Source organism: Nitratireductor aestuarii (assembly GCF_014641695.1).
GTDB lineage: Bacteria > Pseudomonadota > Alphaproteobacteria > Rhizobiales > Rhizobiaceae > Chelativorans > Chelativorans aestuarii.
Map to the genome: position 1 here is coordinate 115,344 of NZ_BMIF01000002.1, position 113,327 is coordinate 228,670.

The following is a 113,327-nucleotide window of genomic DNA, read 5'->3' on the forward strand; positions in this document are numbered from 1 at the left end:
GCCCGATCAGTTTGCCGCCTTCATCGAAGATATTCGCCGGGAGGGCGTTGCCGGAGGCAATGTCACTATCCCGCACAAGGAAACGGCATTCTCCCTGCTCGAGCAGAAGGATGAAGCGGCAGAGATCATCGGCGCGGCGAATACGCTCTGGTTCGAGGATGGTCAGCTTTGCGGAAGCAACACCGACGGGTACGGTTTCGCCGCGAACCTCGATGAACGGGCGCCAGGCTGGGCCGAGGCCAAGACCGCAACCGTCCTTGGCGCGGGCGGCGCTGCGCGCGCGATCATCTATGCGCTGCAGACGCGCGGCTTCACGGATATCCGCATCGTCAATAGAACGGTAAGCCGGGCGAAGGAGCTTTGCCACCATTTCCGCGGCGGCACCACGTCTCATCCATGGGAAGCGGTTCCGGAATTGCTTTTTGACAGTGGGGTGCTTGTGAACACCACCTCGCTCGGCATGGATGGCAGCACGTCCTATGATCTCGATCTCGGCCGCTTGCCGGATAGCGCCGTCGTGACGGACATCGTCTATGTGCCGCTCGAGACGCCGATCCTGAAATCTGCAGCGGAACGTGGGCTTCGGACCGTGGATGGCCTGGGGATGCTGCTGCATCAGGCGGTTCCAGGGTTCGAGCGCTGGTTCGGCCGGAGGCCGGAGGTGTCGGCGGAACTGCGCGACATGATCATCGCTGACATGGAGACACCGCATTGATCATTCTTGGCCTTACCGGTTCCATCGGCATGGGGAAAAGCACCACCGCGCAGATGTTCATCGAGGAGGGTGTGCCCGTTCACGATGCCGACGCCGCCGTCCACAGGCTTTATGCCGGTGAAGCCGCGCCGCTGATCGAAGCAGCCTTCCCCGGAACCGTGGAAGACGGCGTTGTTGATCGAGCCAAGCTTGCGGAGGCTGTCATCGGAAACCCCGAGGCCATCAAGAAGCTCGAAGCTGTCATCCATCCGCTGGTTAAGGCCGATGCCGATCGCTTCCTCGAAGAGAACCGGCAGAAGGGAACGCCGGTCGTAGTGCTCGACATTCCGCTGCTCTTCGAAAAGGGAAACCGGCATCGTGTGGACAAGGTCGTCGTAGTCACCGCGCCCGCCGACGTGCAGCGCGAGCGCGTTCTTGCCCGTCCCGGAATGAGCGAAAAAAAGTTTGAAGGCATTCTGGCGCTGCAGACGCCTGATGAAGAAAAGCGGAAGCAGGCCGACTTCATTGTCGAGACCGGCTACGGTCTGGAGCACGCCCGCACGGCAGTCCGCGAAATCCTTCGTCAGCTGAAGCGCTGACTACTTATCCACACGGCTCGTCCACTGGCTATGGCCACCTTGGCCATGGTCGCGTAAGAAGTTCCCATGCGCGAAATCGTCTTCGACACCGAAACCACCGGCCTTGATCCCCGTGAAGATCGGGTGATCGAGCTTGGTTGCGTGGAGCTTGTGAACCGCTTCCCCACCGGCCGCACCCTGCATCGATACATAAATGCGCAGGGAAGAAGCGTTCACCCCGATGCGCTGGCAGTGCACGGAATTTCCGACGCCGACCTCGCCGACAAGCCGGTCTTTTCGCAGATAGTCGATGAATTTCTCGAGTTCATCGATGGCGCAAAGCTCGTCGCGCACAATGCGAACTTCGATATCGGCTTCATCAATGCGGAATTCACGCGTCTTGGCCAGTTGCTGATCGAGCCGGACCGGGTTGTGGATACACTGGCGCTGGCGCGCCGCAAGCATCCGATGGGTCCGAACTCGCTCGACGCGCTTTGCCGCCGCTATGGCATCGACAATTCACGCCGCACCAAACACGGCGCGCTGCTCGACGCGGAATTGCTGGCAGAAGTCTATATCGAGCTGGTCGGCGGCAAGCAGGCGAGCTTCGGCCTCGAAGTCAACACGTCGGAACACAGCACCGACGAGGCCGGACAGCAGATTGCCATCACGCTGCCACCGCGTCCGCGTCCTCTCGCCCCGCGCATCACGCCGGAAGAGCTGCAGGCGCACCAGGCCATGGTCGCAGCCATGGGCCCAAAGGCACTCTGGGTGAAGCTCGACCAGCCATCAGACGACGTCAAGACGGGCTGAGCAGCCTGATTTTCTAAGACAGTTATCCGGGCTCGCCCGAAAGAAAATAGAGCCGCAACGATGGTCGCGGCTCTATCGAACTTGTTCGCAATTCGAGCGGGATTTAGGAAACCTGAACCTTGGCGCGGGCCTGTTCCTCAGCAACGCGCTGCTGGAACATGCGGGCAAAGTCGATCGGGTCGATCATCAGCGGCGGGAAGCCGCCGTTGCGCGTCGCGTCAGCGATAACCTGACGGGCGAACGGGAAGAGCAGGCGCGGGCACTCGATGAAGAGCAGCGGGAGCAGGTGCTCCTGCGGGAAGCCTTCGATGCGGAAGACACCGCCGTAAACCAGCTCAACGTTGAACAGAACGGTCTTGTCAGCTTCCGCCTTGGCGCTCAGCGTCAGAACGACGTCATATTCCGAGCCAGAGATCGGGTTCGCGTTGACATTGACGTTGATGTTGATCGCAGGAGGATTGTTGCGAGCCATCAGCGACTTCGGTGCGCCGGGGTTCTCGAACGAAAGATCCTTCACATACTGCGTCAGAACGCTGAGGTTCGGCTGCGTTGCGTTGCCGTTACCTTCAGGAGCGCCGGCTCCCGTGTTTTCCTGCGGTTGATCCGCCATGCATCCATGTCCTTTTTCATTGCCTGAACAGGCGTCTTATCCCTGGAATCGCTGCTAACACGCACCCCAGGCCTTTACAAGTTTGCAGCAGGCTTATTCGTCATCAAGCCTGCGCCAGGGCGTGTCGCGAGGGCCGGTGGAGGTGTAATCCTGCGTGTCGAGGTCGATGACCTTGTCCCGCTGACGGGCCGAATAGCGCGCGGTAAAATCCTCCCCCTGCCCGACAATGATAACGCGCGAGCGCAGGAATTGCCACGCCAGGTCGCGGATCGCGGGGATGAAAAGCAGAAGACCGATGATGTCACTCAGGAAGCCAGGGATGATAAGCAGCAGGCCTGCAACGACGATCATGAAGCCGTGCACCATTTCGCGTGCGGGTACACCGCCCTGCTCCATCGTCTGACGAATTCGTGATATCAGACCCAGCCCCTGGGTGCGCAGCAGCACGGAACCGACAACCGTCGACAGGATGATCAGTCCGATGGTCGCCAAAACGCCTACTTGCCGGCCCACGATGATAAAGCCGGCAATTTCCAGCAATGGCATGATGACCAGAAAAAGCGGTACCAGGGAGAAGCGCAATGGTTAGGTCTAACCTCCGTGAGACGAAAGAGCGTGTCCCTACACATAGGAACTCGGCAAGACAGTTTGAATGATCTGTATTCCCGTTCTATATGAAATGTTACAAGGGACTTACGGAAGCTGGTTTCACGCCCCGGCTCTCGCTCTCCCCAACTCAACGGACCGGCTTGGCTGATCGATATGCAGTTCTTTGATTTCGGAACCATCTTCTTTATGGTCGCGGCAGTCGTGATCTTTTTCCAGCTGCGTAATGTTCTGGGCCGCCGGACGGGCAATGAGCGTCCGCCCTTTGATCCTTACACGGCAGATCGCACAAAGGTTGCTGACAAGGACAAGGCCGACAAGAACGGCAATGTCGTCACGCTGCCGCGCCGCAACGCGGAGCCGCAGGCCAACAACTATGCGGTGATCGACAAGGTTGCCGCTCCGAACACCGATTTGAACAGGGGCCTTCGCGCCATCAAGGATGCCGATCCTTCCTTCGATCCGGTCGGCTTCACGGAAGGCGCCAAGCTCGCCTATGAAATGATCGTGATGGCCTACGCCCGCGGTGACCGGAAGTCGCTCAAGAACCTACTGTCCAAGGAAGTCTACGACGGATTTGTTGCCGCGATCGATGAGCGCGAACGGCGTGGTGAGAAGATCGAGTCCTCCTTCGTCGGTATCGACTCCATTTCCATCGTTGCTGCCGAGATGAAGAAGACCGAGGCGCATGTCACGCTGCGGATCATTTCCGAGCTGATCTCGGCCACGCGCGACGGTGCGGGCAGCATTGTAGACGGTGATCCGGAGACGGTTGTGGAAGTGAAGGACGTCTGGACCTTCGCCCGTGATACACGTTCTCGTGATCCGAACTGGAAGCTGGTGGCTACCGAAGCCGAGGAATAGCCAGCGTGATGATACCGATTGCAGGGAGCGTCCGGCATTGAGCCTCTCGCCGCTCCTTGAGCCCACAAGTTTTGCGGACCTGCCCGGTTGGCAGGATGACAAAGGCATCTCAGCAGCGCTGGATGCCTTTTCCCGTTGCGCCCGGCAGGCACGGATAAAGCCGTATCGATCAGGTGCGCTGGGGATTACCTTTTATGCGTTCGCAGAAGCATATGACAAGGCGGCGGCGCTGGCGGGGCCGGTTTCCGACGCTGATGCGCGGGCATTCTTCGAGCATTTCTTTGTGCCGTACCGGATCTCGCCTGAAGAAGGCGCAAAGCCTCTCGTGACCGGCTACTACGAGCCTGAGGCGGAGGCGTCGCTCACGCGCACCGATGTTTTCACGCAGCCACTTTATCGGCAGCCCGATGATCTGGTCGAACTGGATGATCCGTCAGGCATTCCAGGCTGGGATCCGTATTTCCGATTTGGCCGCCAGACACCCGATGGCCCAACGCAATATTTCGACCGCGGTGAGATTGATCGAGGCGCGCTGGATGGTCGGGGTATTGAGCTTTGCTGGCTCAAGGACCGGGTCGATGCGTTCTTCATCCATGTTCAGGGTGCGGCAAGGCTGAGACTTGCCGATGGCTCAGCCATGCGTGTCACTTATGCGGCGAAGAGCGGCCATCCGTTCACAGGGCATTGGCCGTGTCCTTGCCGATATGGGTGAAATCCCGCTGGCGCAGGTCACCATGCAAAGCATTCGCGCCTGGCTGGCCGCACATCCGGAACGCGTCAGCGAAATCCTCTGGAAGAACCGCAGCTACATCTTCTTCCGCGAAACCGAGCTGGGTGATCCGGAGCTTGGGCCGATAGCCGCCGCCAAGGTGCAGCTGACGGAGGGCCGTTCCCTGGCGGTGGACCGGCTGCTGCACACATTCGGTACGCCGTTCTTCGTTGATGCAGCCGATCTGGTGCAGGTAGTTGGCGAGCCGTTCCGCCGCCTGATGATTGCGCAGGATACCGGCAGCGCTATTCTGGGGGCGGCGCGAGCTGACCTCTTCATGGGAACTGGTCATGCGGCTGGTGAATTGGCTGGTGTGATCAAGCATGGCGCAACTTTCTACGTGCTTGTACCGCGAAGCCTACAGGAACATTCGGGTTCATGAGCAGGCGCAAGAAGACACTGACCGAAGAGGACCGGATCCTCTGGAGCCGCGTGGCGCGATCCGCCGTGCCGTTGAAAGGTCGTGCTCATCCCGAGGAGCCGGAGGCACTTGCGGTTTTCGACCCGAAGGGACTGGCCGAGGAGGCCGAGAATTTTTTCATCGGACCCTTGGAGTCAGCATCGCCTCAACCTGCCGCCAAGAAGAAGGAACAGGTCGTTCGCAAGCTCGATGAGCCGACGCGGAGCAAGCTGGCCAAGGGTCGGCTTGAGATCACCGGTCGGATCGATCTGCACGGGCTCACGCAGGACGAGGCTTACGGCCTGCTGCTCGCGTTTCTGCATCGAGCCTTTGCCAGCGGGCAGCGCTACGTGCTGGTGATCACGGGCAAGGGCTCGTCGGGCGAAGGCGTATTGCGGCGCGCGGTTCCGAAGTGGTTTTCCACACCACCTTTTCGTGGTCTTGTTGGCAGTTTCGAAGATGCCGCCCGCCACCATGGCGGGCACGGCGCCATGTATGTGAGGCTGCGGAAGAGAGACCTGACGTGACTCCGTTTGCCGCCAAGATCCGTCAGATCCGCAAGGCCCGCGGCATCAGCCAGAAGGAAATGGCGGCCGCGATTGGCGTGACGCCGGCCTATCTTTCGGCACTTGAGCATGGGCATCGCAGCCCACCCAATTGGGTTATGGTGCAGAAGATCATCGGCTTTCTCAATATCATCTGGGATGAGGCCGACGAGCTGCAGCGGCTGGCAAAACAGTCGAACCCGCGCGTCGTGATCGATACGTCGGGCCTATCGCCAAAGGCCACCGCACTGGCGAACCAGCTGTCGCAGCGGATCGGTGAGCTGTCAGAGGACGACCTCGCCCGGTTGAGCGAAGTCATCGAGGAGATGCTGAGTAGGAAGAAGGCGTGGTAGCACGACGACCGGCGCCTTCTCACCCCTTCATGGTGAGCTTGTCGAACCACGAGGGTGTTTGTTGCCTGGCTAGAACTCGGTCCCGGAAACCAGCGCTTCCAGTTCGTCCCGCTTCTTGTTCACAAGCCAGCCGTAATAATTCTCTTCCGGCAGCTTGATCGCCTGGCCCTTTGCCCTGCGTGCGTGGTTTTCCGCAGCAAGCCTAGCCGCGCGCGCTTCCGGATTGCCGATGTTGTAGAGCGTTGCCGTGACACCGGGGTTCTTGCTGATGTCGAAGTCAGCAATGCGTCTGTAGGCCTCGATCGAGGTCTTTATAGTGGCCGCGACATAGGCCAGCGAAATATCGGGATCCATGATCGCCTGATAGACTTCGCGCGGCTGACGATGGTCCAGCGGCGCGAACCCTGAGGTGCGCTTTACCAGGTCTGTCATCTGCAGGGCTGTCAGCGGATTGATCTGGCCAATGCCAAAGGTCTGGCCAGCGTAAAAGGGCTGGAAGAAGACGGCGCTGAAGCGGTCGTTGGGGAAGCGCTTGCCATTCACACTCTTGCCGCGGAATTCGCGATCCCAGATGCTCTCACGGCAGGACCAGAGGGTGTAACTGTCAGTGTAGTTGCCGCAGGAAGCGAATTCCGGGCGGCTGATGAAGTCGTCGATGGACTCTCCATCATGGGAGAACGAGAAGCTCGTCGTGAAATAGGACGCGGCCTTGACGTAGTAGGTCTGCAGCCGGTCGTAGGCGTCGACGTTGTACGTGTGCTCTCCAACAATGGCGCCAACAATGTGGATCGGGGCGATCCTGTAGGCAGAAGCCACTTCCCGGATCTTCGCGCGCAGACGACCGTCGTTCTGCAGAAGCTGGTAGACCTTGGCGTATTTCGCTTCGAAGGTGGTCTGTGCCGCCTTTGTGCGTCGCGCGGAAAAGCCGGGTATCTGGGGCTGCTCGGCGTTCCTGTTGCCAGGCGGCACAAGCTGCGCAGCAGCAGCTGCATCGGCCAGGCCCGCAGTCAAAATCAGCCCGATCATCAAGCTACGAAGAGACGACACCGTCCGCACCCACCAAATAATATGCGCCTAGCGAAGCCGGCTGGCATCGCCGAGGCGCACTGGAAATCACACCTCGAACCATGGGGCCACACCCCAATTCATCTACGGTGTGATATGGTTAACGGATAATTCAATAGAAAAACCCTGCGGCCAAGTCGAGATAATTGGAAGCCGCAGGGTTACAGTCTCACGCAACTGTGTTTTTTAGCTCACAGGATGAAGCGCGACAGGTCCGTGTTGCGCGACAGGTCGCCAACGTTCTTCTCAACGTATTCGGCGTCGATCACGAGCTTCGAACCGCTTCGATCCGGCGCGTTGAAGGAGATTTCGTCCAGTACGCGTTCCATCACAGTCTGCAGACGGCGGGCACCGATGTTCTCCACCGTCGCATTGAGATCGACTGCGATGGCGGCAAGCCGGTCAATCGCATCATCGGTGAACTCGAGCTCAACGCCCTCGGTCGCCATCAGCGCAATATACTGCTTGATCAGGCTCGCTTCCGTCTCGGTCAGGATGCGTCGGAAGTCATCCTTCTCCAGCGCCCGCAGTTCTACGCGGATCGGCAAGCGACCCTGCAGCTCCGGCAGCAGATCGGAGGGCTTCGAGACGTGGAAGGCACCCGAAGCGATGAAGAGGATGTGATCGGTCTTTACCGGGCCGTACTTCGTGGCAACGGTAGTGCCTTCGACGAGCGGCAGCAGGTCGCGCTGCACGCCCTCGCGCGATACGCCAGCACCGATGCCCCCTTCCCGCGACGCGATCTTGTCGATCTCGTCGATGAAGACGATGCCGTCGTTCTCGGCCGAGGAAAGCGCACGGCGGATGACTTCATCCTGGTCGAGCAGCTTGTCGGACTCGTCGTTGATCAGCAGCTTGTAGGAATCCTTCACGGTGGTCTTGACCGTCTTGGTCCGGCCGCCGCCCATCGCCTTCTGCAGCATGTCATTGATGTTGAGCACACCAATGTTGGCGCCGGGCATCCCGGGGATCTCGAAGCCGCCCATCGGATTGCCGCTGTCGGTGATGTGGATTTCGATTTCCTTGTCATCCAGCTCGCCATTGCGCAGCTTCTGGCGGAAGCTGTCGCGCGTGGCCGGGCTCGCGGTCTTGCCGACCAGAGCCTCCAGCACCCGCTCCTCGGCGTTCAGGTGAGCGCGGGCCTGCACGCCTTCGCGCATCTGCTCACGGGTCAGGCCGATGGCTGCCTCTACCAGGTCGCGGATGATCTGCTCGACGTCGCGGCCAACATACCCGACCTCGGTGAACTTCGTGGCCTCCACCTTGATGAAGGGCGCGCCGGCGAGCCTGGCCAGACGGCGCGAAATCTCGGTCTTGCCCACACCCGTGGGTCCGATCATCAGGATGTTCTTGGGCATGACCTCTTCGCGCAGATCGGCGGGCAGCTGCTGGCGGCGCCACCGGTTGCGCAATGCAATTGCGACGGCGCGCTTGGCCTCATGCTGACCGATGATATAGCGGTCGAGTTCCGAAACAGTTTCACGGGGAGAGAAAGTCGCCATTTGCTCTTAAAGTCCAGATTGCCACTGCTTGATCGCCTCAGAAGGGAAAAGCAGCATGATTACATTCAGCGTCAGGTTATCCCGGATGGCATAGCCAACGCCGATCTCGAAGATGATCGCTATCGCTATTGTCACCCATATAGGTAGCCGCGCGGCGAGTACAAAACCGAAGACCATCCACAATGAATCGAAGACCGAATTGATGACGCTGTCGCCGAAGTAGTCGAGCGAGATGGTCGCTTCACGGTATCGGTTGATCACCCAGTCGGTGTTTTCCAGCAGTTCCCACGCCACCTCGATAACGGTCGCCACAGCCAGACGCGTGCTGACGTTCGCTCGCCGCATCACGAGCCAGGTGCCTAGATAGAAGAGGAAGCCGTGGATGATGTGGGACGGCGTGTACCAGTCAGCAAGATGCTGGCTGTTCTCACTGCTGTCGACCACGCCCATCCAGAGCTTTACCGTCCCACATTCGCAGATGAGCGGCTGGCCCATGAAGGTCAGCGCTATGCCCTGGCAGGCGATCAGGGCCGCGGTGATGAGGATACCGCCAAGAAGCACGTTTTGGGTGGACGATTGGTTCTCAACCTCACCGACCATCAAAACGCCTCGTCCGGATTGTCGATCGCCATCAGCAGCACGTCTCCATATTCGCTGGTGCGTTCATCCAGGGGCTGGAAACCAGCCTTGCGATAGGCGGCGATAGCCCGCGCGTTGGAAGGATCCGGGTCGATGATCACCCGGGTCGCCCCTTCCTCGAACAGTTCTTCCACAAACTGGGCGAGAATGGCCGAGCCATGGCCAGCGTTCAGCAGCTCTGCCGGACCGATCGAAAGGTCGACGCCCAGGGTCTCGAACGGCTGGTCTGCATAGGGGTGGCCGTCTTCCAGATGAGGGTCGTACGACTGGAGATAGGCGATCGGCTGACCATCGAGCTCAACGATCAGCGGTTCCACCGAGACGCTGTCCATATGCTCGCGGATCTCGGCGATCTCCCTGACCGGGTCGCCCCACCACTCAGCCCAATGGGGTTTCTTGATCCATTGGGCAAGCAGGTCGAGATCAGCTTCCTCGACGGCACGAAAGTCGTAGATCGGCTCGGGCGAGCTAGCCTTCGGCATCGAGCGTTTCCACGACGACATTATCGTTGGTGTAGATGCAGATGCTGGCCGCGATCTCCATCGCCTTGCGGGCGATCTCCTCGGCGCTCTTGTCCGTATCGATCAGAGCCTTGGCTGCTGCCAGCGCGTAATTGCCGCCCGAACCAATCGCCATGATGCCCTGCTCCGGCTCAAGCACGTCGCCGTTGCCGGTAAGGGTCAGGGTCACGTTCTTGTCGGCAACCAGCATCATGGCTTCGAGGTTGCGCAGGTAGCGATCGGTACGCCAGTCCTTGGCGAGCTCCACGCAGGCGCGGGTCAGCTGGCCCTGATACTGTTCGAGCTTCTTTTCCAGGCGTTCCAGCAGGGTAAAAGCGTCAGCGGTGGCTCCAGCAAAGCCGGCGATCACGCTGCCGTCGCCGATGCGGCGAACCTTGCGTGCGTTGCCCTTGATGACCGTCTGGCCGAGGCTGACCTGGCCATCGCCGGCAATGACAACCTTTCCGCCCTTGCGCACGGTCACAATCGTGGTGGCGTGCATGGAAATCTTTTCACTCATCGAATAAATCCTTGATGCCATTCGGCTTCCATTCGACATCTATGTAAGCTGCGGTCAGCTGATTGCAAACATCGCTTTCTGGTTACGTAACCGTGCTAGCGTTTGTTGTTCACATGCTCTAAAAGGCGCCCGTGACGAAGAAGGAATGATTATGGTCCTCGGCAATACTCGGGCGGCTCAGATCAGCCGCAAGACAAACGAGACGGACATCAATGTGTCCGTGGAACTCGACGGCAGTGGCCGGTTCGATATCTCGACCGGCGTGGGCTTCTTCGACCATATGCTGGAGCAGCTGTCCCGCCACTCGCTGATCGACATGACGGTAAAGACGAAGGGCGACCTGCACATTGACGACCATCACACGGTTGAGGACACCGGCATTGCGATCGGCCAGGCCATAGCAAAGGCGCTCGGCGACCGTCGTGGCATCATGCGCTACGCATCGCTCGACCTTGCCATGGACGAGACGCTGACCCGTGCCGCTCTCGACGTTTCGGGCCGACCCTTCCTCGTCTGGAACGTAGAGTTCCCGACGCAGAAGATCGGCACGTTCGACACCGAGCTGGTGCGCGAGTTCTTCCAGGCGCTGGCTCAGAACGCAGGCATTACGCTTCACGTGACGAACCATTACGGCGTGAATTCGCACCACATTGCCGAGACCTGCTTCAAGGCGGTGGCGCGTACCTTGCGCGCGGCGATTGAGCCCGATCCTCGCCAGCCCAATGCAATCCCTTCGACGAAGGGTACCCTGAACGGTTGAGCTGATGGCCATCTATTCTGTCCTTGAACCGCCAGTGAGAGACGAAGCGAGTCTCGCAGGAGCAGTCGTGATCAAGGACGGATTCTCGGTGCTGGCCTTCATCGCGCCGCTCATCTGGTTCCTCTGGTACCGCATGTGGCTGGAGGCGCTGGGTGTTCTCGTAATTTCTGCCGTTCTCGGCAGTGTTTCGATGATCCCCGGCCTTGAGGCTGTCCCGCTGCTCGGCGTCCTCGTTTCGCTCTTCATCGGGATGGAAGCGAGGAACTTTCGTGCCAATGCACTGCGCCGCCACGGCTGGGTTGATTGGGGCGTGGTCGTCGCCGCCAGTCAGGAAGAAGCCGAACTGCGCTATATGCATGAAGCGGTGGGGAACGGCGACAGCAACGATGGGCTTGTGGTTCGTGCCGATCAGGTCGAGCCCGGCGCAGGCCCTCTCAGGCCGTCACCTGTAACAACCCCTACCTTTGGTTTGATAGATTACCCACGAAAGGCCTGACGCGATGCGTGTCGCCATTATTGATTACGGCTCCGGCAACCTCCGGTCTGCGATGAAGGCTTTCCAGCGCTCTGCTGGCGATGCCGGCATTGACGCCGAGGTTGAGCTGGTCAGCGATCCTGAACGGGTTCGCACGGCCGACCGCATCGTGCTGCCGGGCGTTGGCGCATATGCCGATTGCCGGGCGGGGCTAAATGCGGTGCCAGGGCTCTTCGATGCCATCAACGAAGTTGCCATCGAAAAGGGCCGGCCATTCTTCGGCATCTGTGTCGGCATGCAGCTGATGTCGAGCCGGGGCCTGGAAAAGACCGTTAGCGAGGGCTTCGGCTGGATCAAGGGTGACGTCAAGGAGATGACGCCTTCGGATCCAACGCTGAAGATCCCGCAGATCGGGTGGAACACGATTCACGTGAAACATTCGCATCCTCTGTTCGACGGAATTGCCACCGGTCCGGACGGCTATCACGCCTATTTCGTGCACTCCTACCATCTGGATGCCGAGAACAAGCAGCAGGTTCTGGCCACGACGGATTACGGCGGCGAGGTTACGGCGGTCGTGGGACGCGACAACCTGTTCGGAACCCAGTTCCATCCCGAGAAGAGCCAGGCCCTTGGCCTCCTTCTCATTGCAAACTTTCTGAAGTGGAAGCCATGATCCTCTTTCCTGCGATTGACCTGAAGAACGGTGAGTGCGTCCGCCTGAAGCTGGGCGAGATGAGCGAAGCCACCGTCTACAACACCGACCCGGGCGCGCAGGCCCGCGCATTCGAGGAGCAGGGCTTCGAGTGGCTCCATGTGGTTGATCTGGATGGCGCTTTTGCTGGCACCAGCGTGAATGGCGCAGCGGTCGAGGCAATCCTGAAGTCCACGAAGAACCCGGTTCAGCTCGGCGGCGGCATCCGTTCGCTGGAGCAGATCGAAGCCTGGCTCGACAAGGGACTTGCGCGCGTAATTCTTGGCACCATTGCCGTGCGTGACCCGGCGCTGGTCAAGGAAGCCTGCCAGAAGTTCCCCGGCAAGATCGCTGTGGGTATCGATGCGCGCGGTGGCCGTGTAGCCGTCGAAGGCTGGGCCGAAACGTCTGACCTGACGGTTGTGGATCTGGCCCGCCGTTTCGAAGGCGCTGGCGTTTCCGCGATCATCTACACGGATATCGACCGTGACGGCGTGCTCAAGGGCATCAACTGGGAATCAACCATCGAGCTGGCAAATGCCGTCAGCATTCCGGTGATTGCGTCGGGCGGTCTTGCTTCCATGGCCGATATCGAGCGGATGCTTGAGCCCGATGCAGCTGTGCTGGAAGGCGCAATTTCAGGCCGGGCGCTCTATGACGGCCGCATCGATCCGGCGGAAGCGCTGGCACTTCTCGGAAAGGTACGGTCATGAGCCTCAAGGCACGCGTAATCCCTTGCCTCGACGTCAAGGACGGACGGGTGGTAAAGGGTGTGCAGTTTGTCGATCTGATCGACGCGGGTGATCCGGTTGAGGCTGCGAAGGCTTACGATGAGGCGGGCGCCGACGAGCTTTGCTTCCTCGACATTACGGCCAGCAGCGACAATCGCGAGACGATCTTCGATGTCGTCGCCCGTACCGCGGACCAGTGCTTCATGCCGCTGACGGTCGGCGGTGGCGTGCGCGAGGTACAGGACATCCGCAAGCTTCTGCTCTCTGGCGCGGACAAGGTCTCCATCAACACGGCTGCGGTGAAGGATCCGGAGTTTGTGGCCCGCGCGGCTGACAAGTTCGGCAACCAGTGCATCGTTGTCGCGATCGACGCCAAAAAGGTTTCCGGTGAAGGCGAAACGCTGCGCTGGGAGATCTTCACCCATGGTGGACGCAATACGACCGGCATCGATGCCATCGAGTTCGCCCGTAAGGTTGTGGATCTCGGCGCAGGTGAAATCCTGCTCACCTCGATGGACCGCGACGGCACCAAGGCTGGATACGACATCGCACTGACCCGTGCGATTGCAGATGCGGTGCGTGCGCCGGTCATCGCTTCGGGCGGTGTAGGCAATCTGGATCACATGGTTGAAGGCATTCGAGACGGCCATGCGACCGGCGTGCTGGCAGCCTCCATCTTCCACTTCGGGACCTACACGATTGCCGAGGCCAAGCAGCATCTGGCGCAGGCGGGCATTCCGGTGCGTCTCGATCCCACGGCAAAGGCAGCCTGATCATGAGCGACTTCGATCTGAAAAAGCTTGAGGCGATCATCGCCGAACGCGGCCGATCGGGCGATGCGCAATCCTGGACGGCGCGCCTCTTCAATGCCGGAACGCCGAAGGCAGCCCAGAAAATGGGTGAGGAAGCCGTAGAAGCGGTTATCGCCGCAGTTTCTGGCGATCGGGAAGGCCTCATCTCGGAAAGTGCCGATCTCCTTTATCATTGGCTTGTCGTACTCGCTTTGGCCGATGTGAAGGTCGATGAAGTTATGGCCAAGCTCGAGTCGCGAACAGGACAATCAGGTGTTGCTGAAAAGGCTTCTCGCCCCCACCAGTAGTAGCCTTGCTGGACCTGCTCCGACACAGGCATGGGAAAACCGGATGGACCAGAACGTCCCCAACGAGCGATATTCGCCCTACCGCTTCTTCACGGCGGAGGAGTGGTCGCAGTTCCGCAACGATACGCCGCTGACGCTAACCGCCGATGAGGTTGTGCGACTGCGTTCGCTGAACGATCCGATCGACCTTGAAGAGGTCCGGCGAATCTATCTCTCGTTGTCGCGGCTGCTCAGCGCGCATGTGGAGGCGAGCCAGCTTCTTTACAGGCAGCGACAGATCTTCTTCGGGTCCAACCATACCGTCAAAACGCCCTTCATCATCGGTGTTGCCGGTTCTGTGGCGGTTGGCAAGTCGACCACGGCGCGTGTGCTGAAGGAGCTCTTGCAGCGCTGGCCGTCGAGCCCGAAGGTCGATCTCGTCACCACCGATGGCTTTCTCTACCCCAACGAGGTTCTGCGCAGTTCCGGCCTCATGGACCGCAAGGGTTTTCCCGAAAGCTACGATGTCGGCGCGATCCTTCGCTTCCTGTCGGCGATCAAGGCGGGTATGCCGAACGTGAAGGCGCCGCTCTATTCGCACCTGACTTATGACGTGCTGCCCGGCGAGTTCGTCTCCATCGACCGTCCGGACATCCTGATCTTCGAGGGCATCAACGTTCTGCAGACACGCAATCTGCCGGCGGACGGAACAGCCGTGCCTGTGGTTTCCGACTTCTTTGACTTCTCCATCTATATCGATGCGCCTGTGGACCTCGTCCACGAATGGTACATTGAGCGTTTCATGCGGCTAAGGGAAACGGCTTTCCGCAATCCGGAGTCGTTCTTCCATCGCTATTCCAAACTGTCCGAGCATGCGGCGAAGGCGATTGCCGAGCAGCTGTGGCACAACATCAACTTGAAGAACCTGCGGGAGAATATCCTGCCGACGCGTCCGCGCGCTGACCTGGTTCTGCGCAAGGGCGCCAACCATCTGGTTGAGGAAGTGGCGCTGCGGAAGCTGTAACATGCTGTTTGCGCTGCGCTGAGGAGCTTACGTTCTTGGCGGGGTCACCCGCCGAAGCGTTAGATTGATGCGTCCGCCATTCTTCAGCATCGTGGATGTGCCGGGGTAGATCTTGTCGACCCCGTGGAAGGCAAGCCTCCCCTCCCCGCCCAGGACGAACACATCGCCACTGTGAAGCTGGTACGAAGCAGTGCCACCTTGCCGCGTCTTTCCGCCGACGCGGAATCGGCAGGTGTCGCCCAAAGATATCGAGACGACTGGCGCGTCGAAATCCTGCTCATCGCGGTCCTGATGCAGGCCCATCTTGGCCTTCGCGTCGTAGAAATTGATGAGGCAGGCTTCAGGGTCGAACGGATAGTCAGACACCGCCCGCCAGATAGCCAGAAGCGTTTCCGGAATGGGCGGCCATGGTTTGCGGGTTTCCGGATGGGTCGGCTGATATCGGTAGCCGTTTTCCTTGTCCGTGACCCAGCCAAGAGGTCCGCAGTTGGTCATGCGGACGCTCATGGGTTTGCCCGTGCGCGGCATGCGAGGCGTATAGAGAGGGGCTTCGGCGACCACCGAGCGGATCTCTTCCAGCAGAGCCTTCTGCTCGTCTGCACTCAGATATCCTGGAAGATGGCGGATGCCAGGAAGAAGATCTGTCATCTGAGTGCGCTCCTACAGACCCGTCACCGTCGCGGCTAATCGTCTGCTAATTCTCGAGGTCGGGAATACGCAGCACCTGTCCCGGGTAGATCTTGTCCGGGTGGGTGAGCATCGGCTTGTTCGCCTCAAAGATCAGGTTGTTCTTGGCGCCCTTGCCCTTGCCGTAGTGGGCCTCGGCGATCTTCCACAAGTTGTCGCCCTTCTTCACCGTGTAGAACACAGGCGCCTTGGCCGGAGCTTCCGCCACCTTCAGTTCAGCCGCTTCCACCTTGGAAATGCCAAGCGTGTTGCCGACAGCAACGATGGCCTTCTCGAACACCGATTGGTCCGCAACTTCACCGGACAGGATGACCTTGTCGCCATCGACCTTGACGTCAACCTTGTCGGTGCCGAGCGAATGCGATTCCAGCGCCTTCTTGAGCTCTTCGGCTTCTGGCGCCTTCTCCTCGTCCACAAGGCCGAGCTTGGCGCCAACGGACTTCACAAAATCGAACACACTCATCTAACCCTCCAAGGTTGTAGCTAATGGAGTGAAGATAGCTCTAGTTCCACCCGGAAAGCAAAACAGATTAAGCGGTCAATACGGGTGAGTGTCGGTTAGTCGCCCGTTACCTTGCCGCGCATCTTCTTGATCTGACCGCGTCCGGTCTTCTCCTTCAGGCGGCGTTCAACCGATCCCTTGGTTGGGCGCGTCTTTCGGCGTGGCTTTGGCGGCGGTTCCGAGGCCTGGAACAGAAGCTCGACCAGCCGCTCACGTGCATCCTGGCGATTCTGTTCCTGCGTGCGGAATCGGCCGGCTTCGATGACGATCTCGCCTTCCTTGGTCGCCTTGCTGCCGGCAAGCTTGAGAGCGCGGATGCGCACCGGCTCCGGCAGATGACGGGCATTGGTAACGCTGAAGCGCAGTTGAACAGCCGTCGCTACCTTGTTGACATTCTGCCCGCCAGGTCCGGAGGAGCGGATGAACTGCTCGGAGAGCTCATCCTCATCGACCCAGATTCCTGGTCTGACTTCGAGGGTGCCCTCTGCCATTGCCACTTCATCCCCGTCAAAAGAAACAGGCCGCCTCAAGGGCGGCCTGCAAAAGATGGATGCTTGCGCGTTGGTGTCAAGCCTACTCGGCAGCCTGGGGCAGCAGAGGGGCGGCGCCCAGAACTTCTTCTTCGACGTAAGCCGCGAATTTCGCGAAGTTGTCGACGAACATGCCGGCGAGGCGAGTGGCCTGTGCGTCATAGGCGGCCTTGTCGGCCCAGGTTTCGCGCGGATCGAGGAACGAGCTGTCGACGCCCGGAACGGAAACCGGAACCTCGAAGCCGAAGTTCGGGTCCTTGCGGAACTCGACGTTCTTCAACGAACCGTTGAGAGCTGCGGTGAGCAGCGCGCGGGTGACGGCGATCGGCATGCGGCGGCCAACGCCGTAAGCGCCACCGGTCCAGCCGGTGTTCACCAGCCAGCAATCAACATTGTGCTTGTTGATGAGGTCGCGCAGCAGGTTGCCGTAAACCGACGGATGACGCGGCATGAACGGCGCACCGAAGCAGGTCGAGAAGTTCGGCTCCGGCTCGGTTACGCCACGCTCGGTACCGGCAACCTTCGCTGTGTAACCGGAGAGGAAGTGGTACATGGCCTGGGCAGGCGTGAGACGGGCGATCGGAGGCATGACGCCGAAGGCATCGGCCGTCAGCATGATGATGTTCTTCGGCTGACCTGCGCGACCGGTCGGGCTCGCATTCGGGATGTAGTCGAGCGGGTAAGCGCAGCGGGTGTTTTCGGTCAGGCTTGCGTCGTTGTAGTCAGGCTCACGATTTTCATCGAGGATGAGGTTTTCCAACACCGTTCCGAAGCGGCGGGTGGTGGCATAGATTTCCGGTTCGGCTTCCGCAGACAGCTTGATTGTCTTGGCGTAGCAGCCGCCTTCGAAATTGAACACGCCCTCTTCGCCCCAACCGTGCTCATCATCGCCAAGGAGGGTACGCGACGGATCGGCCGACAGCGTGGTCTTTCCGGTGCCTGAAAGGCCGAAGAAGATCGCAACGTCGTCCTCGGTGCCAACGTTGGCCGAGCAGTGCATCGGCATGACGTTGCGTTCCGGCAGGATGTAGTTCAGCGCCGTGAAAACGGACTTCTTCATCTCGCCACCGTACTCGGAGCCGCCGATCAGAACGATCATGCGCTTCATGTCCATCGCGATGACCGTCTCGGTGCGGGTGCCGTGGCGAGCGGGATCAGCCTTGAAGGACGGCAGGTCGATGATCGTCATCTTCGGTTCGAAGGTGGCGAGCTCTTCCCTTGTCGGACGGATCAGCAGGTTGCGAATGAAAAGCGAATGCCATGCGTATTCATTGATCACGCGGACCGGAAGCTCGTTGTTCTTGTCCGCACCGCCGCGCAGGTCCTGCACGAACAGATCCAGGTTTTCGGCATGCTTCAGCATGTCCTGGTAGAGGATCTCGAAGTGCTCGGGCGACAGCGGCTTGTTGTTGTCCCACCAGACCTGGTTTTCGGTCAGGTCGTCACGGACGATGAACTTGTCCTTCGGCGAACGGCCGGTGTGCTGACCGGTCGTAGCCAGCAGAGCGCCGTGGGCCGTGAGCGTAGCCTCATTGCGGCGGATCGAATGCTCGGTGAGCTCCGCTGCATTGAGATTGTAGAAAACCTGGCCGGAGGTTTTCACATTGCTCTTTTCAATTCCAAATGACGGGTTGCGAAGGCCGGTTTCGGGCATCGTGGCTACCAAATTAAGAAACATACCAAAAGCCGGCCGGTCAGCCGGGGGCGGAAAACCTGCTCATGAAGCGGTAACGGTTTCACAACAGAAAAGATCAGTGAAATCAAATTATTAATCGATTTAGAAATTTTTAAATTTATTTAAATCGGTTAGAAGCGTGGAAAGCTTACCTTGCGCTTTGGAAACTCACCCGTTCGGGTCGCACCGCGACGCTTACCTAGCCGCAAAGAATGGGTCGCCGCCCTTAACACGAGCGGCATTGTAAACCTATGTGTGTGACTTTCGCAGAGAACTGTGCCACATTTTGTACCCAATTTGTCCTGCAACTGTCGTGCGACAAAAGCAAGGGACATCATGAAATGAGGGAGCCTGCCGATATGGCCACAATCGCGCTCGTAGATGATGATCGTAATATTCTTACGTCCGTCTCCATCGCGCTGGAATCCGAGGGTTACCGGGTTGAAACCTACACTGATGGCGCATCAGCGCTGGAAGGTCTGACCGCCCGGCCCCCATCCCTTGCAATCCTCGACATCAAGATGCCCCGTATGGACGGCATGGAGCTTCTGCGGCGGCTTCGCCAGAAGAGCGACATTCCGGTGATCTTCCTCACGTCCAAGGACGACGAGATCGATGAGCTTTTCGGCCTGAAGATGGGCGCCGACGACTTCGTGCGGAAGCCGTTCTCGCAACGCCTGCTGGTTGAACGCGTTCGCGCAGTTCTGCGCCGTGCCGGTGCGCGGGACATGGCGGCCAAGGCGGGTGACAAGCCGCAGCGGTCGCTAGAGCGTGGGCATCTGGCGATGGACCAGGAGCGCCACACCTGTACCTGGAAAGGTGAACCTGTCACGCTTACAGTCACAGAGTTCCTCATTCTCCATGCCTTGGCACAGCGCCCCGGTGTGGTAAAGAGCCGCGACGCCTTGATGGATGCGGCGTATGATGAACAGGTCTATGTGGACGACAGAACCATTGACAGCCATATCAAGCGGCTGCGCAAGAAGTTCAAGGCGGTCGACAACGACTTCGACATGATTGAAACCCTGTACGGCGTTGGGTACCGCTTCCGCGAGGTTTAAGGCAGTTCCAAGGTTAGCCAGGAACCGGTTTTCCGTTCTGAACTGCCAGAACAACAACAATTTGGATCACCCAGCGCATGCAACGGAGCTGGAAGGATCCGGCGCTCAGAAGGCGGGATGACGAGACAGGCACGCAACAGGCGGGAGACTGCAACCGGCGGCAGGACCGGTCGTCCGTGGCTGCTTGGACGGCTGGCGCGGCCGATTCGGCGCGTGCTCGGCCACTACATGTTCTCAAGCCTGACGCGCCGCATCCTGATCCTCAATTTCGGCGCGATCGCCGTGCTGGTGGTCGGTATTCTCTATATCAACCAGTTCCGCGACGCGTTGATCGATGCGCAGGTCGAAAGCCTGAAGACGCAAGGAGAGATCATCGCCGGCGCCATCGCAGGTTCGGCGACGGTCGAGACCGATACGATCCTGGTCGATCCCGAGAAACTGCTCGAGTTGCAGGCGGGCGAAAGCCTGCCCCTGCGGTCGAACAGGCTCGAAAATCTCTCCTTCCCGATCAACCCCGAAGTGGTGGCACCGCTGCTACGCCGGCTGATCTCGCCAACAAAGACACGCGCCCGTGTCTACGACGGTGACGCAAACCTGATCTATGACACGCGTCAGCTGACGCAGATCCTGCGCTATGAACTGCCGCCGCTGGAGGCCCCGGAGCCCAGCCTGTGGGAGCGCGTGCGCAGCTGGTTCACCTCGTTCTTCCTCGACAATTCGCTGCCGATCGACCGCGAACAGCCGGGCGGAAGCGGCGTCGGATATGAGGAAGTGATGAATGCGCTCAACGGCGGCACGGTGCAGGCCGTCCGCCGCCGTAGCGAGAAGGGCGAGTACATCATCTCCGTCGCGGTGCCGATCCAGCGCTACCGCGTGGTGGTCGGTGCGCTGCAGCTCTCGACCCAGGGCGACATCGACCGCATCATTGCGGAAGAACGCCGAGCCATCTTCCGCGTTTTTGCGGTGGCTGCTGCCGTCACCGTGATGCTGTCGCTGCTCTTTGCTTCCACAATTGCCAACCCGCTACGTCGTCTGGCAGCTGCGGCGATCCGCGTTCGCCGGGGTGTCCGCAGCCGCGAGGAAATCCCGGATTTCTCGCATCGTCAGGATGAGATCGGCAATCTTTCCATCGCGCTGCGCGACATGACGCGGGCGCTCTATGCCCGGATCGACGCGATCGAAAGCTTCGCGGCTGACGTGGCGCATGAGCTCAAGAACCCGCTGACGTCGCTGGGAAGCGCTGTCGAGACGCTGCCGCTGGCAAAGGACCCGAGGTCCCGCGACCGCCTGATGGAGGTGATCCAGCATGACGTCCGCCGTCTCGACCGCCTGATCACCGACATTTCTGATGCTTCCAGGCTTGATGCGGAGCTCGTCCGCGAGGAGGCAGAGCCAGTCGATCTCAAGCGACTGGTCGAGAATATCGTCGATGCGGCGCGCAACGTCAGCAGCAAGAAAAAGAAGGTCGATCTTGTCATCGAGATCGACGGCAAGACCAAGAACTACATCGTTCAGGGTCACGACCTGCGGCTCGGGCAGGTGCTCACCAACCTGATCGAGAATGCGCGGTCCTTCGTGCCGGAAGGTACGGGCCGCATCAAGATCACCCTGATGCGGAGCGGCAAGCGCATCATCCTGACCGTGGAGGACAATGGTCCGGGTATCCGGCCCGACAGCATCGAGCGGATTTTTGAGCGCTTCTATACGGATCGCCCGGCCGAGGAGGCCTTTGGCCAGAACTCAGGGCTTGGCCTCTCGATCAGCCGCCAGATCATCGAGGCTCATGGCGGTACGCTTTCGGCGGAAAACATTCCAGGCGCCAAGCCCGGCGAGGTTCGCGGCGCGCGGTTCGTCATCTCGCTGCAGGCGGAGGGCCAGAAATGACCGCCGCCCTTTGCCACGGCACGCTTGTTGTGCTTGGCAGCAAGGGGGTGCTGATCACGGGGCCGTCGGGTTCAGGCAAGTCCACCCTCGCCCTCAAGCTGATTGTCACCGGCGTGGGCGCAGGCTTCTTTCCGCGGCTGGTGAGCGACGATCAGGTGCGGCTTTCCGTGGAACGCGGGGCTCTGATCGGCTCAGTCCCCTCCTCCATCGCCGGGCTGATCGAAGTCTGGGGTGTGGGGCCTACACCGATTGTTCACCAGGAGTCAGCCAAGATCGATCTTCTGGTGAAGCTTGTGCCGAAGGCGCAGGCACCGAGGCTGAACGAGGACTGCAGCGAAACCATGGAAGGGATTTCCCTGCCCATGATCGAACTTGAGGCGAAGAACGCCGAAGCAGCAAGTCTCGCCATCATGGCCAAGCTGCGCCTGGGGCCTTTCGCCGCGTGTTAAGTCTGATCGCAAAAAACCGCGTTTGGCCGATGGTTTTGGGCTTGTCATCGCCTGTAGGCTGGAGAAGATAGCGCTCCAACCTCAATCGGATAGCGGCGGGTACTGGAGATCCGCGAACTGGTGACAAACATACGCATTGAAACTGGCAATTTCGTAGTGAGTGGAAGAGTGGCGTTCCGGAACCCACATATAACGGCGGGAAGCCGTTGCCCTGTAATGCGTATGCATCGCCGCTGGGGAAATATCATATGATTGGCATCGTTCTTGTGACGCATGGAAGGCTCGCGGAAGAGTTCCGCCACGCGCTGGAGCATGTCGTGGGAAGGCAGGAGCGGATCGGAACGGTCTGCATCGGGCCGGACGATGACATGGAACAGAGGCGTCGTGATATCGTCGATGCCATCGCGGAAGCTGACAGCGGGTCAGGCGTGATTGTGCTTACCGACATGTTCGGTGGCACCCCTTCGAACCTCGCCATCTCCGTCATGGAGCCAGGCAGGATCGAGGTAATCGCTGGCGTGAACCTTCCGATGCTGATCAAACTCTCCAGCGTTCGCGTCAGCAACGATATCGAGTTGGCTCTTGAAGCGGGACAGGCGGCGGGCCGAAAATACATCAACGTTGCAAGCCGGGTCCTGCAGGGAAAATGAACGAAGTCTCCTCCTCTCCTTCCGATACTAGATCTTCCGGACACTCGCGCAGTTTCAAAATCGTCAATCAGCGCGGCCTCCATGCCCGCGCATCTGCCAAGTTCGTGCAGCTGGTTGACAGCTTTGAGGCGAAAGTAACCGTCGAGAAGGACGGAATGAGCGTTGGTGGTACCTCCATCATGGGTCTCATGATGCTGGCCGCCAGCCCGGGGTGCTGCATCCAGGTGACCGCTGAAGGCTCCGATGCAGTCCAGTTGCTGGATGCACTGGAAGAACTCATCGCCAACAGGTTCGGCGAAGAAATCTAGTTATTTCCTGACTTGCCCGTTTCTGGCGCAAACTCGTCCGATCGTATAAAGAGTTGCTTATATCGTTGTACGCTGATGCGTGTTCTGGTAGGCATCGGATAAATCGCGCCCCTAGCGGCGCGCAGATTTTCTTTAAACGGAGCTCGGGCCATGGCCGCAGACTACGTCGTTGCTGATATTTCGCTCGCCGACTGGGGGCGCAAGGAACTTGATATTGCCGAAACAGAAATGCCGGGTCTGATGGCCTGCCGCGAAGAGTTTGGCGCTGAAAAGCCCCTTCGCGGCGCCCGCATCACCGGCTCCCTACACATGACCATCCAGACGGCAGTTCTCATCGAGACGCTGAAGGAACTCGGCGCCGAAGTTCGTTGGGCATCGTGCAACATCTTCTCCACACAGGACCATGCAGCTGCTGCGATTGCGGCAACCGGCACGCCGGTGTTCGCCGTGAAGGGCGAGACGCTAGAAGAGTACTGGACCTACACGGACAAGATCTTCCAGTGGCCGGACGGTGAACCGTCGAACATGATCCTCGATGATGGCGGCGACGCCACCATGTACATTCTGCTGGGCGCGCGCGCTGAGGCAGGCGAGGACGTTCTGTCCAACCCAGGCAGCGAAGAGGAAGAGTTTCTTTTCGCCCAGATCAAGAAGCGCATGGCCGAGACGCCGGGCTTCTTCACCCGCCAGCGTGACGCGATCCGCGGTGTGACGGAAGAGACCACGACCGGTGTGAACCGTCTCTATCAGCTGCAGAAGCGCGGCCTGCTGCCCTTCCCTGCAATCAACGTCAACGACTCCGTCACCAAGTCGAAGTTCGACAACAAGTACGGCTGCAAGGAATCGCTCGTCGACGGTATCCGTCGCGCAACCGACGTCATGATGGCCGGCAAGGTCGCCATCGTCTGCGGTTATGGCGATGTGGGCAAGGGTTCTGCGCTTTCGCTCCAGGGCGCCGGCGCTCGCGTGAAGGTTACGGAAGCGGATCCGATCTGCGCCCTGCAGGCGGCGATGGACGGTTTCGAGGTCGTGACGCTCGATGAGGCCATCGACAACGCCGACATCATCATTACGGCCACCGGCAACCGCGACATCGTCACGGTCGACCAGATGCGCCGGATGAAGGACATGGCAATCCTCGGCAACATCGGCCATTTCGATAACGAGATCCAGGTGTCCGGCCTGCGCAACTTCCAGTGGACCAACATCAAGCCACAGGTGGACATGATCACCTTCCCTGACGGCAAGCGGATCATCCTGCTGTCGGAAGGCCGCCTGCTGAACCTGGGCAATGCGACCGGCCACCCGAGCTTCGTCATGTCGGCTTCGTTCACCAACCAGGTGCTGGCACAGATGGAGCTCTGGCTCCGCCCGAGCCAGTATGAGAACAAGGTCTACGTTCTGCCGAAGCATCTGGACGAAAAGGTTGCCCGTCTGCATCTCGGCAAGCTTGGCGTGAAGCTCACCCAGCTTACGGAAGAACAGGCCGCCTATATCGGTGTTACGCCGGAAGGCCCGTTCAAGCCGGATCACTACCGGTACTGATGCTTTCTCAGCATTGCTGAACGATCGCGGGACCACCCTTGGTGGTCCCGCTTTTGCATTTATAGTTAATGCTTCTTCACGTGGATTCCTCGAACAGCTACAGTGCGCTGATTCGAGTGTGCAGCGGTTGCGGCACTGGTGTTTTTGATCTTTTCGCTGGAGAGGAACGATATGCTGGGGCTGAGGCCGCTTTTCGGCAAGGTTGCGGAGTCTACGCCCGCACTACCGGACGGAAAACGGGTTCCCACGGTTCCTGGATTTGCTCCGGGGACACCGCTACGACGAAATGCGCTCGGCTTTGCCGGTAAAGCGCTGTCGAGCACGATCGCGCTTACGGCATTCATGGATCCTGCGGCCGCCCAGGCAATGGTAGACCTGCCAGTGTTGGGTCCGCTGACCATCAGCCCCCACGGTGCTCTCCAGTTTTCTATTCTTGCCGGCGTCATGGGCGCGGCATTTCTCTGCGCCATCGGCATGATCAAGTTGCGGGCGCGCTCGGTTGCCGAAAACTCCGAGCTGAAAGCGCGCGTTGCGGAACTTTCCAGCGCGCTGTCACGCTCCGAAGCCCTGCTGAACCTCAAGGACCAGCGCGTCATCGTCTGGCCGACAGATGGCGGCAAGCCTTCGATCGTCGGCGACCTGCCCGCAAGTTCCGGCGCGCCGCTTGAACGCAACACATTCCTCGCTTTCGGGCGATGGCTCAACACCAAGTCGGCAGCTGCTCTGGATCATGCGCTGCAGGCGCTGCGTGATTCCGGACGCGGGTTCGAGATGATCGCGGAGACGCAGTCCGGCGCGTTGCTCGAAGTCCAGGGGCGGCGCTCTGCGCTTCATTCGGTTCTGCGCTTTTCATCTCTCTCGGCGCTGCAGACCGACCATGCGCGGCTGAAGCTCGAGGTCGAGCAGCTGCGCGTCGATCATGAAAATCTGCTGCGGCTGGCTGATCAGCTGGAAGCGCCGCTGTGGCTGCGCGACCAGAACGGAAAGCTGAGTTGGGTGAACCGGGCCTACGCCCGGGCGGTGGAAGCCGCGAACCCTGAAACTGCCGTCCATGAAGGACGGGAGCTCCTGCCCTCTGCGGCGCGCGACCCGATCGCCGAAAAGGCTCGAAAGGGCGGGACCGTCAAATCACCTGTCTCTGCCGTGGTTGGCGGCGAGCGCAAGGTCTATGAGGTTCTGGCTGTTACCGGACCGGAGGGAAGTGCGGGTATCGCGAACGACGCGAGTGAGCTGGAGGCGCTTCGCCGTGAGTTCGAGAGCCTGGCGCGCAGCCATGCCGATACACTCGACAAGCTCACCACGGCAGTTGCCACGTTCGACGCGGACAAGAAGCTCAAGTTCTACAACCAGGCATTCCAGCAGCTTTGGGGACTCGATACACGCTTCCTAGACAGCCAGCCGGAAAACGCGATCTTCCTCGACCGCCTGCGCAGCGAAGGAAAGCTTGCCGAGCAGCCCGAATGGCGGCGCTGGAAAGATCAGGTGCTCGCCGTCTATCGCGCCGTTGAGCCGCAGGAACACTGGTGGCACCTGCCGGACGGGCGGACCGTGCGCGTCATCGCCAATCCGCAGCCGAAGGGCGGCATCACCTGGGTGTTCGAGAACCTCACGGAGCAGATCAGCCTCGAAAGCCGCTACAATTCCATTGTGAAGGTGCAGAGCGAGACGCTCGACAACCTGGCGGAAGGCGTGGCGGTGTTCGGTTCGGATGGGCGTCTGCGCCTTTCGAACCCCGCGTTCCGGCGGCTGTGGGGCATTCCGGACAAGTTCCTCGATGGTGACGTGCATATCGCGCTGCTCAAGACGGCCTGTGATTCACTTGCAAGCCCCAGCCCGTGGGGCGATTTCGTTGCGGCTGCGACGGGCTTCGATGACGAGCGCAGGGATAGCCACGGCCAGACCGAACTCTCCAACGGGACGATTCTGCAATACGCGGTAATCTATCTGCCGAATGGGCAGACGATGCTGACCTTCGTCGATGTCACCGACAGCGTGAACGTCGAACGTGCGCTCAAGGAAAAGAACGAAGCGCTCGAAAAGGCCGACAAGCTGAAGAACGATTTCGTCCAGCACGTGTCTTATGAGCTGCGTTCACCGCTCACCAACATCATCGGTTTCACCGAGCTATTGTCTCTCGAAACGACCGGGCCGCTGACGCCGCGCCAGCGCGAGTATGTGGATCACATTGGTTCGTCGTCGTCGCTGCTGCTGACCGTCGTCAACGACATTCTGGATCTGGCCACGGTCGACGCCGGGATCATGGAACTGGACGTTACCGAGGTGAAGGTGGCATCCACGGTCGAATCCGCCGTGGGGCTCGTTGAGAAGCGGCTGGCTGAGCACAATATCTCCATCGACGTGGATGTTGCGCGCGCGCCGGCGCACTTCTACGCGGATGAAAACCGGGTGCGCCAGATCCTCTATAACCTGCTCAGCAATGCGGCGAACTATGCGCCGGAGGGCGGGAAGGTCACCGTTTCAGCCTGGGATAGCGGCGATGGCGTCGTCTTCCGCGTCCATGACAATGGCCCGGGCATGGCGCCAGAAGTGCTGCGGACGATCTTCAAGCGCTTTGAATCGGGCAACCCGGGCGGGCGCCGGCGCGGTGCGGGTCTTGGCCTCTCGATCGTGAAGAGCTTCGTTGAACTGCATGGCGGTTCCGTGCAGATCGAAACCGGCGAAGGCCGCGGCACGGCCGTCATCTGCCGCTTCCCGATGGTGCCGGACGGTGTGCGCGCCGCAGCGGAATAAGGTTCATGACCAATCCTGAAATGATTATCCTAGACCTGCCCGACGAAGCAGCCACGCTGCAGCTGGGAGAAGACCTGGCTCTGGCGCTTCGCCAGGGCGATGTGGTCGCGCTCCATGGTGATCTCGGCATGGGAAAGAGTACGCTTGCCCGCGCACTGATCCGTGCCATCGCGGAGGATGACGAGCTCGAGGTGCCGAGCCCCACGTTCACGCTCGTGCAGCGTTATCCGTTGCGGTTACCGGTCCAGCACTTCGACCTTTATCGCCTTTCGAACCCGGAAGAGCTGGAGGAGCTTGGGCTTGCCGAAGCGCTGAGCGAGGGTGTTGCGCTGGTTGAGTGGCCCGACAGGGCTCCAGAATACTTCGACAGCGTGACTCACGTGAAACTTTTTGAGGTGGGCGAAGGCCGGCGGGTGGAAATCAGCGCTCCGGAAAGTGCGCTTTCGCGTATCGCCCACACGCTGGAGGTCCGCAAGTTTCTCGATCGTTCCGGGTATGCGGGAGCGAAGCGCCGCTTTATGCTGGGCGATGCCTCGATCCGCGCTTACGAGACGATCCGAACCGCGGCAGGCGAACGACTTATCCTTATGGATGCACCGGCGCGGAGCAACGAGCCCATCCTTCGCGACGGCCTGACCTACAGCGATATTGCGAAGCTGGCGCAGTCGGTTGTCGCCTTCGTGGGAATCGCGCAGGCGCTGCGCGACAACGGCTTCTGTGCGCCGCAGATCCTGGCTATGGACCTCGATGCCGGGCTGCTGGTGATCGAGCATCTGGGCGATGGTGCGTTCCTGATGCCGGACGGATCGGTCAACCCTACCCGCTATCAGGAAGCCGGCAGGCTATTGGCCGCCATGCATGAGCGGGAATGGCCTCGCAGCATCACCGTCGCCGAGGGTGTCGAATATGTGGTGCCGATCTATGACCGGGCCGCATTCGAGATCGAATGCGCGCTCCTGCTCGACTGGTACATTCCCTTCACCGAGGATCGTGTGGCCACGGACGAAGAGCGCCAGGAGTTCAACCAGCTGTGGGAGCCGCTGATCACGCGGCTTCTTGAATGTGAGCAGAGCCTCGCCCTGCGCGACTATCACTCGCCGAACATCATCTGGCGCGAGGAGCGTGACGGGCTCGACCGGCTAGGCGTCATCGACGTGCAGGATGCAGCGTTCGGACCCGCTGCCTTCGACGTGGCGTCGCTCGCGATGGATGCACGTGTCGACGTCTCGCCGGAAGTGGAGCGGGCCATAGTCGACGCCTACTGCGCAGCGCGAACCGGTGCGTTCGATCGCGCCGCCTTCGAGGAAGCCTACGCCATCACGGCTGCGCAGCGGAACACGAAGATCCTCGGCATTTTCGTACGGTTGGCGAAGCGCGACGGCAAGCCGGGTTACCTCAAGCATCTGCCGCGCATTCAGGACTACCTGCGCCGGGCGCTTGCCCATCCATCGCTCTCCGACCTTCGCGCCTTCTATGAACGGCATGGCTTTCTTGGAGAACAGGCGCGATGAACGGCTCGCCGGACAAGGCGATGGTGCTTGCCGCCGGGCTTGGCACGCGCATGCGTCCGCTGACCGATCACATGCCGAAGCCGCTCGTCCGTGTGGGTGGAAAGACGTTGCTCGACTGGGGGCTGGATGCGCTCGGCGACGCTGGCGTGCGCGAGGCCGTGGTCAACGTGCACTATTTTCCTGACATGCTGGTTGAGCATGTCGCGTCGCGACAGACACCTGCCATCACCATTTCCGATGAGCGTGACCAGCTGCTCGATTCCGCCGGTGGAATTGTGAAGGCACTATCGTTTTTCGGTGGAGAACCGTTTTTCATCCTCAACGCCGACACATTCTGGATCGACCGTGACGGTTCGAACCTGGAGCGGCTCGCCTCGTTCTGGGATGGGGAGCGGATGGACATTTTGCTGATGCTGGCGGACCCACAGATTGCAACTGGCCATACGGGCAAGCTGGACTTCGTGATGAAAGACGGCGGTGCGCTCCAGCGCGCCAGGGGTGCTGACAATGGCTTTATCTACGCCGGTGTTGCCATTCTACATCCGCGCATCTTTGAGGGCGCTTCGCCCGAGCCGCATTCGCTAAACCTCTATTTCGATCGGGCCATTGCAGCTGATCGTCTGTTCGGCCTGCCGCTGGATGGCCATTGGCTGACGGTTGGGACGCCTGATGCAATCGCGCCTGCGGAGGACGTGCTGCGCCAGGTGAGCAAGGCTTCATGACGGAAGGCCTCAGCAGCACCCCCAACGTATTTTCCATTCCGCCGGGTGTGCCATATCTGGCCACGCTGGCCGAGTCGCTGCTGAACGGGACGCTGGTTCCGAGCTTCCGCTATGCGGGCGATCCGCTGGCGCTTTCCGAGGTGACAATCTACCTGCCGACCCGCCGTGCGGTGCGCGAGCTGCGCGCCGAGCTGATGAAGCAGCTGGGCGGCGATACTGTCATTCTTCCGGTCGTCCGCGCGCTTGGTGAGTTCGAGGAAGAACTCACCGATGTTTCCGAGGAAGGCGGTGCCGAGCAGCTGGAGATGGTTACTCCGATCGCCAGTCTCGACCGCATCCTCATGCTGGCGCCGCTGGTGCAGAGGTGGAAGAGCCGACTTCCCTCGCATGTGGCGGCACTCTTCGAGGAAGGGATCATCATCCCCGCCTCGCTCTCGGACAGCCTGTGGCTGGCGCGCGATCTCGCCGGTCTTATGGACGAAATCGAGATGGAGGAAGGCGACTGGTCGAAGCTTGCCGAGCTTGCGCCGGACGAGCTTGCCATCTGGTGGCAGGTGACGCTCGAATTCCTGCAGATCGTGACCATGGCCTGGCCTGCCGCGCTCGCGGAATTGGGCAAGTCCAATCCGGCTGCGCACCGGAATGCAATGATTTCTGCCGAAGTCGCGCGGCTGAAGCGCAACCCGCCCAAGGGGCCGGTGATAGCTGCTGGTTCTACCGGTTCGAATCCTGCCGTAGCACGACTGCTCGGTGCGATTTCCCGGCTGGAGAAGGGCGCGGTGGTACTGCCGGGGCTCGATCTTCAGCTGGACGAGAGATCGTGGAATGCGGTTGGCGACAGCGATGAGCCATCCTCCTGCGGCCATCCGCAGTTTGGCCTGAAGCGCCTGTTGAAGGCGATTGGCATCGAGCGCTCTGGCGTGCAGGAAATCGGCCGCGCAACCCCTGCCCTTGCCGCGCGGCGTCTGATTGTGCGTGAAGCACTGCGACCCGCGCAGACGACGGATTTCTGGGCGTATGACCGGCAATCCGTTGAACAGGCGCTGCAGGATGGAGCGCTTGAAGATGTCAGCCTGATTGAAGCGGCAAGTGAGCGTGAAGAGGCTGCGGCGGTAGCCGTCGCCTTACGCCACGCGATCTCCGCCGGCGAGAATACCACGGCGGCAGTGATTACGCCAAACCGTGAGCTCGCTCGTCGTGTAGCAACCGAACTGCGCCGTTTCGGGATCCGTGCGGATGATTCCGGTTCGCGACCGTTGGGCGATACTGCGCCTGCAACGCTGCTGCGATTGATGATCGACACGGTGTGCACTCCCGAAGAGCCGGTGGCAATCGTGAGCTTGCTGAAGCATCCGCTGCTCTATCTCTCGCTCCCCCGCGAGGTGGTGAAGCGGTCAGCTGAGCTTATCGAGCTTGTCGCGATGCGCGGCGGCACGGGGCGGCCCAACATCGTTAGCCTGGGTGATCTGTTCGAGATGCGGCTGACGCAGCTGGCGGAAGGGCGCAAGCCGAACTGGTTCTCACGTCTGACCGAGGCGAGCATCGGCGAAGCGCGTGATGTGCTGGCGCGGATCGGCCAAGCGCTTGAGCCGCTCGCCTCGCTGCGCGACCAACCAGCCGTGACGCTTTCCGAAATCGCCCGCGCCTCTGTGCTCTCGCTCGAAGCGCTGGCTCGGCAGGAGGACGAAAGCCTCTACGAGCTTTATCGCGGCGAAGCGGGCGAAACGCTCGCGCGCTTCCTGCGTGAGCTCGTTGAGACGCAATCCGGCATTCTCGTTGGCCTCCACGAATGGCCGGATGTCTTCGGCGCGTTGATCGCGGGCCGGATGGTGAAGCCGCAGATGGGCGGCGACCATCGCGTGTTCATCTGGAGCCCGATTGAAGCCCGTCTGCAGCAGGTGGATACGCTGGTGCTCGGCAGCCTCAACGAGGGTGGCTGGCCGCAGGTGCCCTCCTCCGACCGGTTCATGTCGCGCATGATGAAGGGCGAGCTGTCGCTTCTGCCGCCAGAGCGGCGCATTGGCCTTGCCGCACATGACTTTACGATGGCGATGGGTACGCCGCGCGTCATCCTCTCCCGCTCCGCGCGGGCTGGTAATGCGCCGGCTGTGGCTTCGCGCTGGCTGCAGCGTCTCGTCGCCTGTGCCGGGCCTGAACAGGCTGACGCCATGAAGCTGCGCGGCCAAAAATATCTTGACTGGGCAGCGGCGTTGGCGGCAACCGGAAGCGAGGATTTCGCATCGCGTCCCAATCCAAAGCCGCCGCTTGAAGCTCGACCCAAGCGCTTCTCGGTCACGGAAGTTGAAACGTTGCGGCGTGATCCTTACGCGATCTACGCACGCAAGATCCTCAAGCTGCAGGCGCTGGAGCCCTACATACGCGATCCGGGTGCAGCCGAGCGCGGCACGCTGTTCCATGATGCGCTGGACGCATTCGTCCGCTCCGGTATCGATCCGGCGGATCCGAAAGCGCATGAGCGGCTGCTTGAAGCGGGTCGCCAGGTCTTTGACGAGGCCCAATTGCCTCAGGATGTTCGCACCGTCTGGTGGCCGCGTTACGAGCAGACGGCAGTCGGTGTGCTGGCGTGGGAACGGGCGCGGAACAATTGGGTGCGCGAGCGCCATCCGGAGATTGCAGCTTATCCCATCAATGTAGGCGAGCGGGAGGTGACACTTTCGGGTCGTGCGGACCGGATCGACCTTCTGGACGACGGGACGGCGGAGATCATCGACTACAAGACGGGCAGCAATCCGTCGGTCAAGCAGGCGCACACGCTGCTTTCGCCGCAGCTTCCGCTCGAGGCAGCGCTTTTGCACCGCGGTGCTTTCGCCGATCTGGGGCCAGTGCCGCCTGGAAAGCTCACCTATGTGCGTCTGCGCGCCAATGGTGAGGTTGTGCCGGAATCGATCCTCAAGACGAACAAGAGCGTCAAGTCAGCCATAGAGCTGGCCGAGGAAGCCTGGGAGCGGCTCGGCAAGCTGCTCGACTTCTATTCCAATCCCGGCAGCGGGTATCTCTCCCGCGCCCTGCCCTTCAAGGAGGGTGATGTGGAGGGCGAGTACGACCATCTCGCGCGTGTGCTTGAGTGGTCGGCCGGTGGCGATGGCAATCACGGGGGAGACGTGGAATGAAGGCGCCTCTACGCATTCCTCCGGACACGATCAGAGATCAGGCGCTGGCTTCTGATCCCGGGCTGTCCGCCTGGGTGTCGGCCAATGCGGGTTCCGGCAAAACGCACGTGCTGGCGCAGCGCGTCATCCGCCTGCTGCTAAAGGGCACGAACCCCTCGAAGATCCTGTGCCTTACCTATACGCGCGCGGCGGCGGCGAACATGTCGAACCGCGTGTTCGCCAATCTTGCGAAGTGGAGCACGGCGACCGACGAAGACCTCGCCAAAGAGGTTGAGGCGCTGGAAGGTGAGCGGCCAACAGCGGCGAAGCTGCGGAGGGCGCGCCAGCTCTTTGCGCGAGCGCTGGAGACGCCAGGCGGGCTCAAGATCCAGACAATCCACGCGTTCTGCGAAGCGATCCTGCACCAGTTCCCGCTGGAGGCGAATATCGCCGGGCATTTTGAAATGCTTGACGAGCAGATGGAACAGGCGCTGTTCCTCGAGGCGCGGCGGGAGCTTCTGACCACCGTTTCGGCGCATCAGGACGGCCCGCTGCACCGGGCCTTCGCTGATATATTACAGCGCGGTGGAGAGAGCGGGCTGCAGTCGCTGCTCGAAGAGATCGTCGCCAAGCGCGATGCCTTGCGTCGGTTCATCGAAGAACTGACGGATGGGTTTTCCATCGAGAAGGGTCTGAGGGAAGAGTTCGGCTTCGGGCCGGACGAGAGTGCAGCCACCATAGCTGCCGCAAACTGGCCACTGCCGGGGTTCAGTCCCTCGCAGTACACGGAGTTTGCGCTCGCGGCTGAGGATGTCGGCGCAAAGAACCTCCTCGACTGGATGGTGGGCGACTGCAACCGTGCCTTTGAAGAGCGCGATCCGCTGCAGCGGCTCGATCTTCTCCGCAAGGCGTTCTTCACCGCCTCCGAGGGAAAGCCCTACGGCGAACGCGCCTTCACCAAGGCGCTGCGGGCACGGCTACCCGACATCTACGAACGCTACCTTGAAGCCGCCTCCTTCCTTGAAGGCGTCTGTGACAAGGTCGCGTTGCTGCGCCAGATCGAGGCAACCAATGCGGTGGCGGCAATCGCCGATGCGTTGATCAACCAGTACGAGAACCTGAAGCGCGCGCGTGGCTTCCTTGACTTCAATGACCTGATCCAACGAACTGTCGCCCTGCTGTCGCGTGCCGATGTCGGCCCATGGGTGCAGTACAAGCTCGATCGCGGCATCGATCACATCCTGATCGATGAGGCGCAGGACACGAGCCCGGCCCAATGGGACATCGTGCGCAAGCTTGCGGAAGAATTTTTTGCAGGCCATGGCGCTCGCGACGGGGTCCAGCGCACCATTTTCGCTGTGGGCGACGAGAAGCAGTCGATCTATTCCTTCCAGGGCGCGGAACCGGCTGCGTTCACGGAAAGCGGCTTTGCCTTCGAGCAGAAGGTGCCACTCAATGGCGGGCGGTTCGAGCGCGTGAAGCTCACCCGCTCTTTCCGCTCGACCGAGGATGTGCTGCGGGCCGTCGATCTGGTCTTCTCGCGACCCGAAGCGCGGCAGGGCGTGACCTATTACGACGAGCCGATCGAGCACAAGGCCATCCGCGAGAATGCGCCAGGCTATGTGGAGGTCTGGTCGCCGCTGAGCCCCATCACCGTCGAAGAACCCGACGACTGGACCCAGGCGGTCGACCATGCCTCAGCTCCGGCGGTTCGGCTCGCAGAAGTCATCGCAGACAGGATCAAGACCTGGCTGAAGGACGGCGATGTGCTTGAGGGCAAGCAGCGGAAGATCCGGGCCGGTGACATCATGGTGCTGGTGCGCAAGCGTGACCGCTTCGTGCACGCACTTTCCCGCGCGCTCAAGAACCGGAAGATTGCAGTTTCCGGTGCCGACAGGCTGCGCCTTACTTCGCATATAGCCATCAAGGATCTCGTGGCGCTTGGGCGCTTCCTGGTGCAGCCGCACGATGATCTTTCGCTCGCGGCAGTGCTGAAGAGCCCGATCTTCAAGCTTGACGAAACCGCGCTGTTCGAGCTCGCCTATGGGCGAGGAGACCGGTCACTTTTCTCGTCTCTGATTGATATATCAAAGCAAAATCAGCAAATTGCATTGATTGTTGCGACCTTGCGCGAGTGGCAGTCGCAAGCGGCTTTCATGCCGGTTTATGAGTTCTATGCAGGTGTGCTGACCGGCTCTCCCAATCGGGAGGGCGCGCGCAAGCAGTTCGTCGCCCGGCTGGGCCTTGAGGCGAATGACGTGCTGGACGAGTTCCTGTCCTTCTGCTTTACCGCTGAGAAGACTGGGCTCATCGGGCTGGAGTCTGTTCTGGCAACGCTGGAAGGTGCTGCGCCCGAGATCAAGCGCGAGATGGATCAGTCGCGTGACGAGATCCGCATCATGACCGTGCATGCCGCCAAGGGGTTGGAAGCGCCGGTTGTGTTCCTGGTGGATCCCGGCAGTGCGGCTGTCAGCACCAGCCATATTCCGGATCTGCTGCCGATCAAGCTCAACAGCCGCACGGACGTCACTGGCTTCCTGTGGCGGAAGGGCAAGGATCTCGCCAACAGCGTGATGCGCGGCTTTGAAGCCGAGGTGAAACGCAAGGCCGAAGATGAATACCGCCGCCTGCTCTATGTGGGCATGACGCGGGCCGAGGACCGCTTGATCGTCTGCGGCTATCACGGAGCCAAGCCCAATGCGGAAACCTGGCACAGCATGGTGCTGGCTGCCTTCCAGGGTCAGGCTGGCGCTGAAGAACGGAACGATCCTGAAGTCTGCGCGCCGGTTCTGCGCTTCCGCACGACGCCCGTGGGCGAGATCGAGATCAAGCAGGGCGAGGAAGAGAAACAGCGGAGTGCTGTGCCGCTTCCGCCTGAGTTGCTGATGCCACTCCCCCCTGCCCCGGTCATTCCAAAGCCGCTCGCGCCTTCAGGTGCCGGGCTGCTCATCGAGGGAGAGAGGGAAATCGTCCCCTCGCCTGTCTCTCCGGTTCTGGGTCCGGCAAAGGCACCGGGGTTTGCGTTGGAGCGTGGTAACGCCATCCACCGTCTGCTGCAGTTCCTGCCGGAAGTGCCTGAGCACGACCGAGAAGCCGTCGCGTGGCGATATCTGGAGCGAGTGGGATCGAACTGGCCTGAGGGCGAAGCAGACAAGGCGGCTGACGCCGTCATGGCTATTCTGACGAACGGACATTTCGCACCGATCTTCGCGCCAGGATCACGTGCGGAAGTGTCCGTGATGGGCAAGCTCAAGGTGGCGGGAACGCTGCGGGCGATCTCCGGCAAGGTGGACCGGCTGGCCGTCACGGACGAGCGTGTGCTTTTGGTCGACTACAAGACGAACCGCCCTGCCCCGACAAACGTGGCTGAGGTGCCAAAGGGCTATATCGCGCAGCTCGCGCTTTATGCTGAATTGATAAAACCGCTCTATCCGGACCGCAAAGTGGTGGCCGCGCTGCTCTTCACCGAAATTCCCCTTCTCATTGAACTAGATGAGGGACAACTTTCCGCCGCGCTTGCGGGACTCACGGCAGCGTGAGAAAAACATTCCTTGATAACTGTCCCACAATTGCCCACATATCGGGCAACATCCCACTTGATATTCTAGGAGAGGCTTATGGCCACCGTGACCGTGAACGCCGGTAACTTCGACACCGATGTCCTTCAGTCCAACGAACCTGTTGTCGTGGATTTCTGGGCGGAATGGTGCGGACCGTGCAAGATGATCGCCCCAGCGCTTGAAGAGATCTCTGCCGAGCTCGCAGGCAAGGTGACGGTTGCCAAGCTGAACATTGATGAGAACCCGGAAATCGCCGCCCGCTTTGGAGTGCGCTCGATCCCGACCCTCATGATCTTCAAGAACGGCGAAGTTGCTGACATCAAGGTTGGTGCTGCCCCGAAGACGGCGCTCGCTTCCTGGATCAACTCCGCCGCTTAAGTTCGGCTGACACCAGATAGAAAAAGCCCGGCCAGTGTGAACTGCGCCGGGTTTTTTGTTATTCAGGCGCCATATCGTTGGCGGCGAGAACATCGCCGGCGAGATAGAGTGACCCGCAGATCAGGATGCGCGGTGGCGTATCGCCGTCCCAGGTCTCGCGAAGCAGCGACAGTGCGCTTTCGACGCTTGCCAAAGGCTCGGCTGGTAGTCCTGCTTCCATTGCCCTTGAAGACAGAACCGATGGCGGAACGCCCGCCTCGCTGCTGGTGATCGGAACGGTGTAGACGTGGCGCGCCATGCCGTGAAAGGCGCGAAAGAAGCCGGTCTGATCCTTGGTGTTAATCATGCCAGCGATGAGGACGAGCTGCTTCTGCTGGCGTTCCTCGACGGCGGCAAGCGCTTCGGCAATGACAACGCCCGCATCGGGGTTGTGTCCGCCATCAAGCCAGATTTCGGAACCTTCCGGCGCGAGATCGACCAGCGGTCCGCTGGTCAGCTGCTGTAGACGGGCCGGCCAGGTGACCGACTGCATTGCTGTTTCGGCGGATTTCGGCGTCACGGGGAAACCAGCGGCCTTCACGGCTGCAATCGCAGCGGCAGCGTTGCTGATCTGGTGGCGACCGCGCAGACGAGGGAGCGGAAGGTCCATCAACCCATCCTCGTCCTGGTAGACGAGACGGCCTCGCTCTTCATAGGCGACGAAATCCTGTCCGTAGACCTTGAGCGGACAGCCGAGGCGTTCCGCCGTGTCGACCAGAACTTCCTGCGCCGCATCCCACTCCTGATTTCCGATGACCACCGGAGCTCCGCGCTTGACAATGCCTGCCTTTTCAGCGGCAATCAGCTCGACGCGGTCGCCCAGAAACGCCTGATGGTCGAGCGAAATCGGCATGATCAGGCTGACGGCCGGACGCGGGATGACATTCGTCGCATCGAAGCGGCCGCCGAGGCCGACTTCCAGGATGCAGGCATCTGCGGGATGCTCCGTGAAGAGGAGGAACATCGTGGCGGTCAGCAATTCGAAGACGGTGATCTTCTCGCCCTTGTTGGCATCGGCAACGCGCTGCAGCGCTTCGGCCAGCACGTCATCTTCGACGAGCCGACCGCCGCCGGGCGCAGCGATGCGGTAGCGCTCATGCCAATTTACCAGATGCGGCGAGGTGTGCACGTGAACCTTGAGGCCAGCGGCCTCAAGCAATGCACGGGAGAAGGCCGACGCTGACCCCTTGCCGTTGGTTCCGGCGATGTGGATCACCGGCGGCAGCCGGTCCTGCGGATTGCCCAACGGCGCGAGAAGCCGTCTGATCCGGTCTAACGAGAGGTCGAAGCCCTTCGGATGAAGCTCCGACAGGCGCTCGATCAACCGCGCGGCCTTGCTCATAGGATTTTGAACTCCAGCGCCTGATCAGGCTTGTACCGGTTGATCCTGCAGCTCCGTTGGCTCAGGCTGCGCCGCCGTGACTTCTGCAACCGTCTCGACTTTCATCAATATCTTGAGCAGGCGAGCAATGGTGGACTTCAGCTCCAGACGGGAGACCACCATGTCCACCATGCCGTGTTCCATGAGGTACTCGGCGCGCTGGAAGCCTTCGGGCAGCTTTTCGCGAATTGTCTGCTCAATCACGCGCGCGCCAGCAAAGCCGATCACAGCACCGGGTTCGGCGATATGCACGTCGCCCAGCATAGCGTAGGAGGCGGAAACGCCGCCCGTGGTCGGGTTCGTCAGAACGACGAAGTAGGGCAGCCCCGCTTCCTTCAGGCGATCCAGTGCAACGGTCGTGCGCGGCAGCTGCATCAGCGAGAGAATGCCTTCCTGCATGCGGGCACCACCGGAAGCAGCAAACAGCACGAGCGGCAGCTTGCGCTCGACAGCCGTTTCAAAGCCCTTGATGATTGCTTCGCCCGCAGCCATGCCGAGCGACCCACCAATGAAGGTGAAGTCCTGCACGGTTGCGACGATCTCGAGGCCTTCGATGCGGCCGACGGCGTTCAGAACAGCGTCTTCCAGACCCGTCTTGGCCTTGGCGTCGCGCAGACGATCGGTGTAGCGGCGCTCGTCGCGGAACTTCAGCGGATCGATCGCGACCTTCGGGCTTTCCAGAAGCTCGTAAACACCATCATCGAAGAAGAAGCGCAGGCGGTTCTTGCCGGAAATCTTCATGTGGGCGCCGGACGTTGGTACAACCCATTGGTTCTCCTCAAGGTCCTTGTGGAAGACCATCTCGCCTGTTTCAGGGCACTTGATCCAGAGGTTCTCCGGCATATCCCTGCGGCCAAGCATGGAGTTGATCTTGGGCCGTACGTAGTTGGTGATCCAGTTCATCGGAAAACCCTTACTGATTACTCACGCCGTGAAACATCCGGCAAGATTACGTCGATTATTCGGCTATTGGTTATTCGGCTGGTGCGAGACGCGCCTCACGGACACCCTGCGCAAGGCCGCGCACGAGTGTGGCGACGGCTTCTGCAGGATCTGCGGTCGTCTTTCCGTCTGAGCCAAGCACATTGGCAACCGCATTGACGATGGCCGTGCCAACGACCACACCATCAGCGGAAGCGCCGATAGCCTTGGCCTGAGCCGCCGTCTTGACGCCGAAGCCAACGCAGACCGGAAGGTCCGTGTGCCGCTTGATGCGGTTCACCGCCTCGCTGACCTTCGTCGTGTCCGCCAGGGCCGAGCCGGTGATGCCGGTCATGGAGACGTAATAGACGAAGCCCGAGGTGTTCTCGAGCACCTTCGGCAGGCGCTTGTCGTCCGTCGTCGGCGTTGCCAGGCGGATGAAGCTAAGACCAGCCTTGAGCGCCGGAATGCAGAGTTCCTCGTCCATTTCCGGCGGCAGGTCGACCACGATAAAGCCGTCGATACCCGCAGCCCTGGCGTCGGCCAGAAAGCGGTCCACACCGTAGATGTAGATCGGATTGTAGTAACCCATCATCACGATCGGCGTGGTGTCGTTCCCGCGACGGAATTCTTCCGCCATCTTCAGGGTCTTGGCCAGCGTCTGGCCACCCTTCAGAGAGCGAAGGCCCGCAGCCTGAATGGCGGCGCCATCAGCCATCGGATCGGAGAACGGCATGCCGAGCTCGATGATGTCGGAGCCAGCTTCCGGCAGCGCCTTCATTACAGAAAGCGATGTCTCGTAGTCCGGATCGCCACCCATGAAATAGGTGACCAAGGCCGGGCGGTTTTCCTGCCGCAGCCGGGCAAAAAGCGCATCAATGCGAGTGGACTTCATACCGGACATTCCTGCTTCACTCTGCGACATGGATCAGATCTCCATGTCCATCATCTTCGCAACCGTATGGACGTCCTTGTCGCCACGGCCGGAGAGATTGACGATCATGATCTGGTCCTTGCCCATGGTCGGGGCGGTCTTGACCGCCTGCGCGATGGCATGGGCGGATTCCAGCGCCGGTATGATGCCCTCAAGCTTGGTCGTCAGCTTGAACGCTTCAAGCGCTTCGTCATCAAGGATCGGCACGTATTTCACGCGGCCGGTGTCCCGCAGCCAGGAATGCTCAGGGCCAACGCCCGGATAGTCGAGGCCGGCAGAAATCGAGTGGCCGTCCAGGATCTGGCCGTCGTCGTTCTGCAACAGATAGGTGCGGTTGCCGTGGAGAACGCCGGGGCGGCCCGCGTTCATGGAAGCGCAATGCTCGATGCCATCGAGACCACGACCGCCAGCTTCGACGCCAATGATCTCGACATTCTTGTCATCGAGGAATGGATGGAAGATGCCGATGGCGTTCGATCCGCCGCCGACCGCAGCGATGATTACGTCCGGAAGACGTCCTTCCTGCTCCACGATCTGCTCGCGTGCTTCCTTGCCGATCACCGACTGGAATTCACGTACCAGCTCCGGATAAGGGTGCGGGCCGGCCGCCGTGCCAATCAGGTAATAGGTGTTCTCGACGTTGGTCACCCAGTCGCGGAGTGCCTCGTTCATGGCATCCTTGAGCGTGCCGTGACCAGAGTTGACCGCGTTCACTTCTGCGCCCAGCAGCTTCATGCGGAAGACGTTCGGCTTCTGACGCTCCACGTCCGTGGCACCCATATAGACGACGCAGGGGAAGTTGAAGCGGGCCGAAACGGTGGCGGAAGCCACGCCGTGCTGGCCTGCGCCGGTTTCAGCGATGATGCGGGTCTTGCCCATGCGCTTTGCCAGAAGGATCTGGCCAAGGCAGTTGTTGATCTTGTGGCTGCCCGTGTGGTTCAGGTCTTCGCGCTTGAAGTAGATCTTTGCGCCGCCGAGATGCCGGGTCAGGTTTTCGGCGAAATAGAGCTTGGAAGGGCGACCGGCATAGTGGGTCGAAAGCGCCTGCAGCTCCGCCTGAAAGGCAGGGTCGGTCTTGGCTTCGTTCCAGTGCTTTTCGAGATCCAGGATGAGGGGCATGAGCGTCTCGGCGACGAAACGGCCGCCAAAGATGCCGAACATTCCCTGTTCATCAGGGCCGGTCCGGAACGAGTTTGGTTCAATCGGCTTGTTCATGCCGCTCCCTCATTTGTAATCGCCCGCACTGCACGGAAAAATGCGCGTATCTTTTCTGGATCCTTCTCGCCCGGCGCATTCTCGACGCCCGATGACACATCGACGCCCGAAGGTCTTGCCAGACGAAGCGCGGAAGCAATGTTTCCAGCATTGACGCCACCGGAAAGCATGTAATCCACGTTGGCGTCAAGGGAAGTGAGAATCGTCCAGTCGAAGGCGACGCCATTGCCGCCGGGAAGGTCAGCACCCGCCGGTGGTTTTGCATCGAGAAGGAAACGGTCGGCCACGCCGAGATAGGTCTTGATCAGGTCGAGATCGCTGGCTTCGCGAATGGAAAGCGCCTTGATGACCGGCAGGCCGTGGCGGGACTTCAGTTCGCGGATGCGATCTGCCGTTTCATGGCCGTGGAGCTGGAGGATGTCCGGCTTCATGCCGCTGACGATCGCATCGAGCGTCGCATCATCCGCGTCAACCGTTACGGCAACAGCCAGCGCCTTGCCTCTGGCGGCCTCACGCAGCCGGGCAGCCTCTTCGATCGAGATGTGTCGCGGGCTCTTCTCGAAGAAGATGAAGCCGATGTGGCTCGCGCCGCTCTCAAGGGCAGCGGCGACAGCCTCGTCGCTTTTCAGGCCGCAGATTTTGATGTCCAGCGTCATGGGCGGTGGAGTGCCACGAAATGCTCCGAAAGTCGAGGTCTGACGGATGTTTAAGTGAAGCGAAGGGCCTGAAGCGAGGAGCCATTTCGCTTCAGCCAATCGCGGCAGCGCTCCGTATCCGGGCAGAGCTCCGTGCAGAGCTTCCAGAAGCGGGGGCCGTGGTTCATTTCCTTCAGATGCGCGACCTCATGGGCGACGAGGTAATTGATGACCGGTGACGGCGCCATCATGATGCGCCACGAGAAAGACAGAACGCCGTCGTGGGTGCAGGATCCCCAGCGGCTCGATGTATCACGATAGCGTATCGTTTTCGCCTTGCGCCCGACGGTGGCCGTGTGTTTGGCCACGAGAGCCTCGATATCGTGTTTGGCCTCGCGCTTCAGAAAGTCTGCAACACGGCGGGGCAGATGTTCGATCTCGCCATGGACCAGAAGAACAGGTTCACCTTCCCGAACGATGGCGGAAACAGTCCCTCGCCTGCCCTCTTCATGAATGATGAGGTGCGGTTTCCCGCGTAGCGGCAGTTTGATGCCGGGGCGGATCTGGGCGTCGGTCGGAAGTTTCTTGTATCGCTCTTCGAGCCAATCCTGATGGCGGGCAATGAAGCGCAGCACATCCGGAAAAGATATTCCGGGTGGGGTGGTCACCCGTAGCCCCTCGCCTGCAGTGGCAATCCGCAGCGTAAGTCGCCTCGCCCGCGCGTTTTCGACGATCTTCAACGGAATCGCCCTGCCCGCGACCATGTGCGTGCGCTCGGCTGCATCGGCCTTCTTGAGAAAGTTTGGAGTGAAACCCAGCAGCGACATGACGATCGTTGATTCGAAAGACCTTTACAGAATTAGTCGACCTGCCCCTCCAAGAGAAGCGCAAAAGAAAAGCGGCGCCGAAGCGCCGCCTGTATTGGAGCTAATATTGATCAGCTATTGTTCAGATCCGAGACATCGGTAGTCGGCGCCGGCCGGTTACGATGGGACATGAAGCGGTCGAACTCTTCCTGATCCTTGGCGCGGCGCAGTTCACGCATGTAATCGTCGAACTCGTCACGCATCGCGTCGAGCTTGCGGCGCTCCTCAGCCAGGCGCTCAAGTTCCTTGGTGCGCCAGTCGTCGAAGGCTACGTTGCCGGTGCTGTGGACCGGGCGAGAGCTGCGGCGGCAGTTGGAAAACATGCTGTCGGTGGCGCGGTTGACCTCGTTTTTGAAGTTGCCTAGCCGATCACCCCAGAGGATGTAGGCCAGCATTGCGAGCCCAAGCGGCCAGTAAGCGATGAAGCCGAGGACCATCAAAGCGATAGTAGCCGGCGTCCAGGCGGGACGGAGCATAGCGGATTGTGTCATCTTCAGCGTTCCTCATAGGGTTACCGGGCGGGGTGCTGCTAATGACATGGTTAACATGGTTGCCCGATTCAAGAACGGGCAACAACTAAGTGTATCCAGGGTCAGCTGGTCCTTCCCTGGAAGGACTCCCTCAGGGCCGTCAGCGCCTTGGTCATCAGCGAAAGATCCTGCGGACGGGAAAGCCGGTGGTCGCCGTCCCGAATGAGTGTGATGGTCACGTCATCCTTCGGCAGGTGCTCAACCAGCCGCATTGCATGGCTGTAGGGGACATCGGGGTCGGCCATGCCCTGCAGGATGTGGACCGGGCAATGGGTGTCGATGATCCCATCCAGCACACGGTTGTTCCGTCCATCGTCCAGCAGAGCCTTGGTGTAGATGTTGGGCTCCGGGGAATATTCCGACGGTTCTTCGATGCGGCCAGTTTCTTCCAGCTGTTTGCGCATCGCGTCGGTCAGCTGGGGTTCCACCAGTTCCGTGGTGAAGTCGGGTGCCGGGGCAATCAGAAGCAGGCCCGCCAAGCGATCCGCCTGCCCTGCCCTCACCAGTTCCTGCACCATGCGCAGCGCGATCCAGGCGCCCATGGAGGAACCGACTAGAATTTGGGGGCCGAAGGTGTAGCGGTTGAACACCGCAAGGCTTTCGCTCAGCCAGCGGGAGATGGTTCCTTCAGCGAATTCGCCGCCCGACTCCCCGTGGCCGGAATAATCATGGCGCGTCACAGCGACGCCGTTCTGGATGCCCCATTCGTCCAGAACCTGCGCCTTGGTGCCCTTCATGTCAGAGCGATAGCCGCCAAGCCACATTACGCCCGGAACGGAACCGTCGCGGTGCCGAACTGCGATCCGCACGCGATCAACATCAAGGAACTCGGGCTCTGCTTCAGACATGATGCTACTCACTTGTTACAGGTACTCGGATTCACCAAATGATAGGGCAAAGGCATGTCCGATACCGTAGAAATTGTTTGTCGGGCTCATCTCGACCCGTGATTCTTTCTACAGCCTGTGCTATTGACATGCAAAATTGACTACGCACATAGCGATCATCCCCGCTGTGGGCTCCACTTTTTGTATCAACGACCCGGAGACAACGACCATTCGCAAGCCATTTAAAGCAGCGCCCGTAGTAAAAGACGGCCCTCGCGCCAACCGTGACATTCGCGCCCCCAGGGTGCAGCTCATCGACGCGGAAGGCACCAATCTTGGCGAGATGTCTATCGAAGACGCCCTCGCAGCTGCAGATGAAGCTGGGCTTGACCTGGTGGAAATTTCACCGAATTCCGTTCCGCCTGTCACCAAGATCACCGATCTCGGCAAGCTGAAGTACCAGGGCCAGAAGAAGGCTGCTGAGGCTCGCAAGAAGCAGAAGACGGTCGAAATCAAAGAAATCAAGATGCGTCCGAACATCGATAGCCACGACTACGATGTGAAGATGCGCGCTGTGAAGCGCTTCTTTGAGGACGGCGACAAGGTAAAGCTGACCCTGCGCTTCCGCGGACGCGAAATGGCTCACCTGGAGCTCGGCATGAAATTGCTCAACCAGGTCAAGGCTGACACTGAAAGCTTCGCCAAGGTGGAAGCCGAGCCGAAGCTCGAAGGCCGCCAGATGATGATGGTACTGGCGCCGCGTTAAGCTGGCGCGACAAGATTCTGGCCATTGGCAGCTTCTCTCTGCCCGCGCAGCTCTTGCGCGGCAGAGGACTTGCTGTTATGAGGCCGCCTGTCTGAACCGCCCGGCAGGGCATGCCGTGGCGGTTCAAAATGCTTACGGGCCTGGCCCGAAAGAGAACAAGCGCTACGGCGCCAAGACAATCGGAGAAGCAAAATGCCCAAGATGAAGACCAAGTCCGCGGTCAAGAAGCGGTTCAAGCTGACCGCAAGCGGCAAGGTAAAAGTAGCTGCGGCTGGCAAGCGCCACGGCATGATCAAGCGTACCACCAAGTTCATCCGCGATGCGCGTGGGACGATGGTTCTTTCCGATCAGGATGCAAAGATCGTTAAGAAGTACATCCCTTACGGGCTCTGAGCTGCGACGGTACAATTTAAGGAGATCATGCAATGGCACGTGTTAAGAGGGGCGTTACCGCCCATGCCAAGCACAAGAAAGTTCTGAACGCAGCCAAGGGTTTCTACGGCCGCCGCAAGAATACTATCCGCATCGCCAAGCAGGCAGTCGAAAAGTCGCTGCAGTATGCTTACCGCGATCGCAAGGCCCGCAAGCGCAATTTCCGCGCTTTGTGGATCCAGCGCATCAACGCAGCTGCTCGCGAGCATGGCCTGACCTACGGCCGTTTCATCGACGGTCTGAACAAGGCTGGTATCGAGATCGACCGCAAGGTTCTGTCGGACATGGCCATCCATGAGCCGCAGGCATTCGCTGTTCTGGTTGCTCAGGCGAAGACCGCCCTTGAGTACCTCAAGGACGCGACGCCGAACGAGTTTGAGAGCGCGGTCGCCTAAGCCCAGCGCTCCCGAAATATCTCGGTATTAAGTTCGGGAACCCGCGCTGGCAGGCTGGCGCGGGTTTTCTTTTTTCGCGGTAACGTCATCTGCCAAGGCAGGTGCGAATAGAATTGGACTGGGTGCCGAGGGCAAGGAAAAGACGATGAACGATCTGGACCAACTGGAAAAGCAGCTGCTCGACGAGATTGCTGCGGCAGGCGAGGAAGCAGCGCTTGAAGCTGTGCGCGTCGCTGCCCTTGGCAAGAAGGGCTCTGTCTCCGAGAAGCTGAAGCTTCTGGGCTCGATGTCGCCTGAAGAGCGGCAGACGATGGGGCCCGTCATCAACGGCCTCAAGACGCGCGTGACCGATGCTCTGGCCGCGCGTCGCGCCGAGCTGCGCGATGCGGCCATTGCGGCACGTCTGGAGCGCGAACGCGTTGACGTGACCCTTCCGGTCGCACGTTCCGCCGCCGAGCGCGGAAGAATCCACCCGATCAGCCAGGTGATCGACGAAATCGCAGCCATCTTCGGCGACCTCGGCTTCGAGATCGCGGAAGGTCCGGATATCGAGACCGACTACTACAACTTCACGGCGCTGAACTTTCCGGAAGGCCATCCGGCGCGCGAGATGCACGACACGTTCTTCCTTGAGCCCGACGCCAATGGCGAGCGCAAGCTACTGCGCACTCATACATCGCCGGTTCAGATCCGCACCATGGAAACGAAGAAGCCGCCGATCCGCATCGTGATCCCGGGCAAGACTTACCGCGCCGACTCAGACGCGACGCATACGCCGATGTTCCACCAGCTCGAAGGTCTGGTGATCGACAAGACGGCCAACGTCGCCAACATGAAGTGGGTGCTGACCGAGTTCTGCAAGGCTTATTTCGAGGTCTCGTCGCTCAACATGCGCTTCCGCCCGAGCTTCTTCCCGTTCACGGAGCCAAGCCTCGAAGTCGACATCCAGTGCGACCGTTCGCGTCCCGGCGAAGTGCGCTTCGGCGAGGGCAACGACTGGATGGAGATCCTCGGCTGCGGCATGGTTCACCCGAACGTCCTGCGCCATGGCGGGCTTGATCCGGACGAGTACCAGGGCTTTGCCTGGGGCATGGGCATCGACCGTATCGCCATGCTGAAATACGGCATGCCGGACCTTCGCGCCTTCTTCGATGCCGACGTTCGCTGGCTCGACCATTACGGCTTCCGTCCGCTTGATCTGCCGACCTTGTTCGGCGGTCTGAGCAGCTAATTTCTCAGGGCAGGCTGAAACATCATGAAATTCACACTCTCCTGGCTCAAGGATCACCTTGATACCGAAGCCTCGCTCGACGAGATCGTCGAAACGCTGACCATGATCGGCCTTGAGGTCGAGTCCGTCGACGACAAGTCCGTGCTGAAGCCGTTCACGATCGCCAAGGTCCTGAACGCTCAGAAGCATCCCGATGCCGACAAGCTTCAGGTGCTGACGGTGGACATCGGATCGGGCACGCCGCTGCAGGTTGTTTGCGGTGCGCCGAACGCACGCGCCGGCTTGATCGGCGCCTTCGCTGCTCCCGGCACCTATGTTCCGGGCATCGACGTGACGCTGTCCGTTGGCAAGATCCGTGGCGTCGAAAGCTTCGGCATGATGTGCTCGGAGCGCGAGCTGCAGCTTTCCGACGAGCACAACGGCATCATCGAACTTCCGGAAGATGCACCGGTGGGCACTTCCTATGCTGAATGGGCGAAGCTTGACGATCCGGTGATCGAGATTGGCCTCACGCCGAACCGTCCGGATTGCACGAGCGTCTATGGTGTTGCGCGTGACCTGGCGGCTGCCGGCCTCGGCACGCTCAAGGATGGCGCGGTTGCGCCGATCGCAGGGCAGGGCGCTTGTCCGGTGGAAGTGACGATCGAGGCCCCGGAACTTTGCCCAGGCTTCGGCCTGCGTCTGGTTCGCGGCGTCAAGAACGGCCCGTCGCCGAAGTGGCTGCAGCAGCGCCTGATCGCCATTGGTCTGCGCCCGATCAATGCGCTGGTCGACATCACCAATTACATGACCTTCGACCGCGGCCGTCCGCTGCACGTGTTCGACGCTGCGAAGGTCGCCGGAAACCTGGTGATCCGCCGTGCCAAGGAAGGCGAAAAGATCCTGGCGCTCGATGGTCGCGAGTACACGCTTTCGGGCGAGAACTGCGTCATCGCTGACGACAGGGGCGTGGAATCCATCGCCGGCGTCATGGGCGGCGAGCATTCCGGTTGCGACGAGAACACGACCGACGTGCTGATCGAGTCGGCGCTCTGGGCACCTCTGAACATTGCCCGCACGGGCCGTGAGCTCGGCATCATCACCGATGCGCGTTATCGCTTCGAGCGCGGTGTCGATCCGGAGTTTGCACTTCCCGGCCTTGAACTGGCAACGAAGATGGTGCTCGACCTCTGTGGTGGCGAGGCGACCGAAATCCGCGCAGTTGGCTTCAAGCCGACCGAACAGAAGGTCGTGACCTTCCCCGTGTCGGAAGTGAAGCGCCTGACGGGCATCGAAGTCTCGACCGAAGAGAGTCTCGCGATCCTGACGCGCCTCGGCTTTAAGCCACAGGGGCAGGGCGATGTGGTTGACGTGAAGGTGCCGACCTGGCGTCCGGATGTCGATGGCAAGGCGGATCTCGTTGAAGAGGTGATGCGCATCCACGGCGTCAACAAGATCGAGCCGCAGCCGATGATCTCCAAGGATTCGGTCTCGAGCCGTATCCTGACGACGGCGCAGATCCGCACGCGTCTGGCACGGCGCGCGCTGGCCGTGCGTGGCATGATGGAAGCGGTCACCTGGTCCTTCATCTCCGAAGCACAGGCACGGCCGTTCGCGGAAAACCGTCCGCTGATCAAGCTTGCAAACCCGATCGCTGCCGATCTCTCGACCATGCGTCCGTCACTGCTGCCGGGCCTGATCGCTGCGGCTCAGCGCAATGCCGACCGTGGCTTCCGCGATGTAGCTCTCTGCGAAGTCGCGGCCGCCTACGAAGGCGATCGTCCGCAGGACCAGCGCCGCGTTGCTTCCGGTGTTCGTCGTGGTACGGCGCGTCCGGGCGGGCAGGGCCGTAATTGGGCAGGCAATGTCGCTTCGGTCGACGTGTTTGTTGCCAAGGAAGATGCGCTCGCCGTTCTGGAAGCCTGCGGTGTTGCCGCCGACAAGCTGCAGATCGAGGCGGGTGGTCCAAGCTGGTATCACCCGGGTCGTTCAGGCACGATCAAGATGGGACCGAAGAACATTCTTGCCACCTTCGGTGAGTTCCATCCGCGTCTGCTCGAGGCCATGGACGTTTCCGGACCGCTCTGCGGTTTCGAGGTGTTCATCGATGCCGTTCCGGAACCGAAGGCCCGGGCGACACGCACCAAGCCTCGTCTCGACCTCTCGCCCTTCCAGGCGGTGACGCGCGACTTTGCCTTCGTGGTGAGCCGTGACGTTCCGGCCGGCACGTTGGTTCGCGCGGCCCTGGCTGCCGACAAGAAGCTGATCACCGGCGTCAATGTCTTTGACGTATTCGAAGGCCAGTCGCTCGGCGAGGACAAGAAGTCGGTAGCGATCGAGGTAACGGTTCAGCCGGTCGACAAGACGCTGACGGATGAGGACTTCGAGGCGCTGTCCAAGCGCATCGTTGACAATGTCACGAAGCAGACCGGCGGCGTGCTCCGCGCCTAGCGCGGTCATTCAGCTACACCATTGAAGAACCCGGCACCGCTTGGCGATGCCGGGTTTTTTGCAGAAACGCCTACTCAGTGCCCGGACGATCACTCACGCCGTGTTGAGCGGCAAGATACCGCACAGCATCACTGGGTACTCCTGCGAGAAGGTAAAGCTGAAAGCCACCTGGACGACCGGCAAACCGGATTGTCCGGCTTTCGCTGGCTCCTCATACATGCTTACTGCCAGGCACTCTTTACGAGAACGTTCAACCTGGTCTTCCGGTGGTGTGATGACGGCTTTCGCAAGAACAGCCTCATCAGATACGCCTATGCCGGAAACCCTTGGACTCTGCACTTTTTCGTCAATGACAGGTGCTGCAATGCAGCTGTTTGTCATCACAACATACAAGATGCCCCCCACGAAACATCCATAACTGTGCACTGCCTCAATCCACTTATATTCAGGGTACAACAGGCACATGGTCGCGCAAAAGTTTAAATAAAACGTATAGTACAATCAGTAATTGAGAAAGTGCGGGAAGCCGGATGCGCAGGAAATGCCTGCGCTTGATGTCATTACCGCCTTGCGCCTCAAAAGTGCGCTTCTTATATACGCGGCACACCATGGGTCAGCGCGATGTTGCTGAACCATGAATGCTATATTTGTCGAACAGGGGCTGTCCTCGGGAACGCCAAGATGGGTCCTGACAGTCTGCTAAGTGGAGAGAATAAATGGCTAAAGTCATTGGCATCGATCTGGGAACAACCAACTCCTGCGTCGCTGTTATGGACGGCAAGGACGCAAAGGTCATTGAAAATGCCGAGGGCGCGCGCACCACGCCGTCCATCGTTGCGTTTACTGATTCCGACGAGCGCCTTGTTGGCCAGCCTGCCAAGCGCCAGGCCGTGACCAACCCGGAGAACACGCTTTTTGCAATCAAGCGCCTTATCGGCCGCCGCTTCGACGACCCGATGGTCGAGAAGGACAAGAAGCTCGTTCCCTACAAGATCATCTCCGGTGACAATGGCGATGCCTGGGTAGAAGCCCACGGAGCCAAGTATTCTCCGTCGCAGGTATCCGCGATGATCCTTCAGAAGATGAAGGAGACCGCAGAATCCTACCTCGGCGAGACGGTCACTCAGGCCGTGATCACCGTCCCGGCTTACTTTAACGACGCCCAGCGTCAGGCGACGAAGGATGCCGGCAAGATCGCCGGTCTTGAGGTTCTGCGCATCATCAACGAGCCGACCGCAGCGGCGCTCGCCTACGGTCTCGATAAGCGGGATGGCAAGACCATCGCTGTCTACGACCTTGGTGGCGGTACGTTCGATATCTCGATCCTCGAGATTGGTGATGGCGTGTTCGAGGTGAAGTCCACGAACGGTGACACGTTCCTGGGCGGTGAAGACTTCGACATGCGCCTCGTCAACTATCTGACGGACGAGTTCAAGAAAGAGAACGGTATCGACCTCAGGAACGACAAGCTCGCTCTGCAGCGCCTGAAGGAAGCTGCCGAGAAGGCCAAGATCGAGCTGTCCTCGTCTGCCCAGACCGAAATCAACCTGCCGTTCATCACGGCTGACCAGACCGGTCCGAAGCACCTTGCCATCAAGCTCACCCGCGCGAAGCTGGAGAGCCTGGTCGAAGACCTGATCGCCCGCACCATCGCGCCTTGTAAGGCCGCTCTGAAGGATGCAGGCCTCAGCGCAGGCGAGATCGACGAAGTCGTTCTCGTTGGCGGCATGACCCGCATGCCCAAGGTGCAGGAAGCGGTGAAGAACTTCTTCGGCAAGGAGCCCCACAAGGGCGTGAACCCGGACGAAGTGGTCGCCATGGGTGCTGCTATCCAGGCGGGCGTTCTGCAGGGTGACGTCAAGGACGTGCTGCTGCTCGACGTGACGCCGCTGTCGCTCGGCATCGAGACGCTGGGTGGCGTGTTCACCCGCCTGATCGACCGCAACACGACCATCCCGACCAAGAAGAGCCAGGTGTTCTCGACGGCGGAAGACAGCCAGAATGCAGTGACGATCCGCGTCTTCCAGGGCGAGCGCGAAATGGCAGCCGACAACAAGCTGCTTGGCCAGTTCGATCTCGTTGGTATCCCGCCCGCACCGCGCGGCGTTCCGCAGATCGAAGTGACCTTCGACATCGACGCCAACGGCATCGTGAACGTGTCGGCCAAGGACAAGGGCACCGGCAAGGAACAGCAGATCCGTATCCAGGCTTCCGGTGGTCTGTCGGATGCAGACATCGAGAAGATGGTGAAGGATGCTGAAGCCAACGCTGCCGCAGACAAGCAGCGCCGCGAGGCGGTAGAAGCCCGTAACCAGGCAGAGTCGCTGATCCACAGCTCCGAAAAGTCCCTCAAGGACTACGGTGACAAGGTGTCGGCGGACGACCGCAAGGCGATCGAGGATGCCATTGCTGCCCTGCGCACCGCCACCGAAGGCGATGACGCTGAGGACATCAAGGCAAAGACGAACGCGCTTGCCGAAGCTTCGATGAAGCTTGGTCAGGCCATGTACGAAGCCGCTCAGGCGAATGCTGGCGCTGAAGGTCAGGCCGATGGCGGCGCCAAGGCTGGCGATGATGTCGTCGACGCCGATTTCGAGGAAATCGACGACAACGACAAGAAGCAGGCCTAAGGCTGAAAATCACGAGGCCCGGGGCAACCCGGGCCTTCGTCATTGCCATGGTACAGGTGCATGAAACTTCCGGCGTGTTCTATGCAAAGCTCCAAGGTTGTGGCATTCGTGTTGGTAACTAACGAGATGACGGAACCCCATTTGGGGATGGGCATCCGTTTTAGAGAAAATGCGGGATCGTCCTAAATGAAGGCAGATTTTTACGAGACGCTCAGCGTATCGAGAAACGCCGATGAAAAAGAGCTGAAGGCCGCATTCCGCAAACTTGCGATGCAATACCACCCGGATCGCAATCCGGGTAATCCTGAAGCCGAACAGAAATTCAAGGAAGTCAACGAGGCGTACGAGACGCTGCGCGACCCCCAGAAGCGCGCGGCCTACGACCGTTTCGGCCATGACGCTTTCCAGAACGGCGGCATGGGTGCTCGGGGCGGCTTTGGCGCTGCCGGTGGCTTCTCGGACATTTTCGAAGACATCTTCGGCGACATCATGGGTGGCGGGCGTCAGCGCCGGTCCGGTGGTCGCGAGCGCGGAGCTGATCTGCGCTACAACATGGAAATCACGCTCGAAGAGGCGTTTACGGGCAAAACCGCCCAGATCCACGTTCCGACCTCCGTCAGCTGTACAGAGTGCTCCGGCTCCGGCGCCAAGCCAGGGTCTTCGCCCGTACAGTGCAAGATGTGTAACGGCATCGGCCGTGTGCGCGCGACACAGGGCTTCTTCGCCGTGGAGCGCACCTGTCCGCAATGTCAGGGCCGTGGTCAGATCATCGAAGACCCCTGCGGCAAGTGCGCGGGGCAGGGCCGTACCGTCGAGGAGCGTACGCTCTCGGTCAATATTCCGGCTGGTATCGAGGATGGCACGCGCATCAGGCTCGCGGGTGAGGGCGAGGCCGGGCTGCGTGGCGGTCCTCCCGGAGACCTGTACATCTTTCTGTCGATCAAGCCGCACGAGTTTTTCCAGCGTGACGGCGCGGACCTTTACTGCAAGGTGCCGATTTCCATGACGACGGCGGCGCTCGGCGGATCGTTCGAGGTCACGACGCTTGACGGCACGCAGACGCGCGTGAAAATCCCCGAAGGCTCGCAGAATGGACGTCAGTTCAGGATGCGTGGCAAGGGCATGCCGGTGTTGCGGCAGAGCCAGGTGGGTGACCTTTACATCCAGATTGCTGTAGAAACGCCACAAAATCTGACGAAAAGACAGCGAGAACTATTGGAAGAGTTCGAGAAGATCTCGTCGAGTGACAATAGTCCACAATCGACGGGCTTCTTCTCGCGAATGAAGGATTTCTTTGAGTCTTTCAGCGGAGACTAGAGCAATTAGAGCAACTGGGCGAACCTTCATCTAACATGCTAAGTTGCATGGGCTTGCGAGGGAGTGGCTTAATATATGGAACGGTTCGCAGGAGGTAGATGACATGGGGAATGTGAAAAAGGCGCTGGCTGCCAAGTTTGACGAGGAACTCAGGTTCTTTCGCGGTTGGATGGACAAGCCGAAGGCCGTCGGGTCGATTGTTCCGACCAGCGGGGTCACCGCCCGGCGCATGGCGTCCATCGTCCGTCCCGAACGCGACGATATGGTTCTCGAACTCGGACCGGGCACCGGCGTCATCACCCGCGCCATTCTCCAGCAGGGCATCAAGCCTGAAAACCTCGTCTCCGTCGAATACTCCGAAGATTTTGTTGATCGCCTGAAGCGCGACATGCCCGGCGTTCACTTCATCCATGGCGACGCTTTCGACCTGGACAACGTGCTGGCTCCCTGGAAGGACCGGCAGTTCGACAGCATCATCTCGGCCATCCCGATGCTGAACTTCCCGGTACCGGCCCGCATCTCACTCCTTGAGAGCCTTCTTGATCTGCTGCCGGCTGGCCGCCCTGTGGTTCAGATCACCTACGGCGCGGTATCGCCTGTTCCTGCCAATCGCGGCACCTACAACGTCGATCGCTTCGACTTCATCGTTCGCAACATCCCCCCGGCCCATCTGTGGCTCTACACCCGTCCTGAAGGCAGAACCGCCCGGCGGACGCAGTAAAAGGGTGGATGGTTTGACGCCTCGGCTCCTTGTCTTCGCCGGATCGATCCGCACGGGTGCTTTCAGCGGGAAGACAGCCGACGCAGCGGCCAGGGAACTTGCGATGCAGGGTGCGGATGTCACCCGCATCTCGCTTGCCGATTATTCGCTGCCGCTCATGAACCAGGATCTCGAAAAGGAATCCGGCGTTCCCGACCCGGCGGTCAAGCTTGCGCATATGATCGCGGCACATGATGGGCTGCTGATCGCCACGGCGGAGTACAACGCCTCCATCCCGCCGCTGCTCAAGAACACGATCGACTGGATCAGTCGGGTCACCAAGGACATGCAAGGCCGCCCATTCCGCGCCTTCAAGGGCAAGGCGACCGCACTCTGCTCATCCTCGAACGGCAACTATGCGGGCATCCGCGCCATCAATCATCTGCGCGCCGTTCTGGTGCATTGCGGGGCGGAGGTGGTTTCGCCGCAGTGCTCCGTTCCACGCGGACAGGAGGCCTTCGATGAGGCCGGCAATTTCCGCGACGAGGCGCTGCAGAAGAGCATGAGCAACGTTTGTGCCGCACTCATCGAGCGTGCGCGCATGCTTTCAGGCAGACCATAAGTCCATATACGGGATTGCCTGCGCACAGTGACTGTGCCAGTGGTGCCTCACACCCACGGTTTTTGATTTCCGCAATTCCTCATGGCAACGACTACGTTTTCCGGAATTGCGCGCGCATTCGAATGGAGGCACACCCCATGGCTGCAGAGATGCGGGACCGCCTGATTGTCGGCCTGGACGTACCCACGCTCGCTGAGGCGGAGAAGGTTGTTCATGAACTAGGCGACACCGTCAGCTTCTACAAGATCGGCTATCAGCTCGTCTTTGCGGGTGGCTTGGCGTTTGCCCAGGAACTCGCACAATCGGGCAAGAACGTCTTTCTCGACATGAAGCTGCTCGACATCGACAACACGGTAGCCAAGGGCGTCGAGAACATCGCCAAGATGGGCGTATCGATGCTGACGCTGCACGCCTATCCGAAGGCCATGCGCGCTGCCGTTGCGGCGGCGGAAGGTTCGAACCTCTGCCTGCTCGGCGTGACGGTTCTTACCTCCATGGATGAGCAGGATCTTATCGAAGCCGGCTACAACACCGACCCCAAATCGCTCGTGCTGAAGCGGGCTGCGCAGGCACGCGATGCGGGCATGGGCGGCGTAGTCTGTTCGGCTGCGGAAGCGGCTTTGATCCGCCACACGGTTGGGCCGGATCTCGCTGTGGTGACACCTGGCATACGGCCAACAGGCGCCGACGCCGGCGACCAGAAGCGTGTGGTGACGCCCGTGGATGCCATCCGCGCCGGAGCGAGCCACCTCGTCGTCGCGCGCCCGATCGTTGGCGCTGCTGACCGAAAGGCGGCAGCGGAAGCAATCCTCGCGGAGATGAGCTCGGCTCTCTGATCCTTACGACGGCAGAGTAACCACGAGCGGGCCTTTCTTCGTTGCGACGACTGTGTGCTCGAACTGCACCGTAGGCCTGCTGGGCGAGCTCAGCAGGGTCCAGCCGTCGCCGGAATCTTCCGCCCAATCGGCTCCGAGCGACAGGAACGGCTCGATGGTGAACACCAGGCCGTCATCCATCCGGCGGTGGTCAGAGGGGTTCGGCCAGGTGGCGATTTCTTCGGGATATTCGTGCAACGAGTGTCCGACGCCGTGGCTCGCGAGGTTCTGCACCAGCGTATAGCGGTTCTTGCGCGCGAAGGTGCCGATGGCATGGCCAACTTCGGAGAAGCGGCGGTTGGCGCCAACCTGACGGATGCCCGCCCACATGGCCTTGCGCCCATCACGGCAGAGGCGATCAATCGCCTTGGTCACTGGCGGCACTGGAACAGATGCGCCGGTATCCGCATAGACACCGTTCTTCACTGCCGACACGTCAATGTTGACGAGATCGCCCTGCTTGATGCGGCGCTCACCCGGGATGCCGTGGGCAATTTCCTCATTGATGCTGATGCAGGTGGCGCCAGGAAAGCCATAGGTCTGTTCCGGCGCGCTCTGGGCGCCAGCATCCTCAAGCAGTTTGCGGCCGATGGCGTCGAGCTCAGCCGTCGTCATTCCGGGCTCGATGGCTGTTGCCATGGCCTTCAACGTGTCTGCAACAATACGGCCGATCTCCTGCAGGCGCTTCAGGTCTTCTTAGTTCGATATCGTCATAGCGGAAAAATCCCCCTGCAGGTCAGGCAACAGCGCTTGCCGGGCCCGTGCCGAGCCCTATGTTGAATTATGTTGCAACGCAGCAATCAAGCGGATAAGATAATCCAACTTCGGACCCCCTTGGGGACCATGGGCGTTTTTGGCACAGTTGCAGCGTGCTGCCAAGCATGGCTGCGAGCCACCTCTGGGTTCCATAGGTTTCTCATCGCAGGTCTGCCCTGGGCGCAAGGTTCGCCCGTCAGCCAAAGGTCATGAATGTTCTACCAATTCTATGAGCTTCAGCAAGCCGCCCTGCAACCAGCTCGCGCCTACGCTGATGTCCTGAAGAGCATCTACTCGAGCCCCAAGAACCCGATCGCCAACACGTCTTTCGCGCGCGCCATCGCGGCTTCGGCCGAGCTTTTCGAGCGCACCACGCGCCGCTACGAGAAGCCAGCGTTCGGCATTTCCAGCACCGTCGTCGACGGCAAGGAAGTAGCGGTCCGCGAAGAGATCGTCTGGTCTAAACCCTTCTGCCGCCTCATGCACTTCGATCGCGATCTGCCGAAGAAGCGCAAGCCTGACCAGAAGATCCTGCTGGTCGCGCCGATGTCCGGTCACTTCGCGACGCTGCTGCGCGGCACCGTCAAGGATCTGCTGCCGTCTGCCGACATCTACATCACCGACTGGACCGATGCCCGCATGGTCCCGCTGAACGAAGGCGGTTTCGATCTCAACGACTACATCGACTACGTCATCGAGATGCTTGGCGTCATAGGCCCCGGTGCGGCTGTCATTGCCGTGTGCCAGCCTTCGGTGCCGGTGCTTGCCGCGATCTCCCTCATGTCGGCGCATGATCATCCGGATCTGCCGTCCTCCATGGTACTGATGGGCGGACCGATCGACACCCGCCGCAACCCGACGGCGGTGAACAAGTTTGCCGAAGAGCGTGACCTCGACTGGTTCAAGAACCACGTGATCATGCCCGTGCCGTGGCCGAATGCCGGCTACCAGCGCAGCGTCTATCCGGGCTTCCTGCAGCTTTCCGGCTTCATGGGCATGAACCTTGATCGCCACCTGTTCGCGCATCAGGAGTTCTTCAAGCACCTCGTGCACGGCGATGGCGAGCCTGCTGAGAAGCACCGCGAGTTCTATGACGAGTACCTTGCTGTCATGGATCTTACGGCAGAGTTCTACCTGCAGACGGTCGATCACGTGTTCTTGCGGAAGTCGCTTGCCAAGGGCGAATTCATGCACCGGGATGAGCTTGTCCAGCCGGCTGCTGTTACCAAAGTCGCTCTGATGACGGTCGAAGGCGAGAACGACGACATCTCCGGTGTCGGCCAGACCCAAGCTGCACACGACCTCTGCGCCAACCTGCCAGCCGACAAGCGGGTGCATCATCTGCAGCCGGTCGTCGGTCACTACGGCGTCTTCAACGGCTCGCGCTTCCGGGCCGAAGTTGCGCCCCGGATCGTCGAGTTCGTGAACAGGCACCGCCCCTCAAAGCGTTGAAAAAGCCGGCTAATTGTCTTTGAAATGCAACACCGCGCGACAAACATCTCTCGCGCGGTAACCATAAGCCGAAAATGCCCTAACAGCGGATTGACGACACCCTGTAAAGTTCCTTAACATTTAGTTAAGAACCGAGAACGGGGTGCAGCAATGGCTGCTAGGCGGGTGGCGCGAAGCGCCGCATACATCGTATGTTATCTATGGGCTGGCTTGCTTGGCAGCGTTGCCATTGCGAACGGACTCATGAGCGTCGGCAGCTTCACGTCGCAGCCGATCGGTCACTATGAGTTCTGCAGGAGCAATCCATTCGAATGCTCGATCCGTCCACGTGATCGTGGACCGTTCGCCATCAACGAACAATGGCGGGCCGCGATCGAGCAGGTGAACCTCACCGTAAACCGCGAAGTCCGGCCGATGAACGACCGTGACATCTACGGCAAGGAAGAGCATTGGGCCTATCCGACCGATGGCGTCGGCGACTGCGAAGATTATGTGCTGGAAAAGCGCAAGCGGCTGCATGCAATGGGCATTCCGCTTTCCAACCTGCTGATCACGGTCGTCCGCAAGCCTGACGGCGAGGGCCATGCGGTTCTGACGATCCGCACAAGTGAGGGCGACCTGATCCTCGACAATCTGAGCGACGAAGTGAAGCTCTGGAGCTGGACCAGCTACGAGTTCCTGAAGCGTCAGGCTTCCACGCACACCGGCCGATGGGTCAGTCTGCGCGACTCCAGCAACCTGCTGGTCGGCGCCGTTCACAGCAAATAAGCCGGCTGACCTCCGGATCGACCTGAAGCCGTGCTCACGAGTGCGGCTTCTTTTCTTTGGCGTGCCATGTTCTAAGCTGTTGTTTTCAAAACAATTCCGGACGGAAAACCGGTTCCCAGTTATCCTGGAATTGCTCTAAGCGGCCGTCGCAGCGGAGCGTGAGCCCACGATGCGATATGAGATCGCTTCGGCCACATGGATGCGGCCAGGCTGCGGTTGCCCGTCGAGGTCTGCAAGCGTGCGCGCAACCTTCAGGATACGGTGATAGCCGCGGGCGGAGAGACTCATCTTGTCGCTCGCCTCCTGCAGCAGAGCCATGCCGGGGCCATCTGGCCGCGTGACCTCTTCGATCAGCGCGGCAGAGCATTTCGCATTGGTGGTATATTCAGGAAGGCCGAGCTCTCCATAGCGCTTGCGCTGGATCACGCGGGCATGGGTCACGCGCTCGGCTACCGTCGCGCTGTCCTCGGAACGTGATGGCGCGATGAGATCGGATGCGGTGACAGCCGGCACCTCGATCCGCAAATCGATGCGGTCAAGCAGTGGGCCAGACACGCGGGCCTGATACTCCGATTGGCAGCGTGGTCCGCGCGCACATTGATGGCCTGGTTCACCGGCAAGGCCACAGCGGCACGGGTTCATTGCGGCGATCAGTTGCACCACGGCAGGATAGGTGACGCGCTGGTTAGCGCGCGCCACTGCACACTCGCCCGTTTCAAGCGGCTGACGCAGCGAGTCCAGCACCTGGGGGGTAAACTCCGGCATTTCGTCGAGGAAGAGAACGCCATGGTGGGCGAGCGAGATCTCGCCGGGCTTCACACGCAGGCCGCCACCCACCATCGCTGCCATGGAGGCGGAGTGGTGGGGTGCACGAAAGGGCCGCCGGTCGGTCAGCTTGCCTTCGGCCAATTGTCCGGCCATCGAGGCGATCATCGAGACTTCAACGAGCTCACGGGGGGAAAGCGGTGGCAGGATCGAGGGCAGGCGCTGCGCCAGCATCGACTTTCCGGCACCCGGTGGTCCGATCATCAGCATGTTGTGACCGCCGGCGGCTGCCACTTCCAGCGTGCGTCGGGCGCTCTCCTGTCCCTTGATGTCGGAAAGGTCTGCGGAGAGCCCTGCGGAGGGTTCGAAGGATGGTTCAGGACGAACGAGCACCTGTGTCCCGCGAAAATGGTTGGCAAGGGCTATGAGGCTGCGCGGTGCGAGGATGTCCAGATCAGGTCCGGCCCAGGCCGCTTCCGGTCCGCATTGCGAGGGGCAGATGAGACCCATGCTCATGGCGTTGGCCGCAATGGCCGCGGGAAGAACGCCCACGACTTTCGCGACGGTGCCATCCAGCCCTAGCTCGCCGAGGACGACGTAGGACGAGAGGGTGTCGGCGGGGATGGCTCCCAGTGCCGCCATCAGCCCAAGCGCGATGGGCAGATCGTAGTGGCTGCCCTCCTTCGGCATGTCGGCAGGCGCCAGATTGATCGTGACCTTCTTGGGCGGCATGGAGAGGCCCGATGCGTGGAGCGCTGCCTGCACCCGTTCCCGGCTTTCAGCGACGGCCTTGTCACCCAGGCCAACGATCTGCATCCCCATTTTGCCCGGGGCGACCATGACCTGTACATCGACGGCTACCGCTTCGATGCCATCGAACGCAACAGTGCGGACATGCGTAACCACCGCACACCTCCGTGCTACCCGTCTGATGATACAGACAAGCACAAACGGAGGTTGTGATCAATTGAATCTTATAACTATGGGTTGAGGGCGGTTGTTATGCCGCGTTGGCCCGTCGCGCCTCGACCGCATCCCAGAAGAGCGCAGCGATATCGGCTCCACCGAAGCGCTTCACCTCGCGCACGCCGGTGGGCGACGTCACGTTGATCTCGGTGAGATAACCGCCGATGACGTCGATGCCCACCAGGATCTGGCCGCGTTCACGTAAAGCCGACCCGATGCGCGCGCAGATCTCGCGCTCGCGCTCGGTAATATCAGTTGCCTCGGCACGGCCACCGACATGCATGTTGGAGCGGGAGTCGTGTTCCGCCGGAACACGGTTGATCGCGCCCACCGGCTCGCCATCGATCAGCAGGATGCGCTTGTCACCGCCGCGAACCTCTTTCAGGTAGCGCTGGACGATGAAGGGCTCGCGGAACATCTGGGTGAAGAGCTCCAGCAGGGACGCGAGATTGCGGTCGCCTTCCTGCAAATGGAAGATGCCCGCGCCGCCATTGCCGTAGAGCGGCTTGACGATGATGTCGCCGAATTCCTTGCGGAACGCGTCCACCTCCGCCGGATCGCGGGTGATCAGCGTCTCCGGCATCAGGTCCGGAAACTGCGTGACGAAGAGCTTTTCCGGGCTGTTGCGCACCCAGGAGGGGTCGTTGACCACGAGTGTCTTTGGATGCACCAGATCCAGGATGTGCGTGGTGGTGATGTAGTTCATGTCGAAGGGCGGATCCTGGCGCAGCAGGACGACGTCCATCTCGGCCAGGTTGCGGCGGACCGGCGCTTCCAGCGAGTAATGGTCACCCTTGACGTCGCGCACTTCCAACTTCTGCATGCGGGCGAATGCCTGATTGCCTCTCTGCGACAGCTCGGCGGGTGTGTAGTGCCAGAGCTCGTGCCCGCGCCGCTGCGCTTCGAGCGCAAGCGCGAAAGTCGTATCACCGGCAATATTGACCGACGAGATATGATCCATCTGGATGGCAACAGCGAGCGACATAGGCAAAAACTCCGAAATATCGTATCGTTCTCAGTGAGGACCGAACGGGAATTCTGTCAAGCTACATAGCGGGGCTTTTTTCAGAAGAAAGCCTGCGGTAAATGGAAGAGGGGGACCGTTTGTAGCGAGTCTGTGCAATCTGGGCGGGAGATGCGCGTGTGGAGGATTCTTTGAGACAGTTGGCTGCTCCATTGTCGGACAGTCATACTGTCACTGGCCTAGCTGAGGAATTCTCTCCTCACATCGATCGTTTGACCGGCCTGAACAACGAGCGATATTTCGCCGAAAGAATCAACAGCCTCATCGGAACACTTGGATGCGGTGACGAATCCTTCGCAGTGATCATCTTCGACATCGATGGGTTCAAGCCCATCAGCGACCTCTTCGGCAGGAGCGCCGGAGACAGGATTCTCCAGCAGGCCGGCTCCCGCCTTCGTGACGCCCTGGGTTCAGAATGCACCGTCTCCCGCATCGGCGCTGACGAGTTCGGCGTCATCATTCCGTCCGTCGCGGGTGAAGGAGATATCGGGGAGCGCATCCGCTGCCTGCTCGAAACGCTTTCAGAACCCTACGATGTCCGCTATCGCACGGCGAGACTCACCGCTTCGGCAGGCTGTTCGCTCTTCGAACCCTATGCGAATACGGCCGAATCGGTAATGAACAAGGCCGAGATGGCGCTCTACAATGCCAAGCGGCGGGGGCAGGGGCACTTCGTGCTCTATTCGGTCGAGATGGAGAAGGCCGCCAAGACGGCCACGCGAATTGAGCAGGCCCTGCGCCGCGCCATTGCCGCCGATGAAGTGGAGCCGTACTTCCAGCCGATTGTGGACCTTGATTCACGCCGCATCATCGGGTTCGAAGCGTTGGCGCGGTGGACCGATCCTGAAATCGGCGTTGTGATGCCCGCCACGTTCATTCCCATTGCAGAGGAGCGAGGCTTCATCAGTCAGCTGGCGCAGAAAGTTCTGCGCAAGGCCATCCTTGCCGCGCGTGACTGGCCGGACGATGTCTACCTGTCGTTCAACCTGTCACCATCGCAACTGGTCGATCAGCAGACAGTCAGCCAGATCAAGGGAATATTGGCGAGCACCGGCTTTGATCCGCGCCGCCTGGAGATCGAGTTGACGGAGACCGGCCTGATGACGGACCCGAGGTCGGCTGCCAAGATCATCGAGGAGCTGCGCGATCACGGCATGCGGATCGCGCTCGATGATTTCGGCACGGGACAATCGAGCCTCGGGCGCTTGCGCGACTTCCGCTTTGACAAGCTGAAGATCGACCGATCCTTCGTGTCATCCATGCTGGAAGACCAGCCGTCGGAACACATCGTCCGCGCCATCGTTGCGCTCTGCGAAGGGTTGCGCCTCGGGGTTATCGCCGAGGGCATCGAGCAGGAAGAGCAGGCTCAGCTTCTGATGTCGCTCGGCTGTAGCGAGGGGCAGGGCTATCTCTTCGGCGCGCCAATCGACGCATCCGCCGCGTTGCTGCTGGTGCACGCGCAAGACAAAGCGCTCAGCGCATAGCAGAGCCTACATGGATGCCGTGTAGTAGAAGATGTGCCGGCCAACCTGGCCCGTACGTTTCAGCTTCTTTGCCCAGCGCGGCGTTACATAGTCGGCGTGGTAATGGGTGGACCGCATCAGGAGGTTCGGCTCTTCACATTCGCCGTTGCCGCAAGCAAGGACCTCACGGGCGATGCTTTCCGCCTTTTCGTAGGCGTCCTTTTCCTTGATCGTGTCCGGCTTGCCATCACAGGCAAACGAGAACTGGCACTTATTGCGCATGTGATCGTTCTGGTAGACCACGTCGCAGACGGTGTCGGGGTAGTGTTCGTTCTTGACGCGGTTCAGGACGACCAGCGCCACCGCCTCCTGACCCTTTTCAGGCTCTCCGCGCGCTTCAAAGTAGATGGCGCGGGCGAGGCATTCCATTTCTTTCTTGTAGCTTGAATACTTGGCGACCGAAGGAGTGGTCTTGGCCTGGGCAACGGCCGGAAGGAAAAGAAGAAGAGCGCCCAAGATTGATAAGCAGAGCCTTCCGCTCGCGATTGATCGGTTCACACCCAACCCTCACTGATGTTGATAATTTTGTTGGGTGTCTTCTTCCTAAGTAATTGGGCCTCAACTTGGAGGTAAAACGGCGATAAAGTGGCATATTCCTCTGAGGCAGGAACATAATGTCGCGCTCGGGATTGCATCAGCATTCAACGGGAGTGAGATCATGCAACATCTGAGCTCGGAAATGCGTGAGTGCATAAAGACTTGCCTCACCTGCTATGCCACCTGCACTGCCACAGCGATGAACCATTGCCTGGAGATGGGTGGCGCGCACACGGAGAAAAAACATTTCACGCTGATGATGGCCTGCGCGGAAATGTGCAGGACCTCAGCGCATTTCATGCTGATTGGTACCGAGCATCACAGGCATACGTGCCGTGAGTGCGCAGAGATCTGCGAGGAATGCGCCAACGATTGCGAGCGCATTGGCGACATGGATGAATGCGTCCGCATCTGCCGCCAATGCGCGGAACACTGCCGCAAGATGGCTGCATAAAAGAAGCCCCCGGCTTTTGGCCAGGGGCTTCGGAAGGTCGAGGAGTCTGCTGACTGATCAGCCGGCCGTATAGGCGGCGAAGGCAGCCATGTTGACGATGTCGGAGTCCTTGGCGTTCATCGGAACGATCTGAACCGGCTTGTTGAGGCCGACCAGCATCGGGCCGATCAAAGTCGCACCGCCCAGCTCCTGCAACATTTTCGTTGCAATGGAGGCCGAGTGGTAGGCCGGCATGACGAGAACATTTGCCGGACCCGTCAGCCTGCAGAACGGATACTGCTCCATCAGCTTCGGGTTGAGGGCTATGTCGGCAGCCATCTCACCATCGTATTCGAAATCGACGCGGCGCTTGTCGAGGATCTCGACGGCCTCGATGACGCGCTCAGAGCGTTCGCCGGGAGGGTTGCCGAAGCTCGAGTAGGCGAGCATCGCAACGCGGGGTTCGTAGCCCATGCGACGCGCAAACTTTGCCGCTTCCTCGGCAATGTCAGCGATCTGCTCGGAGTTGGGCATGTCGTGGACCGCAGTGTCTGCCACGATCACGGTCTTGCCGCGTGCAAGGATGATCGACGCGCCGATCACGCGGTGGCCCGGACGCGCATCGATGACGCGCGTGACGTCTTCCAGAGCCGTCGAATAGTTGCGGGTCACACCCGTCACCATCGCATCGGCATCGCCAAGCGCGACCATGGAGGCCGCAAAGTGGTTGCGGTCGTTGTTGATCATGCGCTGGCAATCGCGGAACAGATAGCCCTTCCGCTGGAGACGCTCGTAGAGGTAGTCCGCGTAGACTGCCGTGCGGCGCGAGGTACGGGCGTTGACGATCTCGATGCCGGGGCGGTTCAGGTCAACGCCGGAATTGCGGGCGGTTTCCTGAATCTGCTCCTCACGACCCAGCAGGATGGCGGTGCCGAGCTCCTGGTTCGCGTAGGAGACGGCTGCGCGCATGACCTGCTCTTCTTCACCTTCGGCGAAGACGACGCGCTTGGGGCTGCGGCGCACTTTTTCATAGATGCGCTGGAATGTTGCGGCGATCGGGTCGCGACGAGCGGACAGCTCCTGCGCATAGCGCTCGAAGTTGACGATCGGCTTGCGGGCAACGCCGGTGTCCATTGCAGCCTTGGCGACGGCAACCGGAACAGCCGAGATCAGGCGCGGATCGAACGGAACGGGGATGATGTATTCGCGGCCGTAGCGCGGACGCGCACCCTGGTAGGCGGCAACCACGTCATCCGGCACATCCTGACGGGCGAGCGAGGCCAGCGCTTCAGCGGCGGCGATCTTCATCGCGTCGTTGATGGTGGTGGCCTGAACATCCAGTGCGCCGCGGAAGATGTAGGGGAAACCGAGGACGTTGTTCACCTGGTTCGGGTAATCCGAACGGCCGGTTGCCATGATCGCGTCGTTGCGCACGGTGGCAACTTCTTCCGGGGTGATTTCCGGATCCGGGTTGGCCATCGCGAAGATGATCGGGTTTGGCGCCATGGAGGCGACCATCTCAGGCGTCAGCGCACCCTTGGCGGAAACGCCGAAGAACACATCCGCGTCGACCATGGCGTCGGCGAGCGTCCGGCACTCGGTCTCGACTGCATGCGCGGACTTCCACTGGTTCATGCCTTCGGTGCGGCCCTTGTAGACCACGCCCTTGGTGTCGCAGAGGATGACGTTCTCAGGTGAGAAGCCGTATGCCTTGGCAAGCTCGATACAGGCGATACCCGCAGCGCCCGCGCCGTTGCAGACGAGGCGGGCGGTCTTCATGTCGCGGCCGGTCAGGTCCAGCGCGTTGATGATACCCGCGAGGGCGATGATCGCCGTGCCATGCTGGTCGTCATGGAAGACCGGGATGTCCATCAGCTCGCGGAGCCTGCTTTCGATGATGAAGCATTCCGGCGCCTTGATGTCTTCCAGATTGATGCCGCCAAACGAAGGTCCGAGCAGCTTCACGCAGTTAATGAAGGCATCGGCATCTTCTGTGTCGACTTCAAGGTCGATCGAGTCCACGTCGGCAAAGCGCTTGAAGAGGACTGCCTTGCCTTCCATCACCGGCTTGGAGGCGAGGGCGCCAAGGTTACCGAGGCCGAGGATCGCGGTACCGTTCGAAATTACGGCGACAAGGTTGCCGCGAGCCGTGTAGTCGAATGCGCGGCTGGCGTCTTCGGCAATCGCCTTGACTGGTTCTGCAACGCCGGGGGAGTAAGCGAGCGACAGGTCGCGCTGCGTCGCCATCGGCTTGGTCGCCGTGATCTCGATTTTTCCAGGACGGCCCAGCGCGTGGAAGTCGAGTGCTTCCTGTACGCTAACCGAAGGTCTTCCCTTACCGTTGCCCACCTTTTCAGACATTCCCAGCGATTCCTCTCCGCTTCTTGTGGAGTTTTTGGCGTTAAGGCGTGCATAAGGCTACATTTAGGTTAGGTAAATGGTTTGAAACTTCGCAGGCTCATTTTTTTGAAGGGTTTCACTTGGTCATAGAAGCACAACAGGCTGCAGCAGGCGAAATCGCCAATCCGGCACGCACGATCGAAGGTGCGACGCCGATGATGCAGCAATATCTGGAAATCAAGGCGGTCAATTCTGATTCGCTTCTGTTTTATCGGATGGGTGACTTCTACGAGCTCTTCTTTGACGATGCAGAAGTCGCCAGCCGCGCGCTCGGAATTACTCTGACCAAACGCGGCAAGCATCAGGGCGAAGACATCCCCATGTGCGGCGTGCCGATCCATGCGGCGGATGACTACCTGCAGAAGCTGATCGGGCTCGGTTACCGCGTCGCCGTCTGCGAGCAGATGGAGGACCCGGCGGAGGCGAAGAAGCGCGGATCGAAGTCCGTCGTGCGCCGCGACGTGACGCGTCTCGTGACGCCCGGAACGATTACCGAGGACAAGCTTCTCGATCCGTCCGAAGCGAACTACCTGATGACCGTTGGCCGCGTGAAGGGGAGCGATGACACCCAGATTGCACTTGCCTGGATCGATATTTCGACAGGCGTCTTCCGCGTGGCGTCATCGGCGCCGGACCGGCTATTGGCCGACATCTCCCGCATTGATCCGCGCGAGCTGATCGTCGCCGAACCCGCCTTCCATGATCCGGACCTGCGCCCGACGTTCGATCTGCTTGGCCGCATCGTGGTGCCGCAGCCGGCGGCCTTCTTCGACTCGTCCAGCGCGGTGGAGCGGCTCGCCCGCTTCTATGAGGTCTCGACCCTCGACGGCTTCGGCCTGTTCTCACGGGCGGAGCTTTCGGCCATCTCCGGCGCGGTTGCTTATGTCGAGAAGACGCAGAAGGCGGAGCGCCCGCCGCTCGGACGCCCGATGCGGGACGAGGACGGGCAGAGCCTTTTCATCGATCCTTCGACGCGGGCGAGCCTCGAACTGGTGCGCACACTGTCCGGTCAGCGTGAGGGCAGTCTTCTGCGCGCAATAGACCGCACAGTGACAGGCGCTGGCGGGCGGCTGCTTGCAGAGCGCCTGATGTCGCCGCTCACCGATCCGGATGCGATTGCCGAACGTCTCGATTCCGTTTCCTTCTTCCTTGCCGAGCCGAACCTGCGCGATGCGCTGCGGGTCGTGCTGAAGGGTACGCCGGACATCAGCCGTGCGCTCTCGCGCATTGCGCTCAATCGTGGCGGGCCGCGTGATCTTGGCAGTCTTGCCAAGGGACTTTCGTCAGCGCTGGATACGGTGGAGCTGCTGTCATCCGCCAGCGACATGCCGGCGGAAATCTCGGGCTGCGTGGAGGCTCTGAAGGCGCTGCCCACCGAACTTGCGCAGCATCTGGACACTGCGCTCTCCGACGAGCTGCCGCTCCTGAAGCGCGACGGTGGATTTGTGCGCGAAGGTTACAACGCGGAGCTCGATGAAATGCGGGCGCTGCGCGATCAGTCGCGCCGCGTCATCGCCGGGATGGAGCGCGATCTTTGCGAAGAGACCGGCATCCGTTCGCTGAAGATCCGCCACAATAATATTTTGGGCTATTACATCGAGGTTACCGCCAACAATGCAGGCGTGATGACCGATACGCCCGAAGCAAAGGCGCGGTTCATCCATCGCCAGACCATGGCGAATGCCATGCGCTTCACCACAACCGAGCTGGCCGACCTCGAGACAAAAATCGCGAACGCGGCCGATCGTGCGCTGGCAGTGGAGCTTGCCGCCTTCGATCGCCTGTCGCAGGAAGTGGTTGCCGCGGCCGAACAGCTGCGCAGTGCTGCCAATGCGCTGGCGGTGCTGGACGTTTCTTCCGCGCTTGCCTGCCTTGCCGAGCAGGAAGGCTATTGCCGTCCGCATGTCGACACCAGCCTCGACTTCTGCATCGAGGGTGGTCGCCATCCGGTCGTGGAGCAGGCGATCCGAAAGCAACTCGCCCAGCCATTTGTTGCCAATGACTGCGACCTGTCGCCATCCGGTGGTGAGAAGAACGGCGCGATCTGGTTGCTAACCGGTCCCAACATGGGCGGTAAGTCGACGTTCCTTCGCCAGAACGCGTTGATCTCGGTGCTGGCGCAGATGGGCTCATTCGTACCCGCGAGAGCTGCGAGGATCGGCGTCGTAGACCGGTTGTTCTCCCGCGTTGGTGCATCGGATGACCTTGCACGCGGACGCTCGACCTTCATGGTGGAGATGGTGGAGACTGCCGCCATCCTCAATCAGGCGACAGAGCGCTCGCTGGTGATCCTCGATGAGATCGGGCGTGGCACGGCAACGTTCGACGGTCTCTCCATCGCATGGGCCGCCGTTGAGTACCTGCACGAGAAGAACCGCTGCCGTTCGCTCTTCGCTACTCACTTCCATGAAATGACGGCGCTTACCGAAAAGCTCAATCGTCTCGTCAATGTGACGATGCGGGTGAAGGAGTTTGAGGGCGACGTGATCTTCCTGCACGAGGTTGCGCGCGGTGCTGCCGATCGCTCCTATGGCATTCAGGTGGCGCGGCTTGCCGGACTACCGGATGCGGTTGTGGAGCGTGCGCGCGATGTGCTGCACCGGCTGGAGCAGGGCGAGACGAGCGTCAAGCCGACGCGCATCGTGGACGACCTGCCGCTTTTTGCTGTCGCCGCGCAGAAGGCGGAGACCCCGAAGCAGAAGCCGACGGACAAGCTGGCGGAGGAACTGAGCCGCATCAATCCTGACGAGATGACGCCGCGTGAAGCTCTGGAGGCGCTCTACCATCTGAAGGCGCTTTCGGCGAAATAAGGGCCATTTCCTGACACAAATAAAAGGGATATAGACGCGGCATTCCCTCCCGCAGCCAAGGTGGCATTCATGGCCAAGTCTCCGCTTAAACTTGAGCAAATCATCGATCAGGCAAGTTTGCGGAAAGAGCTGAAGGCGATCGCGACCGGCGGGACACCTCCGACAGAGGTTCGCAATCAGGTCCTCAAGCTGCTCAAGGAGCGGCTGGCGGCAGGACGCAATAGCGCAGAGCAGATGCTGCTGCAGGATGGTGGGGGCACTGCGTGTGCCATCCGCCTCTCGCACCTGATGGACGAGTTGATCCGCGCGCTGCACGAATTCGCCCACACCTATGCGTTTCCGGTCAACAATCCGTCGGCCGCCGAGCATATGTCAATCATCGCGGTGGGCGGCTATGGACGCGGGACGCTGGCGCCCGGTTCCGACATCGACCTCCTGTTCCTGCTTCCCTACAAGCAGACGCCATGGGGCGAGCAGGTCGTGGAGTACATGCTCTACATGTTCTGGGATCTCGGCCTGAAGGTCGGTCATTCGGTCCGCAACATCGATGAATGCATGCGCCAGGCCGCCGGCGACATGACCATCCGCACCGCCATCCTGGAAGCGCGCTACATCAGCGGCGACCGCCAGCTGTTCGATGACCTCGTCGACCGCTTCGACAGGGAGATCGTCAAGAGCACGGGCTCGGAGTTCATCCAGGCCAAGCTTGCCGAACGCGACGCCAGACACCAGAAGCAGGGTGACACCCGCTATGTTGTCGAGCCGAACATCAAGGAAGGCAAGGGTGGCCTGCGCGACCTCCACACGCTGTTCTGGATCGGTAAATATTACTACCGCGTCCGCAACACCAAGGATCTGGTCGAGAAGGGCGTTTTCACGAGCGAGGAATACCAGCAGTTCAACAAGGCTGAGGATTTCCTCTGGGCGGTGCGCTGCCACATGCACTTCATCACCGGAAAGCCCGAGGAAAAGCTGCACTTCGACCTGCAGCCCGAGATTGCTGACCGTCTCGGCTATACGTCGCGTCCCGGCCTTTCATCGGTCGAGCGCTTCATGAAGCACTACTTCCTCAGTGCGAAGGCCGTGGGTGATCTGACGCGCATCTTCTGCGCGGCGCTCGAAGAACAGCAGGCAAAGCACGTTCCGGGCTTCAACAGGCTGTTCCCGACCTTCTACCGACGCCGGCGGAAGCTGCCGGGCACCAGCGACTTCTTCATCGACAATGACCGCATCAACGTGGTGAACGACGAGGTGTTCACGCGCGATCCGGTCAACATGCTGCGGCTGTTCTGGTTCGCCAGCCGACATGGGCTCGAATACCATCCGGACGCTCTGAAGCTGCTCACGCGCTCGCTTCACCTGATCAACAAGGATCTGCGCCGGAACAAGGAAGCCAATGAACTCTTCATGGACATCCTGACCTCGCCGCGCGATCCCGAGCTCAACATGCGGCGCATGAACGAGGCAGGTCTTCTGGGCAAGCTCATCCCTGAGTTCAACAAGATCGTCGCGATGATGCAGTTCTCGATGTACCACCACTACACGGTCGACGAGCATCTGCTGCGTACCGTCGGCGTGCTGTCGGAGATCGAGCGCGGTGAGTGTGCCAAGGAACATCCGCTGACGCATAGCATCCTGCCGATGCTGAAGCCCTGGCGGAACGTGCTCTATGTCACGGCGCTGTTTCATGACATCGCCAAGGGGCGGCCCGAGGATCACTCCATTGCGGGCGCTCGGATTGCTCGGCGTCTTTGCCCGCACATGGGCTTCAACCAGGCCGAAACGGACATGATCGCGTGGCTGATCGAACACCACCTGACCATGTCGATGATTGCCCAGACACGCGATCTGCATGACCGCAAGACGATCCAGGATTTCGCTGACGTCGTTCAGTCTGTCGATCGGCTGCGGCTGCTGCTGGTTCTCACCGTCTGCGATATCCGCGCCGTGGGTCCGGGCGTGTGGAACGGCTGGAAGGGCCAGCTGCTGCGCACGCTCTATCAGGAAACCGAACTGCTGCTTACCGGTGGCTTCCCTGAAGCCTCGCGCAACGCCCGCGCGGACGCTGCGCGTGCCGAGCTCGCCGCAGCCCTCAAGGCGAAGGACTGGACGAGCGAGGAGATCGACCAGTACCTGAAGCTGCACTATAGCGCGTACCTGATTGTCACCGAGCTGGAAGATCAGGTCCGCCATGCGGAGTTCATCCGCACTGCGGATCGTGAGGGCAAGAAGCTCGCTACCATGGTTCGCCCGCAACAGTTCGAGGGTGTAACGGAGATCTCGGTGCTGGCGCCCGATCATCCGCGCCTCCTCTCGGTCATCGCGGGCGCATGCGCGGTGGCCGGTGCGAACATCGTCGACGCGCAGATCTTCACCACGTCGGACGGCCGAGCCTTCGACACGATCCTGATCAGTCGCGAGTTCGAAATGGACGAGGATGAGCGCCGTCGTGCACAGCGCGTCAGCAAGCTGATCGAGGATGTGCTGGCTGGGCGCGAATACCTGTCAAACGTCATCGAGAAGCGGACGAAGCCGCGTCGCGGAACGAAGGCGTTCAAGATCGAACCGCGGGCTGAGATCCGCAATGCGCTTTCGCACCGCTTCTCGGTCATCGAGATCGAGTGCCTCGACCGTCCGGGTCTTCTGTCGGAAGTCACCGGGGCGATTTCAGACCTGTCGCTCGACATCGCGTCCGCGCACATCACCACGTTCGGCGAGAAGGTCATCGATACGTTCTACGTGACGGACCTGACCGGCCATAAGCTTGAAAGCCAGGACAGGCTGGAAAGCATTGCCAAGGAACTTCTCCAGGTGCTGCAGCACGGACGCAAGGCGCCAGGCTCCAGGGCGAAAGCCAAAGCGCCGGCGCAGAAGTCGGAAACAGTCTAGTGCCACTGCCTTAGTTCCGTCCGTACCCGCCGTGATTATCGATTGTTCAGTAAGCCACGCCGCACAGGGAAGAGAATGAAAAGAAGCAGCATCCATTGCGGAGCCTTCAACGCATGAGCCTGATTGGTAAGTTTGCCAGTGTTGGCGGCGCCACCATGGTGAGCCGCGGGCTTGGTTTCGTCCGCGAAGCGATGATAGCCAGCGCAATGGGCGCCGGCCCAGTAACGGACGCCTTCTACGCGGCTTTCCGTTTCCCCAACCTGTTCAGGCGTGTCTTTGCCGAAGGGGCCTTCAACACCGCCTTCGTTCCGCTCTTCGCCAAGGAAATGGAAGGAGGCGGCCAGGAGGCTGCACGCGAATTTGCGGAAGCCGTTCTCTCTGTGCTGCTGGTGACCTTGATCGGGTTCTCAGCGCTGGCGATGATCTTCATGCCGTTCCTGGTCCGCACCATCGTGGCGCCGGGCTTTATCAGTTCGCCCGAGAAGTTCGAACTGACCGTTCTGATGACCCGGATCATGTTCCCCTATCTCGCCTGCATGTCGCTTATGGCGATGATGGCGGGCATCATGAATTCGATGCGGCAGTTTTTCCTGCCGGCTTTTGTCACCACTCTTCTTAGCGTCTTCCTGATCGCAGCCCTTGCTTTCGGTATGGTAACCGGAATGAACAACCGCGCGATCGGTGTCTGGCAGGCATGGGCCGTCTGCTTCTCAGGTGTGTTCCAGTTCGGCGTTCTGGCGGTAGCCGTGCGCAGGATGGGGTTCAAGCTGCGGTGGCGTTTTCCTCGGCTAACCTCCAAAGTAAAGCGGATGCTGGTGCTCATGGTCCCGGCCCTGATCACCGGTGGTGTCACGCAGATCAATCTCCTCGTCGGGCAGAGCATCGCCTCGTTGCAGGAGAGCGCGATCTCGTTCCTCAATTTCGCTGACCGCATCAATCAGCTGCCGCTCGGCGTCATAGGCGTTGCCGTGGGCGTGGTGCTGCTGCCGGAGCTTTCACGGTCGCTGAAGGCCGGCAATTTCGATGATGCACAACACCTGCAAAATCGTTCGCTGGAATTTTCGCTGCTGATGACCTTGCCGGCCACGGTCGGCATGATCGTACTGCCCGGACCAATCGTGAGCCTGCTGTACGAGCGTGGTGAGTTTACGGCGCTCGATACGGGGCCGACGGCGGCCGCGCTTGCGGCGTTCTCCTATGGCCTGCCGGCCTACGTTCTGCTGAAGGTGTTCCAGCCGGGCTTCTTCGCACGCGAGGACATGCGCACGCCGATGTGGTTCTCGATGATTTCGGTGGCCGTGAACATAGCACTTAGCATCATCATGTTCCCGTTCCTCGGCCACATAGCAATTGCTCTGGCGACCTCGATATCCGCGTGGGTCAACGTTGTACTGCTGGCGGCAACGCTCTGGAAGCGGAATCATTTCCGGCCGTCACCGACAACGATGCGTCGCTGCCTGATGATAGTGGTGTCGAGCGTGGTTATGGGCGTGTTCGCCTGGTGGCTGGGAGAGATGCTCATTGCCCCCATGAGCAACACCGGTCTTATCATGAAGACGGTCGGCATCCTGGTCACCATCGGGCTATCAGCCTTGGTCTACATGGTGGCAGTTGTGCTGACAGACGGCGTCGACCGACAAGAAATCAAGCGGACACTGCGCCGTCGCAGGGCTTGATCGCGAGCCCCGGCTCGTACATAAGCCCACCGACAGCGCAGAGGCGCACAATTCAAGGAAGATCCGCGGAAGGATCCATCAGGAGCAGCGCATGAGTGAGTTCAAGCAGCTCGTATTTTCGGGAGTGCAGCCTACGGGCAACCTGCATCTGGGAAACTATCTCGGAGCCCTGCAGAAGTTCGTTGCGCTTCAAGACGTCCATGAGTGCATCTATTGCGTGGTCGATCTTCATTCGCTGACGGCAACGCTGGTGCATGAGGACCTGGCGACCCAGACCCGCGGCATCGCGGCCGCCTACCTGGCTTCGGGGCTCGATCCGAAGAAGAGCATCATCTTCAACCAGAGCCGCGTTCCCCAGCACGCGGAGCTCGCGTGGATCTTCAACTGCGTGGCGCGCATCGGCTGGATGAACCGCATGACGCAGTTCAAGGACAAGGCCGGCAAGGATCGCGAGAACGCATCCCTCGGACTGCTCGCGTATCCGAGCCTGATGGCAGCCGACATCCTGCTCTATCGCGCAACCCATGTGCCGGTCGGCGATGATCAGAAGCAGCATCTGGAGCTGACCCGCGACATCGCGCAGAAGTTCAACAACGACTTCTCGGCGAAGATTGCGGAGCTCGGCATCGGCGTGGATATGCAGGTGGGCGACGAAAAGGTGAGCGGCTTCTTCCCGATGGCCGAGCCGCTGATCGATGGACCGGCGACCCGCGTGATGAGCTTGCGCGACGGCACCAAGAAGATGTCGAAGTCTGATCCGTCGGACCTCTCGCGCATCAACCTGTCGGACGATGCCGACACGATCGCGAAGAAGATCCGGAAGGCCAAGACCGATCCGCTGCCACTGCCGGACAATGCCGACGAGCTGAAGGATCGGCCCGAGGCCCAGAACCTCGTCGGCATCTATGCAGCCCTTTCCGGCCAGACGAGCGCGGACATTCTGAAGGAGTTCGGCGGCCGCCAGTTCTCTGACTTCAAGCCTGTGCTGGCGGATCTTGCTGTTACAAAGCTTGGCCCGATCAATGGTGAGATGCGCCGCATTTCCGCTGATCCGGCCTACGTGGACAGCGTGCTGCGCGACGGTGGCGAGAGGGCAGGGGCGAAGGCCGAAGAGACCATGAAGATGGTTCACGAGATCGTGGGTCTTCTCAATAATTAGCGGTAGCGTTTCAAAGCCGCTTGCGCGCTGGCCTGCCCGGGTGGCAGATTAGCGCCGGCGGCCAGACCGCGCCCACAAGGAAGAAACGGCATGGTGTCCAAGCGTCTCAGTCGCGAAGCAGGCCACAAACGCAAGTTTCTGGCGATCGTGGACAATACGCCAGAATGTGAGCGCGCCATCAGCTATGCGGCGCGACGGGCCTACTCGACCAACGGGTCACTCGTGCTTCTCTACACGATCGAGCCCGGCGACTTCCAGCATTGGCTCGGCGTTGAGCAGATCATGCGCGAGGAGCAACTGGCGGCGGGGCAGGCAGCACTCGATGCGCAGGCAACCCGCATCCGCGGCAGCATCGGGATCGAACCAGAACTCGTGTTGCGCGAAGGCAAGAAGGTCGATGAGATCCTGTCCGTGATCGAAGAGGATCAGGACATCGCCATTCTGGTGTTGGCGGCAGGCAATTCCAAGGAAGGACCCGGACCGCTCGTTTCCTCGATCACTGGCAAGTCGGCGACCTTCCCGATCCCGGTGACTGTCGTTCCGAACGGCCTCAGCGATGAGGAAATTGAGAGCCTCGCCTGATCGGCGGAGATGATAGCGAATTGAGGCGGAGGGCTTGATGCCACGCCTCTTCGTGTCTATTTTAGAATTATTCAAAACTTGCGGAGCACTTTGATGTTCATCCAGACTGAAGCTACTCCTAACCCTGCTACCTTGAAGTTCCTGCCGGGTAAGGTGGTGCTTGAACAAGGCACGGCTGATTTCCGGGATGCGGACAGCGCCCGCCAAGCCTCGCCGCTGGCCGGCCGGCTGTTCGATATTCCCGGCGTCATCGGCGTTTTCTTCGGCTTTGACTTCATCACCGTCACCAAGAATGATGGCGACTGGCAGCATCTGAAGCCGGCGATCCTCGGCACGATCATGGAGCATTTCATGTCGTCGCAGCCGGTCATGGCGACGCCTGACCAGGGCCTGGACCGCGATTTCGATGGCGAGTTCTATGACAAGGCCGATGAGGAAATCGTCGCGACCATCAAGGAGCTCCTTGAGACGCGCGTGCGTCCTGCGGTTGCGCAGGATGGCGGCGACATCACATTCCGTGGCTACGAGAAGGGCACCGTCTATCTCAACATGAAGGGCGCCTGCGCCGGTTGCCCGTCATCGACCGCGACGCTGAAGCACGGCATCCAGAACCTGCTCCATCACTTCATTCCCGAAGTGCAGCACGTCGAGCAGAGCATCTGATCCATTCAGTCACTTCGAGACAAAGAAAAACCGGGCGCAAGGCCCGGTTTTTCGTTTCTGGGACAGGGAACTTGTGACCAGACTTACTGAACGATGACCTTGGCGCCAACCTGAACGCGGTTGTAGAGGTCGATGATGTCCTGGTTCATCAGGCGGATGCAGCCTGAAGACATGGCCTTGCCGATGGAATTCCACTCAGGCGTGCCGTGCAGGCGATAGCCGGTGTCGCCACCCTTGTTGAAGAGATAGAGCGCACGGGCGCCAAGCGGATTGTTCAGACCGGGGGGCATGCCGCCCCGCCACTTGGCGAGTTCCGGCTGACGCTTGATCATTTCGGAGGGCGGGGTCCAGGTCGGCCACTCGCGCTTCAAGGCAACGCGCGCGGTACCGGACCATTCGAAGCCATCGCGGCCGACGCCGATGCCGTAGCGCATGGCCTTTCCGTTTTCCTGCACGAGGAAAAGGAATTTCTGCTTGGTATCGACGATGATTGTGCCAGGCTTCTCGGCTGTCTTGTAGGAGACGATCTGACGGCGGAACTGGCTCGGAACCTTCTCGACCGGGATGCTGGGCAGGGTGTAGCCTGCGTCGGTGACAGCGCCGTATTGCGCCGTAAAGAAGCGCGACGGACCGTCCGTGCTACAGCCAGTGATCACGGCCGTCAGGCCGAGCAGCACGGCTAGATACAATGATCTGAAATTCATTATGGATGCCCCAATAATCGAGCGCTGACCGATGTCGGCTCGTCTGCCCCATTTTTGACTGAATTGTTAAAATGAGTGTTAATCCGTTACTATAATCAAGTAAAAATTCTGTCAGCCGCCTAATTATTTCGGCTGAGGCGGGCCGAAGAAGCGCATCAGAGGCTTTTTTCTCGCCTGTGCAGACGGGGCAGGCTTATAATCAGGCTTACCCTCGCGAGCGACTCGACCCCACAGGTACTTTCGAAAGCATGGCAATCATCTCACCCCTGGTACGCAATCCATTGGCCGACGGACGGCAGTCTGAAAGGGCTCTCGTCATCAGGCGCGGCGTTCAGCGACTGTTGTTGCAGATGGGCGCTGTCGCACTGCCGGAGCTTTCGCTTGCGAGCGGACGCCGCGCGGACCTCGTGGCGCTGATGCCGAAGGGGGACATCTGGATCATCGAGATCAAGTCGTCGGTGGAGGATTTCAGGGTCGACCGGAAGTGGCCGGATTACCGGATGCACTCGGATCGCCTGTTTTTCGCATCGCATCCAGAAGTGCCGTCATCGATCTTTCCGGAGGACTGCGGCTTCATCCTGTCGGACGGTTATGGGGCGGAGATCATGCGTGATGCTCCGGAGCACCGGCTTGCACCGGCAACGCGCAAGGCCATGATGCTGCGCCTTGCGCGGGTTGGCGCAATGCGGCTCACAGCTGCAGAGCTCGCCGGTATCGACGTTCCGCTTGAGGATGACGAAGCCTAGTCAGCAAAAGGGCAGGTTGTGACCTGCCCTTGAAATCCAACAATCGTGAGAGATTAGCGCGGGGCTCGCTTGGCGAGGATGCGCTGCAGTGTGCGGCGGTGCATGTTGAGCCGGCGTGCGGTCTCAGAAACGTTGCGGTCGCACATCTCGTAGACGCGCTGGATATGCTCCCAACGGACGCGGTCGGCCGACATCGGGTTTTCCGGCGGCTCGGCCTTGTCATCACGGTTGCGCATCAGCGCGTTGTAGATGTCGTCGGCATCGGCGGGCTTGGACAGGTAGTCGATGGCACCGAGCTTCACGGCGGTCACGGCCGTCGCGATGTTACCGTAGCCAGTGAGGATGATGGCGCGGGCATCTTCGCGCTTCTCGCGCAGGGCGGCGACGACGTCGAGGCCATTGCCGTCGCTGAGGCGCATGTCGATCACTGCGAAGGCCGGCGGCGCGGTGCGGATCTTGCTGATCGCTTCCTCAACGGTCTCGGCTGTATCAACCTGGAAACCCCGCCCTTCCATGGCCCGAGCAAGACGGGCAAGAAACGGCCGATCATCTTCTACGAGGAGAAGACTACGATCACCATCGGGAAGGGAATTGTTCGGATCAACAGCCGTGTTCGTCATCATTAACTCGCTTTCGTAAGCTGAATTTAGGAGGCTGGGAGCGGATTTTCCAGTGGTTCCTTATACTTGCGCGCCGTCTGTGGTCAAAAACCTTTCTCTTGGCCAACGGATCGTCACCTTGGCGCCCTTGCCCGCTACTCCGGCATTGGCAAAATCCAACGTTGCGCCGGAGCGTTCCAGCAAGGTTTTGGCGATGAAGAGCCCCAGACCCAGGCCGCCGCCTGACGACGCACCAGCCTTCCGGCGGGAAACATAGGGCTCGCCAATGCGGTCGATCACTTCCATGGGGAAACCCGGACCATCGTCGAGGATCGTCAGGCGCACCGCCGTTTGATCCCAGCTCCAGCGGATTTCGACCGTGTCGCGCGCGAAATCGACTGCGTTCTCCACCAGATTTCCAAGCCCGTAGAGCACGCCCGGGTTCCGTCGGCCGACTGGCTCCGGACCATCCGTCGTCTCCGGCTGCATGTCGATGGTTATACCAAAATTTCGGTGCGGCGCGGCAATTTCTTCGATGAGCGAGGTGAGCGGCAGCCTTCCGATGTGCAGTTCGCCTTCGGAGGAGAGGCTGGTCAGGCGCTTCAAGATTTCACGGCAGCGTTCGCTCTGTGAGCGGAGCAGAGTTACATCTTCGCGGAACCGGGGATCTTCGCCGAGCGTCTTTTCCATCTCGCGGGCGACGAGTGTGATGGTTGCGAGCGGCGTTCCAAGCTCGTGTGCAGCCGCTGCCGCCAGACCGTCGAGCGCGGAAATGTGCTGCTCGCGCTGGAGCACCAGTTCCGTTGCGGAGAGGGCATCAGCCAGCATGTGCGCTTCTTCCGCCACCCGGTACGCGTAGACGGCGGTGAAGACCGTCGTTGAGACAATCGCGATGAGCATACCAAAGACATGGACCGTCGGGACGATGAGCTCGACACCCGGACGCCAGGGCAGGGGCAGGTGGAAGGCGGAAACAAGCGCTGCAACCACGATGACGAAGGCCCCGAGGATCACGGTCAGGCGAAGCGGCAGCGTGGTCGCGGAAATGACCACCGGAACGATCATCAGAACCGCGAAAGGATTGGTGATACCTCCTGTGAGGTAGAGCAGGCCTGCTAGCTGCGAGGCGTCGAGCATCAGCAGGACAAGCGCGGTTCTCGGCTGGAGCAGATGGACCGACGGATAGCGGAAGGTGAGGTAAAGGTTGAGCCAGGCCGAGGCGGCGATCAGCGCAAAGCAGGGGCCCACCGGAAGCGGAAAGCCGAGGCCAAAGAAGACGACGAGCACGGCAGCGCTTTGACCCACGATGGCGAGCCAACGCAGACGGATCAGCGTGTTCAGCCGCAGGCTGCGGTTGGAGCGGATGTGCGGCGTTCCAAGTTCTTCCATCATAACCGATCGTCTTCCATTTGCAGGAACTGGTTCAGTCTACTTCACACGCGGTTTAGCTCTGCTCGTTGGCATAGCCGAGGCTGGGTCTTCAGGCCATACATGCTTTGGGTATCGGCCGCGCATATCTGAGCGCACGTCTGCCCAGGATCCACGCCAGAAGCCGGGCAGATCGCGCGTCTTCTGGATCGGACGATGCGCTGGCGACAGGAGTTCCAGCGTCAGCGGAATGGCGTTGCTACCGATGGTCGGATGCTCGTTCATGCCGAAGAGTTCCTGCACGCGGATCGCCAGCACCGCCTCTCCGTTTTCATAGCGAATTGGCACATTGTTGCCGGTCGGCGCCGCAAAATGGGTGGGCGCGAGCGAAGAAATGCGCCGCTGCATGTCATAGGGTAGGAGCGACAGGAGTCCCTGCTGGAGCGTGTCGGTGGTGACGCTCGCAATGTTCGGCTCTCCCTTGAGGAAGGGCAGCAGCCACTCGTCGAGGCTGGCCAAAAGGGCCTCGTCACTGACGTCCGGCCAGGGCTCGCCTTCCATCGCATGCATGAAGCCGAGGCGGGCGCGGAGGTTTTCCGCAGCGTTCGTCCAGTTAAGGATGCTGAGACCGTGCGTCCGCACCGCCTCGATCAGGGCTTGATCGGCGTCTGCGCCGCGCGGTGCGGGCAGTTGCTTCTCGGACAGGACGATCGCGCCGATCCTGCGGATCTGGCGCTGGCGGACGGAACCTTTCTCCCGGTCAAATACGGTTTCAGTGCGCGTTTCGATACGGTTTCCGAGTTCGGCCAGAAGCTCGTCCTCGGTCAGCGCAGATGCCGCTGTGATGCGGGCGTTGCGCGCCTGTCCCTGAAGGTCGGCCACCACCAGCCATGGCGATCCCGCGAGGCGCTCGGCTTCATCAAGTTGGCCACCGCGACCGTTTGCCAGAACAAAGTGTCCGTAAGAGCCGCGTGCCTTGGCAACGCGATCGGGCCAGGCGTGGATGAGCAGGGAACCGGTCGTGCCGGTTGCTCCGCCTTGCGGCTTGCCGCCTGCAGCCTGTGCCAGCCGATCCGCCAGCGACTTCGCGGCCTGCGCACGGGCAGAGCGGTCGGATAAGAGGCGGGAAAGGCGATCGTCCAGATCGGCGGAATTGCCGCCGAGGCCGCGTTCCGAGATGATCATGGCGAGCCGGGCGGCATCTCGCGCGCGACCTTTCTGCGCTGCGATCACCACCATGTGCGCAAGACGCACAGGCAGGGCTAGTTTGCGCATCGCTTCGCCTTCGGGCGTCAGGCGACCTGCCTCATCCAGCGCCCCGAGATTGCGCAGCAGGGCGCGGGCTTCGGCAAGTGCGGGCTGCGGCGGTGCATCAAGAAACGCGAGGGTGGTAGGCTCAGTCACGCCGAAGGCAGCGCAGTCGAGTAGCAGACTGGAAAGGTCCGCTTCAAGGATTTCGGGCGGCGTGAAGGCTGGGAGTGCAGCCGTCTGCTCCTTGCGCCAGAGGCGCAGCGCAATGCCGGGAGCCGTGCGGCCAGCGCGGCCCGCGCGCTGGTCGGCGGAAGCGCGCGAGACGCGCACCGTCTCCAGCCGCGTCATGCCCGTGTCCGGCTCGTAGCGGGGGAGACGGGAGAAGCCGCAATCGACCACGGCAGTCACGCCGTCGATGGTGACAGAGGTCTCGGCGATGGCCGTCGCCAGCACGACCTTGCGCCGTCCTGCCGGTGCGGGCCTGATGGCTGCATCCTGCGCTGGACCTTCGAGGCCGCCGTGGAGGGGCACAAGATCCGTCCCCTCCGGAAGTTTCCCTTCAAGCAGGCCCTGTGTCCGAGCGATCTCGCGCTGGCCGGGCAGGAAGGCGAGAATGCTGCCGCTCTCGTCGCGGATCAGCGAGCGCACGGCCGCTGCGACAGCAGCCTCCATGGTATCCGAAAGGGAGCGTTCGACATAACGGATGTCGATGGGGAAGCTGCGGCCTTCGCTTTCCAGCACGGGCGCATCGCCCAGAAGGCTTGAAACGCGGGCGCCGTCGATCGTCGCCGACATCACCAGCAGGCGCAGGTCGGGCCGCAGGGCTCCCATCACGTCAAGGGTGAGCGCAAGGGCAAAGTCGCCGTCCAGCGAGCGTTCGTGGAATTCGTCGAAGATCACGGCGGAAATGCCGTCGAGTGACGGATCCTCGATGATCATGCGGCCAAGAATGCCCTCGGTCACCACAAGGATGCGGGTCGCGGCTGACGTCTTGCGCTCCATGCGCATGGCATAACCGACGGTCGCGCCCGGTTCTTCACCGAGCAGCGAGGCCATGCGGCGGGCGGAAGCGCGGGCGGCGAGACGCCTCGGTTCGAGCAGCAGGATGGTGCCCGACGCCGACCATTCCTCTTCCAGGAGGGCAAGCGGCACCAGCGTGGTCTTGCCTGCACCGGGAGGCGCTACGAGCACGGCCTTGCCATGTTCGGCCAAGGCTGCCTTCAGATCGGGAAGAACGGCCGTAACTGGTAAGTCGGGTAACTGAACTGCTCTCATGATATTTGCTACTAGAGCATTTCAGCATCACGTGGAAACGTGGAAATGATCTTCGCAGCGCCGATCACATGAACCCCGCACCCTTCAGCGACATGACGGCCGGGCCCATGATCACCACAAACAGCACCGGCAGGAAGAAGAGGATCATCGGCACTGTCAGCTTGGGCGGCAGGGCGGCGGCCTTCTTCTCGGCCTCGTTCATGCGATGCTCGCGGCTTTCCTCGGCCATCACCCGCAGGGCGCTACCAATTGGGGTTCCGTACCGTTCAGCCTGGATGAGCGCCTGGGTGACGCTCTTAACAGAGTCGAGGCCGGTGCGGTTCGCCAGGTTCTCGTAAGCCTGACGGCGTTCGGGCAGGAAGGATAGCTCGGCCATGGTCAACACCAGCTCTTCCGCCAGCGCGACGGACTGCGAGCCAATCTCATCAGCCACCCGGCGGAACGCTGCTTCCGCAGACATGCCGGATTCAACGCAGATCAACATGAGGTCGAGCGCATCAGGCCAGGCGAGCTGGATCGACTGCTTGCGCTTGGTCGCTGCATTGGAGACGTAGATTACGGGCGCGTAGAAACCGCCATAGGCGGCGAAAATGCAGGCAAGCACCTTGTACATGGTGGGCTGTGCAGCAAGGCCGTTGCCGAAATAGATCCAGACGAACACAAGCCCGGCGCCCGCAAAGGGCAGGGCGAAGCGCAGGAAGAGGAAGCGCGTCATGGCGCTTTCACTGCGGAAGCCCGCGTTACGGAGTTGTTGGGTCGTCTTTTCGTCGGCCAGCGCGCGGCGCAGATCAAGGCGTTCCACGATGGAGCGTACGCCGGAGGTGTCCTGCCTGCGAAGGCTCTTGCCGCGGTTGCGCTCGGCTTCGGCGGCGAGCCGGGCCTTCTGACGCGCCCGCAATTCGTCACGCTCAAGCGCCACCGTCTTCATGCGCGACCTGAGCGATGGGCCTCCAGTCGAGGGCAGAAGCGTAAGGATTGTGGCGAAGACGGCGACTGATACCAGCGCCGCCACCAGGACCTCGGGATTGGTTGCAATCCGGATGATGGTGTCCATCATCTACACCTCGAAGTTGATCATCTGGCGCATGATGAAGATGCCGAGACCCATCCAGAAGGCGGAAATCAACAGAAGGAAATGCCCTGTGGACGTGGTGAACAGCGGCATGATGTAGTCCGGACTGATCACGAAGACGATGGTCGCGACGAGAGGCGGCAGAGAGCCGATGATGAAGGCGGACGCCTTGGCTTCCATGGAAAGGGCCTGGATGCGTGCCTTCATCTTCTTGCGGTTACGCAAGACGCGCGAGAGGTTGCCCAGCGCTTCCGAGAGGTTGCCACCGGACTGGCTCTGGATCTGGATGACGATGCCGAAGAAATTGGCTTCAGGGCAGGGCATTGTCTCGGTCATGCGGGCGGTGGCTTCGGCAGAGGAAAGACCTATTTGCTGGGCCTCAACGATCCGGCGAAATTCCGTGCGTACCGGTTCGCGCGCTTCGGCGGCAATCATGCGGACGGCATCGTTGAACGGCAGGCCGGAGCGGATGGCGCGCACGATGACGTCCAGCGCGTTCGGAAACTCCTCCAGAAACGCCGTGACCCGGCGCTTGCGCATGTAGTTGACGAACCAGCGCGGCAGGCCGACAGCGCCCACCACAACCGATGCCAGGACAACCAGGGGATGGGCACCGAAGAGCAGCAAGATGAACGCCAGCAGAAAGCCGGTGACGCCAGACAGGATATAGAACTTCTGCAGGCTCACCTCCATGCCGGCCTGCTTCAGCTTGACCTTGAGCGGCGGGTTGGTGACGTTGCGGTCCTGGTTCTTCTGCTTCTGTTCAAGCTCGTGGAGCGTATCCTGGATCGTCTTGCGACGGCGCGCAGCCTCGTTCGTTCGTTCCCGCACCGCACGGGCTGACTGGCGGTCAGCCTCGCCCTTCTTGACGACCTCCAACCGTCGGTTGACGGTTTTTTCGCTGGAAATACTGTTGAACAGGAAGACGTAGGCGATACCGCCGGCACTGATGGCAGCGAGTACGATGAAGCCAAGTGTTCCAAGTCGGAGCCCGAACATTAGGCGTTGCGCTCCATCGCTTCGAATGCCGCGGCAAGGCGGGCGTCTTCGCCATAGTAGCGTGCGCGTTCCCAGAAGGCGGGACGGGCGATGCCGGTGGAGATGTGCTTGCCGATCAGGCGGCCATTCGAATCCTCACCGCGAATGTCATAGACCATCAGGTCCTGAGTGATGATGACGTCGCCTTCCATGCCTACCACTTCGGTGATGTGGGTGATGCGGCGGGAGCCGTCGCGCAGTCGCGAGGCCTGGATGATCACGTCGACCGATCCGTTGATGATCTCGCGGACTGTGCGCTGCGGCAGGGTGAAGCCGCCCATGGCGACCATGGATTCGATACGGTTCAGGCACTCGCGCGGGTTGTTCGCGTGGATGGTGCCCATGGAACCGTCGTGGCCCGTATTCATCGCCTGCAGCAGGTCAAAGACTTCCGGACCGCGCACCTCGCCCACGATGATCCGCTCTGGACGCATGCGAAGACAGTTGCGGACGAGGTCGCGCATGGTGATCTCGCCCTCACCTTCAAGGTTCGGGGGGCGGGTTTCCAGACGCACCACATGCGGCTGCTGCAGCTGTAGCTCAGCCGCGTCCTCGCAGGTGATGATGCGTTCGTCACGATCGATGTAGTTCGTCAGGCAGTTGAGCAGCGTCGTCTTGCCGGAGCCGGTACCGCCGGAAATGACGACATTGCAGCGGACGCGCCCGATGATGCGCAACAGGTCCGCACCTTCCGGCGAGATACTGCCAAAGCGCACGAGCTGATCGAGCGTCAGTCTGTCCTTCTTGAACTTGCGGATGGTGAGCGATGCGCCGTCGATGGCGAGCGGCGGCACGATGACGTTGACGCGGGAACCGTCCGGAAGACGCGCGTCGCAGATCGGGCTCGATTCATCAACACGGCGGCCAACCTGGCTGACGATGCGCTGGCAGACGCTCAGCAGATGCTGGTTGTCACGGAAGCGGATGTTCGCTTCCTCCACCTTGCCGCTGATCTCGATGTAGACCCGCTTGGGGCCGTTCACCATGATGTCGGAGATGTCGTCACGCGCAAGCAACGGCTCGAGCGGACCGAAGCCCAGAACGTCGTTGCAGATGTCTTCGAGCAGTTGTTCCTGCTCCGCGATCGACATCACGAAGTTCTTGATCGCGATGATGTCTGTGACGATGTCGCGGATTTCCTCGCGCGCGCTTTCGGCATCGAGCTGGGCAAGCTGCGACAGGTCGATCGTATCGATCAGCGCCGAGAAGATCTGGCTCTTGGTGTCGTAATAGGAGTCCGGATGGTCGTTTGTAGCGGTACGGCTCGGCTTCACCGGGGCTGTGCGGCCTGACGCTATACCGGCAGGCGCAGACGTTACCGCCGTAGGTGCGAGCGGTGGCACGTTTGACGCTGATCCCAGGACGCCCTCTGGCGCCGGTGCGGATGTTCGCACCAGCTCCTGCGGTTCGTCCTTGCGTCCGTTGATGCCTTTTTTTCCGAACATCGTTGACCGTTACTTCTTCTTCGAGGTGAACCGGCTGAATATCGCCGCGAGCTTCGGCTTCTTCTTGCCCTGGACCTCACGTCGTCCGGCCAGCGCGAAGGCGACCTGGTTGATCGTCTGACTGATCGGATGCTTCGGGTTCAACTGCCCGATCATGCGGCCTGCGTTGGCGGCCTTGCCGAAGGTCGGGGGGTCGAACGGGATCGTGGCCAGGGGTTTTACACCTAGCGCGCTGCCGAAATCGCTGGCGGAAATCTCCGGCTTCTTTGGCACTCCGGATTGATTGAGGATCAGACGTGGCGCTGCATCGTTCGGGCGAAGCTTCTTCAGCGCATCCATCAGGCTCTTGGCGTTGCGCAGGTTGGCAAGATCAGGCGCTGCGGTGATGACGATTTCGTCGGCTCGAGCCAGCGTCGTGCTGATCCAGCTGGTCCAGCCATGGGGAATGTCGAGGATGACGGTTGGCGCGGTTCGCTGCGCCGTTTCCACGATCGGCGAGAAGGCCTCGGCGTCAAAATCATAGACCCGCTCAAGCGACGAAGGCGCGGCTAGCAGCGACAGATGCTTCGAGCACTCCGTCAGCAGGCGGTCGAGATAGACCTCGTCGATGCGGTTGGGTGAGAACACGGCCTCCGCGATGCCCTGTGGCGGGTCCTGATCGAAATCGATGTTGGCGGTTCCGAAGGGCAGATCGAGGTCGGCAATGACGACTTCGTTCTCGAAGGTCTCGGAGAGCGCCCAGGAGATGTTGTGCGCGAGCGTGGAGGATCCGACGCCGCCCTTTGCACCGATGAAGGCGATGGTGCGGCCGAGCGGTTTGGCAGACGGATCGACGAAGATGTCGGAAATGGTGCCGATCACATCCGCAAGGTTGATCGGAGCAACGAGGTATTCCGAGACGCCGGCGCGGATGAGCTCACGATAGAGGGCCACGTCGTTGTAGTGGCCGATGATCACGACTTTGGTGCTCGGGTCGCAAACCTCCGCCAGCCCGGAAAGCCTGTCCATCAGATCCTGCGGTTCGTCGTGGGTTTCAAGGATCAGCAGGTTTGGCGTCGAGGCGGAGCGATAGAACTCGGTCGCATCGGCGATGCTGCCCGACCGCACGATCAGATGCACCTTGGCAACGCGGCGATCCTTGCCGGTGCGGTCGATAACCTCGGCGACTTCGCCGGTCAGGCAGAACGCCTGGATGGAGATGCGCGGAATCGGCCGCAGCGTCAACGGCGTCGCCTGGTCTGTTTCCTCTGCCGAGAACGGATCGGCTTCCACACTAAGGCTCATCGTATAATCCACCCTTGAACGTTAGTAAGAAACCTCGGAACGGCTGTTGAACTCGCCTGAGATGCCGCGCCTCTGATAGGCGCCAATGGCAGCGCCACGGTTGGCCATGTCGGACGGCGTCATCCTGCGCGGGGTCAGCAGATCACTCGGGTTGGCAATCTGGGCTGCCAGGTTGTTCTGGTAGGAGCAGCCGAAATTGCTGTACTGCCGGTTCTCGTAGGTGTTGCCGAGATCTTCGGGCCACTGTCCGCACTGGCCGGTATGGGCCTTCATCACCGGATAGGAGATCCGGATCGGAGCTGACTCGGCACCGTTGGCGTCGTAGTGCACCGTCTGCAAGCGGCCCGACGAGACACCGCGAGCCCGGATGAACTTCGCAAACTCGCTCGCCGTGCTGCGGGCAGCTCCGGCGTTGCCAGAGCCCTGCGGCACCATGATGGTCACCACCGCGTTGCCGCTGTCGCGGTAATTCGAAAAGAAGCCATCGAGTGCCGTCCGGTGCATCGGCGTCATGCTGAAGGACGTGAGCCCCACCGGCAGATCCAGAACCTGATCCTTTTCCGAGATGATGATCGGATGGCGCGTCCGATAGTCGTCCGGGACGGCGTTCACGACCATCTGATCCTGCTGGGCGCAGCCCGTAACCAGCGGGGCGGCCACCATGACGAGCGCCGACAGCGCACACTTACCAAACCGTGATATCTGCATGGCCCCCGCCTTACTTATAGATGTAACCGACAACGCCGTGGTAGCGCGTGTCCGGCGCCTTCGCCTGCGTGTTGCCGTAGATGCGGTTGAGACGTCCAAGGAACACGCCGTTGCCGTCGTGGTCTGCGTTGAAGTTGTCGTCCGGCTTCGCCAGTTCGTTGCGCGCCACCGGCTTCGCCAGATAGGGCGTGACGATGATGACGAGCTCCGTCTCGTTGCGTATGAAGTCGCGGCTGCGGAAGAGGGCGCCCAGCACCGGGACCTTGGACAGGCCAGGGACGCCGTTGATCGCCTGGCGGACATCGTCACGAACGAGGCCGGCAATCATCATGGAGCCGCCCGAAGGAAGCTCAACTGTCGTATCGGCAAGACGCTTGCGGATCGACAGCATGTTCGCTCCAAAGGCTCTGCCGCCTCCTTCCATCTGGACAGAGCCTTCGGTGGTGGGCTCGGATACGGACGTCCTGATCTTGAGGCTGATACGTCCCGGCGAGAGGACGACCGGCTGGAACTCAAGCCCGATACCGTATTCGAGCTTCTCAACTTCGTATGTGACTTCGCCGTCCAGGTTATCGCGGCTCCGGGCGCTGCTCCTGCCTGTCACGAGGTTGAACTCGCCGCCCACCTTGAATGTGGCTTTTTCGCCGGAAACGGCCGTCAACGTCGGCTCAGCCAACGTCTTCATGACGCCTGCCTGCTCCATGGCATTGAGGTAGGATTGGAGCATCGAGCCGCCGATTGCAAGGCCGGTATTCGATAGCGGTTTTCCCAGGCCGAACGCATTGTCCGTTATAGCAGACCACTGGATGCCATCCGACGAGCCTCCTCCCGCCAGTACGTTCACGCCGAGCTGCTTCATCACGTTGCGGCTGACTTCCGCCACCGTGACCTTGAGCGTTACCTGATCCTGGCCCATCACCTGGAGCAGATTGACGATGGCGCTCTGGCGCCGTTGCTGATCCGGGTTGTTGATCGCAACGCCACCGCCATCCGTTGGTGCGGAGGCAGTCTGCGCAAATGCGCCCGTCGTCGCTTCACCGCCCGTCACGAACACCTGCGCGAGCTGGGCTGCGCGGGAGGCGTCGAGCGGCGTTTCCACGAAGCCGGTCAGCACGACGTTGTCGTTGATCAGCTCGACCTTGATCTCGGAGTTAGGAATGAAACGCTTCAGGTAGGATTCGATGCCAGCAACATCGCGTTCTACGGAGACGTCGATATTGGCGAGTTGCTCACCATTTGCACCGAAGACGAAAATGTTGGTCTCCCCTACCTTCTTGCCGAAGAGGTAGATGCGGCGGGCCGTGCGCGTGATGGCGTCTGCGATGCCGGGGTTGGCGACCAGAATGTCATAGGCGTCAGCCGGCAGGTCGATCACCAGCGATTTGTTCAGCCCGAGCTTCACCCGCTGTGAGGAACCGCGAAGGCCGATCGATGCGTCAGCCGATGCGATGGTGACGCCAGCGCTAAGCGTCGAGAACGCTGCAAGGCCAACCAGCAGAGCGGCTGTCTGCAAGCGGCGCAAGAATGTGAAACCAGCTCTCATTACCGAGCCCCTATCGTGTTCATTTCGCCGGACTTGATGATCCGGATGCCGCTGCCATTCACGCCGTTGACGAGGTGGCGGCCGTTTTTGGCGGACGGCTCCTGAACATCTGCCACCGAGCGCAGGGCCAGCGTCAGCCTGTCAGCCATGCGTTGCGCGACGGTGATGACTTCCGCCTGGTCAGGCGTCAGTTCGAGCGTTGCAGTCTTGCCGATGATGACCGGGTTGCCGTTCTCATCGTCCTGAACCGTCTGGTCGATGGCGAGAACGCGGATGTTCTGGAGAACCGTTTCGGTGATGTAACCCGATCCGGTGGCGGTATCCTCTGAGCGCCGGGTCATGATCACGTCGACGTGGTCGTTGGGCAGGATAAAGCCGCCAGCCGACGTATCAGCAGCGATCTCGATGCCTACAGCACGCATGCCGGGCGAGAGGATTGCCGACATGAAGTTCTGACCTTCCACCACCAGCCGTGGCAACCGGACAGGCTCTCCTGGATAAAGCGTATATCGGGCGATGGCATCCTTGAGCTCATCCAGAGCCTCAGGCCTGTCCTCCTGGGTGATGAAGGAGGAGTCTACGATGGATGACGGCCAGGCCTGCCACTTCAGGGCGGGCCCCACACGTTCTCCCATATTGACCTGCTGTGAAACGAGAAGCACGTCACGCGTTTCGATGCGGGGCTGCTCAGCTGGAGCGTTGGCAACAGTCTGCGCGGGCGGTGTCGAAGACATGCCCTTTGCAATGTAACCGGCTCCAATTGCAGCAACAACCGCTACGCCGAGGATGACGATGCGGGATCGGTTCATAGATCTGCCCCCTGTACGTGCCCTGCGAAGGGGGATCATGGGTCGTAAACCTCAAATTAAGGTTAACGGAACCATTCCGCTGGAAGATGATTGAGGGGCAGCCGTGAGGCCGGCGCCGGAGAAATGCCTACCGACACAATAGGGACCCAAGAAATATCCCAGGCAAATTTGGATGAACTTAGGACAAGTTGTTCGTTGGCTTAATAAAACATTTTTCGGTGAATAACTTTACGGTGTATTTACCGTAACAACTTACCGTGTGACTTATTGGACGTTTTTTGAAACTTTTTCTGTGTGTCTCACGTTGTGATGGTCCAAATCGAGTGAGAGAAAGAGAGAGTACAATGCCGACAAGCGGGCAGAAGACCGCGGAACAGGCAAAGACTGCAGGTTTGATATACAAGCAGATAAGGCGGCGGGATAATGCGCAGTTTCTGGGCCGTATGCCTGTCTTTGAAGTTCCGAGTGTAACACCCTGGCAGCTTGAAGCCCTGCTTTCCGAGCTGGACAAGGCTGAAAAAGAAACCAACTCAGGCGGCTATAGAGGGCACTGATTGCCCCATTATCGCCCTACTCCGCCGACAATCGGGCGAACCAGCAAACGTTAGAATCTTGGGAAATGTGATCGCGGAGGGGAGTTCTCCACGCGAAGGCGTCGCGCCTCAATCGTACCCGGTAGAGAACCGGATCGGATCCTCGGGCAAATTCTCATGCGCAGATGGTGCCGCCAGAAAATGGCCGGGCACGATCTTCGGCATTGATGCGGGAGTTTGCCGGTTGATGTGGGGGCGATTTACGCCCGCCGCATCGACCATACCAACAATGGCTCAGGCAGCCTTGCCGCGCTTGGTGATCAGACCTTCGCGCATAGCGTGCTTGCGAGCAAGCTTGCGTGCGCGACGGATGGCTTCACCCTTTTCACGGACGCGCTTTTCCGACGGCTTTTCGAAAGAACGGCGTGCCTTCATTTCACGAAAGACGCCTTCACGCTGCAGCTTGCGCTTCAGAACACGGAGAGCTTGATCGACATTGTTGTCTCGGACCAGAACCTGCAATGTTTACCTTCTTTCAGTTGGAGTAACAAAAAGATCGCGAGCGCCAGAAAGCCGGCGCGATAGGCGATGGTTGCCAGCGACCTTGAGGAAAGTTGCGCGACTATAGCAGGGTCGCCAATAAATGCACCCCAGTCGCCAAAATAAATATAGGTCCGGAATAGACTTATTCCAGACGCATGCGAAATTTCGGAGCGAGGGCTGTAGGCCGGAGGCTCAGGAATATCGTTTCAAGCGGCTGATTTTACTCAGCCACTTTGGAAGAAGTCATCAAGAGGCCACGCGGCGCCACGCATATCTTTCAGGACCAGCCGGCTTGGTCGATGGCTGGTAGTGAAACGGTATGCCGCCCGTATTTCCAGCTTCCAGACGCGCGATGGCGACCGAATTGCGCACTTCCAGCTCTGAAAATCCGCAGCGAAGCATATGGGAAATCTGATCGGTCAAGACATCGCCGGTTGCCCGCAATGCACCCGTGTAGCCATGGCGGGTGCGCAGCAAAGCCGCCTTTGAATAGCTGCGGCCATCGTTATAGGCCGGGAACGCAAGAGCGATCAGCCGCAAGCTGCCAAGGAACGGCAGGATCTGGTCGAGCGGTTCGCCGGGCAAGGTCTCCACGCCGATGCGCGACAGGGCACTCTCACGGACATCTTCCGGCAAAGCAACAAAGTCCGTCAGCGACAGGATGAGCGGCGTGTTCGAGTTCAGCACGTCTTCCGCCGTGCCGCGTTGCCATTCATCTTCCCGGAAACCTTCAGCCGTCCAGAGTCTGGGTTGTTCGACATTCATGAGTTCACCGTGGCTCGGGTTGGAGGGAGTGCATTCTCCAGTCCTGTCAGGTGAATGCCGCATTCTGTCTTGGCTGCACCGGCCCAACGTCCGCTGCGGGAGTCTTCGCCAGGCTTCACCGGCTGCGTGCAGGGGAAGCAGCCGATGGAGTAATATCCGAAGGCAACCAGCGGGTTCTCCCGCAGATTGTGCCTGCGCATGTAGTCCGCCTGATCCGACGTGGTCCAGGTGGCAAGCGGGTTGATGCGGATGCGTCCGCTCACCGCTTCAAATACCGGCATTGCAGCGCGGGTCTGTGCCTGATGTCGCTTCCTGCCCGTGAACCAGGCCGCATAGGGCTCCACAGCGCGTGCCATCGGCTCCACCTTGCGGATCGAGCAGCAGAGATCGGGATCGGTCTTGTGAAGGACCTTGTCTGGATCGCTTTCAGCCGTCAGCGTCGCCAGCGGTTCGATATTGACGATGTTGGTGAGACCCAAATCCGCTGAAAGCTGATCGCGATACTCGAAGGTCTCGCCGAAGTGCTGGCCCGTATCGAGGAACAGGATCGGGAGGGTAGCGTCAATGTTGGCGATCAGGTGCAGCAGAACGGCCGAATCCGCGCCAAAGGACGAGATGGCGGCGATGCCGCCATTCTCGCGGAAGAGATCGATGGCGACCTGAATGATTGTCTGCGCATCGCTGTCGGCGTAACGTGCATCCAGTTCGGAAGCCAGCTGAGCGGTGTCACGCAACCTTGGCATCGCTCCCATAGAGCGCCTCCTTGAATGGCGCCAGTCCCAGCCGCTGATAGGCGGACAGGAACGATTCATGGCGGTCCTGCCGGTGGGCGAGATAGGTCTTCACGATAGTGTCGACCGCATCAACGATTTCATCTTCGGCGAAGCCGCGGCCGATGATATCGCCCAGCGCTGCGTTCTCGTCACCACTACCGCCAAGGGTGACCTGGTAGAGTTCCGCGCCCTTCTTTTCGACACCGAGAATGCCGATGTGGCCCACATGGTGGTGTCCGCAGGCGTTGATGCAGCCGGAAATTTTGATCTTGAGATCGCCGATATCCTCCTGGACCGCCTGATCGGCAAAGCGCTCAGCTATTCCTTGTGCGATCGGGATCGAGCGGGCGTTGGCGAGGGCGCAATAGTCGAGCCCCGGGCAGGCGATCATGTCGCTGATCAATCCGGCGTTTGCGGTGGCGAGGTCGGCTGCCTTCAGGCGGTCATAGACCTGCTTCAGATCGGCGCGTGCGACGTGTGGCAGGATCAGGTTCTGCTCATGGCTGACGCGGATTTCCGAAAAGGCAAATTCATCGGCCAGATCCGCCACGACGTCCATCTGTTCGGCGGACATGTCACCTGGAACCTCGCCGATGCCCTTCAGCGAAATGGTGACAGAAGCATAGTCCGGGTTCTTGTGCGTTTGCAGGTTCCTCCGCGCCCAGGCGGCAAAGCCTGCATCTTCTGCGATCGCGCGCGCGATCACGGCATCGCCTTCGGGACGATGCGGCAAAACGGGCGGCGCAAAGTAGGTTTCGATGGCGCGAATGTCGCTCTCCGGAAGCTTCAGTTCGCTTTCCTTGAGGTGCGCAAACTCCTTCTCGACGAGCGCCGTGAGTTCCGCGGTGCCGGTCTCATGGACCAGGATCTTGATGCGCGCCTTATACTTGTTGTCGCGACGGCCTTCGAGATTGTAGACGCGCAGGATCGCCGTCACGTAGGCGAGCAGGTCCTGCTCGGGGAGGAAGTCGCGGATCTTCTTGGCAACGAATGGCGTGCGTCCAAGACCGCCGCCCACATAGACGGTGAAGCCCAGATTGCCTTCCGCGTCTTTCTTCAGGTGGAGGCCGATGTCATGGACCTGCACTGCCGCGCGATCGCGCTCGGCACCCGTCACAGCAATCTTGAACTTGCGCGGCAGGTAGGAAAACTCTGGATGGAGCGAAGACCACTGGCGCAGGATCTCCGCGTAGGGACGCGGATCTGCCATCTCGTCGGCGGCAGCACCGGCGAAGTGATCAGCCGTAACGTTGCGAATGCAGTTGCCGCTCGTCTGGATGCAGTGCATCTCGACGGACGCCAGCTTATCCAGGATATCCGGGACATCCTTGAGGGCAGGCCAGTGGAACTGCAGGTTCTGGCGCGTCGTGAAGTGGCCGTAGCCCTTGTCGTAGTCGCGCGCGATCACCGCCAGCATGCGCAGCTGCGTCGAAGACAGCGTGCCATAGGGAATGGCTATGCGCAGCATGTAGGAGTGAAGCTGCAGGTAGACGCCATTCATCAGGCGCAGCGGCTTGAACTGATCTTCCGTAAGTTCACCGCTCAGGCGGCGGGCGACCTGATCGCGGAACTGATCCACGCGAGCCTTCACTACGGCATAGTCGAACTCATCGTAACGGTACATTTGGCGGCAGCTTTCAGGTCAGGTGCACGACGGCATTCCGTGCCGCCTGTTTGCCGAGATTGGGGTGAATGGAAGGGCCTGCCGCACGGATGCGTTCACGCAAGCGCCGGGGAATGACCTCACCGTCGATGAGGTCCACATCGATCAGTTCCGGGTCGACGATCAGGTTGTTGCCGAACGCGTCGCGGGCGGTCGCCAGCAACTGCTCTTCGCCCGTCGCATCGCGAACGACATCCGCATCGCGGATGTCTTCAACCCAGTTGCCGTTCGGACCAAGCCAAACCGCAATTCCATCGATCAGCCGGTTGGCTGCAAGTATCTTCATTGTGCAGCCTCTTGCTGAATGACGGCGTTGAGCGCGGTGTGCCTGCGACTGGCAAGCGGTTCGGATCCTTCAAAATCCGCACCGGCGACGGCATCGCCGATGATGGTGAGCACGGGGCCCGTCAGGTCATCGAACTCGCTCAAGACGGCGAGGTCCGCGAGTGTGCCGTGCATCAGGCGGCTGTTGGGCAGGCTCGCGTTCTCCACCACTGCAACGGCGGTATCCGGAGAAAGCCCGGCTTCCGCGAGCCGCGACGACACTTCCGCAGCCGTCGACTTGCCCATGTACACGGCAACCGTCGCACCATCGATCGCAAGGCGAGCCCAGTCGGGCAGGGAGTTGCCCTTCAGGTCATGGCCCGTGGTAAAGACCATCGACGAGGCGACGCCGCGAAGCGTCAGCGGAAGCGAGAAGTCTGCGGCAGCTGCGCAGGCAGCTGTGATGCCTGGGACGATCTCATGCGAGATACCCGCGTCACGCAGCGCAGCCAATTCCTCACCCGCGCGACCGAATACCAGTGGATCACCGCACTTCAGGCGAACGACGCGCTTGCCGGACTGGGCGAGTTCCACGAGGAGATCGTTGATCTCGTCCTGCGTCTTCGAATGGCAGCCCTTGCGCTTACCGGCGGCGACGCGCTCGGCATCGCGGCGACCCATGGACACAACGGTTTCCGGAACCAGCGCGTCGTGGACGATAACGTCTGCTTCCATCATCAGGCGCTGGGCGCGCAGCGTCAGCAGGTCTTCGGCACCCGGACCGGCGCCAACGAGCGCAACATGGCCTTGCGGTTCCGCCTGCTGTGCGCGTATCAGGTTTTCGATCTCAAGAGCTGCATCCGGCAGGCTGTTCTGCTCGACCAAACGCGCAACCTTGCCGCCGAAGAAGGAGGACCAGAAGCGGCGGCGCTGCGCACCGCGGGGCACCCGAAGCTCCACGGCTTCACGATAGTAAGCGGCGAGGCTTGCAAGCTTGCCGAGTGATGGGGGCAGCATCTGGTCGACGCGGGCGCGGATCTGCTGGGCCAGCACCGGCCCGGCACCCTCGGTGCCGATTGCAACGGCAACAGGCGCGCGGTTCACCAAAGCAGGCGTGTAGAAGTCGCAGAGTTCGGGGCGGTCAACAACGTTGACAAGGATGTTCAGGGCGCGCGCGTCTTCGGCTACTTGCCGGTCAGCCGTTTCCGAGCCGGTCGCGGCGAAGACGAGAGCTGAACCTGCCAACAGTTCGCGGTGGTAAGGCACGTGCAGGAACTCGATGTTCTTGTCATTGCCCCAACGCTCGAAGTCAGAATCGATGTGCTCGGAGATGACGCGGAGCTGCGCAGACGACTGCGCGAGCAGGCGAGCCTTGGCATAGGCCTCCTCTCCGCCTCCTATGATCGTAGCGCGCTTCCCGTCCGTCTTGATGAAGATTGGAAAAGCGCTCAAGGTCGCATTTATGTCAGACATGACGGTGCTCCTGATGCTGCCCGAAGTCTGACTTGGATCGCCCGGTTTCTGAAGAAACCGCGTGGCGCGGCTTGAAAGCAGGCGCAATTGTTTTTCCGCTGAACAGGCACTTGAGGAGAATTTCGTTCGTGGAGGGGAAGGTTCTTCGTTGGAACACGGGCTTGGCCCAGACGTTGAAGAGGCAAAATCACAACGCAAACCCAGGGAGAGCAGCATGGCAGCTACGCGGCTTGAACACGGCATATGGATCTTGGTCGCCGACGGAGAAAAGGCACTGTTCCTGCGGAACGAGGGGGATGTGAAATATCCGAATTTCGAGGTTGTCCGGGAGATGAAGGAAGAGAACCTGCCAACGCGAGAGCAGGGTACGGACCAGCCCGGACGCTTCTTCGATGCCGGTACACCGAACAAGAGCGGCTATGAAGAGACGGATTGGCAGCGCATCGGCAAGGAACGTTTTGCGGAAAAGGTGGCCGAGCGGCTCTACAAGTCCGCGCACAGGGGTGAATTCGAGAAGCTGATCATCGTGGCCCCTCCCGTCGTCCTGGGCACATTGCGCAAGGCAATGCACAAGGAGGTTGCGCAGCGGGTTGTCGAGGAACTGCCCAAGACGCTCACCAATCACACGACTTGGGATATGGAAGCGCTGCTCAAGAAGAGCGTTGAGCAATAGATAGGTATCGATACGCACATGAAGGCGGGCCAATTCAGTCCGCCTTCATGTGTTTGAATGCTCGCTTTAACTATTTGTTGTTCCCGCGGTCCGGGACGGAAAGCCGAAACGCTCTAGAACTTGTAGGCCACACCCGCACGAATGGTATGAGCCTTCATCCGCAGGCGGACATAATCAGTCTCATCCGAGAAGGTTCGCTTGCCAAAGTCCATGTACTGGTACTCGAGCTTGGCAATGGTGTTGTTGTTGATCGCATAATCTATGCCCGCACCCAAAGTATAACCGGTGTCGGGACGTGATGCGCTCCATTCCGCCCCTGCACTGGTCTTCGTGGTGGCCTTGAAGCCGCCAAAGGCCAATCCACCTGTGAGGTACGGGAGCAGATGGCCCATATCCTGACCCAGGACATTGTTGATGGCGTAACCGGCCCGCAGTCGCGTTGACCCTAGCCATGTGGGGGTGAATTCGCCTGTAGTTCCGGCCACATTCGTACTCTTGCCTTTTATCGAGGCGTATTGAACGTCACCTTCAAAACCGAAGTAGAGGTTTCGGGCCTGGCGTCCAAAGCCGGCATAGACGCCGCCAAATGCTCCTTCGCCCTGCTTGATGTTGAACAGGTCTGTGGCGGTCGTGGCGGTTGCATATTCTTGCTTGACCTTGCTTTTGCCGTAGCCGAGGTCGATGCCGATATAGCGGCCCGACCAGGAAAAGGGTGCTTCCGGAAGGGCAACCATAGGAGGAACCGGATCTGGATCGAAAATGATGTCGGCGGCAAAACTCGGAGCACTAACTAGGGCAAGAAAAGAAAGGGAAAGTATGGCTCGCATTGTTGCCTCTCAGGAATCAATTATTTGATGAATTACTAAATTTAACTTTGTCAAGATTTAGGCATGGAAGATTTAATCAAGTATTGATGCTACGATAACTGGAGTATTCAATTTATCGTCCTAGAGGTACTATGTAGAATGATGATGTGCCAATGCCTGCGCGGGTATGCCGCACGCAAAAATGCAAGGCTGAAATGCGTTCAGGCTCTTTAAAACCGGCAATTATCACATTATGTAGCGGCCAAGTTCTCGCGGCGGTCCTCCTCCTCCTCCTGACCCCGCGGGCCTGGTCAGCGCTCCTCCCTCCTCCCGAGAGCTGACCAACTTAAGAAGCGCTCGTCGAATCCTCCTCCCTCGACGAGCGCTTTTTTGCGTCTGTGGGACAGTTTGCCCCAAGGAACTTTTCTTAAGCTGCTGTAACAACTCTTGTTTGCGGAGTTGAGCTACTTCTTCCCCTGGTTGTCCATCCCTCGCCGTATTTAGCGGGTCTAAGCTCCAACTACACAAACTGTGGAGTTGGTTAATGAAGAGAATTTTTCCGCCGGGGCGCGTCAGCCTTTTCGCGGCCACCGCCGTACTTCTCATGGCATCATCAACAGCTTACGCGCAGTGCGGTCGAGCATCCTGGTACGCTCTCACGTCCAAGACCGCTTCAGGGGAAAGAATGAACCCCTCGGGAATGACAGCCGCGCATCGCAGCCTCCCTTTCGGAACCAAGCTCAAAGTCTCAAATCCAACCAATGGACGCAGCGTCGTCGTAAGGATCAATGATCGCGGCCCGTTTATTCGCGGCCGGATCCTGGATCTTTCCAAGGGCGCTGCTTCGAAGCTTGGCTTCATTCGCGCAGGGCACACCAATGTGTGCCTGGAGAAAATCGGTTAGCTTCCGCTTATCCAAAAAGAAGCAAGCCGGCAAAACCGGCGAGACCGACCACGATCCGCCACCAGCCGAAGAACGCGTAGCCGCGCTTCGACACGTAGTTCAGGAGCGAGCGGACGACCAACAATGCGGCCACGAAGGCTGCAATGAAGCCTACGCCAATGATCTGAAGATCGGCGGCCGTCAGGATGTCGTAGTTCTTGTAGAGGTCGTAGGCGAACGCGCCGGCCATCGTGGGCATGGCCAGGAAAAACGAAAACTCGGCCGCGGACCGCTTGTCTGCGCCGAGAAGCAGTGCGCCGACGATCGTGGAGCCGGAACGCGATGTGCCGGGGATCATGGCGAGGCACTGGAACAGGCCGATTTTCAGGTACATGGAGAGCGGATAGCGGGTCGCGTCGAAATAGCGGGGCCTGGTTGCCCAGCGGTCCACCCAGAGCAGCACGAAGCCGCCGAGAACGAGGGTCGTGCAGATCAGTATCGGCGTTTCAAACAGAACTGTCTTGATGATCTTATACGCCAGAACGCCAATGACTGCCGCAGGCAGGAAGGCGAGCAGAACGCCAAACACGAATCGCCTTGTCGCCGGGTCACGCGGCAAATCGATCAGGATCTGCCAGAGGCGGGCGGCATAAACGCTCAAAATTGCGAGGATTGCGCCCAGCTGTATAAGGATTTCGAAGGCTTTGCCTGTAGACTCAAAGCCCAGGAAATGTCCCGCGAGCAGTATGTGGCCGGTCGAGGAGACAGGGATGAACTCAGTGAGGCCTTCAAGAATGCCCAAAAGCAGTGCTTCGACAATGGTCGTATCGCCCACGATAACTCCTCAGCTGCGTCGCTTGTCACATCAGAAAATCGCCCATATAGCTCAACCGGGGAGCCTGTGAATCGGGCTGTGGGAGGAATACTGTTCCAGTGGCCGATTGGCCAGTAACTTCATTCAATGAGCCCTCGCATGCTGACGCTCTTTCATCATCCCCTATATGCTTCGTGCCGTTTTGTTCGCATTGCTCTTGGCGAGTACGGCGAGGAAGTGTCTCTTATAGAGGAGCGCCCCTGGACTCGCCGGAAGGAGTTCCTGGCACTTAACCCGGCTGGGAATATCCCGGTTCTGCTGGCCGAAGGGGATCATCCTTTGGTCGGTGCCTCAACAATTGCCGAATATCTCGACGAGACGCGCGGTGTGTTCCAGCGCGAACGGCGGCTGATGGCGGAAGATCCGTTTGCGCGCGCCGAGATTCGCCGGCTGATGGATTGGTATCTCGTGAAAACCGAGGCCGAAGTGACGAAGCACCTCGTTCATGAGCGCGCGCTGAAGCCGCTGATGGGCGGTGAAGGCGCTCCGGACTCGGGTGCTATTCGCGCGGCGCGCGCCAATGTGCGGCAGCATCTGAAATACACGAACTGGCTGGCGGCAACGCGCGACTGGCTTGCAGGTCCGAAGCTTTCCTATGCCGACGTGGCTGCAGCGGCGACATTCTCCATTCTCGACTATATGGGCGAGATCGACTGGCGCGAATTTGAAGCAGCGCGCGACTGGTATAGCCGCATGAAGTCGCGTCCGTCGTTCCGCCCGCTGCTGGCCGAGCGTGTTCGCGGACTTGCTCCGGCGTCCCACTATGCGGATATCGACTTCTAATGAGTATCGTTCGCGCCCAGCCACAAGATCGGCTGCGCGCTTTCATCGAGCGCGAAGCCCACGCTGTCGGCTTCGACGCAGTGGGCTTTACGACGCCGGATGCCGTTCCGCATACAGCGGGGCGACTTGCCGAATTCGTAGCGCTAGGCCGGCACGGCACCATGGAGTGGATGGCCGAGACTGCAGAGCGACGCGGCACACCTAAGGGGCTGTGGCCCGAAGTGCGCTCCATCATCATGCTCGGCATGAATTATGGTCCGGACCGGGATCCGCTCGAGTTGCTGGAGCAGAAGGACAGGGCGGCCATCTCCGTCTATGCGCGGCACCGCGACTACCACGACATCATCAAGGGGAAGCTGAAGCAGGTCGCAAGCAAGATCGCGTCGCGCGCAGGCGCCGACGTGAAGGTGTTTGTCGATACCGCCCCTGTGATGGAAAAGCCGCTCGCCGCCGCTGCTGGTCTCGGCTGGCAGGGGAAGCACACCAATCTCGTCAGCCGCGAGTTCGGCTCATGGCTCTTCCTCGGCGCGATCTTTACGACGGCGGAGCTTGATCCTGACCTTCCCGTGCGGGATTATTGCGGCTCGTGCCGCGCTTGCCAGGACATCTGCCCGACGAACGCCTTTCCGGCGCCCTATCAGATCGACGCGCGACGGTGCATTTCCTATCTTACCATCGAGCACAAGGGACCGATCGACCACGAGCTCAGGCCGCTAATGGGCAACCGCATCTATGGTTGCGACGATTGCCTCGCCATCTGTCCGTGGAACAAGTTCGCTCAGGCCACGGCGGAGATGAAGCTGAAGGCCCGAGATAATCTTCAGGCTCCGGAGCTTTCGGAATTCCTGACGTTTGATGATCCAACCTTCCGGACGTTCTTTTCGGCGTCTCCGGTTAAGCGTATCGGCAGGGACCGGTTCGTGCGCAATGTGCTGATTGCGGTGGGAAATTCCGGGATGCGGAGCTTCATTCCCGCCTGTCGGGAGCTTGTACATGATGAGTCGCCCATCGTGCGCGGCATGGCCGTCTGGGCTTTGTCACGGCTGATGGATGATGGAGAGTTTGCGACACTGGCGCATGAACTGAGGGGCGGCGAGGCTGATCCTGAGGTTCAGGACGAATGGGCCCAAGGGTTGGAGAAATGAGCTTGGAGCAGATGCGCGTTCTGGTTTTCGGGGCAGGATTTTCGGGACGTGCCATTGCGCGGGTTCTGGCCAACAAGGGTGCGCGGGTTACCGGCACCAATCGCACGGCTGAAAAAGCCACTTTGCTTCAGGACGATGGCGTCACGCCGGCGGTCTATAACGGTGAGATCACACCAGCGCTTTCCGCCGAGCTACAGGAGATCGCCCATCTTATTGTATCGATCGCGCCGAACGAGGCGGGAGATCCGGTGCCGAACGACCTCAGGGGCGCGGGGCTGCCAAAGCTTCAAAGCGTCATCTATCTCTCGACCGTCGGCGTCTATGGCGACCACGATGGCGCCTGGGTGGATGAGACCACGGAATGCCGGCCCACGTCTCGTCGTTCACACCAACGACTTCTTGCGGAACGGGAGTGGCAGCGTTTCGCGGATGAGGCGGGCGTGGGGCTCACCATCCTGCGGCTCTCGGGCATCTACGGACCCGGCCGCAATGCGTTCGTGAACCTGCAGAATGGTACGGCCAAGCGTATCGTGAAGCCGGGGCAGGTGTTTAACCGCATTCATGTGGAGGATATCGCCGGAGCCACGGCGCATCTCATTGAAAACGGTCAGTCCGGCATTTTCAACGTTTCCGACAACGAGCCTGCTCCACCGCAGGACGTGGTGGAGTTCGCCGCATCCCTGATGGGAGTGGAGCCGCCGCCGGAAGTTCTCTTCGACGAGGCGCAGATGACGCCGATGGCCCGATCGTTCTATGGCGAATGCAAGCGCGTATCCAACGCAAAGCTCATTGGAACGGGGTACCGGATGCTTTTTCCGACCTATCGTGAGGCCATGGACAGCATGTGGCACGACAACCTTTGGGGAAGGTCTTAACAGCGCCTTAACCATAGGGAAACGTCTGGTGGATATGCTCCTCAAGTCAAAGTTCTGCTATCGTGTCGGTCAGCGAGAGAGGGATTCAATGCGGCAGTTTGTGAATCGTCTGATTTGTGCGACTCTCACCTTGGCCTCGGTGTTGGTAGCGGAAGCCTCCGCTGAACCGCTGGCGCGCGACCTGTTTGCTGCGCATCGCCTTCCTGCCGTTGCCCAGCCTTCTTCCTATGGGTTCTATTCAAAAGGCTGCTTTGCCGGCGGCATTGCCATCGCGCCAGACGGTCCGACCTGGCAGGTGATGCGCTTGAGCCGGAACCGGCGCTGGGGTCATCCGGACATGATCAGGCTTCTGGAGCAGTTCTCGCGCGATGCGGCGCGGGATGGTTGGCGTGGGTTGCTGATCGGCGACATCTCGCAGCCGCGCGGAGGACCGATGCTGACGGGCCACGCTTCTCATCAGATTGGCCTCGATGCCGACATCTGGTTCTCGCCCATGCCGGCGCAGCGGATGACAGTGGAGCAGCGCGAGCGCGACGGATCACCTTCCATGCTGCGCAAGAACTCGCTCTATGTTGACGACGCTCGCTGGACGCGGGCCCATGAAGCGGTTCTTCGACGGGCGGCGAGCTATCCGCAGATCGAGCGCATCCTGGTGCATCCCGGCATCAAGAAGAAGCTCTGCGATACGGTCCAGGGTGACCGGAGCTGGCTTCGCAAGGTGCGTCCCTACTGGGGCCATGACTCGCACTTCCATGTCCGTATGAGCTGCCCGCCCGGTTCGGCCGGCTGCAAGCGTCAGGACCCTGTTCCGCGCAGCGACGGTTGCGACAAGTCGCTCGCCTGGTGGTTCACGGAAGAGCCGTGGCGACCGGCGACCGGCCCGGCCAAGCCCAAGGCCCGGGATGTCATGACCATGGCGGCGCTTCCCGCCCAGTGCCAGGCAGTGCTTGCGGCGCCAGCGCCAGCGTCGGAAGTGGCGGTGACCTACACCGGACCAGGCGAAATAATGCAGCAGCCGGTGGCAGCACGCGCAGGCGCTGCCTACCCGGTAATGTCGCTGCAGCCCCAGAACGTTCCGCTGCCGACGCCGCGACCTTCGCGCTAGGCCCATTGCCTTGATGCGTCCGGACTGGAACCGGACGCATTGGCATGAGTTAAGTTATTGTTTTGGCGAATTTTCATCTTCTGAATGTTTCATTCAGCGGTCCAGTGCGTTAAACCGCTCAAGTACCGGCAAACGTTGAGGCTCTGAGCATATGGTGTCTGTGTCTGATCAAAGTGTCGTGCTGGAATATCCGATCCTGATCGGCGACATCGGCGGCACGAACGCGCGGTTTGCCATCATCGTGGATGCCTATGCGGATACGCGCGAATTTCCGACCATCCAGACTGCTGATTTCGCCACGATCGATGAGGCGATCCAGAGCGTTCTCGACCAGACGAACATCATTCCAAGGTCTGCCCTGCTGGCCGTTGCGGCGGTGATCGAGGGCGACGAGATCGAAATGACCAACAACAAGTGGGTCGTTCGTCCGCGCGAGATGATGGAAAACCTGAACATCGCCGACATCATCGTGCTCAACGATTTTGAGGCGCAGGCTCTGGCCGTGGTGGCGCTCGGCGAGGAAAATCTGGAGCGGATCGGTGGTGGCGTTGCCGCGACGACCGGTAGCCGCGTCGTGCTTGGACCCGGCACGGGCCTTGGTGTTTCTGCTCTGCTGCACTCGCGACGCGCGTGGATTCCTGTTCCCGGCGAAGGCGGTCACATTGATCTTGGACCGCGCAATGATCGGGAGATCGAGGTCTTCAGGCATGTCGAGAAGATCGAGGGCCGCATTTCGGCGGAGCAGATCCTATGCGGCCGCGGCATCGTGAATCTCTATCGCGCCGTGGCCATGGCAGATGGCAAGACGCCTGCGTTCACGCAGCCGGAAGAAATCACGCAGGCTGGTCTCGATCGCTCCGATGAGACGGCAGCCGAGACGCTGGACATGTTCGTGACGTTCCTCGGGCGCGTTGCGGGTGATCTTGCGCTCATCTTCATGAGCCATGGCGGTGTCTATCTTGCGGGCGGGATCGCACAGCGCATCCTGCCTGCGCTCACGGACGGGCGGTTGCGCGCAGCCTTTGAAGACAAGGCGCCGCACAGCCACGTAATGCGTGAACTACCGATCTTCGTGATCACCCACCCCCGTGCGGCGCTTGCCGGTCTAGCGGCCTTTGCCCGTACTCCTGCCAGATTTGGCGTGAATACCACTGGTCGACGCTGGAAACACGTGTAGTAACTGCATTGCGGTTGGCCGCATCAGACGTTAAGGCAATCTCATGTTGGCCGGGGCATTCGCTCCGGCTCTGTTTCATCGCAATCCCATCGGGATCCACGCATTCCTGGAATTGTGCAGTTCGAGGACACTGGACTGTTGCCTGGCAAGAAGAAGCACGAGAGAGCCGGTTCGGATGAGGTCATCGCGGTTATCCGCCGCGTGATCAATGAGAACGGACGCGAGTTCGTTCCTCATTATACGATGGCGGCGATCTGCATGCTTGCCATTGCAGCAACCACATCCTTTACCGCATGGATCATGCGGTCGATCGTCGATGACGTCTTCGTGCAGCAGCAGTGGAGCCTGCTTGCCTGGATCTGTGGTGCGGTGCTCGTGGCGTTCATGGTGCGCGGATTTGCGACCTACGGGCAGTCCGTGCTGCTCGCCAAGGTCGGCAACAATATCGTTGCCCGCTATCAGCGCCGGCTGTTCGACCACCTGATGCAGCTGGATCTCGCGTTCTTCTCCAGCGCACGTTCGGGGCAGCTTGCCGCTCAGATCTCGCAGAACGTTACAGGCATCCGCGATCTCCTGAACCTGACCATTACTGCCGCAGTCCGCGATTTCGTGTCGCTGGTCGGCCTGGTCGGTGTGATGGTCTACATGGATCCGGTGCTGTCGCTCGCCGCATTCATCATCGGCCCGCCGCTGATCTTTTCGGTCAACTACCTGATGCGCAAGCTCAGGACCGTCACCCGTGAATCGGTGGAGATCAATTCGCACCTGCTGGGCGCGATGCAGGAGGCGGTGCAAGGCGTTGCCGTGGTGAAGGCTTTCACCATGGAAAATGTGCTTGCGAGCAAGATGACCGGACTGATCGACTATGCCGAAAACCGGTCCAACAAGATCGCACGCGTTTCGGAGCGGTTGGGGCCCATCACCGAGTTTCTCGCGGGTGCTGCCATTGCTTCGGTGCTTGCCTATGCGGGCTGGCGCGCTTCTACCGCCGGAGAGCCGCCCGGTTCGGTCTTCGCTTTCATTACGGCTCTGCTTCTTGCCTATGATCCGGTGCGCAGGCTTGCCCGCGTGCAGGTGAACATCGAGCGCGCGCTCGTCAATGCGCGCATGATCTACGAGATCCTCGATACGGAACCGCACCAGAAGGACCGGCCGGGGGCGACTTCTCTGAAGGTTTCTCGCGGTGAGATCGATTTCGATGATGTCCGCTTCTCCTATGCAGAGAACAGCCCGGTGCTGCGCGGCGTGAGCTTCCGCGCTCAAGCAGGGAAGACGACCGCGATCGTAGGTCCTTCGGGTGCCGGCAAGTCGACGCTCTTCTCGCTGCTCCTGCGCTTCTACGATCCGGACGGCGGCAAGATCACCATCGACGGTGAGGACATTACGGGCGTGACGAAGGAGTCGCTTCGGCATTCGGTCGCCTATGTCTCGCAGCATCCGTATCTGTTCGAGGGCAGCATCCGGGACAACATCCGCTACGGACGGCCGGATGCGACGGACGCGGAGGTCGAGGCAGCAGCGCGGCTCGCCAATGCCGAAGAGTTCATCCTGCAGCAGCCGGAAGGCTATGATACGCTGGTCGGCGAGAACGGTGCCACACTTTCGGGCGGCCAGCGGCAGCGTATCTCGATTGCCCGCGCGATTGTCCGCAACGCGCCAATCCTGCTGCTCGATGAGGCTACTTCCGCGCTCGACAATGAGTCGGAAGCCAAGGTGCAGCAGGCGCTCGACCGCGTGATGGACAAGCGTACGACGCTGGTGATTGCCCACCGGCTATCAACCGTCGTCAATGCCGACCATATTGTGGTGCTTGAGGACGGCCATCTGGTGGAAGAAGGCACGCATGATAGCCTTGCCCACAAACCCGATGGGCTTTACGCACGGTTTTATCGTATGCAAACGGAAAAGGCTCAAAGCCTGCTGGACGGCGGCGAGCAGGAAGAAAGCACTCCCAAGGAGGAATTCTAGATGGCTGATATGGGCCTTGTCGTGGTGGGCGCTGGCGGCCGCATGGGCCAGACCCTCATCCGCGTCATCCATGAGATGGAAGGTGTTGTCCTTGCCGGTGCTGTCGAGCGGCAGGGTTCACCCGCGCTAGGCCGCGATGCCGGTGAACTTGCTGGCGTTGGCTCGCTTGGGGTGACGATCACCGACGATCCGCTGGCTGCCTTTTCAAAGGCCGACGGTGTGCTGGATTTTACCGCCCCCGCCGCTTCCGTTGAATTTGCTGGCTATGCCGCGCAGGCGCGGATTGCGCATGTCATCGGCACGACCGGCTTTTCGGCAGACGATGAGGCAAAGATCAGTGCAGCCGCGCGTCATGCGACGATCGTCAAATCGGGCAACATGAGCCTCGGCGTCAACCTGCTTGCAACTTTGGTGAAGCAGGCGGCGAAGGCTCTGGGTGCCGCCGACTTCGATATCGAAGTGCTGGAAATGCACCATCGCCACAAGGTCGATGCACCCTCGGGCACCGCGTTGCTGCTCGGCCAGGCTGCCGCTGAGGGGCGCGGCATCAGCCTCGAGGACAACAGTGTGCGCGTCCGCGACGGGCATACGGGAGCACGCGAGGCGGGTACGATTGGCTTTGCGACGCTGCGCGGCGGTTCTGTCGTCGGCGAACACTCGGTCATTCTAGCGGGCGCTGGCGAACGCATCGTCCTGTCGCATAATGCCGAGGACCGCTCCATCTTCGCCCGTGGTGCGGTGAAGGCCGCACTCTGGGCTCGGGACAAAAAGCCCGGTGTCTACTCCATGCTCGACGTGCTCGGGCTCAACTGAAACCAAACTTCACTTACGTGCATCGAGGAAACAAGCATGTCGGGAACTCTCATTCTCGTTCGCCACGGTCAGAGCGAATGGAACCTGAAGAACCTTTTCACGGGCTGGCGCGATCCGGACCTGACCGAGAAGGGCGTTGAGGAAGCCAAGGCAGCCGGCCAGCGCCTGAAGGCGCTTGGCGTCAAGCCCGATATCGCGTTCACCTCGGATCTGACCCGTGCGCAGCACACGCTGAGCCTCATCCTGGGCGAGCTTGGACAGGAAGGTCTTGAGACGATCCGCGATCAGGCGCTGAACGAGCGCGACTATGGCGATCTCTCCGGCCTCAACAAGGATGACGCTCGCGAAAAGTGGGGTGAGGAGCAGGTGCACATCTGGCGCCGCTCCTACGACGTACCGCCTCCGGGAGGCGAGAGCCTGCGCGACACCGGCGCTCGCGTGTGGCCGTATTACATGACGGAAATCCTGCCCCGCGTTCTGCGCGGTGAGACCGTGCTGGTTGCAGCTCACGGCAACTCGCTGCGTTCGCTCGCCATGGTGCTCGACCGCCTGAACACCGAGACGATCCTGCAGCTGGAGATCGCAACGGGTGAGCCCATCGTCTACCGCCTCAACGCGGATTCGACCGTCGCGTCCCGGGAAGTCCTGCACGGATAAGCTCTGTCGGACTGCAATAAGGCCCCGGGTCGGAGACGACGCCGGGGCCTTTTCGTTTCAACGCGCCGGTTCAGGTACCCGTCTTGTGGCCGGTTGCCTGGCGGCAATTGCTTTGTAGAGATGCATCATCATAGCCGCGCCGAAGAGAGGCGTGAGCAAATTGACGATCGGCACAGACAGAAGTGCGGCGATTACGAAACCGGCGAGAAATATGGTCCCCGAATTTCGGCGGCGAAGCTCCCGCGCGTCAGCCTCCGAAACGAAGCGCATGGCGGCGAACTGGAAAAATTCGCGGCTGAGCAGGTAGGCGTTCACCACGAAGAACGCGATCAGGTTCACGCCCGGCACCAGCAGAAGCAACAGCGCGATGACGTTGCCGATGACAACGATGCCGAAGAATTTGACCGAGAGGACGAGCGACTGGCCGAGCGGCACCGCCTTGCCGGGAGGGTCCTGCGGGTAGGTGTCGCGCTCTACCGCTTCGGCGATTTCATCGAGGAAGATGCCCGCAACAACGGCTGAAACCGGCGCGATAAGCAAGGCAAGGACGAGCGCGAGGCCGATGCCCGCAACGATCGCCGCGATCAGGCCAAGCCAACCCACCCAGCTGGGTAGCCCGGGGAAGAGCTGGTCGATCCAGGGCATCGCCAGATATTCAAAGAGCTCTTTCGCGCCGAACCACGAGGCAACGAGCAGGAGCAGCGTCAGGCCAATCGTCTTGAAGAACACACTGCGAAAGGGCGGCGTGAAAAGCTGACTGATTGCCAGGCGCGCAGCATCAAAGATCATTCAACAAAGCCCTTTCAGCCGGAATACGGATCATTTCAGCTTTTCGGCGAACCGCAGAAATGATCCAATTTTTGCTTTCACGCAGTTCCGGACGGAAAACCGGTTCCCACTTTTCCTGGAACTGCTTCAGTTCCCCCGAAGTAGGTAGCTTCGGGTCCTGCTACAAGTTTCATAAGGCTTCCCGGTTTCCCTTTGCTTTAAAAATGCTCTAAACGCTGGTTAATCACACCCATCGCTTCGACCGGAGACCTTCATGAGCGAATACGACGTCCTCTGCATCGGCAACGCCATTGTCGATATCATTGCCCGCTGCGAAGAGTCTTTTCTGGTCGAGAACAACATCATCAAGGGCGCGATGAATCTCATCGATGCGGAGCGCGCTACCTATCTCTACGAGCAGATGGGACCAGCGGTTGAGACCTCCGGAGGCAGCGCAGGCAATACGGCCGCTGGTCTTGCCGGTCTTGGCGGCAAGGCAGCCTATTTCGGCAAGGTGGCTAATGACTCGCTCGGCGACGTGTTTCGCCATGACATCCGTGCGCAGGGCGTGGCTTTCGACACTGCGGCACTTGAAGGTTTTCCGCCAACGGCGCGCAGCATGATCTTCGTGACGCCGGATGGCGAGCGCTCGATGAACACCTATCTTGGCGCGAGCATTGAGCTCGGTCCGGATGACGTTGAGGAAGAAAAGGCCAAGGCCTCCAAGGTCACCTATTTCGAGGGCTATCTGTGGGATCCGCCGCTCGCCAAGGAAGCGATCCTGAAGTCCGCAGCCATCGCCCATGCGGCGGGCCGCGAGGTTGCCTTCACGCTCTCCGATCCTTTCTGCGTGGACCGTTTCCGCGACGAGTTCCTGCAGCTGATGCGATCGGGGACGGTCGACATCGTCTTCGCCAACGAGCATGAGGTGAAGTCGCTTTACCAGACGGCATCGCTGGATACGGCGCTAGCGGCGTTCCGCGAGGACTGCAAGCTCGGCATCGTCACGCGGGGCGCCGAGGGCTCGGTGGTCGTGCAGGGAAGCACGACCGTGAGCGTCGATCCACTGAAGGTGAATGAAGTGGTGGACACCACCGGCGCGGGCGATCTCTTCGCCGCTGGCTTCCTGTTCGGCTACACGCGCGGGCTCGACTTTGCCCATTGCGGCAAGCTCGGTTCGCTTGCCGCCGGCCTCGTGATCCAGCAGGTCGGTCCCCGCCTGCAGATCAGCCTCAAGGATGCCGCGACGCAGGCCGGCTTGCTTTAAACGATTTCCTCCGGCTTGCGGCCCGGACGCGGTTTGTAGCGGGGGAAGGTCCAGCCGAACTTCAGCGCGCCAGCGCGGATTATGAAGGCGGCGGCCATGGCGATCAGCGCATCAACAAGAGGCGGGAAGTCCGCGAAGCCCGTCAGCGTGAAGACGGCAGCGCCGATTAGCGCGGCCGTCACATATACCTCCGGCCGCAAAAGTACTGACGGCTCATTCGCCAGCTGGTCGCGCAACACGCCGCCGAAGGTTGCGGTCAGAACGCCCGATATTATCGCGATGGTGGGTGATCCCGTTACAGCCATGCCCTTTGCCGCGCCGACCGCGCTATAGAGCGCAAGTCCGATCGCATCCAGCCAGATCAGGAGCTTGTAACGCGACTCCACCAGATGGGCGGTGAAATAGACGAGAATGGCTACGACACTGCAAACCAGCACGTAGTCTGGGTTGACCACCCAGAAGACCGGCACGTCCAGAACCAGGTCGCGCAGCGTTCCGCCGCCAGTCCCCGTGACACAGGCAAGGAAGATGAAGCCGATGATGTCGAGCTGCTTGCGGGAGGCGGCCAAGGCTCCGGTAGCGGCGAAGACCGCCACGCTCGCATAATCAATCAGCTGGAAAAGGGTCATCGCTCAATCCCCGACACGTGTTGGCTGACGGTGGAAGAAAAGCCGCCCTTAGGCAATGCCCTTCCATATGAAAAGGCCGGCGCTGGGCCGGCCTTCACGTACTTCGTGTGGTAACTCTTACTTTGCGTCGTCAGAGCCTTCTGCAGGTGCGGGCGCTGCCTTCGGGCCACCAGTCGCAATGCCAACCATCGCGGGACGCAGGACGCGCTCGCCGATCACATAGCCTGCCTGCACGACCTGCACGACGGTGCCTGCCGGAACTTCAGGGTTCGGAACCTCGAACATGGCCTGATGGAAGTTCGGGTCGAACTTCTGGCCCTCCGGCTCGATACGCTTCACGCCATGGCGCTCCAGCGTCGAGAGCATCAGGCGGTCGATCATCTCAACGCCTTCAACAAGCACCTTCAGGCCGTGCTCTTCAGACTCGCGAGCTTCCGGTGGCAGTGCCTGCAGCGCGCGCTGCAGGTTGTCCGAAACAGCCAGCATATCGCGCGCGAAGTTGGCGATGCCGAAGCTGCGCGCATCGGCCACGTCGCGCTGGGTGCGGCGACGCAGGTTTTCCATCTCGGCTGCAAGGCGAAGCGCGCGATCCTTCAGCTCTTCATTCTCGCGAGCAAGGCGAAGCAGAACGTCTTCTTCGGTCGGCGTTGCTTCAGCATTGTTTTCGCCGGCATTCTCCAGAACCTGTTCTTCGGTCTGGTTCTCTGCGGGTGCGGAGTGATCCTTCGGGTCCGTGGTCATTGCCTATCCGTTATGGGTCTCTGGTAAGTCTTGGCGGATATCGAGCTTTGCGGCGGCAAAATCAAGAGGCGAAGTCCCGTCCGCTGCCTCTCACCGCAGCATGCGGCTGACGAGCTGGGCCGTGTAGTCGACCATCGGCACGATCCGCGCGTAGTTCAGGCGGGTCGGGCCGATGATGCCGAGCGCGCCGATCACCCTCGCGTTCTTGTCGCGATAGGGTGCGACCACAACAGACGATCCCGACAGCGAGAAGAGCTTGTTCTCCGAGCCGATGAAGATGCGGACGCCCGGACCTTCTTCCGCGAGATCGAGCAGCTGGACCAGCGACTCCTTCGCCTCAAGGTCCTCAAAGAGGTGCTTCAGCAGGTCAAGATCCGCCTGCGCCATGGTGTTGTCGAGCAGGTTCGCCCAGCCGCGAACGATGAGCTGCGGCGTGTCCGTGTCGCGGCCGGTCCAGATGGCGAGGCCTTGGTCAACCAGCGACTGAGACAGCGTGTCGAGCGCGTTGCGGGCTTCTTCACGAAGTCGTTCCATCTCAGTCCGCGCTTCGCCCAGGGTGAGGCCGCGGATGTGGGCGTTGAGATAGTTGGCGGCCTCGACGAGCTGCGAACTGGTCACGCCGGCGGGAAGTTCAAGGATGCGGTTCTCCACGTCGCCGTTCTGGCTCACCAGAATGGCGAGCGCCTTGCGCGGCTCAAGCTGGATGAATTCGATGTGCTTCAGCGGCGCTTCAGACTTTGCCGCCAGCACCACGCCAGCGCCGCGCGACATCCCCGACAGCATCTGACTTGCTTCGGTCAACATCTGTTCGAGCGACTGGCTGCGGCCGGAGGCCACCACCTGCGCCTCGATGACCTGGCGTTCCTTCTCGGAAAGATCGCCGATTTCCATGAAAGCGTCGACGAAGAAGCGCAGGCCCTGCTGGGTCGGCAGGCGTCCTGCAGAGATATGCGGCGAGTAGATGAGCCCAAGATGCTCAAGGTCGCTCATCACGTTGCGGATGGTTGCCGGCGACAGCTGCTGCGGCAGCCGGCGCGCAAGGTTGCGCGATCCCAGCGGGTCGCCTTCCGCCAGGTAGTTTTCTACGATGAGGCGGAAGACTTCGCGGGACCGGGTGTCCATCGACTGAAGCGATTGGTCCAAGACAGGCTTCGTCATTGCTCTTTTTGCCCTCTATGCCTCTACAGGCCAAGCTGGTTCGTACCCCATTGTCATTATATAGGTACTCTGAATTTCTTTGCTTCCATAGAAGTGGAAAGCTACAAGCGGCGCAACAGTTCGTCATTTTGCACACCTGAAAGGCCATTCAATGCGACCATCCAAACGTCAACCGGACGAAATGCGCGCGATCAGCTTCGAGCGCGGCATTTCCAAGCATGCTGAAGGCTCGTGCCTCGTGCGGTTCGGCGATACGCATGTGCTGTGCACCGCAAGCCTTGAAGAGAAGGTGCCGGGCTGGCTGCGCAACACGGGCAAAGGTTGGGTGACAGCCGAATACGGCATGCTGCCGCGCTCCACGGGAACGCGCATGCGCCGCGAGGCCTCCTCCGGCAAGCAGGGTGGACGCACGCTGGAGATCCAGCGCCTTGTCGGCCGCAGCCTGCGCTCGGTCGTGGACCTGCAGGCGCTGGGCGAAGTGCAGATCACGGTCGACTGCGACGTGGTGCAGGCCGATGGCGGCACCCGCACGGCAGCCATCACCGGTGGCTTCATCGCCCTTCACGACTGCCTGTCGTGGATGCATGCCCGTCACATGATCAAGCTCGACAAGGTGCTGAAGGACTATGTCGCGGCGATTTCCTGCGGCATCTACGATGGCGTGCCGGTGATGGATCTGGACTACGCGGAAGATTCCACTGCCCAGACGGATGCCAATTTCGTGATGACCGGCAAGGGCGGGATCGTCGAGATTCAGGGCACGGCCGAAGGCGAGCCGTTCACGGACGAAGAATTCCAGGCGCTGATGGGCCTTGCGCGCAAGGGCATCTCCCGCCTGATCGAACTGCAGAAGATGGCTGTCGGCTGAGTTAGGAGAAGAAACAGCGATGCAACCAAGGGCAATACTTGAATCCGGGCTCTATGTGGATGACCTGGATGCGGCGGAGCGGTTCTACCGTGATGTGCTTGGCCTTGAGATCATTCTGAAGGCGGAAGGACGCCATGTGTTCTTCCGCTGCGGTCAGGGCGTTCTGCTGCTGTTCAACCCCGACGCCACGTCGGTGCCATATGAGGATGCGAAGTTGCCGGTCCCGACCCATGGTGCGCGGGGACCGGGGCATCTCTGCTTTGCCGCGAGCGCCGAAGAGATCGAGCGCTGGCGTACGGAACTGGAAGCCAAGGGCGTGAAGATCGAGGCCGACTTCGAGTGGCCTGCGGGTGGCCGTTCGATCTACGTCCGCGACCCGGCCGGTAACTCGATCGAGTTCGCGGAGCCCCGTATCTGGAATCTTTGATGAGAAAAATCGAGAACAAGAAGCTGGTTCTTGCCAGCCACAATCGCGGCAAGCTGAAGGAGTTCGACGGACTTCTGGCCCCATTCGGCTACGAGATCCAGTCGGTCGCCGACCTCGGCCTGCCGGAGCCGGACGAGACAGGCACGACGTTCGAAGAGAACG

Annotated in this window: 111 protein-coding genes (2 of these 111 cut by a window edge); 63 read left to right on the plus strand and 48 right to left on the minus strand. The window is 60.6% G+C overall.

What is annotated here, in order from left to right:
- The 3 genes from IEX27_RS04195 to dnaQ all read left to right on the plus strand — a co-directional run.
- A protein-coding gene (locus IEX27_RS04195) for a shikimate dehydrogenase (protein WP_188719689.1) crosses the window boundary here: on the plus strand, positions 1-715 show its 3' portion. It extends 128 nt beyond the left edge of the window; 715 of the gene's 843 nt are visible here — the last part of the coding sequence; its start codon lies beyond the left edge, outside the window; the stop codon is at positions 713-715.
- Complete coding sequence (gene coaE, locus IEX27_RS04200) at positions 712-1,293, plus strand: dephospho-CoA kinase (RefSeq protein ID WP_188719690.1); 582 nt, start codon at positions 712-714, stop codon at positions 1,291-1,293. The genes IEX27_RS04195 and coaE overlap by 4 nt, the downstream gene beginning before the upstream one ends.
- A gap of 66 nt (positions 1,294-1,359) precedes the next feature.
- Positions 1,360-2,085, plus strand: a complete 726-nt coding sequence (gene dnaQ, locus IEX27_RS04205) for a DNA polymerase III subunit epsilon (RefSeq protein ID WP_188719691.1) — start codon at positions 1,360-1,362, stop codon at positions 2,083-2,085.
- A 103-nt stretch (positions 2,086-2,188) separates the two neighbouring features.
- Here dnaQ and secB read toward each other — a convergent pair whose 3' ends face one another.
- Positions 2,189-2,695, minus strand: coding sequence for a protein-export chaperone SecB (gene secB, locus IEX27_RS04210; protein ID WP_188719692.1), 507 nt, complete (start codon positions 2,693-2,695; stop codon positions 2,189-2,191).
- 93 nt (positions 2,696-2,788) lie between these two features.
- Positions 2,789-3,277, minus strand: coding sequence for an FxsA family protein (locus IEX27_RS04215; RefSeq protein ID WP_188719693.1), 489 nt, complete (start codon positions 3,275-3,277; stop codon positions 2,789-2,791).
- A 180-nt stretch (positions 3,278-3,457) separates the two neighbouring features.
- On the opposite strand from IEX27_RS04215, the gene IEX27_RS04220 reads away from it, so the two are divergent.
- The 5 genes from IEX27_RS04220 to IEX27_RS04235 are packed head-to-tail and all read left to right on the plus strand — an operon-like array spanning position 3,458 to position 6,232.
- On the plus strand, positions 3,458-4,165 hold the full coding sequence (locus tag IEX27_RS04220) for a Tim44/TimA family putative adaptor protein (RefSeq protein ID WP_188719694.1): 708 nt from the start codon (positions 3,458-3,460) through the stop codon (positions 4,163-4,165).
- Positions 4,166-4,202: 37 nt separating this feature from the next.
- On the plus strand, positions 4,203-4,877 hold the full coding sequence (locus IEX27_RS21725) for an MltA domain-containing protein (protein ID WP_373869858.1): 675 nt from the start codon (positions 4,203-4,205) through the stop codon (positions 4,875-4,877).
- Between the two features lie 22 nt (positions 4,878-4,899).
- The gene (locus tag IEX27_RS21730) at positions 4,900-5,316 is read left to right on the plus strand and encodes an MltA domain-containing protein (RefSeq protein ID WP_373869859.1); all 417 of its coding nucleotides are present in this window, start codon (positions 4,900-4,902) and stop codon (positions 5,314-5,316) included.
- Positions 5,313-5,861 carry a Smr/MutS family protein gene (locus IEX27_RS04230; RefSeq protein ID WP_188719695.1) on the plus strand — a complete coding sequence of 183 codons (549 nt, stop codon included), beginning with the start codon at positions 5,313-5,315 and terminating at the stop codon, positions 5,859-5,861. The genes IEX27_RS21730 and IEX27_RS04230 overlap by 4 nt, the downstream gene beginning before the upstream one ends.
- A complete protein-coding gene (locus tag IEX27_RS04235) occupies positions 5,858-6,232 on the plus strand; it encodes a helix-turn-helix domain-containing protein (protein WP_188719696.1) in 375 nt (124 codons plus the stop codon). Before IEX27_RS04230 ends, IEX27_RS04235 begins: the two co-directional genes overlap by 4 nt.
- A gap of 69 nt (positions 6,233-6,301) precedes the next feature.
- Here IEX27_RS04235 and IEX27_RS04240 read toward each other — a convergent pair whose 3' ends face one another.
- The 5 genes from IEX27_RS04240 to hslV all read right to left on the minus strand — a co-directional run bounded on the left by IEX27_RS04240 (position 6,302) and on the right by hslV (position 10,458).
- A complete protein-coding gene (locus IEX27_RS04240; RefSeq protein WP_373869860.1) occupies positions 6,302-7,279 on the minus strand; it encodes a DUF1402 family protein in 978 nt (325 codons plus the stop codon).
- Positions 7,280-7,488: 209 nt separating this feature from the next.
- On the minus strand, positions 7,489-8,799 hold the full coding sequence (hslU, locus tag IEX27_RS04245) for an ATP-dependent protease ATPase subunit HslU (RefSeq protein WP_188719697.1): 1,311 nt from the start codon (positions 8,797-8,799) through the stop codon (positions 7,489-7,491).
- Positions 8,800-8,805: 6 nt separating this feature from the next.
- Complete coding sequence (locus tag IEX27_RS04250; RefSeq protein ID WP_188719698.1) at positions 8,806-9,399, minus strand: DUF2585 domain-containing protein; 594 nt, start codon at positions 9,397-9,399, stop codon at positions 8,806-8,808.
- On the minus strand, positions 9,399-9,920 hold the full coding sequence (locus IEX27_RS04255; protein WP_188719699.1) for a GNAT family N-acetyltransferase: 522 nt from the start codon (positions 9,918-9,920) through the stop codon (positions 9,399-9,401). The genes IEX27_RS04250 and IEX27_RS04255 overlap by 1 nt, the downstream gene beginning before the upstream one ends.
- Positions 9,907-10,458: an ATP-dependent protease subunit HslV gene (gene hslV / locus IEX27_RS04260; protein ID WP_188719700.1), complete on the minus strand. Its 552-nt coding sequence runs from the start codon at positions 10,456-10,458 to the stop codon at positions 9,907-9,909. Before hslV ends, IEX27_RS04255 begins: the two co-directional genes overlap by 14 nt.
- A 151-nt stretch (positions 10,459-10,609) precedes the next feature.
- Here hslV and hisB point away from each other — a divergent pair, with 151 nt between their 5' ends.
- The 7 genes from hisB (at position 10,610) to coaA (ending at position 15,220) form a co-directional block, all read left to right on the plus strand.
- Positions 10,610-11,218, plus strand: coding sequence for an imidazoleglycerol-phosphate dehydratase HisB (gene hisB / locus IEX27_RS04265; RefSeq protein WP_188720042.1), 609 nt, complete (start codon positions 10,610-10,612; stop codon positions 11,216-11,218).
- Positions 11,219-11,285: 67 nt separating this feature from the next.
- Positions 11,286-11,714 (plus strand): DUF2628 domain-containing protein, encoded by a 429-nt coding sequence (locus IEX27_RS04270; protein ID WP_188719701.1) that lies wholly within the window; start codon positions 11,286-11,288, stop codon positions 11,712-11,714.
- Positions 11,715-11,718: 4 nt separating this feature from the next.
- Complete coding sequence (gene hisH, locus IEX27_RS04275; protein WP_188719702.1) at positions 11,719-12,369, plus strand: imidazole glycerol phosphate synthase subunit HisH; 651 nt, start codon at positions 11,719-11,721, stop codon at positions 12,367-12,369.
- A complete protein-coding gene (gene hisA, locus IEX27_RS04280; protein ID WP_188719703.1) occupies positions 12,366-13,100 on the plus strand; it encodes a 1-(5-phosphoribosyl)-5-[(5-phosphoribosylamino)methylideneamino]imidazole-4-carboxamide isomerase in 735 nt (244 codons plus the stop codon). The genes hisH and hisA overlap by 4 nt, the downstream gene beginning before the upstream one ends.
- Positions 13,097-13,891 (plus strand): imidazole glycerol phosphate synthase subunit HisF, encoded by a 795-nt coding sequence (gene hisF, locus IEX27_RS04285; RefSeq protein ID WP_188719704.1) that lies wholly within the window; start codon positions 13,097-13,099, stop codon positions 13,889-13,891. The genes hisA and hisF overlap by 4 nt, the downstream gene beginning before the upstream one ends.
- Before the next feature lie 2 nt (positions 13,892-13,893).
- Complete coding sequence (locus IEX27_RS04290; RefSeq protein WP_188719705.1) at positions 13,894-14,217, plus strand: phosphoribosyl-ATP diphosphatase; 324 nt, start codon at positions 13,894-13,896, stop codon at positions 14,215-14,217.
- Between the two features lie 43 nt (positions 14,218-14,260).
- Entirely contained in the window at positions 14,261-15,220 is a 960-nt protein-coding gene (coaA, locus tag IEX27_RS04295; RefSeq protein ID WP_188719706.1) for a type I pantothenate kinase, read from the plus strand.
- A gap of 27 nt (positions 15,221-15,247) precedes the next feature.
- On the opposite strand, the gene IEX27_RS04300 is transcribed toward coaA, so the two are convergent.
- The 4 genes from IEX27_RS04300 to IEX27_RS04315 form a co-directional block, all read right to left on the minus strand.
- Positions 15,248-15,868 (minus strand): alpha-ketoglutarate-dependent dioxygenase AlkB family protein, encoded by a 621-nt coding sequence (locus IEX27_RS04300; RefSeq protein ID WP_188719707.1) that lies wholly within the window; start codon positions 15,866-15,868, stop codon positions 15,248-15,250.
- Between the two features lie 46 nt (positions 15,869-15,914).
- Positions 15,915-16,370 (minus strand): peptidoglycan-binding protein LysM, encoded by a 456-nt coding sequence (gene lysM / locus IEX27_RS04305; RefSeq protein ID WP_188719708.1) that lies wholly within the window; start codon positions 16,368-16,370, stop codon positions 15,915-15,917.
- A 95-nt stretch (positions 16,371-16,465) separates the two neighbouring features.
- Positions 16,466-16,900 (minus strand): alternative ribosome rescue aminoacyl-tRNA hydrolase ArfB, encoded by a 435-nt coding sequence (gene arfB / locus IEX27_RS04310; RefSeq protein ID WP_188719709.1) that lies wholly within the window; start codon positions 16,898-16,900, stop codon positions 16,466-16,468.
- Between the two features lie 82 nt (positions 16,901-16,982).
- Positions 16,983-18,593 (minus strand): phosphoenolpyruvate carboxykinase, encoded by a 1,611-nt coding sequence (locus IEX27_RS04315; protein WP_188719710.1) that lies wholly within the window; start codon positions 18,591-18,593, stop codon positions 16,983-16,985.
- 380 nt (positions 18,594-18,973) lie between these two features.
- Here IEX27_RS04315 and IEX27_RS04320 point away from each other — a divergent pair, with 380 nt between their 5' ends.
- The 12 genes from IEX27_RS04320 (at position 18,974) to trxA (ending at position 36,543) form a co-directional block, all read left to right on the plus strand.
- Positions 18,974-19,675: a response regulator transcription factor gene (locus IEX27_RS04320; RefSeq protein ID WP_244630214.1), complete on the plus strand. Its 702-nt coding sequence runs from the start codon at positions 18,974-18,976 to the stop codon at positions 19,673-19,675.
- 228 nt (positions 19,676-19,903) lie between these two features.
- Positions 19,904-21,559, plus strand: a complete 1,656-nt coding sequence (locus IEX27_RS04325) for a sensor histidine kinase (RefSeq protein ID WP_244630236.1) — start codon at positions 19,904-19,906, stop codon at positions 21,557-21,559.
- The gene (locus IEX27_RS04330; RefSeq protein ID WP_188719713.1) at positions 21,556-22,008 is read left to right on the plus strand and encodes an HPr kinase/phosphorylase; all 453 of its coding nucleotides are present in this window, start codon (positions 21,556-21,558) and stop codon (positions 22,006-22,008) included. The genes IEX27_RS04325 and IEX27_RS04330 overlap by 4 nt, the downstream gene beginning before the upstream one ends.
- A gap of 248 nt (positions 22,009-22,256) precedes the next feature.
- Positions 22,257-22,658, plus strand: a complete 402-nt coding sequence (locus IEX27_RS04335) for a PTS sugar transporter subunit IIA (protein WP_188719714.1) — start codon at positions 22,257-22,259, stop codon at positions 22,656-22,658.
- Positions 22,655-22,966 carry an HPr family phosphocarrier protein gene (locus IEX27_RS04340; protein WP_188719715.1) on the plus strand — a complete coding sequence of 104 codons (312 nt, stop codon included), beginning with the start codon at positions 22,655-22,657 and terminating at the stop codon, positions 22,964-22,966. Before IEX27_RS04335 ends, IEX27_RS04340 begins: the two co-directional genes overlap by 4 nt.
- A gap of 150 nt (positions 22,967-23,116) precedes the next feature.
- Positions 23,117-24,511: an adenosylhomocysteinase gene (gene ahcY / locus IEX27_RS04345; protein WP_188719716.1), complete on the plus strand. Its 1,395-nt coding sequence runs from the start codon at positions 23,117-23,119 to the stop codon at positions 24,509-24,511.
- 171 nt (positions 24,512-24,682) lie between these two features.
- The gene (locus tag IEX27_RS04350) at positions 24,683-27,262 is read left to right on the plus strand and encodes a sensor histidine kinase (RefSeq protein WP_188719717.1); all 2,580 of its coding nucleotides are present in this window, start codon (positions 24,683-24,685) and stop codon (positions 27,260-27,262) included.
- A 5-nt stretch (positions 27,263-27,267) separates the two neighbouring features.
- Positions 27,268-28,773 carry a tRNA (adenosine(37)-N6)-threonylcarbamoyltransferase complex ATPase subunit type 1 TsaE gene (gene tsaE, locus IEX27_RS04355; RefSeq protein ID WP_188719718.1) on the plus strand — a complete coding sequence of 502 codons (1,506 nt, stop codon included), beginning with the start codon at positions 27,268-27,270 and terminating at the stop codon, positions 28,771-28,773.
- A complete protein-coding gene (locus tag IEX27_RS04360; RefSeq protein WP_188719719.1) occupies positions 28,770-29,495 on the plus strand; it encodes a nucleotidyltransferase family protein in 726 nt (241 codons plus the stop codon). Before tsaE ends, IEX27_RS04360 begins: the two co-directional genes overlap by 4 nt.
- On the plus strand, positions 29,492-32,626 hold the full coding sequence (addB, locus tag IEX27_RS04365) for a double-strand break repair protein AddB (protein ID WP_188719720.1): 3,135 nt from the start codon (positions 29,492-29,494) through the stop codon (positions 32,624-32,626). The genes IEX27_RS04360 and addB overlap by 4 nt, the downstream gene beginning before the upstream one ends.
- Entirely contained in the window at positions 32,623-36,144 is a 3,522-nt protein-coding gene (gene addA / locus IEX27_RS04370) for a double-strand break repair helicase AddA (RefSeq protein WP_188719721.1), read from the plus strand. Before addB ends, addA begins: the two co-directional genes overlap by 4 nt.
- A gap of 78 nt (positions 36,145-36,222) precedes the next feature.
- Positions 36,223-36,543 carry a thioredoxin gene (trxA, locus tag IEX27_RS04375; protein WP_188719722.1) on the plus strand — a complete coding sequence of 107 codons (321 nt, stop codon included), beginning with the start codon at positions 36,223-36,225 and terminating at the stop codon, positions 36,541-36,543.
- 58 nt (positions 36,544-36,601) lie between these two features.
- On the opposite strand, the gene IEX27_RS04380 is transcribed toward trxA, so the two are convergent.
- The 8 genes from IEX27_RS04380 to IEX27_RS04415 all read right to left on the minus strand — a co-directional run bounded on the left by IEX27_RS04380 (position 36,602) and on the right by IEX27_RS04415 (position 43,912).
- Positions 36,602-37,924 (minus strand): bifunctional folylpolyglutamate synthase/dihydrofolate synthase, encoded by a 1,323-nt coding sequence (locus tag IEX27_RS04380; RefSeq protein WP_188719723.1) that lies wholly within the window; start codon positions 37,922-37,924, stop codon positions 36,602-36,604.
- A 24-nt stretch (positions 37,925-37,948) separates the two neighbouring features.
- Positions 37,949-38,866 (minus strand): acetyl-CoA carboxylase, carboxyltransferase subunit beta, encoded by a 918-nt coding sequence (accD, locus tag IEX27_RS04385; protein WP_188719724.1) that lies wholly within the window; start codon positions 38,864-38,866, stop codon positions 37,949-37,951.
- Between the two features lie 70 nt (positions 38,867-38,936).
- Positions 38,937-39,779 (minus strand): tryptophan synthase subunit alpha, encoded by an 843-nt coding sequence (gene trpA / locus IEX27_RS04390; protein WP_188720043.1) that lies wholly within the window; start codon positions 39,777-39,779, stop codon positions 38,937-38,939.
- Between the two features lie 33 nt (positions 39,780-39,812).
- Positions 39,813-41,033 (minus strand): tryptophan synthase subunit beta, encoded by a 1,221-nt coding sequence (gene trpB / locus IEX27_RS04395; RefSeq protein WP_188719725.1) that lies wholly within the window; start codon positions 41,031-41,033, stop codon positions 39,813-39,815.
- On the minus strand, positions 41,030-41,689 hold the full coding sequence (locus IEX27_RS04400; protein WP_188719726.1) for a phosphoribosylanthranilate isomerase: 660 nt from the start codon (positions 41,687-41,689) through the stop codon (positions 41,030-41,032). Before IEX27_RS04400 ends, trpB begins: the two co-directional genes overlap by 4 nt.
- Before the next feature lie 50 nt (positions 41,690-41,739).
- Complete coding sequence (locus tag IEX27_RS04405; protein WP_188719727.1) at positions 41,740-42,495, minus strand: M48 family metallopeptidase; 756 nt, start codon at positions 42,493-42,495, stop codon at positions 41,740-41,742.
- A 110-nt stretch (positions 42,496-42,605) separates the two neighbouring features.
- The gene (locus tag IEX27_RS04410; RefSeq protein WP_188719728.1) at positions 42,606-43,025 is read right to left on the minus strand and encodes a DUF2852 domain-containing protein; all 420 of its coding nucleotides are present in this window, start codon (positions 43,023-43,025) and stop codon (positions 42,606-42,608) included.
- A 101-nt stretch (positions 43,026-43,126) separates the two neighbouring features.
- Positions 43,127-43,912 carry an alpha/beta hydrolase gene (locus IEX27_RS04415; RefSeq protein WP_188719729.1) on the minus strand — a complete coding sequence of 262 codons (786 nt, stop codon included), beginning with the start codon at positions 43,910-43,912 and terminating at the stop codon, positions 43,127-43,129.
- Positions 43,913-44,120: 208 nt separating this feature from the next.
- Here IEX27_RS04415 and infC point away from each other — a divergent pair, with 208 nt between their 5' ends.
- The 5 genes from infC (at position 44,121) to pheT (ending at position 49,145) form a co-directional block, all read left to right on the plus strand.
- A complete protein-coding gene (infC, locus tag IEX27_RS04420) occupies positions 44,121-44,657 on the plus strand; it encodes a translation initiation factor IF-3 (RefSeq protein ID WP_188720044.1) in 537 nt (178 codons plus the stop codon).
- A 192-nt stretch (positions 44,658-44,849) separates the two neighbouring features.
- Entirely contained in the window at positions 44,850-45,050 is a 201-nt protein-coding gene (rpmI, locus tag IEX27_RS04425; protein ID WP_188719730.1) for a 50S ribosomal protein L35, read from the plus strand.
- Positions 45,051-45,082: 32 nt separating this feature from the next.
- A complete protein-coding gene (gene rplT, locus IEX27_RS04430) occupies positions 45,083-45,484 on the plus strand; it encodes a 50S ribosomal protein L20 (RefSeq protein WP_188719731.1) in 402 nt (133 codons plus the stop codon).
- 145 nt (positions 45,485-45,629) lie between these two features.
- Positions 45,630-46,715, plus strand: coding sequence for a phenylalanine--tRNA ligase subunit alpha (gene pheS, locus IEX27_RS04435; RefSeq protein WP_188719732.1), 1,086 nt, complete (start codon positions 45,630-45,632; stop codon positions 46,713-46,715).
- Between the two features lie 24 nt (positions 46,716-46,739).
- Entirely contained in the window at positions 46,740-49,145 is a 2,406-nt protein-coding gene (pheT, locus tag IEX27_RS04440; protein ID WP_188719733.1) for a phenylalanine--tRNA ligase subunit beta, read from the plus strand.
- 93 nt (positions 49,146-49,238) lie between these two features.
- Here the strand turns inward: pheT and IEX27_RS04445 are convergent, their stop codons facing one another.
- Entirely contained in the window at positions 49,239-49,538 is a 300-nt protein-coding gene (locus tag IEX27_RS04445; RefSeq protein WP_188719734.1) for a hypothetical protein, read from the minus strand.
- A 323-nt stretch (positions 49,539-49,861) separates the two neighbouring features.
- On the opposite strand from IEX27_RS04445, the gene dnaK reads away from it, so the two are divergent.
- The 5 genes from dnaK to pyrF all read left to right on the plus strand — a co-directional run bounded on the left by dnaK (position 49,862) and on the right by pyrF (position 55,250).
- Positions 49,862-51,775, plus strand: a complete 1,914-nt coding sequence (gene dnaK / locus IEX27_RS04450; RefSeq protein WP_188719735.1) for a molecular chaperone DnaK — start codon at positions 49,862-49,864, stop codon at positions 51,773-51,775.
- A gap of 186 nt (positions 51,776-51,961) precedes the next feature.
- Entirely contained in the window at positions 51,962-53,092 is a 1,131-nt protein-coding gene (gene dnaJ / locus IEX27_RS04455; protein WP_188719736.1) for a molecular chaperone DnaJ, read from the plus strand.
- A gap of 103 nt (positions 53,093-53,195) precedes the next feature.
- On the plus strand, positions 53,196-53,813 hold the full coding sequence (gene pmtA, locus IEX27_RS04460) for a phospholipid N-methyltransferase PmtA (protein WP_188719737.1): 618 nt from the start codon (positions 53,196-53,198) through the stop codon (positions 53,811-53,813).
- A gap of 13 nt (positions 53,814-53,826) precedes the next feature.
- The gene (locus IEX27_RS04465) at positions 53,827-54,414 is read left to right on the plus strand and encodes an NADPH-dependent FMN reductase (RefSeq protein WP_188719738.1); all 588 of its coding nucleotides are present in this window, start codon (positions 53,827-53,829) and stop codon (positions 54,412-54,414) included.
- Positions 54,415-54,551: 137 nt separating this feature from the next.
- Complete coding sequence (gene pyrF, locus IEX27_RS04470; RefSeq protein ID WP_188719739.1) at positions 54,552-55,250, plus strand: orotidine-5'-phosphate decarboxylase; 699 nt, start codon at positions 54,552-54,554, stop codon at positions 55,248-55,250.
- A gap of 3 nt (positions 55,251-55,253) precedes the next feature.
- Here the strand turns inward: pyrF and map are convergent, their stop codons facing one another.
- A complete protein-coding gene (map, locus tag IEX27_RS04475) occupies positions 55,254-55,979 on the minus strand; it encodes a type I methionyl aminopeptidase (protein WP_244630238.1) in 726 nt (241 codons plus the stop codon).
- A gap of 279 nt (positions 55,980-56,258) precedes the next feature.
- Between map and IEX27_RS04480 the strand changes: the two genes are divergently transcribed.
- Together IEX27_RS04480 and IEX27_RS04485 are read left to right on the plus strand one after the other, a co-directional pair.
- A complete protein-coding gene (locus tag IEX27_RS04480; RefSeq protein WP_188719740.1) occupies positions 56,259-57,497 on the plus strand; it encodes a polyhydroxyalkanoate depolymerase in 1,239 nt (412 codons plus the stop codon).
- Between the two features lie 150 nt (positions 57,498-57,647).
- Positions 57,648-58,265, plus strand: a complete 618-nt coding sequence (locus IEX27_RS04485; protein ID WP_188719741.1) for a transglutaminase-like cysteine peptidase — start codon at positions 57,648-57,650, stop codon at positions 58,263-58,265.
- A 135-nt stretch (positions 58,266-58,400) separates the two neighbouring features.
- On the opposite strand, the gene IEX27_RS04490 is transcribed toward IEX27_RS04485, so the two are convergent.
- On the minus strand, positions 58,401-59,936 hold the full coding sequence (locus tag IEX27_RS04490) for a YifB family Mg chelatase-like AAA ATPase (RefSeq protein WP_188719742.1): 1,536 nt from the start codon (positions 59,934-59,936) through the stop codon (positions 58,401-58,403).
- Positions 59,937-60,030: 94 nt separating this feature from the next.
- A complete protein-coding gene (gene gshB / locus IEX27_RS04495; RefSeq protein ID WP_188719743.1) occupies positions 60,031-60,981 on the minus strand; it encodes a glutathione synthase in 951 nt (316 codons plus the stop codon).
- Between the two features lie 191 nt (positions 60,982-61,172).
- Between gshB and IEX27_RS04500 the strand changes: the two genes are divergently transcribed.
- Complete coding sequence (locus IEX27_RS04500) at positions 61,173-62,504, plus strand: putative bifunctional diguanylate cyclase/phosphodiesterase (RefSeq protein WP_188720045.1); 1,332 nt, start codon at positions 61,173-61,175, stop codon at positions 62,502-62,504.
- 6 nt (positions 62,505-62,510) lie between these two features.
- Here the strand turns inward: IEX27_RS04500 and IEX27_RS04505 are convergent, their stop codons facing one another.
- Positions 62,511-62,999 (minus strand): cell wall hydrolase, encoded by a 489-nt coding sequence (locus tag IEX27_RS04505; RefSeq protein ID WP_210315498.1) that lies wholly within the window; start codon positions 62,997-62,999, stop codon positions 62,511-62,513.
- A gap of 202 nt (positions 63,000-63,201) precedes the next feature.
- On the opposite strand from IEX27_RS04505, the gene IEX27_RS04510 reads away from it, so the two are divergent.
- Complete coding sequence (locus tag IEX27_RS04510) at positions 63,202-63,534, plus strand: four-helix bundle copper-binding protein (protein ID WP_188719744.1); 333 nt, start codon at positions 63,202-63,204, stop codon at positions 63,532-63,534.
- A 57-nt stretch (positions 63,535-63,591) separates the two neighbouring features.
- On the opposite strand, the gene IEX27_RS04515 is transcribed toward IEX27_RS04510, so the two are convergent.
- Positions 63,592-65,874 carry an NADP-dependent malic enzyme gene (locus tag IEX27_RS04515; protein WP_188719745.1) on the minus strand — a complete coding sequence of 761 codons (2,283 nt, stop codon included), beginning with the start codon at positions 65,872-65,874 and terminating at the stop codon, positions 63,592-63,594.
- A 194-nt stretch (positions 65,875-66,068) separates the two neighbouring features.
- On the opposite strand from IEX27_RS04515, the gene mutS reads away from it, so the two are divergent.
- The 6 genes from mutS to IEX27_RS04545 all read left to right on the plus strand — a co-directional run bounded on the left by mutS (position 66,069) and on the right by IEX27_RS04545 (position 75,692).
- Positions 66,069-68,723, plus strand: coding sequence for a DNA mismatch repair protein MutS (gene mutS, locus IEX27_RS04520; RefSeq protein ID WP_188720047.1), 2,655 nt, complete (start codon positions 66,069-66,071; stop codon positions 68,721-68,723).
- A 69-nt stretch (positions 68,724-68,792) separates the two neighbouring features.
- Entirely contained in the window at positions 68,793-71,612 is a 2,820-nt protein-coding gene (locus IEX27_RS04525; protein ID WP_188719746.1) for a [protein-PII] uridylyltransferase, read from the plus strand.
- A 113-nt stretch (positions 71,613-71,725) separates the two neighbouring features.
- The gene (murJ, locus tag IEX27_RS04530; RefSeq protein WP_188719747.1) at positions 71,726-73,288 is read left to right on the plus strand and encodes a murein biosynthesis integral membrane protein MurJ; all 1,563 of its coding nucleotides are present in this window, start codon (positions 71,726-71,728) and stop codon (positions 73,286-73,288) included.
- Between the two features lie 91 nt (positions 73,289-73,379).
- Positions 73,380-74,447 carry a tryptophan--tRNA ligase gene (gene trpS / locus IEX27_RS04535; protein ID WP_188719748.1) on the plus strand — a complete coding sequence of 356 codons (1,068 nt, stop codon included), beginning with the start codon at positions 73,380-73,382 and terminating at the stop codon, positions 74,445-74,447.
- 90 nt (positions 74,448-74,537) lie between these two features.
- Positions 74,538-75,029, plus strand: a complete 492-nt coding sequence (locus IEX27_RS04540; protein WP_188719749.1) for a universal stress protein — start codon at positions 74,538-74,540, stop codon at positions 75,027-75,029.
- Positions 75,030-75,122: 93 nt separating this feature from the next.
- Positions 75,123-75,692, plus strand: a complete 570-nt coding sequence (locus IEX27_RS04545; RefSeq protein ID WP_188719750.1) for a NifU family protein — start codon at positions 75,123-75,125, stop codon at positions 75,690-75,692.
- 83 nt (positions 75,693-75,775) lie between these two features.
- On the opposite strand, the gene IEX27_RS04550 is transcribed toward IEX27_RS04545, so the two are convergent.
- Positions 75,776-76,396, minus strand: coding sequence for a L,D-transpeptidase (locus tag IEX27_RS04550; protein WP_188719751.1), 621 nt, complete (start codon positions 76,394-76,396; stop codon positions 75,776-75,778).
- Positions 76,397-76,644: 248 nt separating this feature from the next.
- Here IEX27_RS04550 and IEX27_RS04555 point away from each other — a divergent pair, with 248 nt between their 5' ends.
- Complete coding sequence (locus IEX27_RS04555) at positions 76,645-77,142, plus strand: MmcB family DNA repair protein (RefSeq protein WP_188719752.1); 498 nt, start codon at positions 76,645-76,647, stop codon at positions 77,140-77,142.
- Positions 77,143-77,195: 53 nt separating this feature from the next.
- Here the strand turns inward: IEX27_RS04555 and IEX27_RS04560 are convergent, their stop codons facing one another.
- From IEX27_RS04560 to cpaB, 10 genes are all read right to left on the minus strand, one after another.
- The gene (locus tag IEX27_RS04560) at positions 77,196-77,765 is read right to left on the minus strand and encodes an ActR/PrrA/RegA family redox response regulator transcription factor (protein WP_188719753.1); all 570 of its coding nucleotides are present in this window, start codon (positions 77,763-77,765) and stop codon (positions 77,196-77,198) included.
- A gap of 57 nt (positions 77,766-77,822) precedes the next feature.
- A complete protein-coding gene (locus IEX27_RS04565; RefSeq protein WP_188719754.1) occupies positions 77,823-79,133 on the minus strand; it encodes an ActS/PrrB/RegB family redox-sensitive histidine kinase in 1,311 nt (436 codons plus the stop codon).
- A 36-nt stretch (positions 79,134-79,169) separates the two neighbouring features.
- On the minus strand, positions 79,170-81,635 hold the full coding sequence (gene hrpB / locus IEX27_RS04570; protein ID WP_188719755.1) for an ATP-dependent helicase HrpB: 2,466 nt from the start codon (positions 81,633-81,635) through the stop codon (positions 79,170-79,172).
- Between the two features lie 64 nt (positions 81,636-81,699).
- The gene (locus IEX27_RS04575) at positions 81,700-82,692 is read right to left on the minus strand and encodes a type II secretion system F family protein (protein WP_188719756.1); all 993 of its coding nucleotides are present in this window, start codon (positions 82,690-82,692) and stop codon (positions 81,700-81,702) included.
- On the minus strand, positions 82,693-83,706 hold the full coding sequence (locus IEX27_RS04580; RefSeq protein WP_188719757.1) for a type II secretion system F family protein: 1,014 nt from the start codon (positions 83,704-83,706) through the stop codon (positions 82,693-82,695).
- Positions 83,706-85,190: a TadA family conjugal transfer-associated ATPase gene (locus IEX27_RS04585; RefSeq protein ID WP_188719758.1), complete on the minus strand. Its 1,485-nt coding sequence runs from the start codon at positions 85,188-85,190 to the stop codon at positions 83,706-83,708. The genes IEX27_RS04580 and IEX27_RS04585 overlap by 1 nt, the downstream gene beginning before the upstream one ends.
- 9 nt (positions 85,191-85,199) lie before the next feature.
- A complete protein-coding gene (locus IEX27_RS04590) occupies positions 85,200-86,474 on the minus strand; it encodes an AAA family ATPase (RefSeq protein ID WP_188719759.1) in 1,275 nt (424 codons plus the stop codon).
- A 21-nt stretch (positions 86,475-86,495) separates the two neighbouring features.
- Positions 86,496-87,182 (minus strand): CpaD family pilus assembly protein, encoded by a 687-nt coding sequence (locus tag IEX27_RS04595; protein WP_188719760.1) that lies wholly within the window; start codon positions 87,180-87,182, stop codon positions 86,496-86,498.
- 10 nt (positions 87,183-87,192) lie between these two features.
- Positions 87,193-88,725: a type II and III secretion system protein family protein gene (locus IEX27_RS04600; RefSeq protein ID WP_188719761.1), complete on the minus strand. Its 1,533-nt coding sequence runs from the start codon at positions 88,723-88,725 to the stop codon at positions 87,193-87,195.
- Positions 88,725-89,534, minus strand: coding sequence for a Flp pilus assembly protein CpaB (cpaB, locus tag IEX27_RS04605; protein WP_188719762.1), 810 nt, complete (start codon positions 89,532-89,534; stop codon positions 88,725-88,727). Before cpaB ends, IEX27_RS04600 begins: the two co-directional genes overlap by 1 nt.
- A 344-nt stretch (positions 89,535-89,878) precedes the next feature.
- Between cpaB and IEX27_RS04610 the strand changes: the two genes are divergently transcribed.
- Positions 89,879-90,088 (plus strand): P-loop NTPase family protein, encoded by a 210-nt coding sequence (locus IEX27_RS04610; protein ID WP_188719763.1) that lies wholly within the window; start codon positions 89,879-89,881, stop codon positions 90,086-90,088.
- 273 nt (positions 90,089-90,361) lie between these two features.
- On the opposite strand, the gene rpsU is transcribed toward IEX27_RS04610, so the two are convergent.
- The 6 genes from rpsU to cysG form a co-directional block, all read right to left on the minus strand.
- Positions 90,362-90,589: a 30S ribosomal protein S21 gene (gene rpsU / locus IEX27_RS04615; RefSeq protein ID WP_188719764.1), complete on the minus strand. Its 228-nt coding sequence runs from the start codon at positions 90,587-90,589 to the stop codon at positions 90,362-90,364.
- Between the two features lie 267 nt (positions 90,590-90,856).
- Positions 90,857-91,375, minus strand: coding sequence for a DUF934 domain-containing protein (locus IEX27_RS04620; RefSeq protein WP_188719765.1), 519 nt, complete (start codon positions 91,373-91,375; stop codon positions 90,857-90,859).
- On the minus strand, positions 91,372-92,127 hold the full coding sequence (locus IEX27_RS04625) for a phosphoadenylyl-sulfate reductase (RefSeq protein ID WP_188719766.1): 756 nt from the start codon (positions 92,125-92,127) through the stop codon (positions 91,372-91,374). The genes IEX27_RS04620 and IEX27_RS04625 overlap by 4 nt, the downstream gene beginning before the upstream one ends.
- Positions 92,102-93,772, minus strand: a complete 1,671-nt coding sequence (locus tag IEX27_RS04630) for a nitrite/sulfite reductase (protein ID WP_188719767.1) — start codon at positions 93,770-93,772, stop codon at positions 92,102-92,104. Before IEX27_RS04630 ends, IEX27_RS04625 begins: the two co-directional genes overlap by 26 nt.
- Before the next feature lie 13 nt (positions 93,773-93,785).
- Positions 93,786-94,097 (minus strand): DUF2849 domain-containing protein, encoded by a 312-nt coding sequence (locus IEX27_RS04635; protein ID WP_188719768.1) that lies wholly within the window; start codon positions 94,095-94,097, stop codon positions 93,786-93,788.
- Positions 94,094-95,548, minus strand: a complete 1,455-nt coding sequence (gene cysG / locus IEX27_RS04640) for a siroheme synthase CysG (RefSeq protein ID WP_188719769.1) — start codon at positions 95,546-95,548, stop codon at positions 94,094-94,096. Before cysG ends, IEX27_RS04635 begins: the two co-directional genes overlap by 4 nt.
- A gap of 214 nt (positions 95,549-95,762) precedes the next feature.
- Here cysG and IEX27_RS04645 point away from each other — a divergent pair, with 214 nt between their 5' ends.
- A complete protein-coding gene (locus IEX27_RS04645; protein WP_188719770.1) occupies positions 95,763-96,221 on the plus strand; it encodes a baeRF12 domain-containing protein in 459 nt (152 codons plus the stop codon).
- 113 nt (positions 96,222-96,334) lie between these two features.
- Here IEX27_RS04645 and IEX27_RS04650 read toward each other — a convergent pair whose 3' ends face one another.
- Positions 96,335-97,048, minus strand: a complete 714-nt coding sequence (locus IEX27_RS04650) for an outer membrane protein (RefSeq protein WP_188719771.1) — start codon at positions 97,046-97,048, stop codon at positions 96,335-96,337.
- A gap of 583 nt (positions 97,049-97,631) precedes the next feature.
- Between IEX27_RS04650 and IEX27_RS04655 the strand changes: the two genes are divergently transcribed.
- The gene (locus tag IEX27_RS04655; RefSeq protein WP_373869864.1) at positions 97,632-97,931 is read left to right on the plus strand and encodes a septal ring lytic transglycosylase RlpA family protein; all 300 of its coding nucleotides are present in this window, start codon (positions 97,632-97,634) and stop codon (positions 97,929-97,931) included.
- Between the two features lie 7 nt (positions 97,932-97,938).
- On the opposite strand, the gene IEX27_RS04660 is transcribed toward IEX27_RS04655, so the two are convergent.
- Positions 97,939-98,745, minus strand: a complete 807-nt coding sequence (locus IEX27_RS04660; RefSeq protein ID WP_188719773.1) for an undecaprenyl-diphosphate phosphatase — start codon at positions 98,743-98,745, stop codon at positions 97,939-97,941.
- Between the two features lie 138 nt (positions 98,746-98,883).
- Between IEX27_RS04660 and IEX27_RS04665 the strand changes: the two genes are divergently transcribed.
- The 8 genes from IEX27_RS04665 to IEX27_RS04700 all read left to right on the plus strand — a co-directional run bounded on the left by IEX27_RS04665 (position 98,884) and on the right by IEX27_RS04700 (position 107,307).
- Positions 98,884-99,567: a glutathione S-transferase family protein gene (locus IEX27_RS04665; RefSeq protein WP_188719774.1), complete on the plus strand. Its 684-nt coding sequence runs from the start codon at positions 98,884-98,886 to the stop codon at positions 99,565-99,567.
- Complete coding sequence (gene queG / locus IEX27_RS04670) at positions 99,567-100,712, plus strand: tRNA epoxyqueuosine(34) reductase QueG (RefSeq protein WP_188719775.1); 1,146 nt, start codon at positions 99,567-99,569, stop codon at positions 100,710-100,712. The genes IEX27_RS04665 and queG overlap by 1 nt, the downstream gene beginning before the upstream one ends.
- Before the next feature lie 2 nt (positions 100,713-100,714).
- Entirely contained in the window at positions 100,715-101,587 is an 873-nt protein-coding gene (locus IEX27_RS04675) for an SDR family oxidoreductase (protein WP_244630217.1), read from the plus strand.
- Positions 101,588-101,675: 88 nt separating this feature from the next.
- Entirely contained in the window at positions 101,676-102,692 is a 1,017-nt protein-coding gene (mepA, locus tag IEX27_RS04680) for a penicillin-insensitive murein endopeptidase (RefSeq protein ID WP_188719777.1), read from the plus strand.
- A 151-nt stretch (positions 102,693-102,843) separates the two neighbouring features.
- Positions 102,844-103,869 carry a glucokinase gene (locus tag IEX27_RS04685; protein WP_188719778.1) on the plus strand — a complete coding sequence of 342 codons (1,026 nt, stop codon included), beginning with the start codon at positions 102,844-102,846 and terminating at the stop codon, positions 103,867-103,869.
- 243 nt (positions 103,870-104,112) lie between these two features.
- Positions 104,113-105,837 (plus strand): ABC transporter ATP-binding protein, encoded by a 1,725-nt coding sequence (locus tag IEX27_RS04690; protein ID WP_188720048.1) that lies wholly within the window; start codon positions 104,113-104,115, stop codon positions 105,835-105,837.
- Complete coding sequence (dapB, locus tag IEX27_RS04695) at positions 105,838-106,650, plus strand: 4-hydroxy-tetrahydrodipicolinate reductase (RefSeq protein ID WP_188719779.1); 813 nt, start codon at positions 105,838-105,840, stop codon at positions 106,648-106,650.
- Between the two features lie 36 nt (positions 106,651-106,686).
- Complete coding sequence (locus tag IEX27_RS04700; RefSeq protein WP_188719780.1) at positions 106,687-107,307, plus strand: 2,3-bisphosphoglycerate-dependent phosphoglycerate mutase; 621 nt, start codon at positions 106,687-106,689, stop codon at positions 107,305-107,307.
- 57 nt (positions 107,308-107,364) lie between these two features.
- On the opposite strand, the gene IEX27_RS04705 is transcribed toward IEX27_RS04700, so the two are convergent.
- Complete coding sequence (locus IEX27_RS04705; protein WP_188719781.1) at positions 107,365-108,096, minus strand: sulfate transporter family protein; 732 nt, start codon at positions 108,094-108,096, stop codon at positions 107,365-107,367.
- A 253-nt stretch (positions 108,097-108,349) separates the two neighbouring features.
- On the opposite strand from IEX27_RS04705, the gene IEX27_RS04710 reads away from it, so the two are divergent.
- Complete coding sequence (locus IEX27_RS04710) at positions 108,350-109,342, plus strand: adenosine kinase (protein ID WP_188719782.1); 993 nt, start codon at positions 108,350-108,352, stop codon at positions 109,340-109,342.
- Here the strand turns inward: IEX27_RS04710 and IEX27_RS04715 are convergent.
- The 3 genes from IEX27_RS04715 to hrcA all read right to left on the minus strand — a co-directional run bounded on the left by IEX27_RS04715 (position 109,339) and on the right by hrcA (position 111,870).
- Positions 109,339-109,971: a trimeric intracellular cation channel family protein gene (locus IEX27_RS04715; protein WP_188719783.1), complete on the minus strand. Its 633-nt coding sequence runs from the start codon at positions 109,969-109,971 to the stop codon at positions 109,339-109,341. The genes IEX27_RS04710 and IEX27_RS04715 overlap by 4 nt on opposite strands.
- A gap of 117 nt (positions 109,972-110,088) precedes the next feature.
- Entirely contained in the window at positions 110,089-110,712 is a 624-nt protein-coding gene (gene grpE / locus IEX27_RS04720) for a nucleotide exchange factor GrpE (RefSeq protein WP_188719784.1), read from the minus strand.
- A 90-nt stretch (positions 110,713-110,802) separates the two neighbouring features.
- Entirely contained in the window at positions 110,803-111,870 is a 1,068-nt protein-coding gene (gene hrcA, locus IEX27_RS04725) for a heat-inducible transcriptional repressor HrcA (RefSeq protein ID WP_188719785.1), read from the minus strand.
- Positions 111,871-112,021: 151 nt separating this feature from the next.
- Between hrcA and rph the strand changes: the two genes are divergently transcribed.
- The 3 genes in view from rph to rdgB are tightly spaced (at most 19 nt apart) and all read left to right on the plus strand, a layout consistent with a single transcriptional unit that may run on beyond the window.
- Entirely contained in the window at positions 112,022-112,738 is a 717-nt protein-coding gene (gene rph / locus IEX27_RS04730) for a ribonuclease PH (RefSeq protein WP_188719786.1), read from the plus strand.
- 19 nt (positions 112,739-112,757) lie between these two features.
- Positions 112,758-113,165 carry a VOC family protein gene (locus IEX27_RS04735; RefSeq protein WP_188719787.1) on the plus strand — a complete coding sequence of 136 codons (408 nt, stop codon included), beginning with the start codon at positions 112,758-112,760 and terminating at the stop codon, positions 113,163-113,165.
- On the plus strand, positions 113,165-113,327 hold the beginning of the coding sequence (rdgB, locus tag IEX27_RS04740) for an RdgB/HAM1 family non-canonical purine NTP pyrophosphatase (protein WP_188719788.1). 473 nt of this gene lie beyond the right edge of the window; 163 of the gene's 636 nt are visible here — the first part of the coding sequence; it begins with the start codon at positions 113,165-113,167; the stop codon falls past the right edge of the window. Before IEX27_RS04735 ends, rdgB begins: the two co-directional genes overlap by 1 nt.

Bases quoted from the DNA above. Each gene is read 5' to 3' on its own strand.
- IEX27_RS04575 (WP_188719756.1), bottom strand. From the start codon at position 82,692: ATGATGGACACCATCATCCGGATTGCAACCAATCCCGAGGTCCTGGTG.
- IEX27_RS04630 (WP_188719767.1), bottom strand. From the start codon at position 93,772: ATGTACCGTTACGATGAGTTCGACTATGCCGTAGTGAAGGCTCGCGTG.
- hisA (WP_188719703.1), top strand. From the start codon at position 12,366: ATGATCCTCTTTCCTGCGATTGACCTGAAGAACGGTGAGTGCGTCCGC.
- IEX27_RS04715 (WP_188719783.1), bottom strand. From the start codon at position 109,971: ATGACCCTTTTCCAGCTGATTGATTATGCGAGCGTGGCGGTCTTCGCC.
- IEX27_RS04515 (WP_188719745.1), bottom strand. From the start codon at position 65,874: ATGTCTGAAAAGGTGGGCAACGGTAAGGGAAGACCTTCGGTTAGCGTA.
- rplT (WP_188719731.1), top strand. From the start codon at position 45,083: ATGGCACGTGTTAAGAGGGGCGTTACCGCCCATGCCAAGCACAAGAAA.
- rph (WP_188719786.1), top strand. From the start codon at position 112,022: ATGCGACCATCCAAACGTCAACCGGACGAAATGCGCGCGATCAGCTTC.
- IEX27_RS04620 (WP_188719765.1), bottom strand. From the start codon at position 91,375: ATGAATGTCGAACAACCCAGACTCTGGACGGCTGAAGGTTTCCGGGAA.
- mutS (WP_188720047.1), top strand. From the start codon at position 66,069: ATGATGCAGCAATATCTGGAAATCAAGGCGGTCAATTCTGATTCGCTT.
- IEX27_RS04400 (WP_188719726.1), bottom strand. From the start codon at position 41,689: ATGACGCTGGACATCAAAATCTGCGGCCTGAAAAGCGACGAGGCTGTC.
- gshB (WP_188719743.1), bottom strand. From the start codon at position 60,981: ATGTCGCTCGCTGTTGCCATCCAGATGGATCATATCTCGTCGGTCAAT.
- IEX27_RS04480 (WP_188719740.1), top strand. From the start codon at position 56,259: ATGTTCTACCAATTCTATGAGCTTCAGCAAGCCGCCCTGCAACCAGCT.
- tsaE (WP_188719718.1), top strand. From the start codon at position 27,268: ATGACCAATCCTGAAATGATTATCCTAGACCTGCCCGACGAAGCAGCC.
- grpE (WP_188719784.1), bottom strand. From the start codon at position 110,712: ATGACCACGGACCCGAAGGATCACTCCGCACCCGCAGAGAACCAGACC.
- IEX27_RS04735 (WP_188719787.1), top strand. From the start codon at position 112,758: ATGCAACCAAGGGCAATACTTGAATCCGGGCTCTATGTGGATGACCTG.
- coaA (WP_188719706.1), top strand. From the start codon at position 14,261: ATGGACCAGAACGTCCCCAACGAGCGATATTCGCCCTACCGCTTCTTC.
- hrpB (WP_188719755.1), bottom strand. From the start codon at position 81,635: ATGAGAGCAGTTCAGTTACCCGACTTACCAGTTACGGCCGTTCTTCCC.
- IEX27_RS04330 (WP_188719713.1), top strand. From the start codon at position 21,556: ATGACCGCCGCCCTTTGCCACGGCACGCTTGTTGTGCTTGGCAGCAAG.
- IEX27_RS04705 (WP_188719781.1), bottom strand. From the start codon at position 108,096: ATGATCTTTGATGCTGCGCGCCTGGCAATCAGTCAGCTTTTCACGCCG.
- dapB (WP_188719779.1), top strand. From the start codon at position 105,838: ATGGCTGATATGGGCCTTGTCGTGGTGGGCGCTGGCGGCCGCATGGGC.
- IEX27_RS04685 (WP_188719778.1), top strand. From the start codon at position 102,844: ATGGTGTCTGTGTCTGATCAAAGTGTCGTGCTGGAATATCCGATCCTG.
- IEX27_RS04665 (WP_188719774.1), top strand. From the start codon at position 98,884: ATGCTGACGCTCTTTCATCATCCCCTATATGCTTCGTGCCGTTTTGTT.
- IEX27_RS04255 (WP_188719699.1), bottom strand. From the start codon at position 9,920: ATGCCGAAGGCTAGCTCGCCCGAGCCGATCTACGACTTTCGTGCCGTC.
- arfB (WP_188719709.1), bottom strand. From the start codon at position 16,900: ATGGCAGAGGGCACCCTCGAAGTCAGACCAGGAATCTGGGTCGATGAG.
- IEX27_RS04300 (WP_188719707.1), bottom strand. From the start codon at position 15,868: ATGACAGATCTTCTTCCTGGCATCCGCCATCTTCCAGGATATCTGAGT.
- IEX27_RS04580 (WP_188719757.1), bottom strand. From the start codon at position 83,706: ATGTTCGGGCTCCGACTTGGAACACTTGGCTTCATCGTACTCGCTGCC.
- IEX27_RS04335 (WP_188719714.1), top strand. From the start codon at position 22,257: ATGATTGGCATCGTTCTTGTGACGCATGGAAGGCTCGCGGAAGAGTTC.
- IEX27_RS04325 (WP_244630236.1), top strand. From the start codon at position 19,904: ATGTTCTCAAGCCTGACGCGCCGCATCCTGATCCTCAATTTCGGCGCG.
- ahcY (WP_188719716.1), top strand. From the start codon at position 23,117: ATGGCCGCAGACTACGTCGTTGCTGATATTTCGCTCGCCGACTGGGGG.
- IEX27_RS04635 (WP_188719768.1), bottom strand. From the start codon at position 94,097: ATGAAGATACTTGCAGCCAACCGGCTGATCGATGGAATTGCGGTTTGG.
- trpA (WP_188720043.1), bottom strand. From the start codon at position 39,779: ATGAAGTCCACTCGCATTGATGCGCTTTTTGCCCGGCTGCGGCAGGAA.
- pheT (WP_188719733.1), top strand. From the start codon at position 46,740: ATGAAATTCACACTCTCCTGGCTCAAGGATCACCTTGATACCGAAGCC.
- IEX27_RS21730 (WP_373869859.1), top strand. From the start codon at position 4,900: ATGCAAAGCATTCGCGCCTGGCTGGCCGCACATCCGGAACGCGTCAGC.
- hslU (WP_188719697.1), bottom strand. From the start codon at position 8,799: ATGGCGACTTTCTCTCCCCGTGAAACTGTTTCGGAACTCGACCGCTAT.
- dnaQ (WP_188719691.1), top strand. From the start codon at position 1,360: ATGCGCGAAATCGTCTTCGACACCGAAACCACCGGCCTTGATCCCCGT.
- IEX27_RS04230 (WP_188719695.1), top strand. From the start codon at position 5,313: ATGAGCAGGCGCAAGAAGACACTGACCGAAGAGGACCGGATCCTCTGG.
- IEX27_RS04380 (WP_188719723.1), bottom strand. From the start codon at position 37,924: ATGAGCAAGGCCGCGCGGTTGATCGAGCGCCTGTCGGAGCTTCATCCG.
- trpB (WP_188719725.1), bottom strand. From the start codon at position 41,033: ATGAACAAGCCGATTGAACCAAACTCGTTCCGGACCGGCCCTGATGAA.
- IEX27_RS04510 (WP_188719744.1), top strand. From the start codon at position 63,202: ATGCAACATCTGAGCTCGGAAATGCGTGAGTGCATAAAGACTTGCCTC.
- dnaK (WP_188719735.1), top strand. From the start codon at position 49,862: ATGGCTAAAGTCATTGGCATCGATCTGGGAACAACCAACTCCTGCGTC.
- IEX27_RS04585 (WP_188719758.1), bottom strand. From the start codon at position 85,190: ATGTTCGGAAAAAAAGGCATCAACGGACGCAAGGACGAACCGCAGGAG.
- IEX27_RS04485 (WP_188719741.1), top strand. From the start codon at position 57,648: ATGGCTGCTAGGCGGGTGGCGCGAAGCGCCGCATACATCGTATGTTAT.
- pyrF (WP_188719739.1), top strand. From the start codon at position 54,552: ATGGCTGCAGAGATGCGGGACCGCCTGATTGTCGGCCTGGACGTACCC.
- hslV (WP_188719700.1), bottom strand. From the start codon at position 10,458: ATGAGTGAAAAGATTTCCATGCACGCCACCACGATTGTGACCGTGCGC.
- IEX27_RS04710 (WP_188719782.1), top strand. From the start codon at position 108,350: ATGAGCGAATACGACGTCCTCTGCATCGGCAACGCCATTGTCGATATC.
- queG (WP_188719775.1), top strand. From the start codon at position 99,567: ATGAGTATCGTTCGCGCCCAGCCACAAGATCGGCTGCGCGCTTTCATC.
- IEX27_RS04650 (WP_188719771.1), bottom strand. From the start codon at position 97,048: ATGCGAGCCATACTTTCCCTTTCTTTTCTTGCCCTAGTTAGTGCTCCG.
- addB (WP_188719720.1), top strand. From the start codon at position 29,492: ATGACGGAAGGCCTCAGCAGCACCCCCAACGTATTTTCCATTCCGCCG.
- IEX27_RS04410 (WP_188719728.1), bottom strand. From the start codon at position 43,025: ATGACACAATCCGCTATGCTCCGTCCCGCCTGGACGCCGGCTACTATC.
- addA (WP_188719721.1), top strand. From the start codon at position 32,623: ATGAAGGCGCCTCTACGCATTCCTCCGGACACGATCAGAGATCAGGCG.
- IEX27_RS04655 (WP_373869864.1), top strand. From the start codon at position 97,632: ATGGCATCATCAACAGCTTACGCGCAGTGCGGTCGAGCATCCTGGTAC.
- IEX27_RS04690 (WP_188720048.1), top strand. From the start codon at position 104,113: ATGGCGGCGATCTGCATGCTTGCCATTGCAGCAACCACATCCTTTACC.
- accD (WP_188719724.1), bottom strand. From the start codon at position 38,866: ATGAACTGGATCACCAACTACGTACGGCCCAAGATCAACTCCATGCTT.
- IEX27_RS04600 (WP_188719761.1), bottom strand. From the start codon at position 88,725: ATGAGAGCTGGTTTCACATTCTTGCGCCGCTTGCAGACAGCCGCTCTG.
- IEX27_RS04360 (WP_188719719.1), top strand. From the start codon at position 28,770: ATGAACGGCTCGCCGGACAAGGCGATGGTGCTTGCCGCCGGGCTTGGC.
- hisH (WP_188719702.1), top strand. From the start codon at position 11,719: ATGCGTGTCGCCATTATTGATTACGGCTCCGGCAACCTCCGGTCTGCG.
- IEX27_RS04415 (WP_188719729.1), bottom strand. From the start codon at position 43,912: ATGTCTGAAGCAGAGCCCGAGTTCCTTGATGTTGATCGCGTGCGGATC.
- IEX27_RS04320 (WP_244630214.1), top strand. From the start codon at position 18,974: ATGGCCACAATCGCGCTCGTAGATGATGATCGTAATATTCTTACGTCC.
- IEX27_RS04555 (WP_188719752.1), top strand. From the start codon at position 76,645: ATGGCAATCATCTCACCCCTGGTACGCAATCCATTGGCCGACGGACGG.
- secB (WP_188719692.1), bottom strand. From the start codon at position 2,695: ATGGCGGATCAACCGCAGGAAAACACGGGAGCCGGCGCTCCTGAAGGT.
- IEX27_RS04550 (WP_188719751.1), bottom strand. From the start codon at position 76,396: ATGAATTTCAGATCATTGTATCTAGCCGTGCTGCTCGGCCTGACGGCC.
- IEX27_RS04700 (WP_188719780.1), top strand. From the start codon at position 106,687: ATGTCGGGAACTCTCATTCTCGTTCGCCACGGTCAGAGCGAATGGAAC.
- hisF (WP_188719704.1), top strand. From the start codon at position 13,097: ATGAGCCTCAAGGCACGCGTAATCCCTTGCCTCGACGTCAAGGACGGA.
- cysG (WP_188719769.1), bottom strand. From the start codon at position 95,548: ATGTCTGACATAAATGCGACCTTGAGCGCTTTTCCAATCTTCATCAAG.
- hrcA (WP_188719785.1), bottom strand. From the start codon at position 111,870: ATGACGAAGCCTGTCTTGGACCAATCGCTTCAGTCGATGGACACCCGG.
- murJ (WP_188719747.1), top strand. From the start codon at position 71,726: ATGAGCCTGATTGGTAAGTTTGCCAGTGTTGGCGGCGCCACCATGGTG.
- IEX27_RS04250 (WP_188719698.1), bottom strand. From the start codon at position 9,399: ATGGTCGGTGAGGTTGAGAACCAATCGTCCACCCAAAACGTGCTTCTT.
- IEX27_RS04405 (WP_188719727.1), bottom strand. From the start codon at position 42,495: ATGTCGCTGCTGGGTTTCACTCCAAACTTTCTCAAGAAGGCCGATGCA.
- IEX27_RS04645 (WP_188719770.1), top strand. From the start codon at position 95,763: ATGGCAGCTACGCGGCTTGAACACGGCATATGGATCTTGGTCGCCGAC.
- IEX27_RS04525 (WP_188719746.1), top strand. From the start codon at position 68,793: ATGGCCAAGTCTCCGCTTAAACTTGAGCAAATCATCGATCAGGCAAGT.
- IEX27_RS04340 (WP_188719715.1), top strand. From the start codon at position 22,655: ATGAACGAAGTCTCCTCCTCTCCTTCCGATACTAGATCTTCCGGACAC.
- IEX27_RS04290 (WP_188719705.1), top strand. From the start codon at position 13,894: ATGAGCGACTTCGATCTGAAAAAGCTTGAGGCGATCATCGCCGAACGC.
- IEX27_RS04315 (WP_188719710.1), bottom strand. From the start codon at position 18,593: ATGCCCGAAACCGGCCTTCGCAACCCGTCATTTGGAATTGAAAAGAGC.
- pheS (WP_188719732.1), top strand. From the start codon at position 45,630: ATGAACGATCTGGACCAACTGGAAAAGCAGCTGCTCGACGAGATTGCT.
- cpaB (WP_188719762.1), bottom strand. From the start codon at position 89,534: ATGAACCGATCCCGCATCGTCATCCTCGGCGTAGCGGTTGTTGCTGCA.
- mepA (WP_188719777.1), top strand. From the start codon at position 101,676: ATGCGGCAGTTTGTGAATCGTCTGATTTGTGCGACTCTCACCTTGGCC.
- IEX27_RS04350 (WP_188719717.1), top strand. From the start codon at position 24,683: ATGCTGGGGCTGAGGCCGCTTTTCGGCAAGGTTGCGGAGTCTACGCCC.
- pmtA (WP_188719737.1), top strand. From the start codon at position 53,196: ATGGGGAATGTGAAAAAGGCGCTGGCTGCCAAGTTTGACGAGGAACTC.
- IEX27_RS04610 (WP_188719763.1), top strand. From the start codon at position 89,879: ATGCCGACAAGCGGGCAGAAGACCGCGGAACAGGCAAAGACTGCAGGT.
- IEX27_RS04545 (WP_188719750.1), top strand. From the start codon at position 75,123: ATGTTCATCCAGACTGAAGCTACTCCTAACCCTGCTACCTTGAAGTTC.
- rpmI (WP_188719730.1), top strand. From the start codon at position 44,850: ATGCCCAAGATGAAGACCAAGTCCGCGGTCAAGAAGCGGTTCAAGCTG.
- IEX27_RS04565 (WP_188719754.1), bottom strand. From the start codon at position 79,133: ATGATGGAAGAACTTGGAACGCCGCACATCCGCTCCAACCGCAGCCTG.
- IEX27_RS04220 (WP_188719694.1), top strand. From the start codon at position 3,458: ATGCAGTTCTTTGATTTCGGAACCATCTTCTTTATGGTCGCGGCAGTC.
- IEX27_RS04540 (WP_188719749.1), top strand. From the start codon at position 74,538: ATGGTGTCCAAGCGTCTCAGTCGCGAAGCAGGCCACAAACGCAAGTTT.
- trxA (WP_188719722.1), top strand. From the start codon at position 36,223: ATGGCCACCGTGACCGTGAACGCCGGTAACTTCGACACCGATGTCCTT.
- lysM (WP_188719708.1), bottom strand. From the start codon at position 16,370: ATGAGTGTGTTCGATTTTGTGAAGTCCGTTGGCGCCAAGCTCGGCCTT.
- IEX27_RS04560 (WP_188719753.1), bottom strand. From the start codon at position 77,765: ATGATGACGAACACGGCTGTTGATCCGAACAATTCCCTTCCCGATGGT.
- hisB (WP_188720042.1), top strand. From the start codon at position 10,610: ATGGTCCTCGGCAATACTCGGGCGGCTCAGATCAGCCGCAAGACAAAC.
- trpS (WP_188719748.1), top strand. From the start codon at position 73,380: ATGAGTGAGTTCAAGCAGCTCGTATTTTCGGGAGTGCAGCCTACGGGC.
- IEX27_RS04590 (WP_188719759.1), bottom strand. From the start codon at position 86,474: ATGAGCCTTAGTGTGGAAGCCGATCCGTTCTCGGCAGAGGAAACAGAC.
- IEX27_RS04595 (WP_188719760.1), bottom strand. From the start codon at position 87,182: ATGCAGATATCACGGTTTGGTAAGTGTGCGCTGTCGGCGCTCGTCATG.
- IEX27_RS04625 (WP_188719766.1), bottom strand. From the start codon at position 92,127: ATGGGAGCGATGCCAAGGTTGCGTGACACCGCTCAGCTGGCTTCCGAA.
- dnaJ (WP_188719736.1), top strand. From the start codon at position 51,962: ATGAAGGCAGATTTTTACGAGACGCTCAGCGTATCGAGAAACGCCGAT.